102 protein-coding genes, 1 other RNA gene and 13 pseudogenes (2 of these 116 cut by a window edge) are annotated in these 115,343 nt (G+C 40.8%); 64 read left to right on the top strand and 52 right to left on the bottom strand.

The window, feature by feature from the left end:
* From PGX00_RS13990 to PGX00_RS13920, 15 genes are all read right to left on the bottom strand, one after another.
* Nucleotides 1-357: the 5' portion of a TIR domain-containing protein gene (locus PGX00_RS13990; protein ID WP_272137458.1), read on the bottom strand. Its footprint begins 72 nt before the window's first position; 357 of the gene's 429 nt are visible here — the first part of the coding sequence; the start codon lies at nucleotides 355-357; its stop codon lies off the left edge, out of view.
* Between the two features lie 17 nt (nucleotides 358-374).
* Nucleotides 375-1,703, bottom strand: coding sequence for a TRAFs-binding domain-containing protein (locus tag PGX00_RS13985; protein WP_272137456.1), 1,329 nt, complete (start codon nucleotides 1,701-1,703; stop codon nucleotides 375-377).
* Between the two features lie 9 nt (nucleotides 1,704-1,712).
* On the bottom strand, nucleotides 1,713-2,213 hold the full coding sequence (locus tag PGX00_RS13980; protein ID WP_272137454.1) for a TIR domain-containing protein: 501 nt from the start codon (nucleotides 2,211-2,213) through the stop codon (nucleotides 1,713-1,715).
* 9 nt (nucleotides 2,214-2,222) lie between these two features.
* Nucleotides 2,223-2,804, bottom strand: coding sequence for a 7-cyano-7-deazaguanine synthase (locus tag PGX00_RS13975; protein ID WP_272137452.1), 582 nt, complete (start codon nucleotides 2,802-2,804; stop codon nucleotides 2,223-2,225).
* Nucleotides 2,801-3,502: an 8-oxoguanine DNA glycosylase gene (locus tag PGX00_RS13970; protein WP_272137450.1), complete on the bottom strand. Its 702-nt coding sequence runs from the start codon at nucleotides 3,500-3,502 to the stop codon at nucleotides 2,801-2,803. The genes PGX00_RS13975 and PGX00_RS13970 overlap by 4 nt, the downstream gene beginning before the upstream one ends.
* On the bottom strand, nucleotides 3,483-4,475 hold the full coding sequence (locus tag PGX00_RS13965; protein ID WP_272137448.1) for a hypothetical protein: 993 nt from the start codon (nucleotides 4,473-4,475) through the stop codon (nucleotides 3,483-3,485). The genes PGX00_RS13970 and PGX00_RS13965 overlap by 20 nt, the downstream gene beginning before the upstream one ends.
* Before the next feature lie 100 nt (nucleotides 4,476-4,575).
* Nucleotides 4,576-5,010: a DUF4231 domain-containing protein gene (locus PGX00_RS13960; RefSeq protein WP_272137446.1), complete on the bottom strand. Its 435-nt coding sequence runs from the start codon at nucleotides 5,008-5,010 to the stop codon at nucleotides 4,576-4,578.
* A gap of 73 nt (nucleotides 5,011-5,083) precedes the next feature.
* Nucleotides 5,084-5,539 (bottom strand): TIR domain-containing protein, encoded by a 456-nt coding sequence (locus PGX00_RS13955; protein WP_272137444.1) that lies wholly within the window; start codon nucleotides 5,537-5,539, stop codon nucleotides 5,084-5,086.
* 403 nt (nucleotides 5,540-5,942) lie between these two features.
* Complete coding sequence (locus tag PGX00_RS13950; RefSeq protein ID WP_272137442.1) at nucleotides 5,943-6,389, bottom strand: hypothetical protein; 447 nt, start codon at nucleotides 6,387-6,389, stop codon at nucleotides 5,943-5,945.
* 235 nt (nucleotides 6,390-6,624) lie between these two features.
* A complete protein-coding gene (locus PGX00_RS13945) occupies nucleotides 6,625-6,765 on the bottom strand; it encodes a hypothetical protein (protein WP_272137440.1) in 141 nt (46 codons plus the stop codon).
* 1 nt (nucleotide 6,766) lies between these two features.
* A complete protein-coding gene (locus PGX00_RS13940; protein WP_189337924.1) occupies nucleotides 6,767-6,910 on the bottom strand; it encodes a hypothetical protein in 144 nt (47 codons plus the stop codon).
* A 144-nt stretch (nucleotides 6,911-7,054) separates the two neighbouring features.
* A complete protein-coding gene (locus tag PGX00_RS13935; protein ID WP_272137436.1) occupies nucleotides 7,055-7,207 on the bottom strand; it encodes a hypothetical protein in 153 nt (50 codons plus the stop codon).
* Nucleotides 7,208-7,266: 59 nt separating this feature from the next.
* Complete coding sequence (locus PGX00_RS13930; RefSeq protein ID WP_272137434.1) at nucleotides 7,267-7,566, bottom strand: hypothetical protein; 300 nt, start codon at nucleotides 7,564-7,566, stop codon at nucleotides 7,267-7,269.
* Between the two features lie 390 nt (nucleotides 7,567-7,956).
* Nucleotides 7,957-8,289 carry a hypothetical protein gene (locus tag PGX00_RS13925; protein ID WP_272137433.1) on the bottom strand — a complete coding sequence of 111 codons (333 nt, stop codon included), beginning with the start codon at nucleotides 8,287-8,289 and terminating at the stop codon, nucleotides 7,957-7,959.
* Nucleotides 8,290-8,907 (bottom strand): hypothetical protein, encoded by a 618-nt coding sequence (locus PGX00_RS13920; RefSeq protein ID WP_272137431.1) that lies wholly within the window; start codon nucleotides 8,905-8,907, stop codon nucleotides 8,290-8,292.
* Nucleotides 8,908-9,132: 225 nt separating this feature from the next.
* Here PGX00_RS13920 and PGX00_RS13915 point away from each other — a divergent pair, with 225 nt between their 5' ends.
* From PGX00_RS13915 to PGX00_RS13890, 6 genes are read left to right on the top strand one after another with little or no spacing between them, the layout of a single operon-like run.
* Nucleotides 9,133-10,872 carry a type I restriction-modification system subunit M gene (locus PGX00_RS13915; protein WP_272137428.1) on the top strand — a complete coding sequence of 580 codons (1,740 nt, stop codon included), beginning with the start codon at nucleotides 9,133-9,135 and terminating at the stop codon, nucleotides 10,870-10,872.
* Nucleotides 10,865-12,172, top strand: a complete 1,308-nt coding sequence (locus PGX00_RS13910) for a restriction endonuclease subunit S (protein ID WP_272137426.1) — start codon at nucleotides 10,865-10,867, stop codon at nucleotides 12,170-12,172. Before PGX00_RS13915 ends, PGX00_RS13910 begins: the two co-directional genes overlap by 8 nt.
* Nucleotides 12,172-12,963, top strand: a complete 792-nt coding sequence (locus tag PGX00_RS13905) for a hypothetical protein (protein WP_272137424.1) — start codon at nucleotides 12,172-12,174, stop codon at nucleotides 12,961-12,963. Before PGX00_RS13910 ends, PGX00_RS13905 begins: the two co-directional genes overlap by 1 nt.
* Nucleotides 12,951-13,607, top strand: coding sequence for a hypothetical protein (locus PGX00_RS13900; RefSeq protein WP_272137422.1), 657 nt, complete (start codon nucleotides 12,951-12,953; stop codon nucleotides 13,605-13,607). Before PGX00_RS13905 ends, PGX00_RS13900 begins: the two co-directional genes overlap by 13 nt.
* The gene (locus PGX00_RS13895) at nucleotides 13,607-16,816 is read left to right on the top strand and encodes a type I restriction endonuclease subunit R (protein WP_272137420.1); all 3,210 of its coding nucleotides are present in this window, start codon (nucleotides 13,607-13,609) and stop codon (nucleotides 16,814-16,816) included. Before PGX00_RS13900 ends, PGX00_RS13895 begins: the two co-directional genes overlap by 1 nt.
* A gap of 18 nt (nucleotides 16,817-16,834) precedes the next feature.
* Complete coding sequence (locus PGX00_RS13890) at nucleotides 16,835-17,548, top strand: M48 family metallopeptidase (RefSeq protein WP_272137418.1); 714 nt, start codon at nucleotides 16,835-16,837, stop codon at nucleotides 17,546-17,548.
* 26 nt (nucleotides 17,549-17,574) lie between these two features.
* On the opposite strand, the gene PGX00_RS13885 is transcribed toward PGX00_RS13890, so the two are convergent.
* From PGX00_RS13885 to smpB, 10 genes and pseudogenes are all read right to left on the bottom strand, one after another.
* The gene (locus PGX00_RS13885) at nucleotides 17,575-18,033 is read right to left on the bottom strand and encodes a hypothetical protein (RefSeq protein ID WP_272137416.1); all 459 of its coding nucleotides are present in this window, start codon (nucleotides 18,031-18,033) and stop codon (nucleotides 17,575-17,577) included.
* A gap of 54 nt (nucleotides 18,034-18,087) precedes the next feature.
* On the bottom strand, nucleotides 18,088-19,596 hold the full coding sequence (locus tag PGX00_RS13880; RefSeq protein WP_272137413.1) for a terminase: 1,509 nt from the start codon (nucleotides 19,594-19,596) through the stop codon (nucleotides 18,088-18,090).
* Nucleotides 19,589-20,281, bottom strand: a complete 693-nt coding sequence (locus PGX00_RS13875; protein ID WP_272137411.1) for a hypothetical protein — start codon at nucleotides 20,279-20,281, stop codon at nucleotides 19,589-19,591. The genes PGX00_RS13880 and PGX00_RS13875 overlap by 8 nt, the downstream gene beginning before the upstream one ends.
* 60 nt (nucleotides 20,282-20,341) lie before the next feature.
* On the bottom strand, nucleotides 20,342-21,121 hold the full coding sequence (locus PGX00_RS13870; protein ID WP_272137409.1) for a YagK/YfjJ domain-containing protein: 780 nt from the start codon (nucleotides 21,119-21,121) through the stop codon (nucleotides 20,342-20,344).
* Between the two features lie 101 nt (nucleotides 21,122-21,222).
* Nucleotides 21,223-21,525, bottom strand: a complete 303-nt coding sequence (locus PGX00_RS13865) for a helix-turn-helix transcriptional regulator (RefSeq protein WP_272137407.1) — start codon at nucleotides 21,523-21,525, stop codon at nucleotides 21,223-21,225.
* An 11-nt stretch (nucleotides 21,526-21,536) separates the two neighbouring features.
* Nucleotides 21,537-21,727: pseudogene (locus tag PGX00_RS13860) on the bottom strand (helix-turn-helix transcriptional regulator).
* A gap of 99 nt (nucleotides 21,728-21,826) precedes the next feature.
* A complete protein-coding gene (locus tag PGX00_RS13855) occupies nucleotides 21,827-22,624 on the bottom strand; it encodes a DUF6387 family protein (protein WP_272137405.1) in 798 nt (265 codons plus the stop codon).
* Between the two features lie 3 nt (nucleotides 22,625-22,627).
* Nucleotides 22,628-23,862, bottom strand: a pseudogene (locus PGX00_RS13850) (integrase domain-containing protein).
* Nucleotides 23,863-24,039: 177 nt separating this feature from the next.
* Nucleotides 24,040-24,406, bottom strand: a transfer-messenger RNA (tmRNA) gene (ssrA, locus tag PGX00_RS13845).
* 69 nt (nucleotides 24,407-24,475) lie between these two features.
* Nucleotides 24,476-24,961, bottom strand: a complete 486-nt coding sequence (gene smpB / locus PGX00_RS13840; RefSeq protein ID WP_272137402.1) for an SsrA-binding protein SmpB — start codon at nucleotides 24,959-24,961, stop codon at nucleotides 24,476-24,478.
* 116 nt (nucleotides 24,962-25,077) lie between these two features.
* Here smpB and PGX00_RS13835 point away from each other — a divergent pair.
* Both PGX00_RS13835 and PGX00_RS13830 read left to right on the top strand, forming a co-directional pair.
* Nucleotides 25,078-25,505, top strand: a pseudogene (locus PGX00_RS13835) (SRPBCC family protein).
* A 16-nt stretch (nucleotides 25,506-25,521) separates the two neighbouring features.
* Nucleotides 25,522-25,857, top strand: a complete 336-nt coding sequence (locus PGX00_RS13830) for an RnfH family protein (RefSeq protein ID WP_272137399.1) — start codon at nucleotides 25,522-25,524, stop codon at nucleotides 25,855-25,857.
* 72 nt (nucleotides 25,858-25,929) lie between these two features.
* On the opposite strand, the gene bamE is transcribed toward PGX00_RS13830, so the two are convergent.
* The 3 genes and pseudogenes from bamE to nadK form a co-directional block, all read right to left on the bottom strand.
* Complete coding sequence (gene bamE / locus PGX00_RS13825) at nucleotides 25,930-26,289, bottom strand: outer membrane protein assembly factor BamE (protein WP_272137397.1); 360 nt, start codon at nucleotides 26,287-26,289, stop codon at nucleotides 25,930-25,932.
* Between the two features lie 157 nt (nucleotides 26,290-26,446).
* Nucleotides 26,447-28,107 (bottom strand): annotated as a pseudogene (recN, locus tag PGX00_RS13820) (DNA repair protein RecN).
* Between the two features lie 145 nt (nucleotides 28,108-28,252).
* The gene (gene nadK, locus PGX00_RS13815; protein WP_272137395.1) at nucleotides 28,253-29,137 is read right to left on the bottom strand and encodes an NAD(+) kinase; all 885 of its coding nucleotides are present in this window, start codon (nucleotides 29,135-29,137) and stop codon (nucleotides 28,253-28,255) included.
* Nucleotides 29,138-29,371: 234 nt separating this feature from the next.
* Here nadK and grpE point away from each other — a divergent pair, with 234 nt between their 5' ends.
* From grpE to tadA, 8 genes are all read left to right on the top strand, one after another.
* Nucleotides 29,372-29,983 (top strand): nucleotide exchange factor GrpE, encoded by a 612-nt coding sequence (gene grpE / locus PGX00_RS13810; protein ID WP_272137393.1) that lies wholly within the window; start codon nucleotides 29,372-29,374, stop codon nucleotides 29,981-29,983.
* Nucleotides 29,984-30,208: 225 nt separating this feature from the next.
* A complete protein-coding gene (gene dnaK, locus PGX00_RS13805) occupies nucleotides 30,209-32,131 on the top strand; it encodes a molecular chaperone DnaK (RefSeq protein WP_272137390.1) in 1,923 nt (640 codons plus the stop codon).
* A gap of 205 nt (nucleotides 32,132-32,336) precedes the next feature.
* Nucleotides 32,337-33,479 carry a molecular chaperone DnaJ gene (gene dnaJ / locus PGX00_RS13800; protein ID WP_272137388.1) on the top strand — a complete coding sequence of 381 codons (1,143 nt, stop codon included), beginning with the start codon at nucleotides 32,337-32,339 and terminating at the stop codon, nucleotides 33,477-33,479.
* Nucleotides 33,480-33,693: 214 nt separating this feature from the next.
* Nucleotides 33,694-34,188 carry a pilus assembly FimT family protein gene (locus tag PGX00_RS13795; protein WP_272137386.1) on the top strand — a complete coding sequence of 165 codons (495 nt, stop codon included), beginning with the start codon at nucleotides 33,694-33,696 and terminating at the stop codon, nucleotides 34,186-34,188.
* A complete protein-coding gene (locus tag PGX00_RS13790; RefSeq protein WP_272137384.1) occupies nucleotides 34,182-34,742 on the top strand; it encodes a prepilin-type N-terminal cleavage/methylation domain-containing protein in 561 nt (186 codons plus the stop codon). Before PGX00_RS13795 ends, PGX00_RS13790 begins: the two co-directional genes overlap by 7 nt.
* A 21-nt stretch (nucleotides 34,743-34,763) precedes the next feature.
* Nucleotides 34,764-35,180 carry a hypothetical protein gene (locus tag PGX00_RS13785; RefSeq protein WP_272137381.1) on the top strand — a complete coding sequence of 139 codons (417 nt, stop codon included), beginning with the start codon at nucleotides 34,764-34,766 and terminating at the stop codon, nucleotides 35,178-35,180.
* Nucleotides 35,167-35,550, top strand: a complete 384-nt coding sequence (locus tag PGX00_RS13780; RefSeq protein ID WP_272137379.1) for a type IV pilus modification PilV family protein — start codon at nucleotides 35,167-35,169, stop codon at nucleotides 35,548-35,550. Before PGX00_RS13785 ends, PGX00_RS13780 begins: the two co-directional genes overlap by 14 nt.
* Before the next feature lie 77 nt (nucleotides 35,551-35,627).
* Nucleotides 35,628-36,122: a tRNA adenosine(34) deaminase TadA gene (gene tadA / locus PGX00_RS13775; protein ID WP_272137377.1), complete on the top strand. Its 495-nt coding sequence runs from the start codon at nucleotides 35,628-35,630 to the stop codon at nucleotides 36,120-36,122.
* Nucleotides 36,123-36,435: 313 nt separating this feature from the next.
* Here the strand turns inward: tadA and mltF are convergent, their stop codons facing one another.
* Nucleotides 36,436-38,034, bottom strand: a complete 1,599-nt coding sequence (gene mltF, locus PGX00_RS13770; protein WP_272137375.1) for a membrane-bound lytic murein transglycosylase MltF — start codon at nucleotides 38,032-38,034, stop codon at nucleotides 36,436-36,438.
* A 297-nt stretch (nucleotides 38,035-38,331) separates the two neighbouring features.
* On the opposite strand from mltF, the gene purL reads away from it, so the two are divergent.
* Entirely contained in the window at nucleotides 38,332-42,225 is a 3,894-nt protein-coding gene (gene purL, locus PGX00_RS13765) for a phosphoribosylformylglycinamidine synthase (RefSeq protein WP_272137373.1), read from the top strand.
* A gap of 139 nt (nucleotides 42,226-42,364) precedes the next feature.
* Nucleotides 42,365-42,595: pseudogene (locus tag PGX00_RS13760) on the top strand (DUF3622 domain-containing protein); the annotation flags it as partial.
* Nucleotides 42,596-42,802: 207 nt separating this feature from the next.
* Here PGX00_RS13760 and PGX00_RS13755 read toward each other — a convergent pair.
* Nucleotides 42,803-44,284, bottom strand: a complete 1,482-nt coding sequence (locus tag PGX00_RS13755; RefSeq protein WP_272137371.1) for an aminoacyl-histidine dipeptidase — start codon at nucleotides 44,282-44,284, stop codon at nucleotides 42,803-42,805.
* A gap of 1,025 nt (nucleotides 44,285-45,309) precedes the next feature.
* Here PGX00_RS13755 and PGX00_RS13750 point away from each other — a divergent pair.
* The 14 genes and pseudogenes from PGX00_RS13750 (at nucleotide 45,310) to pgpA (ending at nucleotide 57,801) form a co-directional block, all read left to right on the top strand.
* The gene (locus tag PGX00_RS13750) at nucleotides 45,310-46,599 is read left to right on the top strand and encodes an NCS2 family permease (protein ID WP_272137369.1); all 1,290 of its coding nucleotides are present in this window, start codon (nucleotides 45,310-45,312) and stop codon (nucleotides 46,597-46,599) included.
* Between the two features lie 43 nt (nucleotides 46,600-46,642).
* Nucleotides 46,643-47,101, top strand: a complete 459-nt coding sequence (gpt, locus tag PGX00_RS13745; protein WP_272137367.1) for a xanthine phosphoribosyltransferase — start codon at nucleotides 46,643-46,645, stop codon at nucleotides 47,099-47,101.
* Nucleotides 47,102-47,191: 90 nt separating this feature from the next.
* Nucleotides 47,192-48,430, top strand: a pseudogene (gene frsA / locus PGX00_RS13740) (esterase FrsA).
* A gap of 95 nt (nucleotides 48,431-48,525) precedes the next feature.
* Nucleotides 48,526-48,930: a sigma factor-binding protein Crl gene (gene crl, locus PGX00_RS13735; RefSeq protein ID WP_272137365.1), complete on the top strand. Its 405-nt coding sequence runs from the start codon at nucleotides 48,526-48,528 to the stop codon at nucleotides 48,928-48,930.
* A gap of 139 nt (nucleotides 48,931-49,069) precedes the next feature.
* The gene (gene proB, locus PGX00_RS13730) at nucleotides 49,070-50,206 is read left to right on the top strand and encodes a glutamate 5-kinase (protein WP_272137363.1); all 1,137 of its coding nucleotides are present in this window, start codon (nucleotides 49,070-49,072) and stop codon (nucleotides 50,204-50,206) included.
* A gap of 58 nt (nucleotides 50,207-50,264) precedes the next feature.
* The gene (locus PGX00_RS13725) at nucleotides 50,265-51,515 is read left to right on the top strand and encodes a glutamate-5-semialdehyde dehydrogenase (RefSeq protein WP_272137360.1); all 1,251 of its coding nucleotides are present in this window, start codon (nucleotides 50,265-50,267) and stop codon (nucleotides 51,513-51,515) included.
* 161 nt (nucleotides 51,516-51,676) lie between these two features.
* Entirely contained in the window at nucleotides 51,677-52,126 is a 450-nt protein-coding gene (gene nrdR, locus PGX00_RS13720; RefSeq protein ID WP_272137358.1) for a transcriptional regulator NrdR, read from the top strand.
* A 20-nt stretch (nucleotides 52,127-52,146) separates the two neighbouring features.
* The gene (gene ribD, locus PGX00_RS13715; protein WP_272137326.1) at nucleotides 52,147-53,277 is read left to right on the top strand and encodes a bifunctional diaminohydroxyphosphoribosylaminopyrimidine deaminase/5-amino-6-(5-phosphoribosylamino)uracil reductase RibD; all 1,131 of its coding nucleotides are present in this window, start codon (nucleotides 52,147-52,149) and stop codon (nucleotides 53,275-53,277) included.
* 6 nt (nucleotides 53,278-53,283) lie between these two features.
* A complete protein-coding gene (locus tag PGX00_RS13710) occupies nucleotides 53,284-53,937 on the top strand; it encodes a riboflavin synthase (RefSeq protein WP_272137323.1) in 654 nt (217 codons plus the stop codon).
* Between the two features lie 38 nt (nucleotides 53,938-53,975).
* Nucleotides 53,976-55,088 (top strand): bifunctional 3,4-dihydroxy-2-butanone-4-phosphate synthase/GTP cyclohydrolase II, encoded by a 1,113-nt coding sequence (ribBA, locus tag PGX00_RS13705; RefSeq protein WP_272137321.1) that lies wholly within the window; start codon nucleotides 53,976-53,978, stop codon nucleotides 55,086-55,088.
* Between the two features lie 204 nt (nucleotides 55,089-55,292).
* Complete coding sequence (gene ribH / locus PGX00_RS13700; protein ID WP_248334297.1) at nucleotides 55,293-55,763, top strand: 6,7-dimethyl-8-ribityllumazine synthase; 471 nt, start codon at nucleotides 55,293-55,295, stop codon at nucleotides 55,761-55,763.
* The gene (nusB, locus tag PGX00_RS13695) at nucleotides 55,763-56,230 is read left to right on the top strand and encodes a transcription antitermination factor NusB (RefSeq protein WP_272137317.1); all 468 of its coding nucleotides are present in this window, start codon (nucleotides 55,763-55,765) and stop codon (nucleotides 56,228-56,230) included. Before ribH ends, nusB begins: the two co-directional genes overlap by 1 nt.
* A gap of 97 nt (nucleotides 56,231-56,327) precedes the next feature.
* Nucleotides 56,328-57,301: pseudogene (thiL, locus tag PGX00_RS13690) on the top strand (thiamine-phosphate kinase).
* Nucleotides 57,298-57,801 carry a phosphatidylglycerophosphatase A gene (gene pgpA / locus PGX00_RS13685; RefSeq protein WP_272137315.1) on the top strand — a complete coding sequence of 168 codons (504 nt, stop codon included), beginning with the start codon at nucleotides 57,298-57,300 and terminating at the stop codon, nucleotides 57,799-57,801. Before thiL ends, pgpA begins: the two are co-directional and overlap by 4 nt.
* Nucleotides 57,802-57,918: 117 nt before the next feature.
* On the opposite strand, the gene dxs is transcribed toward pgpA, so the two are convergent.
* From dxs to xseB, 3 genes are read right to left on the bottom strand one after another with little or no spacing between them, the layout of a single operon-like run.
* Nucleotides 57,919-59,802, bottom strand: a complete 1,884-nt coding sequence (gene dxs, locus PGX00_RS13680) for a 1-deoxy-D-xylulose-5-phosphate synthase (protein WP_272137313.1) — start codon at nucleotides 59,800-59,802, stop codon at nucleotides 57,919-57,921.
* A gap of 22 nt (nucleotides 59,803-59,824) precedes the next feature.
* Nucleotides 59,825-60,709 carry a (2E,6E)-farnesyl diphosphate synthase gene (gene ispA / locus PGX00_RS13675; RefSeq protein WP_272137310.1) on the bottom strand — a complete coding sequence of 295 codons (885 nt, stop codon included), beginning with the start codon at nucleotides 60,707-60,709 and terminating at the stop codon, nucleotides 59,825-59,827.
* Nucleotides 60,710-60,712: 3 nt separating this feature from the next.
* Complete coding sequence (gene xseB / locus PGX00_RS13670; protein WP_272137308.1) at nucleotides 60,713-60,964, bottom strand: exodeoxyribonuclease VII small subunit; 252 nt, start codon at nucleotides 60,962-60,964, stop codon at nucleotides 60,713-60,715.
* Nucleotides 60,965-61,377: 413 nt separating this feature from the next.
* Here xseB and pomA point away from each other — a divergent pair, with 413 nt between their 5' ends.
* The gene (pomA, locus tag PGX00_RS13665) at nucleotides 61,378-62,142 is read left to right on the top strand and encodes a flagellar motor protein PomA (RefSeq protein ID WP_272137306.1); all 765 of its coding nucleotides are present in this window, start codon (nucleotides 61,378-61,380) and stop codon (nucleotides 62,140-62,142) included.
* Between the two features lie 12 nt (nucleotides 62,143-62,154).
* Nucleotides 62,155-63,131, top strand: a pseudogene (locus PGX00_RS13660) (flagellar motor protein MotB).
* Here PGX00_RS13660 and PGX00_RS13655 read toward each other — a convergent pair.
* From PGX00_RS13655 to PGX00_RS13640, 4 genes are all read right to left on the bottom strand, one after another.
* Nucleotides 63,125-63,580 (bottom strand): HTH domain-containing protein, encoded by a 456-nt coding sequence (locus tag PGX00_RS13655; RefSeq protein ID WP_272137304.1) that lies wholly within the window; start codon nucleotides 63,578-63,580, stop codon nucleotides 63,125-63,127. The pseudogene PGX00_RS13660 and the gene PGX00_RS13655 sit on opposite strands and share 7 nt — an antisense overlap.
* Nucleotides 63,580-63,825 (bottom strand): response regulator, encoded by a 246-nt coding sequence (locus PGX00_RS13650; protein ID WP_272137303.1) that lies wholly within the window; start codon nucleotides 63,823-63,825, stop codon nucleotides 63,580-63,582. Before PGX00_RS13650 ends, PGX00_RS13655 begins: the two co-directional genes overlap by 1 nt.
* Nucleotides 63,815-65,419: an ATP-binding protein gene (locus PGX00_RS13645; protein ID WP_272137301.1), complete on the bottom strand. Its 1,605-nt coding sequence runs from the start codon at nucleotides 65,417-65,419 to the stop codon at nucleotides 63,815-63,817. The genes PGX00_RS13650 and PGX00_RS13645 overlap by 11 nt, the downstream gene beginning before the upstream one ends.
* A gap of 247 nt (nucleotides 65,420-65,666) precedes the next feature.
* Nucleotides 65,667-66,995 (bottom strand): anaerobic C4-dicarboxylate transporter, encoded by a 1,329-nt coding sequence (locus PGX00_RS13640; protein WP_272137299.1) that lies wholly within the window; start codon nucleotides 66,993-66,995, stop codon nucleotides 65,667-65,669.
* A 379-nt stretch (nucleotides 66,996-67,374) separates the two neighbouring features.
* Between PGX00_RS13640 and thiI the strand changes: the two genes are divergently transcribed.
* From thiI to rlmM, 4 genes are all read left to right on the top strand, one after another.
* Nucleotides 67,375-68,823, top strand: coding sequence for a tRNA uracil 4-sulfurtransferase ThiI (thiI, locus tag PGX00_RS13635; protein WP_272137297.1), 1,449 nt, complete (start codon nucleotides 67,375-67,377; stop codon nucleotides 68,821-68,823).
* Between the two features lie 387 nt (nucleotides 68,824-69,210).
* Entirely contained in the window at nucleotides 69,211-70,122 is a 912-nt protein-coding gene (locus PGX00_RS13630; protein ID WP_272137295.1) for a transcriptional regulator GcvA, read from the top strand.
* Nucleotides 70,123-70,132: 10 nt separating this feature from the next.
* A complete protein-coding gene (locus PGX00_RS13625; protein WP_272137293.1) occupies nucleotides 70,133-70,540 on the top strand; it encodes a DUF423 domain-containing protein in 408 nt (135 codons plus the stop codon).
* Nucleotides 70,537-71,628, top strand: a complete 1,092-nt coding sequence (gene rlmM, locus PGX00_RS13620; RefSeq protein WP_272137291.1) for a 23S rRNA (cytidine(2498)-2'-O)-methyltransferase RlmM — start codon at nucleotides 70,537-70,539, stop codon at nucleotides 71,626-71,628. Before PGX00_RS13625 ends, rlmM begins: the two co-directional genes overlap by 4 nt.
* A gap of 104 nt (nucleotides 71,629-71,732) precedes the next feature.
* On the opposite strand, the gene xni is transcribed toward rlmM, so the two are convergent.
* From xni to queF, 5 genes and pseudogenes are all read right to left on the bottom strand, one after another.
* On the bottom strand, nucleotides 71,733-72,503 hold the full coding sequence (gene xni, locus PGX00_RS13615) for a flap endonuclease Xni (RefSeq protein WP_272137289.1): 771 nt from the start codon (nucleotides 72,501-72,503) through the stop codon (nucleotides 71,733-71,735).
* Nucleotides 72,504-72,588: 85 nt separating this feature from the next.
* Entirely contained in the window at nucleotides 72,589-73,947 is a 1,359-nt protein-coding gene (gene ppnN, locus PGX00_RS13610; protein ID WP_272137287.1) for a nucleotide 5'-monophosphate nucleosidase PpnN, read from the bottom strand.
* Nucleotides 73,948-74,131: 184 nt separating this feature from the next.
* Complete coding sequence (locus tag PGX00_RS13605) at nucleotides 74,132-75,706, bottom strand: GGDEF domain-containing protein (RefSeq protein ID WP_272137285.1); 1,575 nt, start codon at nucleotides 75,704-75,706, stop codon at nucleotides 74,132-74,134.
* Between the two features lie 102 nt (nucleotides 75,707-75,808).
* On the bottom strand, nucleotides 75,809-78,097 hold the full coding sequence (locus PGX00_RS13600) for a tetratricopeptide repeat protein (RefSeq protein ID WP_272137284.1): 2,289 nt from the start codon (nucleotides 78,095-78,097) through the stop codon (nucleotides 75,809-75,811).
* A gap of 25 nt (nucleotides 78,098-78,122) precedes the next feature.
* A pseudogene (queF, locus tag PGX00_RS13595) lies at nucleotides 78,123-78,967 on the bottom strand (NADPH-dependent 7-cyano-7-deazaguanine reductase QueF).
* Nucleotides 78,968-79,051: 84 nt separating this feature from the next.
* On the opposite strand from queF, the gene syd reads away from it, so the two are divergent.
* Together syd and PGX00_RS13585 are read left to right on the top strand one after the other, a co-directional pair.
* On the top strand, nucleotides 79,052-79,597 hold the full coding sequence (gene syd / locus PGX00_RS13590; protein WP_272137282.1) for a SecY-interacting protein: 546 nt from the start codon (nucleotides 79,052-79,054) through the stop codon (nucleotides 79,595-79,597).
* 4 nt (nucleotides 79,598-79,601) lie between these two features.
* The gene (locus PGX00_RS13585) at nucleotides 79,602-80,378 is read left to right on the top strand and encodes a Zn-ribbon-containing protein (RefSeq protein WP_272137280.1); all 777 of its coding nucleotides are present in this window, start codon (nucleotides 79,602-79,604) and stop codon (nucleotides 80,376-80,378) included.
* Nucleotides 80,379-80,513: 135 nt separating this feature from the next.
* Here PGX00_RS13585 and PGX00_RS13580 read toward each other — a convergent pair whose 3' ends face one another.
* The 4 genes and pseudogenes from PGX00_RS13580 to PGX00_RS13565 all read right to left on the bottom strand — a co-directional run bounded on the left by PGX00_RS13580 (nucleotide 80,514) and on the right by PGX00_RS13565 (nucleotide 83,336).
* Entirely contained in the window at nucleotides 80,514-80,957 is a 444-nt protein-coding gene (locus tag PGX00_RS13580) for a YaiI/YqxD family protein (RefSeq protein WP_272138076.1), read from the bottom strand.
* A pseudogene (locus PGX00_RS13575) lies at nucleotides 80,955-81,233 on the bottom strand (hypothetical protein); the annotation flags it as partial. The gene PGX00_RS13580 and the pseudogene PGX00_RS13575, both read right to left, overlap by 3 nt.
* Nucleotides 81,234-81,976: 743 nt before the next feature.
* Nucleotides 81,977-82,290, bottom strand: a pseudogene (locus tag PGX00_RS13570) (DUF3301 domain-containing protein).
* Nucleotides 82,290-83,336, bottom strand: coding sequence for a DUF3549 family protein (locus PGX00_RS13565; RefSeq protein WP_272137278.1), 1,047 nt, complete (start codon nucleotides 83,334-83,336; stop codon nucleotides 82,290-82,292). The pseudogene PGX00_RS13570 and the gene PGX00_RS13565 overlap by 1 nt, the downstream one beginning before the upstream one ends.
* Before the next feature lie 81 nt (nucleotides 83,337-83,417).
* On the opposite strand from PGX00_RS13565, the gene PGX00_RS13560 reads away from it, so the two are divergent.
* A complete protein-coding gene (locus PGX00_RS13560; protein ID WP_272137276.1) occupies nucleotides 83,418-83,729 on the top strand; it encodes a YqcC family protein in 312 nt (103 codons plus the stop codon).
* Nucleotides 83,720-84,457, top strand: coding sequence for a tRNA pseudouridine(65) synthase TruC (gene truC / locus PGX00_RS13555; RefSeq protein ID WP_407702362.1), 738 nt, complete (start codon nucleotides 83,720-83,722; stop codon nucleotides 84,455-84,457). The genes PGX00_RS13560 and truC overlap by 10 nt, the downstream gene beginning before the upstream one ends.
* A gap of 100 nt (nucleotides 84,458-84,557) precedes the next feature.
* Here the strand turns inward: truC and PGX00_RS13550 are convergent, their stop codons facing one another.
* From PGX00_RS13550 to map, 3 genes are all read right to left on the bottom strand, one after another.
* Complete coding sequence (locus tag PGX00_RS13550; RefSeq protein WP_272137272.1) at nucleotides 84,558-84,941, bottom strand: DUF3461 family protein; 384 nt, start codon at nucleotides 84,939-84,941, stop codon at nucleotides 84,558-84,560.
* A gap of 170 nt (nucleotides 84,942-85,111) precedes the next feature.
* On the bottom strand, nucleotides 85,112-87,736 hold the full coding sequence (glnD, locus tag PGX00_RS13545) for a bifunctional uridylyltransferase/uridylyl-removing protein GlnD (RefSeq protein WP_272137270.1): 2,625 nt from the start codon (nucleotides 87,734-87,736) through the stop codon (nucleotides 85,112-85,114).
* A 194-nt stretch (nucleotides 87,737-87,930) separates the two neighbouring features.
* Complete coding sequence (map, locus tag PGX00_RS13540) at nucleotides 87,931-88,791, bottom strand: type I methionyl aminopeptidase (RefSeq protein ID WP_272137268.1); 861 nt, start codon at nucleotides 88,789-88,791, stop codon at nucleotides 87,931-87,933.
* Nucleotides 88,792-89,171: 380 nt separating this feature from the next.
* On the opposite strand from map, the gene rpsB reads away from it, so the two are divergent.
* The 21 genes and pseudogenes from rpsB (at nucleotide 89,172) to PGX00_RS13435 (ending at nucleotide 111,756) form a co-directional block, all read left to right on the top strand.
* Complete coding sequence (gene rpsB, locus PGX00_RS13535) at nucleotides 89,172-89,906, top strand: 30S ribosomal protein S2 (RefSeq protein WP_272137266.1); 735 nt, start codon at nucleotides 89,172-89,174, stop codon at nucleotides 89,904-89,906.
* Between the two features lie 165 nt (nucleotides 89,907-90,071).
* Nucleotides 90,072-90,917 (top strand): translation elongation factor Ts, encoded by an 846-nt coding sequence (tsf, locus tag PGX00_RS13530; RefSeq protein WP_272137264.1) that lies wholly within the window; start codon nucleotides 90,072-90,074, stop codon nucleotides 90,915-90,917.
* A gap of 161 nt (nucleotides 90,918-91,078) precedes the next feature.
* A complete protein-coding gene (gene pyrH / locus PGX00_RS13525; RefSeq protein ID WP_272137262.1) occupies nucleotides 91,079-91,810 on the top strand; it encodes a UMP kinase in 732 nt (243 codons plus the stop codon).
* A gap of 35 nt (nucleotides 91,811-91,845) precedes the next feature.
* Entirely contained in the window at nucleotides 91,846-92,403 is a 558-nt protein-coding gene (gene frr / locus PGX00_RS13520) for a ribosome recycling factor (RefSeq protein ID WP_272137260.1), read from the top strand.
* Nucleotides 92,404-92,498: 95 nt separating this feature from the next.
* Nucleotides 92,499-93,248: an isoprenyl transferase gene (locus tag PGX00_RS13515; RefSeq protein ID WP_272137258.1), complete on the top strand. Its 750-nt coding sequence runs from the start codon at nucleotides 92,499-92,501 to the stop codon at nucleotides 93,246-93,248.
* A gap of 16 nt (nucleotides 93,249-93,264) precedes the next feature.
* Complete coding sequence (locus tag PGX00_RS13510) at nucleotides 93,265-94,107, top strand: phosphatidate cytidylyltransferase (protein ID WP_272137256.1); 843 nt, start codon at nucleotides 93,265-93,267, stop codon at nucleotides 94,105-94,107.
* 72 nt (nucleotides 94,108-94,179) lie between these two features.
* Nucleotides 94,180-95,388, top strand: a complete 1,209-nt coding sequence (ispC, locus tag PGX00_RS13505) for a 1-deoxy-D-xylulose-5-phosphate reductoisomerase (protein WP_272137254.1) — start codon at nucleotides 94,180-94,182, stop codon at nucleotides 95,386-95,388.
* Nucleotides 95,385-96,743, top strand: a complete 1,359-nt coding sequence (gene rseP / locus PGX00_RS13500; protein ID WP_272137253.1) for a sigma E protease regulator RseP — start codon at nucleotides 95,385-95,387, stop codon at nucleotides 96,741-96,743. The genes ispC and rseP overlap by 4 nt, the downstream gene beginning before the upstream one ends.
* A gap of 95 nt (nucleotides 96,744-96,838) precedes the next feature.
* The gene (gene bamA, locus PGX00_RS13495) at nucleotides 96,839-99,253 is read left to right on the top strand and encodes an outer membrane protein assembly factor BamA (protein WP_272137251.1); all 2,415 of its coding nucleotides are present in this window, start codon (nucleotides 96,839-96,841) and stop codon (nucleotides 99,251-99,253) included.
* Between the two features lie 12 nt (nucleotides 99,254-99,265).
* The gene (locus PGX00_RS13490) at nucleotides 99,266-99,775 is read left to right on the top strand and encodes an OmpH family outer membrane protein (protein ID WP_272137249.1); all 510 of its coding nucleotides are present in this window, start codon (nucleotides 99,266-99,268) and stop codon (nucleotides 99,773-99,775) included.
* Between the two features lie 4 nt (nucleotides 99,776-99,779).
* Nucleotides 99,780-100,799 (top strand): UDP-3-O-(3-hydroxymyristoyl)glucosamine N-acyltransferase, encoded by a 1,020-nt coding sequence (lpxD, locus tag PGX00_RS13485; RefSeq protein ID WP_272137247.1) that lies wholly within the window; start codon nucleotides 99,780-99,782, stop codon nucleotides 100,797-100,799.
* Between the two features lie 119 nt (nucleotides 100,800-100,918).
* Entirely contained in the window at nucleotides 100,919-101,356 is a 438-nt protein-coding gene (gene fabZ, locus PGX00_RS13480; protein WP_272138074.1) for a 3-hydroxyacyl-ACP dehydratase FabZ, read from the top strand.
* Nucleotides 101,353-102,141 (top strand): acyl-ACP--UDP-N-acetylglucosamine O-acyltransferase, encoded by a 789-nt coding sequence (gene lpxA, locus PGX00_RS13475; protein WP_272137246.1) that lies wholly within the window; start codon nucleotides 101,353-101,355, stop codon nucleotides 102,139-102,141. Before fabZ ends, lpxA begins: the two co-directional genes overlap by 4 nt.
* 87 nt (nucleotides 102,142-102,228) lie before the next feature.
* Nucleotides 102,229-103,382: pseudogene (gene lpxB, locus PGX00_RS13470) on the top strand (lipid-A-disaccharide synthase).
* Nucleotides 103,375-103,981 (top strand): annotated as a pseudogene (rnhB, locus tag PGX00_RS13465) (ribonuclease HII). Before lpxB ends, rnhB begins: the two co-directional pseudogenes overlap by 8 nt.
* A gap of 38 nt (nucleotides 103,982-104,019) precedes the next feature.
* Entirely contained in the window at nucleotides 104,020-107,499 is a 3,480-nt protein-coding gene (gene dnaE, locus PGX00_RS13460) for a DNA polymerase III subunit alpha (RefSeq protein WP_272137244.1), read from the top strand.
* Between the two features lie 75 nt (nucleotides 107,500-107,574).
* Entirely contained in the window at nucleotides 107,575-108,534 is a 960-nt protein-coding gene (gene accA / locus PGX00_RS13455; RefSeq protein ID WP_272137242.1) for an acetyl-CoA carboxylase carboxyl transferase subunit alpha, read from the top strand.
* Nucleotides 108,535-108,616: 82 nt separating this feature from the next.
* Nucleotides 108,617-109,930 carry a tRNA lysidine(34) synthetase TilS gene (gene tilS, locus PGX00_RS13450; RefSeq protein WP_272137240.1) on the top strand — a complete coding sequence of 438 codons (1,314 nt, stop codon included), beginning with the start codon at nucleotides 108,617-108,619 and terminating at the stop codon, nucleotides 109,928-109,930.
* Between the two features lie 47 nt (nucleotides 109,931-109,977).
* The gene (locus PGX00_RS13445) at nucleotides 109,978-110,289 is read left to right on the top strand and encodes a c-type cytochrome (RefSeq protein ID WP_272137238.1); all 312 of its coding nucleotides are present in this window, start codon (nucleotides 109,978-109,980) and stop codon (nucleotides 110,287-110,289) included.
* Nucleotides 110,290-110,368: 79 nt separating this feature from the next.
* Complete coding sequence (gene glnB / locus PGX00_RS13440; protein ID WP_272137235.1) at nucleotides 110,369-110,707, top strand: nitrogen regulatory protein P-II; 339 nt, start codon at nucleotides 110,369-110,371, stop codon at nucleotides 110,705-110,707.
* 194 nt (nucleotides 110,708-110,901) lie between these two features.
* Nucleotides 110,902-111,756 carry an endonuclease/exonuclease/phosphatase family protein gene (locus PGX00_RS13435; protein ID WP_272137233.1) on the top strand — a complete coding sequence of 285 codons (855 nt, stop codon included), beginning with the start codon at nucleotides 110,902-110,904 and terminating at the stop codon, nucleotides 111,754-111,756.
* A gap of 3 nt (nucleotides 111,757-111,759) precedes the next feature.
* On the opposite strand, the gene PGX00_RS13430 is transcribed toward PGX00_RS13435, so the two are convergent.
* The 3 genes from PGX00_RS13430 to gloB form a co-directional block, all read right to left on the bottom strand.
* A complete protein-coding gene (locus PGX00_RS13430) occupies nucleotides 111,760-112,446 on the bottom strand; it encodes a YIP1 family protein (RefSeq protein WP_272138072.1) in 687 nt (228 codons plus the stop codon).
* Nucleotides 112,446-114,053 (bottom strand): lytic transglycosylase, encoded by a 1,608-nt coding sequence (locus PGX00_RS13425; RefSeq protein WP_272137231.1) that lies wholly within the window; start codon nucleotides 114,051-114,053, stop codon nucleotides 112,446-112,448. Before PGX00_RS13425 ends, PGX00_RS13430 begins: the two co-directional genes overlap by 1 nt.
* 70 nt (nucleotides 114,054-114,123) lie before the next feature.
* A complete protein-coding gene (gene gloB / locus PGX00_RS13420) occupies nucleotides 114,124-114,882 on the bottom strand; it encodes a hydroxyacylglutathione hydrolase (protein ID WP_272137229.1) in 759 nt (252 codons plus the stop codon).
* A gap of 37 nt (nucleotides 114,883-114,919) precedes the next feature.
* Between gloB and PGX00_RS13415 the strand changes: the two genes are divergently transcribed.
* Nucleotides 114,920-115,343: the 5' portion of a class I SAM-dependent methyltransferase gene (locus PGX00_RS13415; RefSeq protein WP_272137227.1), read on the top strand. Its footprint extends 323 nt past the window's final position; 424 of the gene's 747 nt are visible here — the first part of the coding sequence; its start codon is at nucleotides 114,920-114,922; the stop codon falls past the right edge of the window.

Genomic DNA, 115,343 nt, shown 5'->3' with positions numbered 1-115,343 from the left:
ACCTACAACACTGGAAGTACGTTCTTGAGCCCAAGGGTTTACCGCTAGAATAGGCTTACCGTAGTTAGTGGATCCGCTAATTTCTTTTTTTATCCATTTGCTATAGTTAGCATACATCCCCATAGGAATTACGATTACGTGGCTCATGGCTATTTGTTTGAAAATGGCGCTTTCGAGTTGTTTATCGTTACTTGCGTTGTGAATAGGGTTATTCTTAGGGACGGAAAAGTCTCTAAAATCTAGAGATGCTTGCCCAACGTTCCAACGGTTTTTAAAAATCCAGTCGGCTAGAGTTTCATAGTGCCCTGAGTGTGCCCATGCGTGGCTAATAAATACATGTATTTGTTTAGTACTCATCCAAATTCCTTCGAAATTCAACTATCGTTTTTTCTTTCTACTAATAGCTCGTTTTCTATCTCTTTTACCCACTCTACATCTTCACCACGTTTAATTCTTGCTTGGTAGATAAAGCTGATATTCTTTGCAGTCGTTTTCGGTTCCCAGCTTTCTCTCACTTCTGCAAGACAATCCCCTAGTAATATTTGAGCCGAATCTCGTTCTCTTCCTAATACTGCTAGTTCCAGTAAAGTGGCATAATCCCAATAGTCAGGTTGTTTACTCTTCAATCTTTGTTCTACGGCGAATTTAACAATAGGTAGTAGTCCCGCTTGTCTTGGGTCTACGGTTTCCATCATTTCCATAAGCGTTATTGCGTTTATACCGGGGTATGCATCTCGCCAATCAGCTTCGAAACCTTGTACATAAGTGTTTATAGCTTTTCTTAAATATCCATCAGAAACGATTTTGGAAGACTGGGAATGCTTTGCCCACAGGTCCTTATATACTCGACCAAGAATGCCATTTGTTTCGCTACTTGGGCCATACTGAGAAATCAACTCTGTAAGAACTTTTTCAGCGTCATTGTGTATACCAAGTCGATTTAAAGCAAAACCCAGTTGCTCTCTAACCATAATCATATTAGATAGGGGGGCAGGCAGTTTTTCAGTAAAATCAATCATACACTGCCATGCTTCAACAGCTCTGTATGAAAGTAGGAGATCAATCAATATAGCTGGTGGGGTATCATGAATTTGTAGGTCTGACTCCATGTTGAATAAACTTTTTACCCCCTGGCTACGACATGATGCAACTAGCCTTTTTGCTTCTTCTTCGTATTCAACCGCATCTCTAAATGTATCGGTTTTTAGTCTATCAATTTCTATACGTGGCATGTCATGTATAAGCTGGTAGACAGGGCTGTCATCAACAGAGTTTCTATTTTCAGTGAGCATTTCGGTTAACGCTACTTTATAGGCCTCTATTTCAATAGGTTTCCCTTGTTCATCAAGTTTATAGGGAAGGCCTCTTAAAGAAGAAACATCGAAAGGAAGTCGACTGTCTTCACTGAAAATGAGCGATGTGCTATGAGGTCGGGTTCCATGTCGAACGCCTAATTCATAAAAAACATTGGCATTGGCTGTTGTTAGATCTGCGATAGCGTATTCGCACATCATAAGCCGTTCGAACATTGCTTTGTGAATAATGCCACCAGATTTTTCTTCATCAGCACGAATTGGGGTTAGGCTAGCGTCATCAATAGCTGGCTTAATTATCAACTCATATACCGAGTCAAAATCTATTATACGACCGTTTGTATCTGGCTTTTTGCCAAATGGCATTAGAACAAAGCAATAAGGCTTCATGTTTATTTCCTATCTATTTTCTGCAGCTTCTTGGACAGCTTTTGATATGGCGTCATGATTCCATTTTACGACGGAGCTTACATTATCAGAGATATGTTTAGGTATATTGGTTGGTGGAGCATCACCTTTGTGTACAGCAATAACGCCTTTACCAAGTTCTCTACTTTTTTCTACTTCCCATTTTACCCATCGGCTATCCATACTTTTTTCAGAGAGGTATATCATTGTTACAGAAGCTTGTTCAATTTTCTCTGTTATTTTTCTACGGATATAAGGTGCATCTTCGCTATCAAAAGCCTTTTTCACTGAATAGTCAGAAAACTCTAAGTTGTTGTTATCATTCTTTGCTTGTCCTCGAAGTAGATTAACTTCATCCATGTCTTGGTGTGAAAAGCTAATAAAAACGTTTCTAGTGGGTTCTTCAGTTGCTTTCTTTATAAGCTCTTTAGCCCTTCTTTCTAAGATTTCTTTATTAACTTGAGAAAAGCCATAACCACCACCGCCACCCATAAAACCTCCTTAATAAACAAATTCCTTGCAAGAAATACATTTACCACAAGGAGTTTCATCTCCCTTATGGCACGAATAGTACGTTTGTATACCTTTCTTTTTTGCTAGCGTCACAACATCTTTTTTGTAAAACTCGCGCAATGGAGTAAGTATCTTTATTCTCTTCCCTAAGCATTTATTTATAGTGTTTTCAGCTGAGATAAGAAAATCATCCGTTTGATCTGGGAATATTGCTGTATCTTCTCTCAATAGTCCCATCGCAACTGTGTCACATCCATTCTGGATAGCAAACGAAGATGCAGATAGTAAAAGAAGTAAGTTTCTACCGGGAAGAAAGGCATCATCTACTATGTGTTTTTCCGAAGTCGTCAATCCGGATGTGATTAGATTGCCGTAGCCTGATATATCTAACTTATTGGGGACAGCAATTCCTATTTTATTCGCGTGGAGGCGAGCGGAGTTATATTCTCGTTCATAGTTCAACTGACCGTAATTTACAAAGAATGCTATTTGGTTAACACCAGATTCTTTAATCAGTTGAGCCATCAAACAAGAATCTAGACCACCTGATAATAGAGAAACGACACTCATGCCTTAACCTCCTTTCCTAAGTTTCTTATAACAAACCATATAGCTTGATCTACGATTGATGCTGAATACTCAAATTTTTTAATTAATTGATGGAAGTTAGATTCGATATTTTCATATGTATCAACACAATTTAATTTCTGTTTTGGAAGTGATTTCCCTTGGGAGGTTTCAATATACTTGATGATATGGCGATCGATGACAGCTATATTTTCAGTGTATCCAATGTTTCTTAAAAAGTGGCTGCTTTGTTTGGGGCCGAGTCCAGAACACGAATCGATTAGTTTTCGACGAATTACATTTACATTCAGGTTTCTGTTTAGAAGAGTATTAATTGAGCCAAAATCATTTCGAATGCATAAAAGAGACTTGGTTATATTGCTTGCACCTCGTTGAGGATAGCGATACTTGCTATACGTCTTGCCTGTTATTTTGTTGGTGATTGAAGAGCTAAGAATAGCGTTTACTTCGACGTATATTTGCTCATAATCTAATCGACTACAATGTACAGAATCGCAACTGTTAATAGCCGATGCATAGGACACAGCAACTTCGTATCTTACACCACTACCAAGAATGCAGACGAATAGTTCACATATTATGTCATTCGTTGACATAGTAGACCAATGCTTCATTTCGACTAGATCATTAATGTCAGCACATAGTTTACTTACAACCATATCAATCTGATAAAGCTTCATGAGGTTCTCTTAGTGTTGTGTCGTCAATTGTTAATATGTCAATTAGTTTGTCATAGCATTTATTTGAAAAATACAGATTTATAAGCTCTTTCATAGATTCGTACGTGTTACAGTTTCTTATTATTTTCATCCAATTCTCATAAAACTCTAGGTTATGCAAATAACATCGAGTATGAAAATCTAGCGACGATTCATTTCCCCATTTGCTTTGGTGCATATATAGGTCCAAATGTAATGAATGATGAAGCGTTCCAGTATCGTAATCGACAACTGTCTGGCACCAATCCAATCCGTCAAAACTATCAGCCCCCGCAAAGCTATAAGCAAGTAAGGATAATGGATTTCCTGTACCTAATATATGAATGGGTTGATATTCTGTTAACTCATTTAATGTAGAACGCAATTTTTTTATATTTCTTGTAATTTCAATCAGTCCCTCTCCCAATTCTCTTTCAGGGATAGCTATTACACCCGGTGTTAAGGATGACGATAGCTTCAAACATTTTTCACGATATTCATTGATAGATTTACAATGAAGAATCGGTGATATTGAATTTTTTCTCAGTTGCGATTCAGTTTCTTGTATTGAGTTAATTATTTGGGTTGCATCAGCATTAGAGTTGAAGCAATAGCTATCAAGATCAAAGGCTTGTGAAAATGCATTGTTTCTCAATGTTTCGATATACTTTTGTTTCGACCAATTGTCGTTATGACCCCATACCATTTCATAAACACCGGAATCGTATATGATAATCTGTTCTTGGAAATTAGCTTGCTTCAAAGCTTTAACTAACCTTTGGTCAGAGCTGTGCTTATTTATATCCAATGCAGATACTAAAAATTGAGGATGGTTAACTGTAACAAGTAGCTCAATATGGTCAACAACTGACCACCTGTTTTTCGCTACACTAGATACTGAAGGAAAGAAAACTGGAGACGGAATACCTCCTAAAACACAGCCATTAGCCAACATAGTCGAACCCAACTCTTAATTTTGATATGAAACTCTATCAGTATCCAGTGTAAAAATGTGTTATAAGCACGACAGTTTACAAAAGAAGGTTAGAAGAAATTTACTCTTGTTTTTTTACTTCTTCGCTCTTTGTGTTATCTGCCCACTGTATGTGTTCCTTTGAAAGGATATCTTCAATTCTTTGAACAAAGAAATCTAATGCATTAACTGTATTGTAAGGGTTTGATTTTGTTAAGAATCGGTACTTCTCTCGTTTTAACATCTCACACGTACCACGGTATGAAATCCAGTTTTCTTGGTAATTACTTAACGAAGAAATACCAGCACATACCGCGATTACAATGCCGAATAGGCCAACTAAAACGTTACTATGTGTGAAAAATTCATCAAAACCAGAAATAAAGGGAATAATAGCGGCACAGATTATTTCTGTTATACGTAGAAGTTTATGATAGTTTTGATTACTGATACTCTTTCTATCGTACCAATCAATTTGCTTGTTAACCCTTTGATTTAAATAATCTTCTTCGTTCATTTCTTCCCTTCGTTTTTTCGTTTTATTTAATGGTTGTTAATCTTAAATGTGGATAGTCCTTTGAGATTTTAGTTTAGGACATTGCCTTACGTAAGTTTTCTTCCGAAAACTTGTATACCCAAATAGCTCCACTTTTAAGTAAAGGAGTTGGAGACTTATGTGTTCTTTGCTCCTTCACTGCGATTATTGTTTTGTTTAGTTTCTTCGCTTGTTCAATTTCCCAACTTACCCACTTTCTACGGTGAGTGTCTTCACCTATGAACACAATAAAGTAATCTGCTTTTTGTATCTGTGAGCGCATCTTCTGTTTCAAATAAGCTTCATTCTCGCTTCTGATTCTTGTGTCAGTAGAATAATCCTCAATATTGAGCTTGAATTTTTTGCTCTTAGCCCAAGCTAAAATCAGGTTTTTGTAATGAGAATCGCCTTTAGAATAGTAACTAATGAACACTTTCTTCTTTCTTCCGTTAACGATACAAACGCCAACAGCGATAGCAGTAGAAAGGCCGACAAAAAGTGGTAGAGGCATGAAATTAATCTAAAATGAGTTTGTGATTATTATATAGTCGTAAGACGATATAATGATTGATTTATTTGTAATTTTCGGGATATATAGATAGTTTCTTTTCTTTACAAGAGTAACTGTCCAATTCGTTGTAACATCTAGTCTCTATTCCAAATACTCTCACTGAGCCTTCAATCTTCTTAGCTAGATATAGATCTAAATGAGAATCCGAGATTAGTTCTCTTCTTTCAGCTAACCTTCTTGGCAATGACCATCTGTCTCAAAAAAGTGGAACAGTTTTGTCCATTAGTTTTTGAGCTTCACAAAATGCAGCTTTTGTCCCATCTTTACACCTATAGCTTACGAAGTCATAAGGAAGTGAGTTTATTGAGTTTGCCCAGTTAATAAAGATTTCTGGGTTATAAATCTATTTTACGCTTTGAAATGCTTGTTCAATATTTGTATTGATTGCTAAAGGTTTAACAATTTTACCATTCTTTAACTGAATCATTATTTTTTTCAGAACATAACTTGCATCAACTAAGTGAAACCAAGTTGAGTCTAGTCCTGCAGCAAATCTGATACATTCTTTTTCTGCGTTCAGATAAGTTTCTATGCAATTAACCGTGATTTTTGCGTCGATAGAAGGAGGAAGGTTGCCACAAGGTGAGCTTAACTGGCTTACCAGCCAAATCACATCGTTAGGTTTGATTTCATTAACTGGCCATCGAACGGATCGGGTTACGTGAAAAACTGGTTTGCTAAATCCATCATCGTAATGTTGTAGTTCAGCGTACCATTTAGAATTAACCTGAGTTGGAAAACGGGAGATTACTTTTCTTTTTACATAGTGAATGTAATGGTTTCTTTCCATCTGAAATTTTTATTTAAAAGCGTACATTAAGTATAACTGTAGTAGCTTCAAGTCGAAGGTGCATGTTTTTTAGTAATAAGATAGCAGGTGCTCGACCAGCTATCTTATTTAACTTATTTTCGGCTTAAAAACCCGTTAGCTGCGGTTATTAATAACTCTAAATCATTTTTCAGTCGTAGCAGATACTAAAGACGTCATTTTATGAAAAGTTCGAGTGTTTATGGCCGTTTTCTATTTAGACATCATCACCTAAATAATCATCATTATTTGGATTATGGGCATCAGCCCAGTCATCCATATCTGCGTCATTATTTGGATTGTTGATATCTGACCACACATCCAGTTCGTCTTGAGACATATCACTTGAATTCGGCATATTATTTCTTCCCTTGTTGGTTAGGGTTTAATTGCTTGCCACGATTACCTTGATTCTGGTCATGTTGACGGTTGGTCCCGCTGGTTCCCTTGTTTGAGTTAGGGATATTCGCCGCATTGTTTGCAGGTGTTATTTTCTTAGCCATGTTCTGATTTCCTTGTTTAGTAACTAGCCTTTCGAATTTGTTTAATGGTTCGCTCAAATCCTTGCCTAGTTGTTATCACTTTAGGGTGTAGTCCATCAGAATCGTCTTGCCAGACAAATCGGATTCCTCTTCCTAGCTTGAACCTTATAAGGTTTGGATAGGAGCGAATTTTCCTACCCCTAAGCTACGACATGAAGCTCCCGATTTAAGCGATTTATCAATATTGAAAGCACGCTCAATCTGACATAAAGGAAGATGAGATTGGAATGTATCAATGAGTTGTTTAGTCGATGTCATTCTTGCTCTCCCTGATGAACTGGAAACAAGAATGATTGAGTGCGCTGCACTCGCAACAACTAATTTAATAAATTATCCAATAAACTATCGAACGATTTAGCTTCGTTATAGCGAGTGTGAATCAAAGAGCGATAGCGGTCGAGAGTTGGGGATGAACAATCGATATTGAGCGAGGCATTATAGGCGAGTTCAAGTTCGTCATTAAAAAAGTGTAGCATCATGGTCTGACCTTGGGAAAGTACGGCACTTTGTGCAATAAGAGCCTGTGTAACGCTCGTCATGCCTGACAAAGATAGTTGAGGCAGTTCAGTGAATGGGTTTGGTAAGACAATTTTATCTAATGCTTTATTAGAATTCATGCACTCAATTAAGTGGGGGACTTGATCATTTTGTAGCTCTATCCCAAGAATGTTTTGCCTTTCATTGAGTACTATCTCAATTATATCGGCGGCTTGTTTTCTTTTTTCGACGCTGGAGAAAATCGCTTTAACTCTTTTAGTATCAAGAAAAAAGCTTGAAGAACAATGACATTATGAAATTTGATGAGGCTATCTTTATGGATATAGATATCTTTTCGGTTTGCCTTACCTGAATTTGGTTGGGGCTTTTCTATTGTATTAAGAAACTTTGGACCTACTTGTCCATCTCTGCTTCGGACATAAGAGTAGATTAGCGACCTAAACGACTCATAGTCTGACAATCGAATTTGAAAGAGCTTCCAAACCGCATCGGGTGTTGAAATATAATCGTTAGATACCACAGGATAATCTCAGTAGTTTCTTTTCTGAAGGTGGATTGTTGTCGGAGGCGTATGACGCAATAAACTCAGCACGTTTATACCAATCAGAGCGACAGCCATATTCGGATTTCGCGTACTGTTCAATGACACCTAAGCAGTAGCCAGCCCTTAAACTTTCGGATAGCGACGTCGTTTGAGCTGCCAGTAGTTTTTTTTCGTTTTTCGACGAGTAGATATCCATTAGTTCTCCGCAACTGACAGAGAGCGATAACGACTTTGCCGAGGAAAGGCTTGGTAGTAAGCACAGAGTAAAAACAACAAGAAAGGATTTAGGACTTAACATTTAAACACCTGATGAGTTTTGTGATGAAGTTGAAGAATGGATATCTTCTTTTTTTGCTTCTGAAGGCTCGGATGTACTTGCCCCCTGCACCTCTGTTCGAAGGCTTTTACTGGGAACTGAGATATAAAGACATACAAGAGCTAAAACGAAGGCGAGTAGTTGTAAATAGTTCTTATTACTTTGAATAAAATAGGCAAGGCGATCTGTTTCATTTTTTAAATCAAGAAAAGCAAAACTCAAACCTATTAGAATACAAACAAGGCTAAATTTGCCATACCAAACTATTGGGGTCGTCAATTGTCTCAACCATCCAAATGATGTCGCTTCACAATATATTAGATACCTTCGAAACAAGATAAATGCAAAAAATAAAAATGCTATTTCTATATTGGATAGATCGGATAGCCCTTCTTGATATTCTTCTATGGATTCTATGACAAATTTAATCGAAAAAGCGCCTAACCCAAGTAATAGAAGATAACTTAGACTTTCTAATACAAACACCACAAAACGCCCGAAAGCCCAATCGAGCTCAGTGAAAAAGTGTTTTAATGAAAAGGTTTGCTTATTTAATTCTGTATCGGCAGGACGTCCTGTCGTAGCCTTTGGGTCTTCCATGCTTTTAGCTCACTGAAAAATAAGAACTATATTCTACCAGTCTTATATAAATAATTACTATGAGAGGTGTCGGGTTTTTGTCGTGTAAATCATGTATTGCATACAAAAACATCAACATTTACAGACTATTATTGCTCCATATCTCCCTTAACCGTAGAATCAGAAGTAATACCAAACCGTACTAATCCGTACGAGTTTGTACCTTATCTACATAGGCAATACTCAATGACCCACAAACTGACATTACAACAACTTGAATCCTTCCTTTGGGAAACAGCTGATATCCTTCGTGGCAATATGGATGCCTCTGAATTCAAAGACTATATCTTCGGTATGATGTTTCTAAAGCGCATGTCCGATGCGTTTGAAGAGGAACAAGAGAAAGTAATTCAGTACTATCTAGACAAAGGTAAAACGAAAGCTCAAGCAGAAGATCTGGCAGATGACGAAGATGAATACGATGACACCTTCTACATGCCGGAAAACGCTCGTTGGTCTGCGCTTAAAGATTTAAAGCACAACATTGGTGAGAGCCTAAACAAAGCAACTGAAGCGATTGAAGAACACAACTCTGCGCTTGAAGGCGTGTTGGTGACTATCGACTTCAACATTAAGAACAAGCTTACTGATGCTAAGTTGCGTGATTTGCTCTCTCATTTTAGTCAGCACCGTCTACGCAATGAAGATTTTGAGCGCCCAGATATGCTGGGTACCGCTTACGAATATCTAATCAAAATGTTTGCCGACAGCGCTGGTAAAAAGGGTGGCGAGTTTTATACCCCTAGCGAAGTGGTACAACTGCTGGTGGCACTATTAAAGCCCCATGCGGGCATGCGTATTTACGATCCAACCACAGGGTCGGGTGGCATGTTGGTGCAAACCCGTAACCACCTTGCTAAAAATGGTGAAAATGCGTCAAACCTATCGCTATTTGGGCAAGAGATGAACCTAAATACGTGGGCGATTTGTAAGATGAACATGTTCTTACATGGTGTACAAAGTGCCGATATTCGTAAAGGCGATACTCTGCGTGAGCCTAAGCACACAGAAGGCGGCGAGCTAATGAGCTTTGACCGCGTAATCGCTAACCCACCGTTCTCACTTAAAAAGTGGGGTAAAGACGAGTGTGATAGTGATGGTTTTGGTCGCTTCCCTTATGGCACACCACCAAAAGATGCGGGTGATTTAGCCTTTGTTCAGCACATGATTGCCAGTACCAACAATGAGGGTATGGTCGGTGTGGTTATGCCTCATGGTGTGCTATTCCGTGGTTCAAGTGAGAAGGCTATCCGCCAAGGCATTTTGGAAGACGATTTGCTCGAAGCGGTGATTGGTCTGCCATCGGGCTTATTCTACGGTACGGGCATTCCTGCATGCTTGCTTATTATCAATAAGAACAAAGCTGCTGCTCGAAAAGGTAAAGTCCTGTTCATTAACTCAGAGCTTGAGTTTGAAGAGGGCAAAAACCAGAACAAACTGCGCGAGCAAGACATCACCAAGATTGTTGAAACCTTCGAAAGCCATTCATTTGAAAGCAAGTGCGATATTAAACGCTACGCAAAAGTGGTGAACTTTTCAGAGATTGCCGAGAACGACTTTAACCTTAATATCCGTCGCTATGCCGATACTTCGCCACCAGCCGAGATCTTTGATGTACGCGCGATTCTTCATGGCGGCGTGCCAGTGCGTGAAGTAGAAGACGAATACATTCAAGAAGAGATCATTCAAGGTTTTGACCTGTCGGTTGTATTCGATAAGAAAGGCAACGACTACTACGTATTCAAGCCAAGCATTGAAAGTAAAGAGCAGATCCGTGAAATTGTTGGTGATGTAGAGGCTAAAGTTATCAGCCAGCTAGAACGCTGGTGGGATAAATACCAAGTATCACTTCATGAACTAGATGCTCAAGTAACGGAAGCCGAGCAGGTGATGCAAGGTTACTTGAAGGAGCTGGGTTATGAGTAATAGCATTACCTCGCCATTTGGAGAGCTTCCTAGTGATTGGGTATATCAGCCTGTCGTGAACTATGTTGAGTTTTTGACGGGACCTGCTTTTGATAGCAGCAAATTTAATACTGATCGATTTGGCGCTAGGCTCGTTCGTGGAATTAACTTAACCAGAGGGGCGACTCGCTGGGCGGAAGAAAAAACAAAGTATTGGAATGTTAACCTTGAAGAACTGAAGAAGTTTCAATTAGCTGAAATGGATATTCTCATTGGTATGGATGGTTCTCTTGTCGGAAAAAACTACGCATATCTAAAAAAGTCAGATCTTCCTGCTTTGCTAGTTCAGCGAGTTGCTCGGTTAAGAGCGAAGGAACAATTAGATTCCAAGTATCTCTATTATATGTATGGAACAGATTCTTGGGTAGATTACGTTGAAATAGTAAAAACAAGCTCAGGAATACCGCATATTTCCAATGGAGATATTAAGAATTTTCTATTCCCTTTCCCACCACTCCCAGAACAAAAGAAAATCGCCGCTATCCTCACCTCAGTTGATGACGTGATAGAAAAAACACAGGCGCAAATCGACAAGCTCAAAGACCTGAAAACAGGCATGATGCAAGAGCTACTCACCCGTGGTGTCGGTGTGGATGGTAAACCACATACCGAGTTTAAAGACTCGCTAGTGGGAAGAATTCCGAAAGGGTGGGAGGTTGTAAAGTTAGGTGATAAAGCCTCACTGATTCCCGGTTTTGCTTTTAAGAGTACAGATTTTGTGGCTAATGGAGTGCCATTGATTCGAATGGGAAACCTTTATAACAACAAACTAGATCTGACTAGAGCACCCAAATATCTTCCTTTTGATTATATAGAGAAGCATCCTAAGTTTGCGGTTAGGGAAGGTGACATTGTGTTCTCAATGACCGGAACATCTGGGAAGGAAGATTATGGGTTTGCAGTTCAGGTGCCAAATGGGACGAAATCATGTTTGTTAAACCAGCGGGTTGCAAAAGTAATAGCAGGTGAAAATGCAGTTAACAATTTCCTCCTACACTTAATGCGCTCAAGACTGTTTCTAGATGAAATTTACGCAGTAGGTACAGGAACAAAGCAGGCTAACCTCTCATCAGCAAATATTTTGAATGTAGTGTTGCCTTTTCCTTCTCTTGGAGAGCAGACAGCAATTTCTAAAGTACTTGATTCAATTGAAGGCAGAGTGCTAGTTGTTGCTAAAAAGCTAGAGAAGTTGAAGCTTAAGAAAAAAGCCCTAATGCAAGACCTCCTCACAGGCAAAAAACGAGTCAAGGTAGACGGCTAATGCTAAAAGCAATTCTTCACGGTAAAGCAGGACGCATAGAACACAACAAGGATGAGTCGGTCAGTTGGTCACAACTGTTTAAAGCCCGTGAAGACTTGTTGACTTCAACAGTGTTCGAACGCTTCGCTTATTTGTCTACACCAGTACAATCCAAGTTATTACAAAACTGGCTTGGCACTGAGACCGAATTTCAAGGCTTTGAACATATTGACTATTGGCCGAGCTATTCACTGAGTGCTAATGAAAAGAGAAGGCGGGTTGAGCCTGATTTAGTACTCAAGTTTGAAACTGCCAATGTAATTGTTGAAATAAAACCACCAGCAGGTGGAAATCAATGTAAGAAACAATGGCAGCGTGAGATTGAATCCTTTGTGCAATCTGGGGAGCGAGACCATCTTCCTCTCTACTTTCTCGCGATTGGTCGAGCACCAGATAGGGCTACCTTATCTCGTTGGTTTACTGAGTTGAAAGACGCGTATCCTGAAGTATTGAATGGTATTAATGCACTGAACTGGCAACCTGCTGTTAATAGCATTTTGGAACTGAATAAAAGTGATTTACCCAATGATCAGGATCGTAGGATTATCGAAGACATATTACAGGTAGCACGCCTTTATAAATTGAAAATTCAGTTTTATAGCTGGTCTTCACTTCTCGATAAGCCTCTGCCAGCACTAACAATGAACCATTCCATATTAAAAATTAAATCAATTAATCATTGGGATGAACTCTTAATGGGAATTGAAAAAAACACATTGTCATTAAAGGATATAGAACAATGGAAAAGGTAGATAAACTTTTACTACAGGTTCGTACTGCACACCGATTATTAGCCGCTTACTATCAACGCTTACTACCAACTATTAGTGATATGGCGAGCCAGCTCGACCTTTCGTTTTATTATTGGGGTAATGCTGATTTTAATCTTCCTACCGCGGCTCGCTACGATATTACCGCTTGTTGGCAATGGGATTTACTTCCTGGTCTGAATACGAGTTTTATATATGGTTGGTTTAAGAACAAAGATAAAGTTCAAGTTGGTGAATATTTAGTTGAATTTATGGTGGTGTCAGACACGGCTATAGATACAAAGTTTCAAGGTCACAAGTCTGAGCCTGATGCACTAAATTTATCACCTAGGGTTGGTGATGCAGAAAGTATAATAAGGATAACCGTCTGTGCACCTTGGAAAGCATTTAATGAAAATTGGTACAATGCAGTTTGGAGGGGATCTGCTTACCCCGAATTTTCTGATCAACCAAAAGCAGAAAAAGATACCAATGATGGTTACTGTTTTCTTACTGGGTTTGAATGCCCTTTATCCGAAGTGATGTCTGACGAAGGCGTGGAGAGAGTTATATCAAGAACCAAGCTTTATATAGAAAGCTCAGTTGCAGCAGCAAAAAAGGAAAGTCAATTGGTTGTGGTGACCTAATGGCAAACAACGAATTCCATAAGGTAGAAGCGCCTGCGATTGCCCAGCTTGTTAAGCTTGGATGGCGTTACGTTCAAGGTAAAGCCCTTGCCCCTGAACATGCCAACCAAGAACGGGCTTATCTGCGTGACGTGATTTTGGTTAAACGCTTAGAAGCGGCGATAAAACGCATCAACCCTTGGGTAAGCGATGAGAACCTACGCAAAGTATCAAGGGAAGTGACTCACCCTAGCTTTGCTGCCTTAATGGAGTACAACCACGCCTTCTACCAAACCATGGTGAATTACCTATCAGTAGAGCAAGATTTAGGTAAAGGGCGCAAAGGGCAAACCGTTAAACTTATCGACTTCGATACCCCTGAAAATAACGAGTTTCTGGTAACTAACCAGTTTAAAGTGGAAGGGGTAAACCAAAAAATCATTCCAGATATTATTTGCTTTGTTAATGGTATCCCTCTTGCGGTGATTGAGTGTAAGTCACCGTACATTTCTGACCCAATGAGCCATGGCATTGACCAGCTTCGCCGTTACGCTGATTTGCGTGAGCAGCAAGAGGGAGAAGGTGCAGAGAAGCTGTTTTGGTACAACCAATTAATGGTGTCGACCTGTCGTGATCAAGCCAAAGTCGGCACAATTAGCTCAAATAGTCAGCATTATGGTGATTGGAAAGACGCTTACCCATTTAGTGATGAAGAGTTAGCTACGCAATCGCTGCAAGATAATGTAGTGACGTTTCGTTCTGCGGTGGAGGTTCAATTCCCTGATGAAGTGTTAGACGATGACTCTGATGCTGAAAACCAAGTCGAGCTTATGCAGGTAGCAGAAGAAAAAGCCAGTTACGACGTTCTAACCTATGTGACAGCTCAGCAACGTTTGCTCGCAGGTATGTTCAGCTTAGAGAATTTTCTCGATATTCTGCAAAACTTCATTTTGTTTGAAACCGATGACGGCAGGATGATTAAAAAGGTTGCCCGTTATCAGCAGTACCGTGCGGTAAACAAAGTGATCGAACGTGTAAAAACGGGTATAGACCGAAGGGATAAATCTGGCGTTGTCTGGCATACGCAAGGGAGTGGTAAATCACTCACCATGGTTATGCTAGCGGTGAAGATGCGTCGAGACCCAGAGCTACAGCAATATAAGTTGGTATTTATTACCGATAGAACCCAGCTCGATGAACAGCTTTCCAATACCTTCCGTGATGCACAAGGCGAGACAGTCTATAACGCTGGCTCTGTTGCCGAGTTAAAAGAGTTACTCAAAAAAGAGAGCTCTGATTTGGTGACCGCCATGGTGCAAAAATTTGCTGACTTGGAAAAAGAGCAAGAGAAGACAAATTCAGCCAGCGTTGCAGAGGGCTTTGCTGATCTAAACCCGAGTGAAAAAATCATAGTGTTAGCGGATGAAGCGCACCGAACTCAATTTGGTGGGCTGGCAATGACTATCAATGCAGCACTGCCTAACGCACCTAAAGTGGGCTTTACAGGTACGCCTTTGCTTAAAACGCAGAAGATGGGGCAGGCATTTGGTGGTTACATTGATGAGTATAAGATTAACCAGGCGGTAGAAGATGGCGCAACCGTACGTTTGCTGTATGAAGGCAGAGAAGTGCAATCGGAAGTCGCTGGAGAGTCGCTAGATAAGTTATTTGAAGAGTACTTTGGTGAATATGCCGAAGACGAACAGCGTGAAATAAAGAAAAAGTATGGGGTAGAGCGTGCAGTTCGTGAAGCGCCTGCCCGTATTCGCTGGGTATGCTTAGATTTGCTTAAACACTATAAAGAACACATTCGTCCTGATGGCTTTAAGGCGATGATTGTTGTTGGTAGCCGTCATGCTGCGGCTATTTTTAAAAAGACACTTGATGAGCTTGGTGCCCCACCTTCAGAGGTGATTATTTCAGGTGACCATAACGATAAGAGGTATATCGCGCAGCATACCGATAAAGTGCATCAAAAGAAGGTAATTGCTAACTTCAAGAAACCATTTGGTATTGATAAAGCGGGAACTGAAGAGAAAAACAAGAAGTTTGATAACACCGCATTTCTTATCGTTAAGGATATGCTGCTAACAGGCTTTGATGCGCCTATTGCTCAAGTCATGTATATCGATCGAAAGTTACAAGATCACACGTTAATGCAGGCTATCGCCCGTGTGAACCGTACATACAAAGGCAAGAACTGCGGTTATGTTGTTGATTACTTTGGGCTAGCAGCGCACTTAACAGAAGCATTAGAGCTGTTTAGTAGTGATGATGTGGAAGGGACTTACCAAAGCCTGAAAGATGAAATCCCTAAGCTAAAAGCGAAACACACTAGAGCGATGTCTTTCTTCACCAATGTGAAAAGCAATGATATTGATGATTACGTTTTAGCACTGAAAGATGAAACTACTCGTGCACAGTTCGATCTCGCCTTTAAGCTGTTCGCCAAGCAACTCAATGTGATATTACCTGATGCCAGTGCTGCCCCTTTCATCCCTGATATGAAGTTACTCGGTAAGGTTCACAATGCATCAAAAACACTCTATCGAGATGCTGGGTTAGATATGCGCGAGATAGGTGAAAAGGTTCGCCAATTGGTGGATGAGCACATTCTAAGTACAGGGGTCGACCCTAAAATTCCTCCGGTTGATTTACTCGCAGCGAATTTCAAAGAGACAATCAAACCAACCAAGTCAGATGAGTCTAAAGCATCGGAGATCGAGAGTGCCATTAAGCATCATATCACTATCAATCTAGATGAAGACCCAGAGTACTACCGTTCGTTGAGTTTACGATTGCGCGATATTATTGAAAAGACCCATGGACAGTGGGAGTTGCAATTAGAGCTATTGCTTGAAATGACCGATGATATAGGCACCGCCCATCAGCAAGCAGCGCAAGATATCGGTTTATCTGAAACAGAGTTCGCTTTTTATAATATTTTAATTGCTGAAGTGACTGGGGCAAGTGATGGAGATGTGATTGACGAAGTCATTCATGACGCGATTAAAGCAACAATACAAAGTCTAGTGATTATGCTGAACGAGGCGACAGAGATTGTTGATTTCTTCGCTAAGCAAGATGAAATAAAGCGCATGAAAAAAGAGATTAAAAGGTCTGTCCCCGATCTTTTGACGGATGGTATGGAGTCGAAAGCAAGGAAGGCGTTTATAGCGGTTATTCAAGACCGATTTATGGATTTAGCCAAGCATAAGTTTGGTAAATAAGTGAACAAGCGCAAACCTATGAACAAACATGAACCTGAGCTTATCCATACGGAAGCTTACAGTGTGCTGGTGGAACGTACCTCTCGCAGAAAAACCGCATCTATCAAGGTTGATGAAGGGGAAGTGATCATCATTGTCCCGAAGCTACTTCAGCAAGACAAGATAGATAAAATTCTTGTAGATAAGCGCAGTTGGATAGTAGAGAAGTTAGCTCTTTACCAAGCCACCAGCCCTGCGACAATACGAGAGTATGTGTCAGGTGAGTCATTGCCATACCTCGGGCGTAACTATCGCTTAAAAGTGCTTACGGGAGATTTAACGCCTACGAAATTACTTAATGGGCGTATTACAGTTACCGTTCCAGAACCGTCCACTCAGTCACACTATGTTCGTCGTGCATTGGTCAAATGGTATAAGCGCCATGCTGACAAGAAAATTCGTGAAAAAGTATGGCGATATGAGTCGTTGGTGGGTGTTGAAACTGGTGTTGTTCGTACTAAAGAATTTAAGAGTCGTTGGGGTAGTTGTACTCCATATGGTGACTTAGAGTTCAATTGGGTGATTGTTATGGCTCCCAACCGAGTGGTTGATTACGTAGTGGTGCATGAGCTGTGTCATCTTATTCATCACGACCATTCACCTCAGTTTTGGAAGGAGGTTGAGCGAGTGATGCCCGATTACAAAGAACACAAAGATTGGTTGAGAGAGTACGGGCATGGGTTGAGTATTTAAGCTTGAAATGAATGAGAGAATTTTGTCTAGTTATATTTTCTAAATGATGCTTTATTTCTTTCATATATCAAGATAGTTTTGATAGCAGATAACGGTATATTTGAGAAGCAAGCACCTTCGGCATGAGGGATGAAATTTCTAAAATCTGACTCTCTCCAATGATTAGTTGCATTTTCGGCGGACCAGAAATTATTTTTAATGCTTTCAATGTCAATTTCTAACCATACAGTACCATTCCAATTTGAATTTCCAGGAATAAAACGGAAGACAGCTTTATTTTTAGTCGCATTAGATTTACGTAAATCAAATAAGCTTATTCCTTTAAGGGATTGAATAAATGGTTCCGCATTTTTTCGGCTTCTGGTTATCAAGCATTCTTCAGGTGGTTCTGTACAAATGGCCCCTGTTTCTTTAATTAATTGCCAGTTTTTTGTGCTTGTCGAGTGCCATATACTTCCGTTTAGTTCTTTAGGTATTTTATACATTATTGCCTCTCAGGTTGATTAAATTATTATTTTATGTTATTCGCGCGGAGTTTCTCACTCTAGGTGATCAACGCCGTTAAATATCATTTCAAATTCTCGTTCAAGTTCAGAACGTCCGTTTTCACATAGCTTAATATGTGATGGTTTAGGATCAGCTAGAAACATAAAGCAGTATGTATCTGATCTGTCTGGTGATTTTATGTTTAGCCTGTCTCTCATCTCCTTTTTTGATGTTATTACCCATTGGCCAGTTTCGTTGAGGTGAGCAGGTAGTCGACTGATTTGTTCTTTAGTTTTTTCACTGTTATCTATTTGAATTCGGCCTGTTTTGAACGCATTTCGCATCATTATGTGGCTGTATGCTCTCTTGTTGATAAAACGGCTTTTTTGATTTGAGCTAAAAAGTGGTTTCCCCCACCTTACTTCTTGTACGTTAATACCTAACTCTCTAGCCACTTTGACCGTGGAAAAGCCAACACCATCACCATCAATGAGTACGGAAATATTTTCAGGTATGTATGGCTCGATAGCTTTTTGAATTTCGTATGCGAAGTCAATTGGGTCGATTTCACTACTCATCTCCAAGATAGAGTGGGATTTAACTTTACGATCTTCCGGTTTATCGCAGGAGACTTTGCAAATAGTTATCACCGATTTATCTCGCCCATTCCCAACATCACATGCTGCAACCCAACCCCACTCTTCGCCTAAAGAAATATTTAGCATTGTGGAGCGTTCGCATTCAGCTCTTGATATTAAGTAACCACCAGCATTATCAGGGAAGCGACCTAGAACTTTTATTTGATACTCTGCGCTATCCTCACCGCTATATGAAATAAGCTTTTCACCGATAAACTCCGGTGTAACCAATGGAGATTCTTCAGAGTTCAATGTTATCGCATCCCATATCCCATTGGGGTTATCTGGCGTTTTGGCTAAACGATGATGAGTGTCATAGAAGAAACCTGAGTTACGAGTTGGTTGGCTCAGTAAACACATGTTGTTGTGTTTTTCTGTTAATGCCGCGCTTAATACTTGCAAAGCCTTGTCGGATAGCCCACTAGCTTCGTCAACCACCACTAAATATGTGTGACAATGTTCTCCTGCTAAAGATTCTTCATTTCCAGCTTTTGCAGATTTAGCTATACAACTCCATACCCCTTTGTGACCTACCGCATAAAATTCACGCTCATTGAGAGCGAAATAATCTTGAATCCAAGGTAGTGAACGGCAAATAGCCTTGAAGTTAATCTTCAGGTATTTCCATATAACGTTACGCACTTGTGCAGCATTGTTTGCTACGATGACCACGCGACTTTCCGGGTTCAAAATGATGAAAGCAAGAATCAATATGCTAATCATATCTGATTTTCCTGTTCCATGGCCGCTAGATACAGTTACTCTCGCTCCTAATTTTTGAAGAGATTTAATTATACGCCTCTGCTGGTGGGTCGGCGGCTTTCTTACGACTGCGACAGCGAACCCTAACCAATCAGCCTGAAAATCTTTGAGAAGCTGTAAATACCTACTATCTCCATAAAGCGATCTACTTTGTTTAGTCATTTTGAATTTCGCCCGAGAATATAGAATTGTTAATTCGTTTTTTTACCTTTGCTACTTCGTTTTTTCGTAGCTCTATTGTTAACGCTTCACGTTGATTAGTTTGTTGGTATTCTTTTAGAAGTTCGTTGATTTGTTGCCGATCTAATCCTAAATCTGATTCCTCTTTATTTGGGGTAACTATTTCTAACTGTAGTAGGTCTACAACAAACTGAGGAAGCTTACCTAGTTCATTCAGTTCAAATTGGTAAGCAACGTCAAGAGCTGAAAGGCTATTGTTCTGCAACTTTTTAAGGATTCGTTTTCTTGCATTTTTTTGTTTTGTAGTAAGTCCTTTTGTATTTTGTTGTTGATGTTCAACCGCTTTTAGTAGTTGAGGTACGATGCGGGCGGCTCTATCTGCACATGACAAGGATACAGCTAAAGCTTGTGCTTTCTCCCCTTCTTCATACAGCTCCTGCATTAAGTCACCACCAATTGTTGCTATGTTGGTTAGCTGCCCTTTGAGTAGACCAACTTCGAACCCTAAATCACTATCTAACGCTGCTTGCATAATCGTTTCTGGTACTTGGAGCGAATACCCACCATGTGTTAAAGCGGCTTTATTGTTTCGAATAAACGTCGCTCGCGATGTCTCGGGGTCTAGAAGGAAGTCGACTCCTTCTTTAGCTTTGTATTTTGATTTCAATGTCTTCCCTCTTTTACTGGATTACTAATGTCGTTCTATATGAGTTCACTGTCTCATTAATTAAGGGGGTTTTTGGTTCAAATCCGGATAGGAATGACCTAGTTGTAGTAGTTGTTTCAACCAAGGGTATGAGGTCTCTATATTCAAATTACCAATAGAGAAGTATTTTGGCGTTGAAATAGAGCTTGTAGGATCGAGGGTGTACGGTATAGACGATAATGTTACTTCGCACTCACTGTTCTTATTCGAACTTGTCCAAGAGCTACTTTCGTTAGGCTTAGAATTAGTCGAACCAAAATGTCTATATGGAGCACCACGCTTTTTGCCATGCCACTTTGCTAAGTAGCTGACCCTGTAGATAGCACGTTGCAAGGTTTTTGGATCATCTAGGCGTAGTATGTAGGTATTATCTGAGAGGTATGGAATAGTGCCACCAGCTAGTTCTAACCATAAACGGCGTGCAATTTTTAAAATGTTGAAATCACTACGAAAAGCATTGTTGTTCAAGAACAAACAACAGTGGTAATGAGGGTAAGGTGATGTATTTTGCTCTCTGACCCACATGAATTCGAAGATAGGGTAGTGACCATGATGATCTAACTTAGCAATTTCGCGTCTAAGTTGTTTTTGAAATAACGACATAAGCTTATTGTCGTTAGGATTTGATTTTATATGAAGATCAAACCTTATCTTTAGTACACGTTTACTCTTAGTCAGTGTAAAGTCGATCAGTTCACAAGCTCGATCTACAAAGTCGTAGTTCATTCCATCAGTACATTGATAGATAATGAAAACTACATCCTTGTACACATGTGTTTGGTAGGCTTTATCAGACGACATAGAACACCATAGTATTAGTATTTACCCAAGATTTTGTTAAGTAATCGATTTTGCTAGTACCTTATTTACAAAGGTTTTAGTTAGTTTTAGCGGCTGGAAAATTAGCTATCTAGCTTACGAACCAGCCATTGCTCATAGTGAAACCTTGAGAAACCAATTGTTCTACCTCTGTGTTTTATTGCAGAAGGAAAGTCATCATCTTTAGCCCACTCTTTAATGGTGCGAACGCTTCTGTTAACTATTTTGCTCATTTCTTTAAAAGTAATTAGGTCAGATGGAGGGTTCTTAGCAAGAAAGAAGTCCATAGGTTGAAGTTGTTTGCTTGGTCTAAGCTTATTTGGACAACTCTTACAAGAAAGAGGGGCGTTGCCGCCCCTCGATTTGAGATTATTATCTGTTGGCATTTGGATGACCTCTATGACGTAAGTTCATTTTGCCATGCCAAAATTTCTGAAAGCTTCCAACCTACCGAGCGTGCTCCGAGAGATATTCTCTTCGGAAATTCGCCTTTTTTTCTTTCTCCCAACAAGTGGTGCGGGATATCCCAGTAATTGAAAGGCGTTCTGGCTCGCGGATGATTCGTTCTGAGATTGTTTGATTAAGCATCATAATTCCTTATGTGGTTTAGATAAGGCAATTGTGATGAATGGAGTGAAAAGACTCTCCCCTTTTTTGAGGCTTCTAAAAAAAGGGGAGAGTGGAGAACTAGACTTTGCTAGATACGAGTTGTTGAGCTACTTCTGGCTTAGTGAAAAGATGATGCTGCATTTGAGTTAGATGAGAGGTAGGCTTCGATAAAATATCTCGAGTTAATGAAATGGTTGTCCTTTCAAGTTGTTTTTCTGATTCCAAATACTTGTATGTCATATCGGGAAATATCGTCTGATAAAGTAGTTTTTGGGATATTTTAATCGTATGTGTATTTCCCCGTACCAATCGCTCCTGTAAAGACCAAATTAGAAGGTCTAGGTAAATGTGACAACGCTTTAAGTACATTGATGAAAGCTGTTTTGAAAACTGCGGAACCTTTTTATTGTTAGAACAACGCAGCTCAAGGTGGCTCCTTATTTGTCCCAGTAATACGTCAATAGGAGCAGTGGTGTTTTCTATTACTAATATTTCACCATTGAATCCTGTCGACTCATAGAGATACTGTGTTGCTTCTATATCAAAGTCACCGTCTGTATCATCCAAGGTCTCGTAACTTGAACTAATATGTAGGGCATCACTGATAGTCAATGACCTTACATTAATTTGGTTTGTGACAAATTCTTGCCTTATTGATGTGGTTACTATTGGGCTTGAGGATGTAATAGACTCCCATGCTTCACTAATAGGAAAAAATAGCTCATCGCCATCAGTAACTTCGTTGTAAAGCTGGATTCTGACCAATATTTGTTCAATGTAATCATATCTGGTGAGATATTGAAAACCTTTGTAGTGTTCAAAGTCGAACCAAGTCGGTAGCTCTTCTCTTACTTTGATCGTTTGTATTTTTGTCATCGTTTAAATTACTTTTAAATGTTTATTGTACTCAGCTAGACGTCCTGTTCTGGCTGTTTCTATATATTCACTCCACCAACACATAAGCACTCGTCGCTGTTCTAAGTAATCAGTCCGGTTATAAGCTCGCCGGACTTCATTTCCATCAATATGCGATAGCGCCGCCTCTATAGCATCAGGGTTAAAAGCTTGCTCATTCATAGCGGTGCTTGCAATGGATCTTAGTCCATGAGAAACAAGCTTTCCTTTGTAGCCCATTCTTTTAATTGCGGTATTTGCTGTTTGCGAGTTTATATGTTGTTTAGGGCCTCTATCTGATGGAAATATGTATTTTCTATTGCCACTGATAGGTTTCATTATCTCTAGTAATTCGAACATTTGGGGAGTAACCGGAATGGAATGTGCCCTTTTGTTTTTCATTCGCCATGCCGGAATATTCCAAAGGCGTTTTTCCCAGTCGATTTCTGACCATTCAGTACCTGCTGTTTCGAATGGTCGAGTCATTGTGTGCAACTGCCACTCAATAACGCAGCGAGTAGTGATTTTGATACTTGCTCTAGATAGGATTTTCATGAAAGTAGGTAACTCTTGGGGAACTATAGTTGGCATATGAGTTTTTTGGGAGCATGAAAAGCAGCATGTATCTTGGACAGAGGGTTTGCCTGTATAAGACCAGTATTTACTGCAAAACTCATTACCTCATTAATTCTTTGGCACAAGCGCTTAACTGTTTCTAGAGAGCCTTTGGCTGCAATAGGCCTAAGTGTCTTAATTGTTTGCATGGCAGTAAGGTTGCCAATGGGTTGCTTTCCTATACTTGGAAACACATGCAACTCGAAAGAACGCCAAATATCTGTAGCGTAATTTGCTGATATCGAAGATTTTTTTACTTCAAACCATGAGCTGGCAACTCTTTCAAAAGAGTGCTCATACTCAGATTTTATCTGCTGGTGGCGTTTATCTTTATCTTCTTTAGGATCTATTTCTTTGGCTAAAAGTGACAGAGCTTCCATACGTAATTTTCTTGCATCTGCAATACTAACTTCAGGAAAGCGACCAAATGAAATATTGGTGCGCTTTTTGGTAAATGGTTTGTAGTATTTGAATATCCACACTTTGTTCCCTGATGGTCTGACACTCAGCATAAGACCCTGACCATCACTCAGACTATATTCTTTGTCTGTAGGCTTGGTTTGATTAACTTTTGTGAATGTAAGTGGTTGAACTTGTTTAGCCATACAATGCTCCTAGTGTAGTACCAAGCTGTTGGTACCAAATTGGACTTGGTACTAAGCGTGGTACCAAAGCTCTCGGATGTAGTCATCCTTTTCGAACATTATAGACATAAAAAAGCCCGCTAGGCTATATGCTAAGCGGGCTTCCTAAACGTTCTAGAACATCTTTGAACATTGAATTGGTGGAGCTGGCGGGAGTTGAACCCGCGTCCGAAAATCATTCATCATTGGTACTACATGCTTAGTCGATCTTTAAATTCACCAACTACCTGCGAACCGACACGCTAGTAATTGACTATCCTGAATTATTATTCGCCGTTCATCTCTCAGGAGGGAAAATCCGGGCTAGCTAGTTTGGGTTTGATCCCTTGTTATTCCCCGTCTTACAAGCGGAAGCTAGGGCAAGAGAGCTCTTGGCAGGTTATTAAGCTGCTAGTGCGTAGTTTTCGTCGTTTGCGACTATTTTTTTGCGGCTTTTTACGTGGCAAACCGCACCACGGCATGCACCTCAGACTTCAGAATTCCCGTCGAATCCTAGATCAGCCCCAAGTGGTTCACGTGCATAGTAACAGAAAAGTACCTACTGTCTAGCCATTGCACGTTTAAGTGATTAAGTTTAACGCAACTTGCTCTTCATTATACGAGCTTTATCGCGTGCCCAATCTTTTTCTCTCATATCAGTGCGTTTATCGTGAAGTTTTTTACCCTTCGCTACACCAATTTTAATTTTAACCCAAGAGCGCGACCAATAGAGAGTTAATGCAGCAAGTGTCATGCCTTCTCGATTAATGCGTCCATACAAGTTATCCAGCTCTCTGCGAGATAGCAGAAGTTTACGGACACGAGTTGGGTTAGCAACAATATGTGTTGAAGCTTGATTTAAAGGGGTAATGGTCATTCCACTGATAAAGGCCTCGCCATCTCGCATATAAACATAGCTTTCTGCGATATTAACTTTACCTTGACGGAGTGATTTTACTTCCCAGCCTTGAAGTTCCATGCCTGCTTCTACCTCATCATCGATAAAGTATTCGTGGCGAACCTTCTTATTTTGAGCAATCGTGTTACTCGTAGTTTTGGATTTTGAATTTTTCTTTGCCATAATGGCTGCATTATACGGATTGACTCTCTGTTGGGGAATCCTTATTTTACGTATCCGCTTTGATAAATAATAAAAACCTTGTCTTTAGACGAGGAAAAGACGTAACGAGAAGTTTTATGCCACAAGTTAGACGATCTGCTTTGGTCTCTTTTAGTGCCAAACAGATGTATGATCTCGTCAATGACGTAGACAGTTACCCTGAATTTTTGCCAGGTTGCTCTGGTTCTAAAATACTAGAGCATAGTGAAGATACGATGAAAGCATCGGTTGATGTGTCGAAAGCAGGAATTAGTAAAACCTTTACTACTATTAATCGCTTAACTAAAGACGCCGTAATTATGATGGAGTTAGTCGATGGGCCGTTTAAGTCTTTAAAAGGGGGTGGTATTTTACTATGCTAGATGAGTGTGCTTGTAAGGTAGAATTGAAATTGGATTTTGAATTTTCGAGCAAGCTTATAGAAATTGCATTTGGTAAAATATTTAATGATCTAACCAACAATATGGTTAACTCTTTCACTCAAAGAGCGAAACAGGTTTATTAATCAGGAGAAGGCCTAAGTGATTCATGTAGAAGTGGTATATGCACTACCCGACGAACAGCGAGTGTTCACTCAGTTAGTGAGTAAAGAGCTTACAGTTGAAGAGATTATAAACCACTCTGGAATATTGGAGCTTTATCCTGAAATTGACCTTAAAAAAAATAAAGTTGGTGTTTTTAGTCGTAATGTAAAGCTAGATGCGACTGTTCGAGATAAAGATAGAATAGAGATTTATCGACCTCTTCTGGCCGACCCGAAAGAGATTAGACGTAAAAGAGCAGAACAAGCCAAGGCAAAAGGGAATGCAGACCCAGTCACTGGTGGTAAGCCAAACGAATTACGTAAGAAAGCTTAGCTTAAAGATTTGCGGTAACAAAATAAATATCCCCACTTGCGCGGGGATATTTTTAATGGAAATTCGGGTTATTTAGTTCAAGCCTTCGAAAAAAGCGTCTCCAGTAGGGAAATCCCCTTCAACGTTAAGTAACGTCCCAGTTTCACTAAAGTTAACAAAAAGGTTCTTCTGGATTGGGTCATGATGACCTTTTGTATGGTGGTAAATGTAATACCATGTATTCGGGTAGCCATTTTCCACTAACATAGGAGAACCTAATACATAGCGAACCTGTTCCTTTGTCATGCCAAACTTTAGTTGGTCGACGGCTTGTTGCTCAACGTAGTTACCTTGGTTTATATCTATTCGGTAAACTAACTTTTCTGCCAGAGTGCAGCCTGTAAGCATTGTTAAGGCTAGGGGGATGGCAACGAACCACTTCTTAAATCGCATAGTTGGAAATTCTTAATTAATAAATATATTCGTTAAAACTCGCCAGATGATAAACAAGGTTGGCCGAGAAGTAAAAGAGGTATTACCTCAAGTTGAATATATGACCGCGAAATTTGCTATTGGTTGCAATTAAATTGGCGAATATTAGCTTTGTGAACTAAGCCGCCAATAGTTCTTTAGCGTTTGCCATTGTCGATTTAGTAATCTGGCTCCCCCAAGTAGACGAGCTAGCTCCGAGATCCGTTGTTCCGTATTAAGGCTGTTCATCTGTGTTTCAGTTTTTCCGGCTTTAGTTTGTTTTGCTACAAAGAGTTGTTGGTGCCCACAACCTGCAACTTGCGGCAAATGGGTTACACACATTACTTGGGTAGATTCGCCTAACGTACGCAGCATTTTTCCAACAACAGCGGCTGTAGGTCCGCTAATACCAACGTCAACTTCATCAAAAATCAGGCTTGGTGTGTCTACTTTTTGAGCCGTGATAACCTGAATTGCGAGTGAAATTCGCGATAGTTCACCACCTGATGCTACTTTCGCAATAGGTTGTAAAGGTTGCCCTGGGTTGGTTGACACTAAAAAGGTAACGCAATCGATGCCCAGTGGTGTAGTACGGTTATGGTCTTGCTCTACGTCGATACAGAATTTAGCTTTCTCCATACTTAGCTCATGCATACTTTGGGTAATCAGTTTATTAAGTTCTTTCGCGTATCGGCTTCGGGATTTGCTCAGTTTTTCTGCACTGTTAATAAATTTTTGATGTTTCTTTTCGACTTCTTCCGCTATTGCTTCTAATCGTTCATCAGAGCAATCTAAATCCTCGATTTGTTTGAGTAGCTCCTGGTGATGGTTATATAAGTTGTCTGCTAAGACATGGTGTTTACGAGAAGTAGACATCACCTTGGAGAAGCGCTCTTCTACATAGGCCATTCTTTCTGGGTTAACGTCTACTTTGTCTAAGTAGTGCCTCAATTCGTTGTTTGCTTCTTCTACTTGAATAATGGCGTCATTTAACATCTGTGGTAGTGCATTTAGCGCACTGTCTAATTCAGCCAATTCAATTAATGTTTGGTTGGCAGACTGGAGCAGTTGTAATGCATTAACGTCTTCGCCTTCGTATAAAGTATGGATCGCGGTTTGGCAATTAGAAGCAAGCTCACCACTGTTGGATAAACGTTTGTGCTCTTGTTCTAACTCTGCGAACTCATCTTCACCAAGTGAAAGCTCGTTCAATTCTTTGATCTGGTATTCCAGTAGCAGTTTCTGTGCTTGGTTGTCTTGGCTGTTTTGTGTCAATTCGTTTAATCGATTTTTAGCCAGACGCCACTCTTGATAGTGAATGCGAGATTTATGGATTAATTCTGAATGGCCCGCATATTGATCTAACATAGAAAGCTGATAATCACTTTTCATTAGCTGGTGGTGCGCATGTTGTCCATGAATGTTGATTAGGTTTTGCCCTAAAGATTTTAATTGAGATAGGGGGACAGGACTGCCGTTAATAAAAGCTCTTGAACGACCATCTTTAGTGATAATTCGGCGAAGTATGCACTCACTGCCATCAAGAAGTTCGTTATCTTCTAGCCAGCGAGTAGCATGAACATTATTGTCTAGCAGAAAAGAGGCACAAACTTCGGTTTTTTCTTCACCTTGACGTACCATACCTGCTTCAGCTCTGTCTCCAAGACATAAGCCTAGAGCATCAATAGCGATAGACTTGCCAGCACCGGTTTCACCTGTGATGGTCGTCATTCCAGAGGAGAGCTCTAGCTGAAGAGACTTAACGATTGCAAAATTATTAACACTTAAATGAGCAAGCATCTTAGTAATCCTGTATGAATAAACAATACTGTATAAGAAGACAGTATATACTGTTTTTTTATACAGTAAAGTTGCTAGAATGACTTTTTTGTGAACAATTTAGTATTTTTGAAAATTATTTTGTACGTTAAATGTTCGTTTTCAATTAAAAAAGCTTGCTAGACCACCCCAGTTTATTTCGTAGGACATGGTAGTAGCTATATTCCTCGGGGTGTATCAGACTTAGTGTGTTTGTGCTTTGGAATATGTGGGCTTCATCACCGGGTGAAACCGGTAATGATATCTGGCCATCACAGCTAATTTCCTGAGTGCCTCGGTTGTCTGGAGACACCACCAATTTGACTTTTTTATTGCCGTCGACAACGAGTGGGCGGCTAGATAAGGTGTGTGGAAACATGGGAACGATGGAAATGGCGTTTAAGCTCGGGGACAAAATTGGGCCCCCACCTGAAAGAGAATAGGCCGTTGAGCCGGTTGGTGTGGCAACTATAAGACCATCAGATCGTTGTGAGAATGCGAAGGTATCATCAATATAGACTTCAAATTCAATCATGTGAGCTATCTTGCCTGGGTGAAGAACCACTTCGTTAAGTGCCGCGTTATGACTTTTTAATTGACCATGTCGATATACTTCGGCTTCTAAGAGAAAGCGTTCTTCTTCAACGTATTGCCCTTGCAGTACTTTTTTTAATGGTTCTTTAAATTCTTCAGGGTCAAGATCGGTCAAAAATCCAAGGTTGCCACGGTTTACACCAATGACAGAGATATCAAAACGAGAAAGCAATCTTGCTGCACCAAGCATATTTCCGTCACCACCTACAACAATGGCAAGATCTGCTTTTGAGCCAATATCGATGAGACTGGTAAAGTACTGGTCTTCAATATTTTCAAGAATTCCTCTTAGACGATCATCAATTACGGCGTCATAGCCTTCGGATATAAGCCAATGAAACAAATCTTTATGAGTTTGTACCGCTTTGTGATTTCTTGGTTTTCCGATTATGCCAATGGTTTTAAAAGGCTTTTTCATTAAGATAATCCAATTAAAGATGAAAGGGCGCGTTTAACGCTTGAATCATTAATATCAATCCCCATAATAAAGGCAACTAAATCCAATACGCGAGTTTTTTATTTAAGTTTAGGCGTCTGTATCTCTTTAATTAAGATGTTTGGGTTTAAAAACAGCCTGAGTTTGTAAACCGTGCGTTTGTAAACAGACAGCAGAACTTGCGTTAGAAATAGAATTTCGAAGTCTGGAGATATCATGAGCAACGAAGAAAACAAAGTAAACGAAGAAGAACTTAAGCAAGAAACTGTAGAGCAAGATCTTGAGTCCGATGTGGACGCTGTTGGCACAGACGGTGATATCGAATGGAACGAAGAAGATGCCATTGATGAAGAAGAGTCAAAGATAGCTCAACTAGAGGCTGCTTTACTACAAAGTGAAATGCGTATTAAAGAGCAACAAGACTCGGTTCTACGTGCGAAAGCAGAAGTCGACAACATGAGACGTCGCTCTGAGCAAGAAATTGATAAAGCACGTAAATATGCGTTGAATAAGTTTGCTGAAGAACTATTGCCAGTTATAGACAACTTAGAACGCGCTATCCAAGCAGCAAGTGTAGATAACGAAGCAGTTAAGCCTTTGCTAGAAGGCGTTGAATTAACACACAAAACCTTTATTGACACTATAGCTAAATTCGGTCTTCAAGAAATAAATCCAGAAGGCGAGGTGTTTAATCCTGAATATCATCAAGCGATGTCAATTCAAGAGAGCGCAGATCATGAACCAAATAGTGTTATGTTTGTAATGCAAAAAGGTTACCAGTTAAATGGTCGAGTTGTTCGTCCCGCAATGGTAATGGTTTCTAAATAGAAAACCTTTATCATAAAATGAATGGGCTGCTTTAGGGCAGCCCATTTTTGTGGAAAGAAAAAATTGTGAATGTTTTTTTATTCTTTCCCTTGAAAAGCTATTCATCGCCCTTATCTATGTGGCATACACAAAACAATCATTTTGAGATTGGGGTTGAATCCCCATTCTCCGTCCCCATTTAAGGGGATATAGAAATTGAATAACTGAATTTTCGGAGATAGTCTGATGGGTAAGATCATTGGTATTGATTTAGGTACTACTAATTCATGTGTTGCTGTATTGGACGGCGACGCACCACGCGTATTAGAAAATGCTGAAGGTGAGCGCACAACGGCATCCGTTATCGCTTATACAGATGGCGAAACGCTAGTAGGTCAACCTGCTAAGCGTCAAGCGGTTACGAACCCACAAAATACAGTATATGCCATCAAACGTTTGATCGGCCGTCGTTTTGAAGACGAAGAAGTTCAGCGTGATATTAAAATCATGCCATTTAGCATTGTTAAAGCTGACAATGGTGATGCTTGGGTTGAAGCGCAAGGCCAAAAAATGGCAGCTCCTCAAATCTCTGCTGAAATCCTGAAAAAAATGAAGAAAACAGCAGAAGACTTTCTTGGTGAGGAAGTGACTGGTGCTGTAATTACTGTACCTGCTTACTTTAACGATGCTCAGCGTCAAGCAACAAAAGATGCTGGCCGTATCGCGGGTCTAGAAGTTAAACGTATTATCAACGAACCAACGGCTGCAGCTCTTGCTTATGGCTTAGACAAAAAAGGCGGCGACCGCACTATTGCTGTTTATGACCTTGGTGGTGGTACATTTGATATCTCTATCATCGAAATCGATGAAGTTGAAGGCGAAAAAACATTCGAAGTACTAGCAACGAATGGTGATACTCACCTTGGTGGTGAAGATTTTGATAACCGCATGATCAACTACTTAGTAGATGAGTTCAAAGCTGAGCAAGGTATTGACCTTAAAAACGATCCACTTGCTATGCAGCGCGTTAAAGAAGCAGCAGAAAAAGCAAAAATTGAGCTGTCTTCAGCACAACAAACTGACGTGAACCTACCATACGTTACTGCTGATGCGACTGGTCCTAAGCACATGAACATTAAAGTGACTCGTGCGAAATTAGAATCACTTGTAGAAGATTTAGTTCAACGCACTCTAGAGCCACTAAAAGTTGCTCTTGCAGATGCAGACCTATCTGTTGGTGACATCAACGATGTTATCTTAGTAGGTGGTCAAACTCGTATGCCTATGGTTCAAGCTAAGGTTGCTGAGTTCTTTGGCAAAGAAGCACGTCGCGACGTAAACCCTGATGAAGCGGTTGCAATGGGTGCAGCAGTTCAAGGTGGTGTACTAGCGGGTGATGTTAAAGATGTTCTATTACTAGATGTTACTCCTTTGTCTTTAGGTATCGAGACAATGGGTGGTGTAATGACTAAGCTAGTTGAAAAGAACACAACTATCCCAACGAAAGCGAACCAAGTATTCTCAACAGCTGAAGATAACCAAAGTGCGGTAACTATCCACGTTCTTCAGGGCGAGCGTAAGCAAGCAATGTACAACAAATCTCTAGGTCAATTTAACCTAGAAGGTATTCAGCCTGCACCACGTGGCATGCCTCAAGTAGAAGTTACTTTCGACCTTGATGCGGATGGTATCCTTCACGTATCAGCAAAAGATAAGTCTACAGGTAAAGAGCAGAAGATCACTATCCAAGCTTCTGGTGGCCTAAGCGACGAAGATATCGAGAAAATGGTGCAAGAAGCTGAAGCGAACAAAGAAGCAGATAAGAAGTTCGAAGAGCTAGTCACTACTCGTAACCAAGCTGATCAAATGATCCACGGTACTCGTAAGCAAATCGAAGAAGCCGGTGAAGCACTTCCTGCAGAAGAAAAAGAGAAGATTGAAGCTGCAATCAAAGAGCTAGAAGACGTGAAGAATGGTGACGATAAAGAAGCTATCGACGCGAAAGTTCAAGCACTAATGACAGCCGCTCAAAAGCTGATGGAACTAGCTCAGCAACAAGCTCAAGCACAACAAGCTGACGCTGGCGCAGATGCGGGACAACAGCAAGCACCAGAAGATGATGTTGTAGACGCTGAGTTTGAAGAAGTTAAAGAAGACGATAAAAAATAATTGAATGGGAGAAGGGGCTCCTTCTCCTAGCTACCGTACTTCGAAAGGAGTGAGGTAAGCGGTAATTATTTGTAGTCTTAATATATGTTGCGGGCGTCGGAGTTATCTCTTTCGCCCGCAAATTTGTAAATAATGATTCGAACTAGATAATGGTTTATCACCTTTATCTAGTTCGATTTAAAGCAAGTAAACGGTATTTGAAAACATGTCGAAACGTGATTTTTACGAAGTCTTAGGCGTAAGCCGTGAAGCCTCAGAGCGAGATATTAAAAAGGCGTATAAACGTCTTGCGATGAAATTCCATCCAGACAGAAATCAGGATGATGATCAGGCTGGCGAAAAGTTTAAAGAAGTAAAAGAAGCGTATGAAATCTTAACCGATCCTCAGAAAAAGGCAGCCTATGATCAATACGGGCATGCTGCTTTTGAACAAGGTGGTGGTGGCGGCGGCTTTGGCGGTGGTCAAGGCGCTGATTTCGGCGATATCTTTGGTGATGTGTTTGGTGACATCTTTGGTGGAGGCCGCCGTGGTGGTGGTCAAGCGCGAGCACAACGTGGTGCTGACCTTCGTTACAATATGGAGCTCTCTTTAGAAGAGGCTGTTCGTGGCTGTGAAAAATCAATCGAGGTTCCAACGCTCGTTGAGTGTGAGGTTTGTGATGGTTCTGGAGCGAAGAAAGGCTCTAGTGCTCAAACATGTGGAACCTGTCACGGTCATGGCCAGGTACAAATGCGTCAAGGCTTCTTTGCTGTACAACAGACTTGCCCAACTTGTAACGGTAAAGGCAAAACGATCAAAGACCCATGTAATTCATGTCATGGACAAGGTCGTAAGCAGAAAACCAAAACACTTAACGTTAAGATACCAGCAGGTGTAGATACTGGTGATCGTATTCGTTTGTCTGGTGAAGGTGAAGCCGGCGAACAAGGTGCGGGAGCAGGTGACTTGTACGTGCAAGTTCATGTGCGTGAACACAATATCTTTGAGCGTGATGGAAACAACTTATACTGTGAAGTACCGGTGAGCTTTGCTCAAGCGGCATTGGGTGGCGAAGTTGAAGTACCAACGCTAGATGGCCGTGTAAACTTGAAAGTACCGGAAGAGACGCAAACAGATCGCTTGTTCCGTATGCGTGGAAAAGGTGTGAAAGGTGTTCGTGGTGGTGGTGTTGGTGATCTTATAGTGAAACTGGTTGTCGAAACCCCAGTGAAGCTAAGTGCTCGCCAAAAAGAACTGTTAAAAGAGTTTGAAGAGTCGTGCGGTGGCGCAGCTGCCAATAAGCACAAACCAAAATCAGAGGGCTTCTTTAACGGTGTTAAGAATTTCTTTGATGACTTAACGGGTTAAGCAGAAAAACTAGAAACAATCGAAAGCCACTCATTTGTAGTGGCTTTTTTGTGTCTGCGATTCGGCAAAATGTACGAGGAATGACGCCATTTCTAGAAGAAACTGACAGTCGTTTCATCTATTAATCAGAACTCTCCCTATCTTGAATTTATTCACCGTCTCATTTTATTTTCTTAGTGCTAGCATCCTTCTCATTATCATGAAAGGAGTTAGCATGAAGAATGGATTTACATTAATAGAGTGTTTTGTCGTTTTCTCAGTCACAGCCATTTTGCTCTCCATTGCCTTACCTAATATTCAAATGATTTGCCAAAACTATCAACTTAGGCAATTAGCGGTAGAACTGAAGGGATTTTTTATTCAAGCGCGAACGCAAGCATTGACGAGTCGGCAAGATCTTTGGATCCAGTATAGCTTGTTGGATAGTGAGGACATGAAGAGTTGGCGTGTGTCTCTTGTTAAAGATAACAAGCATTCAAGTAAAGGTAATGAACTTCTAGTTCTTCTAGGTACCAATACCTCTCTTTCTCCTTCATGGACATCACTCAAGATAGATGGAAGAACGGGCAGGGTTTTAGAAAATAGCCATCTAACATTTACAAATTCATTGCCACATGGCGTTACTCTCAAACTGCTAACACACAATGTCACTGGCAGGGTAAGGATATGTGCGATCGGGGCGAATTTTTATGGTTACCCCAAATGTTAGTGCAGCAAAAAAGTATCAATAGAACGAATGAAGTGGGATTTACGTTAGTTGAGGTGTTGGTGGCTAGCGCGTTAACAGCGTTACTTTTAACCGCTCTGACCTCGTTCACTATTTCGAGTACCTCAGCTGCTCAAAAAGAGATTCGATCAATTCTTCTTCGTAATACAGTGTCTGATTCTTTACGTTTTATACAGGATGACTTGAGAAGAGCGAGTTCTGTAATAAGCACAGAGTCTGAATTGCGATATGTTTATCAAGATGGTGGTGAACATCGCTTTACTGTAATTAAAGCAGATTACAGAGAACACAAACTTAAATACTGTTTAGATAAAATCGCGAAGCCGTTAATCAATAGTACTTGTCATAAATTTTATTCGATGTTTGATAATGACCAAGTGCGGTTAGTAAGTTTTACGGTCAAAGAGGGTCGGTTTAACCAGCTAAAAAACAATAACAAAACAACAAACCGCGTGTTGTATGAACTATCCGTGACAGCGGTTCTCCGTGAGCTTGATGAGCCGTTCAGCTTATCGGTGAGTATCGCTTCTCGCTAAAACTTATAATAGGTGTAACGAATGCAAATAAGACAAAAGGGTGCAGTAGTTCTTATGTTGTGCCAGTTTTTCCTATTGGCGGCTTTGGTTTTATCAATGACAAGTGCTACAGCGGTCTTCAGTCAATACAAAAAAGTGCAGAGCGAGGCTGAGTATAGAAAAAGGTTTTGGTTAGTGGAGGCGGGGCTAGAGTGTGCTTTTGCATTGTTTGCTAGTCGGTCTGTTGAAAAGCGTGGTTCGATAAAGCAATTGACCAGCAGGTGTGATTTACCTGCTAATCTTGAAGTGACTTGGGTTTTGGAAACCGAAAAGGGCGAGGAAAACTACTTAATCACTTCAACGATTGGCCGTTTGTCACTTAGTCAGCGGTTAATTGTGTATGAAAAACCAGTATATCGTGTGATTTGGTTAAAAGGGAGTTGGCGTGACTTTGAGTAACTCGCAAAGAGGGTTTGGCCTAATAGAAGTACTTATCTCTATGCTTCTTATCTTATTTTCTGTACTGGGTTTAGTTCGATTACAGATCGAAATTCTTAAAGGGGCTAAGTTGGTTCAGCACCAGCTAATAGCGCTTTACTTAGCTGAATCTAGACTTGAGAAAATGCGAGTAAACGATGAGGTTTCCAATAACCAAACTATAGCGCAACAAATGATCGAGAACACTCGTTTTACGATGACAACGACTACCCTTGGGAAAAACAACGTTACTGGCCTTAAATGGATTAAGGTCGAAGTGATGTGGCACAACACTATGGGGAAACAATATAACGTCGACTTGGTAAGTGCAGTTTATAATCCGAAAAATTGAGGCAGTGAGTCCCTTTTTAGTCGTTAGTGACTGAGTTACAATGTGCCATTAATTTTTACTGGCAACATGGCTTTCTATTGACTACTGACATCAAATTATTCTCAGAACAAGACGAACATTTTATGCGCCAAGCGATATCGCTTGCTCATGAAGCTGAATTGGCAGGAGAGGTGCCTGTAGGTGCGGTCTTGGTAAAAGATGGTGAAGTTATAGCGCAAGGGTTCAATCGATCTATTTGTGATCATGATGCCACTGCTCACGCTGAAATACAGGTACTTAGGCAGGCGGGAAAGGTCTTAGAAAATTATCGATTGTTAGATACCACGTTGTATGTGACGTTAGAGCCATGCCCTATGTGTGCAGGGGCGTTATTACATAGTCGAGTGAAGCGTGTTGTTTTTGGAGCACCGGATTTAAAGGCCGGAGCCGCTGGTACAGTGTTGAATTTATTTGAAACCCAAGCGGCTTATCATTATGCCGATGTAGAAGCTGGGTTATTAGAAAATGAGTGCCGTATTCAACTACAATCCTTCTTTAAGCGTCGGCGAAAAGAAAAAAGAGTTAAAAGTTAAGCGAAACTCTCAAATCAACGGAGAAGGTATTTAGTTAAATGTCTCGCATTGAACATAAGCTCTATGACGCCAAATAACCTTTTTTTATTGTTCGCTAACATTCTTTTTCTGCGGTTAGCGGTAGACGTTTTTGTTGCTAAGGTTTTGGTTTTTTTCTTACAGAGTTCATTATTATCTCCTTTTTTTGCCCAATTCTAGGCTATGTGTTTTTCATTCTTTGTTAGGGTTATTTATAAAGATAGTTTATTACGGAATGATGAACAGACCAGATGAAAAAAAGGCAGATAAAAATTAATTATCTGCCTTTTTACATTTAAGGTTTTGACTCTGACGAGTCTAGTTCTTGTATAGATTCGTCTGGGGTAGGATTGTCAGGTGTTGAGTTTTCTGGCTCTTTTGTTGCTGGCAAAAGGACAGATTGACCTTTCTCTGGGGGCCCAACAAGTTCACCGTTCTGTCTAGGTGGAAGAGGTACGTCAATAACCTGAATGCCTTCAACGTCGATATCTGAACTTAATGCTTGTTGCTTCTCTACGTGACCAATAATAGATTGGTAGTAACGTCTGATATTTTCCACATAGTTTCTTGCTTCATCCCCTCGCGCATAACCGTATCGAGTTTTGCTGTAATATTTACGTTGTTTAAGTAGCGGAAGTCGCTCTTTTACGTCTGCCCATGAGTCTGGATTCGCATTTTGTGAGCGCGTTAATCGGCGTGCATCCAACACATGGCCGTACCCCACATTATATGATGCGAGAGCAAACCAGATTTTTTCATGTTCAGGAATAGAGTCTGGCACTCGTTCAACAATTCCTTGTAAATATTTCACCCCACCTAATATAGATTGTTCAGGGTCTAGACGGTTTTTTACACCCACGAGCTTAGCCGTAGGTAGTGTCAGCATCATCATGCCACGAACCCCTGTAGGTGAAGTTGCTGTAGGGTTCCAATGTGACTCTTGGTAAGAGAGGGCAGCAATTAAGCGCCAATCAAAATTAGCGGCATGCTTTTTAAATAGATCTTCCCATTTTGGCAACTTGCTATCTAAAGCACGAATAAAGGCTCGGGTATCCACGTAATCAAAAGTTTCTACGTGGCCAAAGTATTTTTCCTCTAGTGTGGCCAAGTCACCTGACTGTTTCATTTCACCAAAAAATTCTATTAATAGTGCGTAGAGGCTCTCATCATCGGCTTTTCTCATGTACCAAGAAACTGGTTGATCTTCGGTTAGCTCAAGTGCGAGCGCAATATCTGGGAATAAGCGTTGAGTTAGCGATAGTTCTACTGAATCAGCGATAGTGTAAGAGAGCTCACCAGTTGAAACTTTTTGAAGCAGATCTTTCACATCGGAGTTTTCAGTGGTGTCGTATTGGAGTGTTGGATGATCCACTTTAAGATTTTCTAAAGTTGCAACAAAGTGAGAGTCTGAAACGATAGTCAAAGTTTCATCTGGATTCTTTGCCTGCCTATCGACTAAGTTCTTAATGCTTCTTGGTTTCCAAGAACCGTTTTTATAAACAAGCTGTTGACTCACATAATAATAGGCAGGAGCGGCTCGAAAAGACTTGATTCGTTCAGGGGTTTGGCTTAGCCCTGCCGCAATAATATCGATTTCATTTTTCTTTAACGCAGGAAACAGCCCAGCTAAGCGATAAGCTGGCTTCATTTCCAATTTCACACCCAGCTCATCAGCAAATTGCTTCGCTAACTCGTAGTCTAAGCCTGTTGGGCCATCTGGCCCGATATAATAAGATAGTTGGTTATTCAGAGTACCGACTCTCAATACACCTCGTTCACGGACTTTATCCAATTCACTTTTAGGATCAGATTCGATTTGGCAGCCAGCTAGGAAGAATCCGAACAAGAGAGCCAGAGATATTTTGTACCAACGGTGGATAAAAAGTTTCTGCATTAAAAGGGGGTCTTTATAAGTTGACTACGCTCTTTATAGCAGAGCCGTCATGTTCGGCAAAGAATCATTAAAGAAAACAGTGACTATTTGCACGATTATTAGTCATTTCAAGGATTAGCAGCTAGATTACAAAAAAATGGCGCAAACGGTTGCTTTTGGTGTTACGTCACAAAACATTTTCCTCTATAATACGCCCGCAACAGAGAGGTGAAATTGGCATAAGTTCAAGCGTTCGCTTATAACGCACTGAATTTATTCCAATATCACCTAAATCACTTGCATAAGAGACCTAAGCACATGAGAATTTTGCGCGGCTCCCCAGCTCTTTCTGAGTTCCGAGTTAACAAATTACTAGAACTTTGTCGTGAACAAGATCTGCCTGTTACAGATATTTACGCTGAGTTCATGCACTTTGCCGACTTAACTGCTGACTTAAATGGCGAAGAGGTTGAAAAAGTAGAAAAATTACTTACTTACGGTCCAACTATTCAAGAGCATGAACCTGCTGGTAGCCTTCTTTTAGTTACACCACGCCCTGGGACTATTTCTCCTTGGTCTTCAAAAGCAACTGATATCGCACGCAATTGTGGGTTAGATAAAGTTAAGCGTTTAGAACGCGGTACCGCTTATTATGTTGAATCATCATCTGCACTTTCTCAAGAGCAGTTATCGCAAGTGAAAGCGTTAATACACGACCGAATGATGGAAGTGGTTTTTACTGATATGGATAACGCAGAGCAGTTATTTACGGTTGCGGTTCCAGCTCCGGTTGCGGATGTTGATATTCTATCAGGTGGACAACAAGCCTTAGAAGAAGCGAACATTAGCTTGGGCTTAGCGTTAGCCGACGATGAAATAGACTACCTAGTTGAGAGCTTTACTAATCTGGGCCGTAATCCAAATGATATAGAATTGATGATGTTTGCTCAGGCTAACTCAGAGCACTGTCGTCACAAAATTTTCAATGCTGATTGGACTATCGATGGTGTGGAACAAGAAAAATCATTATTTAAAATGATTAAAAACACCTATGAAACCAACAGCGAACACGTTCTTTCTGCTTATAAAGATAACGCAGCAGTAATGACCGGCTCTCAAGTAGGTCGTTTCTTCCCGAACCCTGATACTCGTCAATATGACTATCACCAAGAACTTGCTCATATTTTGATGAAGGTTGAGACACACAACCACCCAACTGCAATTTCACCGTGGCCAGGTGCAGCAACAGGCTCTGGTGGTGAAATACGCGATGAAGGTGCAACCGGAATTGGTGGTAAACCTAAAGCGGGTTTGGTCGGATTCGCGGTATCTAACCTGCGTATTCCAGGCTTTGAACAACCTTGGGAAACGGATTTTGGTAAGCCTAGCCGTATTGTAAATGCACTCGATATTATGCTGGAAGGCCCTTTGGGTGGCGCGGCATTCAACAACGAATTTGGTCGTCCAAATCTCCTTGGTTATTTCCGTACTTATGAAGAGAAAGTTAACTCTCATAATGGTGAAGAAGTTCGCGGTTACCATAAGCCAATTATGATCGCAGGTGGGTTGGGTAATATTCGTGATGAACATGTGCAGAAAAAAGAGATCCCCGTTGGTGCAAGTTTAATTGTGCTTGGTGGTCCTGCAATGAATATTGGTCTTGGTGGAGGTGCAGCTTCTTCTATGGCTTCTGGTCAATCAGCGGAAGACTTGGATTTTGCTTCTGTTCAGCGTGAAAACCCAGAAATGGAGCGTCGTTGTCAGGAAGTTATTGACCGTTGTTGGCAGATGGGCGAAGAGAACCCAATTGCCTTTATCCACGATGTAGGTGCTGGTGGTATTTCCAACGCATTGCCAGAATTGGTCGATGATGGTGAGCGAGGTGGTAAATTTCAACTGCGCAACGTACCAAATGATGAACCCGGCATGAGCCCATTAGAGATCTGGTGTAATGAATCTCAAGAGCGTTATGTAATGGCTGTCGCACCAGAAAACATGGCGGTTTTCGATGCAATTTGTAAACGAGAACGAGCCCCATATGCGGTCGTTGGTGAAGCAACAGAAGAGCGTCATCTTACTCTAGAAGACTCGCATTTCGATAACACGCCAATTGACATGCCTATGGAAATCCTACTTGGTAAAGCGCCTAAGATGCATCGTGATGCAAAAACGCTGAAAGTAGACAATGCGGCAATGGAGATGGCTGGTATTGAAGTTAATGAAGCACTGGACCGTGTACTTAGGTTACCAACAGTTGCTGAAAAAACGTTCCTTATTACGATTGGTGACCGTTCTGTTACCGGTCTTGTCGCACGTGACCAGATGGTTGGTCCTTGGCAGGTCCCAGTAGCAAACTGTGCGGTAACTGCTGCAAGTTACGATACGTATCATGGCGAAGCAATGTCAATGGGTGAACGTACTCCTGTCGCTCTATTAGATTTTGGGGCATCCGCTCGTTTAGCTGTTGGTGAATCTTTAACAAATATCGCCGCAACGGATATTGGTGATATTAAACATATTAAACTTTCTGCAAACTGGATGTCTCCAGCAGGTCACCCTGGTGAAGATGCAGGCCTTTACGAAGCAGTTAAAGCAGTAGGTGAAGAACTATGTCCTGCATTAGGTCTAACTATTCCAGTTGGTAAAGACTCGATGTCAATGAAGACTAAGTGGGAAGAGAATGGCGAACAAAAAACCGTTACTTCTCCTTTAAGCTTAGTTATTACCGCGTTTGCTCGTATCGAAGACGTACGCAAAACAGTCACTCCTCAATTACGAACGGATAAGGGTGAAACTAGCTTAATTTATATCGACCTAGGCAACGGTAAAAACCGCATGGGGGCAACAGCGTTTGCTCAGGTATACAAAGAGCTAGGTGACAAACCAGCCGATGTAGACAGCGCAGAGCAGCTCAAAGGTTTTTATGATGCTATTCAGACACTCGTCCGTGACGATAAGATCATTGCTTACCACGATAAAGGTGATGGTGGCTTAATCGTAACTTTAGCTGAAATGGCATTTGCTGGTCATTGCGGCTTGAGTGCAGATATAGCGTCTTTAGGAACAGACTCATTATCAGTGTTATTTAACGAAGAGTTAGGTGCCGTGATTCAGGTTCAAACCGAAGCAACGGAATCTGTTCTTTCGACTCTGGCAACCTTTGGATTATCAGAACTTAGTCATGTAATCGGTGAAGTAGAGCAATCAGATAAGATCATTATTAACAGCGATGATACGGTTGTACTGGAACGTTCTCGTACTGAACTTAGGACCATTTGGGCTGAAACAACGCATAAAATGCAAGGGCTTCGCGACAACCCGAAATGTGCAGACCAAGAATTTGCGGCTAAGTCTGATGACAATGACAAGGGGCTTAATGTTGATTTGAGTTTTGACGTGCAAGAAGATGTCGCTGCACCTTATATTCTTAAAGGGGCGAAACCGAAAATGGCGATCTTGCGTGAGCAAGGGGTTAACTCCCATGTCGAAATGGCGGCTGCATTCGATAGAGCAGGGTTTGAAGCTACGGATATACATATGAGTGATATCCTGACAGGTCAAGCGGTGCTTGATGAGTATCAAGGCTTAGCGGCTTGTGGTGGTTTCTCTTATGGTGACGTGTTAGGAGCGGGTGAAGGCTGGGCTAAGTCTATTTTGTTTAACAGCCAAGCGAGAGATCAGTTTGAAGGCTTCTTTAAGCGTGAGGACACGTTCTCACTAGGCGTTTGTAATGGTTGCCAGATGTTATCGAACCTACACGAACTTATCCCTGGAGCGGATTTGTGGCCACGATTTGTTCGCAATGAATCTGAGCGTTTTGAAGCTCGTTTTAGTTTGGTTGAAGTTCAGAAGTCAGACTCTGTCTTCTTTAGTGGTATGGAAGGCTCGCGTATGCCAATCGCCGTTTCTCACGGTGAAGGTCGAGTGGAAGTACGTGATGTCGCTCACCTGAATGCAATTGAAACTTCGGGCACAGTAGCGGTTCGTTACGTTGATAATATAGGTAACCCGACGCAACAATATCCTAATAACCCAAATGGTTCGCCAAACGCAATTACAGGTTTAACCACCACAGATGGCAGAGTTACTATAATGATGCCACACCCGGAACGTGTTTTCCGTACTGTAGCTAACTCTTGGGCTCCAGATTCATGGGGTGAAGATAGCCCATGGATGAGAATGTTCCGTAATGCCCGTGTTAACGTTGGCTAAATAGTTTTAATTGAAAAATAACAGCCCCTAGACTCTATAGTTCAGGGGCTTTTTTTACAGCAATTGTTCTTCTGATATGGTTTAATGCGCCCATTGAAAAGAGTTGTGTCTCTTTTATGTACAGTAAGTAGGAAAGAAAATGAGTACCAGTAAAAAGTTTAGCTATAAAGTTATTGAAAAACGAAATGGTTGGGCTGCCGAAATCGTTCGTCAAGTATCCGCTCAACGTACCGCGGTATCTAAGCGAGAAATGGGTTTTGAAACGGAAGCAGAAGCGATCGCATGGGGTGAAAGAGAATTACCTGCATTTATCGCACTGCAAGCCGAGCGAAATAAGCGAAAATCTGCGCAACGTAAAACTGAAGACGAATAGAATTTGTACCAGTCACATTAATTACATCGCCAAAATGGACTCGACTCTGCAAATCGCTCTGGTGTTCATGTGCGCTTTTAAATGGGCATTTTTTCCTATTTATGTTTGCTACAACGAACTCATTTTGACTGAGCAGTGATTAAAAACAAAAAGGGCAGGCTTTTTTTACGAAAGCCTGCCCTTTGTTTATTCAAATCATTCGTTTTAACGATTCAAATTATTTTTTGGAATGTTTTCTAAAATCGCCACCATTTGCTCCCAGTATAGCGCGACGGTATCGATTTTTACTTTCTCATCAGGAGAGTGTGGGAACTTTATAGTCGGTCCAAAAGAGAGCATATCCATGTTTGGATATGGTTCTTTAAATAGACCACATTCTAGACCCGCATGAATCACCATGATATTTGGCTTTCTACCATAGATGCCTTCATAGGTATCTCTAAAGACGCTCATGATTTCTGAGTTAGCATCAGGTTTCCAACCTGGATAACCACCATTAAACTCAATTTTCGCGTCTGCAAGCTTGGCGACAGAAGTCAGCATACTTTCGACTTGGCTGCGACCAGAATCAATAAGAGAGCGGATCAAGCATAAGACGGTAATCTTATTTTTCTTGGTATTAATTACACCAACATTCAGCGAGGTTTCTACGACACCGTCAATGTCATCACTCATTCGGATAACGCCGTTTGGACATGCATTTAATGCCTGAATAAATCTTCTTTGTGATTCAATGCTGATCATTAGAGAGTTTGTTTCAGCAACCTCGTAGTAAGAAAGAATACCCGTTTCAACTTTACCTAGTTCGGCACGAAGCATATCGGTGAATTCGGTGAAAAGTGCATTAAGCTGACCTTCATTTACCATAGGGAGAGCGACAGTGATAAAGGCTTCGCGAGGGATAGCATTACGTAGGCTACCTCCTCTAAACTCAACGAGTTGAAGTTCCAGTTCTTCGGCGTGGCCAGCGAGAAACCTTGCTAGCAGCTTATTTGCATTGCCACGACCAGTATGGATATCACAGCCTGAATGGCCACCTTTAAGGCCTTTTATAGACAACTCTCTAGTTACGTAACCAGGTGGGATTTCTTCTCTTTTAATATCAAAGGTAAGTGCACCATCAACACCACCAGCGCAGCCCATGTAGACTTCGCCTTCTTGCTCTGAATCTGTGTTTAGAAGAATGTCACCTTCTAACCAGCCGCTTTCTAAGCCAAACGCTCCAGTCATACCCGCTTCTTCATCGATAGTCAGAAGAACCTGTAAAGGACCGTGTTTTATGTCGTCTGATGCGAGCACCGCTAAACAGGACGCCATACCTATACCGTTATCAGCACCAAGTGTTGTACCTTTAGCTGTTACCCATTCACCATCAATATACGGCTTGATAGAATCGGTTGCGAAGTTGTGTTTAGTGTCTTCATTTTTTTGCGGCACCATGTCGATATGTGCTTGAAGAACAACACCTTTGCGGTTTTCCATTCCTTCTGTCGCTGGTTTGTTTATAAATACATTACCAGTCTGGTCTCTTTTAACGTCGAGGTTTTGTTCTTGCGCCCAATTGATAATGTATTGAGCCAACTCTTCTTCGTGTTTAGATGGGTGAGGAATAGAGCAAATTTTATCAAAAAACTGCCAAACTGGTTCAGGTGACAGAGAACTGATTTCCGAGTGATGTTTAGACACAGGTAACTCCTATTTTTGTCCAAAGCTAATTTTTTGCTCAAAGCTTTAATTTTAATACTACCAATAGCGCTACAAAGACATAGTGAAGAGTTGAGCCTTTCTTTTAATAGGATTCAACGGTCATCGCTAAGAATGATTCAATCTTTGGCGGAATATAGAAAGTTGGCATCATATCACCCAGACTTTCGTTACTAAAGTGGAATCATTCGGAGATATGAAGTGAGCAAGCAGAGCCTGCGAAGAAATGGATTTTAATATGTAATTTTATAACGTAATAAAATGGTCATATATAAATAAACGTGATCGCGATCACTTAATATGTTGTAATTTAATTTCATTGTGGTATAGTGACCGCATCTTCCAATACGAAGACTTATTGCTCAAAGGATGAGCCCGAATATCGCCTCCAAGGAACCGAGAACATTAATTGTTAATTAAATTAAAGGTGATAGATATGCATGGTTTAGTTTCTACAACATTTTGGGCGTCAAACTCTGTTTATACCCGAAATTTTCAGTATCCAAGCAGCTTCGGTTATTAATTGTAACCGAGCTATTGTGATTTGAACGTAAAGTTCGCCCCCAATATTTGAATTTTTGGCAACCAACGCGGTTGTTCTGATTCAAGCGCTACTTTAACTAAAGTGGCGTTTTTTTTATCTTTTTTATGTAATGCATTACATTTTGTTGTTGTTATCCCCAATTGGTATTGATTACTATTCTTAATCCTCATTTATTACTGCTAATCTACAGAAAATCATACCAATCCTATCAGTTAATTGTTTAGCGGGATAAAAAAACACCATATTTTCAATGTAAGGATTATCTTGTTTTAATTCTTTTAAAATAGATGGTTAGTATCTGTTTTCTGTGTTGTTTGACCCATTTGTTTGGGCGTTCATCAATAAAATACCATTTTTAATCTGAATCCTGCTGGAAATTGCTATTTGATAACTTTATAATTCGCGCCAATCGGTGACGCAATCGTTTACTTTATTTTTTTAAAATCTATTTTAGGAACTAATTATGCTGGAAAAGCTATTTAAACTTAGTGAGAACAAAACTGATGTTCGAACTGAAGTTATCGCAGGTGTGACAACCTTTTTAACAATGGCTTACATCATTTTTGTAAACCCTGCGATCTTATCTGAAACTGGGATGGATCGTGGTGCCGTATTTGTTGCTACCTGTCTAGCCGCGGCTATTGGTTGCTTCATCATGGGTATTGTTGCTAACTATCCTATTGCTCAAGCTCCAGGTATGGGCTTAAATGCATTTTTTACTTATTCTGTGGTTTTTGGAATGGGTTATACATGGCAAGTTGCTCTTGCTGCCGTGTTTGTTTCTGGTCTTCTGTTCATTTTATTGAGTGTTTTCAAGATTCGTGAGTGGATCATCCACTCTATTCCAATGTCCCTGAGAACCGGTATTTCTGCTGGTATAGGTCTATTTTTAGCCTTCATTGCATTACAAGGTTCTGGCATTGTTGGCGATAACCCAGCAACACTAGTTTCTATTGGGTCTGTCACATCTGTTCAAGCTATTCTCGCTGCTGTCGGTTTTTTTATTACTATCGCGTTAGTACACCGTGGCTTTAAAGCCGCAGTAATGATTGCGATTCTTATCGTAACGGTACTTGGTATACTATTTGGTGACGTTCAGTATCACGGTGTTTTCTCTATGCCTCCAAGTATCGCACCTACCTTTATGCAGTTAGATTTTAGTGCCATATTCGAAGTAGGTATGATTTCTGTTGTATTTGCTTTCTTATTTGTCGATCTGTTTGATACTGCGGGAACTTTAGTTGGTGTAGCGACAAAAGCAGACCTCATCAAAGAAGATGGAAAGTTACCTCGCCTAAATCGTGCTCTACTGGCTGACTCTACAGCAACCTCAGTTGGTGCGTTATTAGGTACATCTAACACAACCTCTTATATTGAAAGTGTTTCTGGTGTTTCTGCTGGTGGTCGTACAGGATTAACTGCAGTTGTCGTTGGCATTTTATTCTTACTTGCATTATTCTTCTCGCCATTAGCAGGTATGATCCCGGCATATGCGACATCTGGTGCTCTATTTTATGTAGCAATTTTAATGATGTCTGGGTTGGTATCTATCGACTGGCGTGATTTGACTGAAGCCGCTCCTGTAGTGGTTACTTGTCTGCTTATGCCTCTTACTTACTCTATTGCTGATGGTATCGCACTAGGCTTTATCGCTTATGCCGCTATCAAAGGTTTGAGTGGCAAAGGTCGTGAAGTACCAGCTAGTGTTTGGGTTCTTGCTGTCGTTTTTGCATTAAAATTTGCTTTCGCTTAATCATAAAAATAAGCGTTAAAAGATCAAACAGGTTAATAATAATATGAGTAACAAATTCATCATTACTTGGGACAATATGCAGATGTATTGTCGTCAACTGGCTGAGAAGCAGATGCCTGCTGAACAGTGGAAAGGCATTCTCGGTGTGAGCCGTGGTGGTTTGGTTCCTGCGGCGATCTTGGCCCGTGAACTTGGTATTCGCTACGTGGATACTATCTGTATCTCTAGCTACGATCATGATCATCAACGTGATATGACCGTTGTTAAAGCACCAGAAGGCGATGGTGAAGGCTTCCTCATCGTTGATGACCTTGTTGATAGTGGTGATACTGCGCGTAAGATTCGTGAAATGTACCCTAAAGCAAAATTCGTTACGGTAAGCGCTAAACCTGCCGGTGCTCATCTAGTGGATGAATATATTGTCGATATTGCGCAAGACACTTGGATTGAGCAACCTTGGGATATGGAAATCGCTTACGTAGACCCAATTAATAAAAAATAGCCATTAATTGAGACAAATTTGAAAATGCTCCTGATTAGGAGCATTTTTTTTATATGATGTAAATAATTGCGGCCTAACACAGTAGTGACCATGTCTGACAGTAATCAAAACTTATCCGAAACGCTTTTCAAAAAACACAAACAAGCGAAAGAAACCTCTAGCTTGATTAATTATATGCCGAGTAGTGTTAAGTTTCTCGAAGAGAAGAAAAACAAGACAATTACGCGTGGTATCGTAATATTCGCCGCTATCAATGGATATGGCAGGGGATAGATCCCATCGAGCAAGAGGAAGTGTTGGCCAAGATCGCATCTTCTAAGCACTCAAGAACAGAAGATCAATGGTTAGATACCGTGATTGGTTTTCGTTCGGGTAACTGGGCTTATGAATGGACACAGCTTGGAATGCGCCATCAGAAACTTGCTGCTACGTTAGAAGGAGAGCAAGCGTCGGATGAGTTTTTCTATGCTAGCCTTTGCTACAGTATTGCCGGTTATCCTCATCTCAAAGGAGATAGCTTAGCGATTCAAGCTCAAGTGTTAGCAAATTCGGCGCATGATGAAGCAATGAAGACGAGTCAATACGTCACTCGCCAGTTTGAAGTGCCTTTTCAGGAAAAAAATACAGGCAAACCTGCACCTCCCTAATACAGATAAACCTCAACCTGTGGTGATGGTTAGCTCCGGTCTGGATAGTTTAAAAACCGACCTTTGGCGTGTATTTAAAGACTACCTAGCTCCCATGGGAATAGGGATGCTGACAATTGATATGCCAGCTATTGGTACAAGTAACCATTGGCAGTTAACTGAAGATTCTTGCAAATTACATCGTGCTGTTTTGAATGAACTTCCTAACTTACCTTGGGTAGATCACCATAATGTTGGTTTATTGGGTTATCGTTTTGGTGGAAATGCAATGTTGAGGTTGGCATTTATAGAGCCCGATAAGGTTAAAGCATGCGTTGTAATGGGGGCACCACTCCACGATATTTTTTCTTCACCTGACAAAGTGAAGAACATGCCTAAGATGTATTTAGATGTGCTTGCGTCACGCTTAGGAAAAAATGCTGTCGATGTACATAGTTTGTCGGGGCAAATGATGGCGTGGTCACTTAAAGTCCAAGGCTTTTTAACCAGTAAGCGTACAAAAGTACCGGTCTTAGCATTATCTTTGGAAGGTGACCCAGTGTCGCCGTATTCCGATAATAGACTTGCCGCACTTTTCAGTCATTATGGAAAATCTAAGAAAATTTCATCGAAGTCATTGTCCGTTGGGTATGAGCAAGCGCTCGATTTAGCGATCAAATGGCTCGAAGATGAGTTAATTTGATAGCAGTTTCATTGTTTTATGTATAGCATAGAAGTGTTGCGCAACATTTGGCATAAGAAAATCAAAACAATAATTATATCGATATGGAGTATCGTATGGCGAACAAGGTGGTTAGCCCAACTCATTTCCGATTGATAACGGCATTACGAGCAATAGGGCCTTATCTTAGAGAGTCTGAGTCACAAGATGGCAAGTATTTATTCGATTGTCTTTCTGTCTGTGTTGATGACAAAAAATCCCCGGAATTACGTGAGTTTTGGGGATGGTGGATGGAACTAGACTCTTCTAGAGAAGAGGAAGTTGTAAATGGTTTTGTCGCTAAGTTTCAAGTCGGAAAATATGACACAGAAGGTAATTGGCAAACGGTGAGCGTACCAAAGAAATTCAAGGTAGAAGTCGCCAGAACTCAAGAAGAGTTTTTGAAGAAACTGAGTAAAGTGCTCGAAGAGCGTTTTGCACTAGAGTTTACCCTCCATGACGAGTCTGAAGAATTCGTCTGATTTGCCTTTTTTGAGATAAAAAAGCATTTTCAAAGTAAATATTATCAAAAAGGCGCATTTATGCGCCTTTTCTGCTTGTGCTATTTAGGATGGATTGTTAAAACATCTTTTCGAATTCAAAATTTATGTAGTAAGGCAAATGACAATTCAACAGAGCGGAAAAGCATTACAACCTAAAACGGTGGTAGTAAAGCTTGGGACCAGTGTACTCACTGGTGGTACCTTGGAATTAGATAAAGCTCATATGGTTGAGCTGGTTCGCCAATGTGCTCAACTTAAACAGCAAGGGCATTCAGTTGTAATGGTTTCTTCGGGAGCCATTGCTGCAGGTCGTGAGCATTTAGGTTACCCCGCACTTCCCAACTCAATGGCGAGTAAGCAGATGCTTGCGGCGGTAGGTCAAAGCCAATTGATTCAGGTTTGGGAGTCGTTGTTTGCTATTTATGGCTTAAAAATCGGACAGATGTTGCTTACTCGAGCTGATCTCGATGACCGTGAGCGCTTCCTTAATGCCCGTGACACAATTAATGCACTCATTGACCATGATATTATCCCCATTGTGAATGAAAATGATGCTGTCGCGACCTCTGAAATAAAAGTCGGCGATAATGATAATCTTTCGGCGCTTGTAGGGATTTTGTGTGGTGCAGATAAGTTATTACTGCTAACCGATCAACCCGGTTTATTTACTGCAGATCCAAGGAAAAATCCCGATGCTAAATTAATACGGGAAGTAACCACTATAGATGAAACGCTGCGCAAAATAGCAGGTGGTAGTGGAACAACACTCGGAACAGGTGGAATGGCCACTAAGTTACAGGCTGCAGATATTGCCAGAAGAGCGGGTATTGAAGTTATTATTGCAGCAGGTAGTGCGGATAACGTCGTAGCAACGTCTATCAGCAATGAGCCGCATGGTACTAAATTTGTTGCCTTGCCAGAAGCGTTAGAGAATCGAAAGCGTTGGATTCTTGCTGGCCCAACCGCATCCGGTGACATTGTTATTGATGATGGAGCAGTGAAAGCGGTAGTTGAAAGAGGCAGTAGCCTGTTAGGTAAAGGAATAATTAAGGTTACCGGGCAGTTTGCTCGTGGCGAAGTTGCAAGGGTTAAGAACAGTACGGGCCAGCTTGTGGCAAAAGGTATTGTTAGTTATTCCAATAAAGATTTGATCAAAATAATTGGCAAACATAGCAAAGATATCAATGCGATTTTAGGCTATGAGTATGGATCAGAAGTGATTCATCGTGACGATCTTGTCGTTATAAAAGAGTAATTCGCCAATTTTTTATCCCCAGTACAGGGTATTTAGAGTTTAGAAATAAGGAAGAGACGTGGAACTAATTAAAATGGGACAAGCAGCCAAAGACGCTGCTTTTCATCTTGCGACTGCCCCTACAGCGCAAAAAAACAGAGCGCTCGCCATTATTGCTGATGAGCTAGAAGCAAATTCTGACACTATTCTTGCTGCAAATGCGAAAGATATCGACAAAGGTCGTGAGGCTGGATTGACAGAAGCGTTACTCGATCGTCTTTTGCTCAATGAAATGCGATTAAAGGGCATAGCGAATGACGTCAGAAACGTAATTGGTTTAAATGATCCTGTGGGTAGTGAGATCGATAGTAAGGTATTAGAGAATGGTATGTCTCTGTCACGCCGTCGTGTACCGCTCGGAGTAGTTGGGGTTATTTATGAAGCGCGTCCAAATGTAACGATTGATATAGCGGCCCTGTGTCTTAAAACAGGTAATGCCAGCATCCTACGTGGTGGTAAAGAGACTTTCTATTCAAACATGGAGCTGGTTAAAGTTATCCAGTTAGCACTAGAGAAGGCCGAATTACCGGCAGCATCCGTTCAATATATTGAAAAGCCAGATCGTGAATTGGTTTCTCAGCTGCTAAAGCTTGATGATTATGTGGATATGATTATTCCAAGAGGTGGTGCTGGATTGCACAAAATGTGTAAAGAGAACAGCACAATACCAGTAATTATTGGAGGCTTTGGTATTAGTCATATCTTTGTTGATGAGAGTGCGGATTTAGAAAAATCTCTGTTAGTGGTTGAAAATGCCAAAGTACAAAGGCCTTCTGCGTGTAATTCTTTAGATACCTTATTGGTCCACGAAAAAGTGGCAAAAGACTTTTTACCAATGCTTGCCAATAAACTTAATGGCAAGGTTGCTCTTGTAGCCGAGGAAAAAGCAAAATGTCATTTATCCAATGCTAAGGATTTGAGAGACGTTCAAGAAGGTGATTTTGATACCGAGTGGTTAGCCTTCACGCTAGGTGTCAAAGTGGTTGATGATGTTCGTGAAGCAGTTGAACACATGCGTATTCATAATGCGAGTCACTCTGATGCGATCATGACGAATAGTATTGAAAGTGCCGAGTTATTTATTAACTCGGTTGGCTCTGCTGCGGTATATGTAAATGCGTCAACTCGATTTACTGATGGTGCACAATTTGGGCTTGGAGCTGAGGTGGCAGTATCGACTCAAAAGTTACACGCTAGGGGACCGATGGGACTAGAAGAACTGACCAGCTATAAATGGGTCGGTAAAGCGAATTATTTGGCTCGTCCGTAGTGAGCCTTTATTTTGTGTTCTAAGAGTGTAAACACCTTTAGAACAGTACATGTGTAAAAGGGGGCTCTATCACAGAGCCTCCTTTTGTTTCACTCGCCACTATTTTTTAATTCCGTTAAACTAGTGGACTAATTAATAGTTTAACTAAATCTGGAGGTAGTATGCATTGCCCGTTTTGTTCTGAGAATGACACAAAAGTGATCGACTCTAGGTTGGTGGCCGACGGTCATCAGGTTCGTCGCCGTCGTCAGTGTTTAGCCTGTAAAGAACGATTTACCACGTTTGAGAGTGCTGAATTAGTGATGCCAAAGGTAATAAAATCAAATGGTAATCGCGAACCATACAATGAGGACAAAATGGTTGGCGGCATCCAACGAGCTTTAGAGAAACGCCCGGTTAGTGCTGACTCTATAGAGCTTGCAATCAGTAATATAAAATCGAAACTTCGAGCCACAGGTGAGCGTGAAGTGCCAAGTAAAATGATTGGTAACTTGGTGATGGATCAGCTTAGAGAGTTAGATAAAGTGGCTTACATTCGTTTTGCTTCGGTATATAGAAGTTTTGAAGATATTAGAGAGTTTGGTGAAGAAATTGCCAAGCTAGAAGACTAATGTCTAAGCAAGAGTTTAGTATGAAGCCATCTTTTACTGCATTTGATTATCAAATGATGGCGCGGGCCATCGAACTAGCTAAAAAAGGTTTATATACAACGGCGCCTAATCCTAATGTTGGGTGTGTCATTGTACGTGATGCAAAAGTAGTTGGTGAAGGTTTTCATTACCGAGCTGGTGAGCCTCACGCTGAAGTATTTGCCTTAAGAGAGGCTCAAGAAAAAGCGCAAGGTGCAACGGCTTACGTGACTTTAGAACCGTGTTCTCATTTTGGACGTACTCCACCCTGCGCAGAAGCACTGGTGAAGGCAAAGGTCGGAAAAGTTATCTGTGCAATGCAAGATCCAAACCCGCAGGTAGCCGGAAGGGGTATTAAAATACTGCAAGAAGCGGGTATTGAGGTTCAGGTAGGATTACTTGAGAGTGACTCTGAAGCGCTTAATCCTGGTTTTATTAAGCAGATGAAAACAGGAATGCCGTTTGTACAATTGAAACTCGCTGCGAGTTTAGATGGTAAAACAGCACTTAAAAACGGGGTTAGCCAATGGATAACTTCGCCCGAAGCTCGAAAGGATGTTCAATCATTCAGAGCCAAAGCAGGCGCTGTATTGTCCACAAGTAAAACCGTGATTGATGATAATGCCTCACTAAATGTGCGCTGGAATGATTTACCTTCTTCAATCCAGAATCAATACCCTAAAATCAACCTTCGACAACCTAAAAGAGCGATACTAGATAAAAATTTAGTGCTCACAAATAACCTTAAATTATTTCAATCCGATGGCGAAATAATTACGATATCGGATTCGGCCATAGAGGCTAGCTCAACCCAATCTCATATTTCTGTCTCTCTGGATAAAGAGGGACAGCTTTGCCTTGATGAAGTACTTGAACAGCTCAATAAACAACAGCAGATAAACCATATTTGGGTAGAAGCTGGAGCAACCTTAGCGGCGAGTTTTTTAAAACAGAATTTAGTCGATGAGCTCATTATCTATTTGGCTCCTAAATTAATGGGAACTGACGGGCGTGGACTGGTTAATCTGCTAGGTTTAGAGAGTATGGATCAAGTTATCGATTTAGAGATTAAAGATATTCGTATGGTCGGGTCTGATATACGAGTTGTCGCAACGGTAAAACAGGAAAGTTAAAAAGTCATGTTTACAGGAATTATAGAGGCAGTAGGAAAGTTGACGGCTATTACTGCGAAGGGCGAAGATATATCTATTACTGTTGATAGCGGTAAATTGGATATGTCCGACGTTAAACTCGGTGACAGTATTGCAACCAACGGTGTGTGTCTAACGGTTGTTGCTTTTGGACCTCACAGTTATACCGCTGATCTTTCGTTGGAAACCTTGAATCTGACAGGTTTCACCCAATATAAAGTTGGAGATAAAGTAAACCTGGAAAAAGCGATGCTTCCTACAACACGCTTTGGTGGACATATTGTATCTGGTCATGTGGATGGTGTAGGTACGATTGTTGAACGTAATCAGGTTGGCAGGGCGATTGAGTTTTGGGTCGACATGCCTATAGATATAACCAAGTACGTTGCATATAAAGGCTCGATTACCGTTGATGGAATTAGCTTGACGGTGAATGAACTGAGAAAAAATGCCTTTAAATTGACGATTGTCCCTCATACTTCAGAAGAGACGACAATGGATCATTTTCAAGTAGGCAGAAAAGTTAACTTAGAAGTAGATGTATTAGCAAGATATATGGAACGCTTACTTCAGGGAAGTTCAGAACAGCAACCTGAATCTAAAATTACAATGGATTTTTTACAACAAAATGGGTTTGCTTAAATCTATTTTGTGCACTGAGAAAAGATAGGACGACGACAATGCCAATTAGTACGCCAACAGAAATTATTGAAGATATTCGTTTAGGAAAAATGGTCATTCTTATGGATGATGAGGATCGTGAGAATGAAGGCGACATTATTATGGCAGCTGAGCATATCACACCTGAAGCTATCAACTTTATGGCGACACATGGCCGTGGCCTTATATGTCTAACCATGACAAAGGATCGATGCGTCAACCTTGGTCTTGCGCCAATGGTTCAAGATAACAACGCTCAATATACGACAAATTTCACTGTTTCTATTGAAGCGGCTGAAGGCGTAACTACTGGTATTTCAGCATCAGACCGCGCAGTCACTGTTCTTGCGGCAGTCGCAAAAGATGCAAAAGCGGCCGATCTTGTTCAGCCGGGACATATCTTTCCCTTAACAGCTCAAGATGGTGGTGTACTTACTCGTGCTGGTCATACGGAAGCTGGCTGTGATCTAGCGCGTTTAGCTGGTCTTGAACCATCATCTGTTATTGTCGAAATCCTAAATGAAGATGGCAGTATGGCTCGTCGTCCGGATTTGGAAGTATTTTCAGAAAAACACGATATAAAAGTGGGCACCATCGCGGATCTAATTGAATATCGTAATAATACAGAAACGACCATCGAGCGTGTTGCTGAGTGCAAGCTTCCAACTGAATTTGGTGACTTTGATTTGGTTACTTACCGTGACACGATCGATAACGAAATTCACTATGCTCTTCGTAAAGGTGACGTCGTTGCTGATGAGCCTTGTTTGGTTCGCGTACACTTAAACGATGTGTTTACTGATTTACTTCGTTCAAATAGAAATGCAGATCGCAGTTGGACGTTGGATATGGCAATGAAACGTATCGGAGAAGAAGGGGGTATTTTAGTCATTTTAGGTCATGAAGAGTCTGCAGATTTGCTTATTCACCGTGTAAAAATGTTTGAGCAACAAGATAAAGGCGAAGCGCCTACAATGGCCAAAAAACAAGGTACTTCTAGACGTGTTGGTGTTGGGTCTCAGATCCTTTCTGACATGGGCGTAAATAAAATGAAACTGTTATCTTCTAGCGATAAACGTTACCACGCATTAGGTGGGTTTGGTTTGGAAGTCGTTGAGTACGTAACGGAATAATATTCTATTTATCAGCTATACCGGAAGTTGCAGCAACGCCAACAGCACTCAATCATTTTTAACACTTGGTCTATCTAAGTTCATGGTGAGTCATTTGTTTACGGCTTTGTAGCAACTTCAATTATTTTGGGTATAGATATTGCTCACAAAATTGTGCTAGAATCCGGCGATTCTCACTGGATGAATATAGTTGAAGGAAGGCTTATGAAAGTGATCGAGGGCGGTTTCCCAGCTCCAAATGCAAAAATTGCTATTGTGATTTCTCGTTTTAATAGCTTTATTAATGAAAGTTTACTTTCTGGTGCTATCGATACTTTAAAGCGTCACGGGCAAGTATCAGAAGATAACATTACTGTTGTCCGTTGTCCTGGTGCTGTTGAATTACCTCTCGTTGCACAACGTGTAGCTAAAACGGGTAAATTTGATGCTATCGTATCTTTGGGTACGGTGATTCGTGGTGGTACACCCCATTTCGATTATGTTTGTAGTGAATGTAACAAGGGTCTGGCACAAGTTTCTCTAGAGTTCAGCCTTCCTGTCGCATTCGGTGTGTTAACCGTAGATACCATCGATCAAGCTATCGAGCGCGCAGGAACCAAGGCTGGTAATAAAGGTGCAGAGGCTGCACTAAGCGCACTTGAGATGATCAACGTTCTTTCAGAAATCGATTCCTAATGGGGGCAAGTGTGAAACCAGCCGCACGTCGTAATGCACGTCAATTTGCTTTACAAGCAATATATTCTTGGCAAATATCGAAAGATAATGTTGCCACAATTGAAGAACAATTTTTATCTGGTGGTAAGTATGATGAAGAAGAGCATCATGCTGCAGAACCTGCATTAGTTGCGCCAGAAACAGACGTTGCTTACTTTCGTGACCTATTGTCAGGTGTTGTACAAGACCACATTAAGTTAGATAGCAAACTTCGCCCTTACCTATCTCGTCCAATGCAAGATCTGGATATGATGGAGTTAGCGCTTTTACGTCTTGCTATGTACGAAATGACTCGACGCGAAGATGTACCCTATAAAGTGGTCATCAATGAAGCCATTGAGTTGGCGAAAGTATTTGCAGCCGAAGACAGTCATAAATTTGTCAACGGTGTGCTAGATAAAGCCGCACCGCACGTACGTAAAAAGTAAAAATTGTATAGATAAAAAGGTCGGCATTGCTGGCCTTTTTTGTTATATGGGTACCTAGAATTATAAGTTCAGGCTATAGAATCGAGAGTCATTATAAATGTCCGGTGAATTTAGTTTAATCGAGAAATTTTTTCCAATCGTCAAAGTCAACGCAAAGATGTTCAAATCTCGCTCGGAGATGACTGTGCCGTTGTGCGCTCTCCAGATAATGTCCGTATTGCTATAAGCACAGATACTTTAGTGGCTGGTACACACTTTCTGGCCGATGCAGATCCTGCATGGGTGGCACATAAAGCATTGGCTTCTAATCTTAGTGATTTAGCAGCTATGGGAGCAACACCAGCCTGGGTTTCGCTTGCCTTGACTCTGCCAGAGCAAGACGAGTCATGGTTGGCTCCTTTTTGTGATGCTTTCTTTGAACTTGCGGACTATTTTGGTGTTCAACTTATCGGTGGTGATACGACAAAAGGGCCTTTAAGCATCACTTTAACGGTACAGGGATTTATACCCGAGGATAAAGTGCTTCGCCGTGATGGTGCGCAATCTGGTGACTGGCTTTATGTGACGGGGGAATTAGGTGATAGCAAAGCGGGGCTTGAAATTATTCTAGGTAATGAAGAGCGAACTAAGCCTTATGCCGAAAAACTTGAGCGTCGCCACTATATTGCCACACCGAGAATTTTAGCGGGACAAGCGTTAATTAATATTGCCTCTAGTTGTATTGATATCTCTGATGGCCTGATCTCGGATGTTCAGCATATACTTAAGTGCTCTAAGGTTGGTGCCGCCATAGATATTAGCGCGCTTCCACTTTCAAATGAATTGCTTGGTTTTTGTGATGACAGAGAGAAAGCGCAGAAACTTGCTTTGACGAGTGGAGAGGAGTACGAACTCTGTTTTACCGTACCAGAAGAACACAATGGTGGCATAGAGAGCGCTCTGGCTCATATAGGAACCAAGGTAACCTGCATAGGTCAGATTCGACCTGAGGGGACGTTTGAGCTTGTAAGAGACGGAAAAACAGTCGACTGGAAACTGGATGGATATGACCATTTTAAGGACGAAGAATGAGTAACCCATTAGATAACATTTCATTGGCGAATCCTTGGCATTTGCTAGCAACCGGTTTTGGTAGTGGTTTATCTCCTATTATTCCCGGAACCATGGGAACACTAGCGTCTATTCCGCTTTATTTTGTTTTGGTCCAGTTTCCGTTACCTATTTATCTTATCCTCGTTGTTGCCTCTTGTTTTGTAGGCGTAAAAATATGTCAAATCACATCAGATGACATGGGTGTTCATGACCATGGCTCTATCGTATGGGATGAATTTGCAGGCTTTTGGATCACTATGAGCTTAGTGCCTATGATGAACCTTCCCGCAACTGAGTGGAAGTGGCTACTCACTGGTTTTGTACTGTTTCGTTTCTTTGATATGGTAAAACCTTGGCCTATTGGTTGGCTAGATAAACGAGTACATGGTGGATTAGGAATTATGATCGATGATGTTGTTGCTGGAGTAATGGCTGGCGTGGCATTGTTCTTGATTGGTCGGTATGCTGGCTGGATTTAATGTTTGTGCGCGATGAATGACATGATGAACAAAAAAGCGAGGAGTGAAGTACTCTTCGCTTTTTTATGCTATAAAAATCTGGTGAATTTACCATCCGTTAATTTACTTAATGTGGTATTACTTCGCTATATAATCTCGAATTGTCGCTTCGATACCTGCTGCATCTAAGCCTAGTTCTGCGTGCAGCTCTTCTTGTGTTCCCTGAACAATAAATTTGTCAGGCAAACCAATGTTTAATACAGGCTTGATTAGCTTTTCTTGCATCATAAATTCAATTACACCAGCGCCAGCACCACCGGCAATAGCATTTTCTTCAACCGTTACGAGAATATCGTGACGGCTTGCTAAATCCTTGATGAGGTCTTCATCTAAAGGCTTAACAAAACGCATGTCAGCAAGGGTAGCATCAATATTTTCTGCGGCGGTAGTCGCACTTTCTAACATGGTACCAAAGCTTAAAATCGCCACTTTTAACTTGCTAGGAGCCGCCTCGCTTTCACGAACAATAAGCCCTTTGCCAATTTCGAGTGCTGTCATGGTGTGTTCAAGGTTAGCGCCAATACTAGTACCTCTTGGGTAACGCACTGCGCTCGGACCTTGGTGTTTATGTCCGGTGTATAGCATTTGGCGACATTCGTTTTCATTACTGGGCGCCATGATAACTAGGTTAGGGATACAACGCATAAAGCTAAGGTCAAATGCACCTTGGTGGGTTTGACCATCTGCACCAACGATACCCGCGCGATCGATTGCAAACATAACGGGCAGATTCATGATCGCGACATCATGGATAAATTGATCGTATCCACGTTGTAAGAACGTTGAGTAGATTGCAACAATGGGGTTATAGCCCGCAATGGCCATTCCTGTTGCTAGTGTAATAGAGTGCTGTTCCGCAATGGCGACATCAAAATATTGTTCTGGATATTCTTTAGAAAAGCGAACCATACCAGAGCCCTCACGCATTGCAGGTGTGATTGCCATGAGTTTTGGATCTTGCTCTGCCATATCACAGAGGAAGTCACCGAATATCTTAGAAAAGCTAGGTTTAGTACCATTACTTTTTGGTAAGCTCGTATTAGACGGGTCAAATTTTGGTACGCCATGATAGCCAATAGGATCTTTTTCAGCTGGCTCGTAACCTTTGCCTTTTTTCGTCATTATATGTAAGAACTGCGGACCTTTTAGCTCTCGCATGTTCTTCAATGTTTTCACTAGCTCACTGACATCGTGTCCGTCAACAGGGCCTATATAATTAAAGCCTAGTTCTTCAAACATGGTGCCAGGTACAACCATGCCTTTAAGGTGTTCTTCTGTTTTTCTTACTAACTCCTTAATTGGAGGCATTCCAGAAAGTACTTTCTTTCCTCCTTCTCTAATAGAGGTGTATAAGCTTCCTGATAAAACTTGAGCTAGGTGGTTGTTAAGTGCACCTACGTTTTCAGATATCGACATTTCGTTATCGTTAAGAATCACTAACATATCTGAATGAATATCGCCTGCATGGTTCATGGCTTCAAATGCCATGCCAGCGGTAATGGCACCATCACCAATAACACTAACAACTTTTCTCTCTTTGCCTTCTTTTTCAGCACAAATAGCCATGCCCAGTGCCGCGCTAATGGAAGTTGAAGAGTGTCCGACTGAAAGCGTGTCGTATTTGCTTTCTTCTCTCCACGGAAACGGGTGCAGGCCATTTTTTTGACGAATGGTTGGCAGTTGTTCTCGGCGGCCAGTCAAAATTTTATGAGGATACGCTTGATGGCCAACATCCCAAATCAGTTGGTCGAATGGTGTGTTGTAGACATAATGTAGCGCAACAGTTAGTTCAACTGTGCCTAAACCAGATGCTAAATGCCCACTTGATTGGCTTACAGAGTTTAATAAATAAGTACGTAATTCGTCACAAAGTTTTGGCAATATGTCTCTTGGAAGAGATCGTAGCTCTTCAGGCGTATCGGCAAGGACTAATGTAGGATATTTCGAAATATCAAGAGTCATAAAATATTCAGCGCTTATAATGTTAGTTTTTGCGCTCGATAACGTATCGGGCGAACTCTTCGAGTAACTGGGTATTGTAAGGGATTGCGTCTAATGCATGAAGTGCTTCTTGCAAAAGAGTTTGAGCTTTGTGCTGAGCGCCATCTAACCCAAGTAAAGAAGGATAGGTCGCCTTATTTAAATCTTGGTCTGAACCTTGCGGTTTTCCAAGAGTTTCGGTGTCACTGATGATATCTAATATATCGTCTTGAACCTGAAAAGCTAACCCAATCGCATCCGCATACCGATCTAATAGAGGGAGGATTTTATACCCTTTGTCTCCAGCTGCCAATGCACCAAGCTGGATAGCACATTTTAAAAGCGCACCGGTCTTGTTTTTATGGATAGCTTCAAGTTCGTTTAAAGATACAATTGTGTTTTCTGCGTAGAGGTCGAGAGCTTGTCCAACACACATACCTTGTGCACCAGATGCTTTCGCCAAGGCTTGTATCATTGATACACGCATAGTTTCACCTGATTCGGAAAGGTGTCCTTCAGCTAAGATACTAAATGCCATCGTTTGTAGTGAATCGCCAGTGAGAATGGCTGTCGCTTCATCGAATTCGATATGGCAGGTTGGGTGCCCGCGCCTAAGCTCGTCATCATCCATAGCAGGAAGATCATCATGAATCAAAGAATAAGCATGTATACATTCTATTGCAGAAGCTGGGGTATCGAGTTCATCTAGAGTGCAGCCTAGCATTTCTCCCGTGACATAGACCAAAAATGGCCTTGCCCTTTTTCCACCCAGTAATAAGCCATAACGCATTGCTTGGACTAGCGGTAGTTCTTGGTAGTCTAGCTTGTCTAGCCACGAGTCTAATTGAGCTTGATTGCGCTCTTGATAGAATGGTAATGATGCCAGCATGGATTATTCTTCTCTTAAATGCTCATTTTGAAAATCGGATAGCGGGGACGTGTCATCTTTTTCCAATAGAATAGAAACTCTTTGTTCTGCCTGAGTGAGCTTCGTTTGGCCTTCACGCGCTAGAGAGATACCGCGCTCAAAGTGTTTTAATGAGTCTTCTAAAGCGAGATCTCCGTTTTCAAGCTGTTCTACAATGGAATCAAGCTCTTCTAGAGTTGCTTCGAAAGTCATATTTTCAGGTTTTTTTATGGCCATGAGTTTATCTGCTTTTATTGGGGTGGACGAAACTTACTCTAGAGTAGATTAATGGTCAATTGGAATGCTCACAAGTGACAGATAATTTCCCAAATAGAACAATTATTATCTCTCGTCTAGCAATTATAATCTATACCCAGTTTGGCTTAGGTCGAATTTGAAGGTAAGTCGTGTTAAGTAATGGGATATTACGGACATACATGCAAGAAAAACTAAACTAAATTGTGCGTTTCCCTGTTGAAATCACAAGACTTACTTGGAAATTTCTTATGCAGGGCTTATCCTGACAACGGTTTGTATTTTTACAAATAGTTATGTTTTTCAAACAAATTACTAAAATATTACGGCTAGTGGCCGATAGTATGACTATCCCATGTTGATTGAATTGAACAGTTTAGCATAAGAGGTGCTTAGTGGATTTAGCAACGTTAATCGGTCTGATCGGAGGATTCGCCTTCGTAATAATGGCAATGGTGCTTGGTGGCAGTATTGGCATGTTTATCGATGTGGTTTCGATTTTGATCGTTGTCGGCGGTTCGACCTGTGTCGTTTTAATGAAATTTACCATGGGCCAGTTTTTTAGCGCCTTTAAGATTGCTGGTAAAGCATTCATGTTTAAGACGGATGATCCTGAAGAACTGATTGCAAAAATTGTTGAAATGGCCGACGCCGCACGTAAAGGTGGTTTTCTTGCTCTAGAAGAGATGGAAATTACCAGCAGTTTTATGCAAAAAGGTATTGATTTACTTGTTGATGGACACGATGCAGAAGTGGTGAGAGCCGCTATGCAAAAAGATATCGCGTTAACCGATGAGCGACATGTTCAAGGTAGTGACGCATTCCGTGCTTATGGTGATGTAGCACCTGCGATGGGTATGATTGGTACATTGGTTGGTTTGGTTGCTATGCTTTCTAATATGGATGATCCAAAGTCGATTGGTCCTGCGATGGCGGTTGCTCTATTAACAACGTTATATGGTGCTGTACTTGCCAACATGGTGTTCTTCCCTATTGCAGATAAGCTTTCGTTACGCCGTGAACAAGAGAAACTGAATCGTCGTCTAATTATGGATGGTGTTCTCGCTATTCAAGATGGTCAAAACCCTCGCGTTATTGATAGTTACCTGAAGAACTATCTTAATGAGAAAAAACGTGTTCTTGATATCGATAATGAGTAAGGGAGCGGAATAATGGATGACGAAGATGATTGCAAATGCCCGCCCCCGGGGCACCTTTATGGATGGCAACCTTCTCAGATTTGATGTCACTTTTGATGTGTTTCTTTGTACTTCTTCTTTCGTTTTCAGAGATGGATGTATTGAAGTTCAAGCAAATTGCGGGTTCGATGAAATTTGCGTTCGGTGTACAAAACCGATTAGAAGTGAAAGATATACCTAAAGGTACAAGCGTAATAGCTCAAGAGTTCAGACCCGGTAGGCCTGAACCTACGCCTATCGACGTTATTATGCAGCAAACTATTGATATCACTCAACCTACTCTTGATTTTCACGAAGGGGAGTCGGCGAGAGCGGGTGGTAAAAACCGAGAAGCTGGTGAGCAGACCGGTGGTAAATCACCAGAAACATCGACCAAAATGAACCAAAACTCTCAAGCAGAATCGGAACAAGAGCAAGACTTACAATCGCAATCAGATGCTGAAGCTCAAGCAGAAGCGATGGCGCAAGAAACGGATGCCCTAGAAGAGAGTATTAAGAAAGCGCTAGAAAGAGAGATAGATCAAGGTGCGATTGAAGTCGAAAACCTTGGGCAGGAAATCGTTATTCGTATTCGAGAAAAAGGTGCTTTCCCTGCTGGTTCCGCATTCTTGCAACCGAAATTTAGACCATTGGTAAGGCAAATTGCAGATCTCGTGAAAGATGTTCCAGGTATTGTTCGTGTTTCTGGTCATACAGATGATCAAGTTTTAGATTCTGAATTGTATCGCTCTAACTGGGATTTATCTTCACAGCGAGCGGTGTCTGTCGCTCATGAAATGGAAAAAGTAACAGGGTTTGACCATGCTCGACTGAGAGTTCGAGGAATGGCCGATACAGAGCCACTTAACGACAATGCGACTTCTGCTCAGAGAGCGCAAAATAGGCGCGTTGAAATTGGTATACTGCAAGGTAAACCACAATATAGCGATGAGGTTAGTGTCGCTCAGTAGTGGTTAATTCTACGCTCTACAACTTGATATAAACGACGAGGCCTGCCGCCAGTATTGTAATTTAAAACTAGGCGGACCAGGCCTTCGGATTCTAGGAACTCTAGATAGCGCCTTGCGGTCACGCGGCTCACATTCATACGTTCACCGATGCTTTCCGCTGAAAAATCTATTAATTTCTCTTGCTGAAGAATCTGTTTCAAAGACGACAAGGTATTGATATCGATGCCTTTAGGTGTTGTTCTCAGTTTTTTCTCAGGTGCCTTACGTAGAATTTGGTCTATTTCACCTTGGTCAACCGTCGAGCGTTCAGATAGTTGTTGTTTGAATTGCTTATAGTCCGCTAAGGTTTGATGCACTCTGGACATTCGAATAGGCTTGACGAGATAGTCAATGACACCGAGTTGGACCACTTTTTCCACCGTTGTGGTTTCTCTTTCAGCCGTAGTCATTACAAAGTCACACTGTGCTTTTTTTCCCGTAACTGGCGAATGACATCGATACCGTTCCCGTCGGGTAATGATATGTCGACGAAAACGAGCATGGGTTCGTATAGCTCATATTGTAATAGCGCTTCTGCACAGGTTTCACTCACTGCTACCACGTTAAACTCGGGAAGCTGATTAATGGTGGACTCTAATGTGTAACTCGCTCTCACATCGTCTTCGAGAATCATTACCGTATATTTAACTGTCATTCTCTACGTCACTCTTGTTTAAGTAGACACTAAAAAGTGTGGTTTGTTTATCTGTGCGTTCCCAGTCAATACTTCCATGAAAGTAATCAACAAGTTGCTTTACTAAATACAAACCAATCCCATTGTGCTCATCGTTGTGTTTCGAGCTTACTCCGAATTCTAGAATATGTTCTGAGATTTTATCGGGTACGCCAGCACCGCTATCCTGAACTTCTAGAATGATATGGCTACTACGATCACTCAAGTACACACAAACTTCAGGAGTGACGTTATTTCTATTTTGCCATGATGCAAGCAATGCATTATCAATCAGGTTACCGAGAATAGTGACCAGTTTTTCTGAAGCGTTTTTTTGGTAATTGGATAGATTACTGTCTACATCGATAGTGTATTTTACGCCAATTTCTGATGCCTTGTTAAATTTTGCAAGCAATATACTTGCTACAGCGCTATCCGTTATCGACATAACGATATTACGAAGTACAGATTGATATCGGTCCGTTTCTTGTTGAATAAAATCAACGGTTTCATCGTACTTACCCGTTTGCAGCATGCCTGATATCACATTGAGTTTATTTGAGTATTCATGGGTCTTAGTGCGTAAGATTTCTGAATAATTTTTTAGGTAATTCACTTCACGTTCTAGCTCATCATGGTTAAGGTTAGCAAAAAACACGATGGCATGACCTAATAGACCTTTGCTGGTGATAATGGGGTATATATTAGCTCGATACTTTAATTTTCCAATGGTAAATACACCTTGATGAAAAACGCCTTGTTTTGAAAGTACTAGATGACTTAAGGCACTAGAATAGTGGGCTAAAGAATGGTTTATATAGTCGTACCGGTCGGATGTACCCATAGATAGCATTTTAATGGCACTATTGTTAATAGTAGTGATTGTCATATTGCTATCGACAGAAATGATAGCATCCCTAATGCTATCAAAGACCATTTCATGCTCGTGGAATTTATTTACAATAAACTCAGGCTCATAGTCCAGAAAAGTTCGCTTAATCTTAAACACAAACGCAAAAATAGCCGCTATTCCGAGTAGATATACACTACCTACAATCAAGCCAATATCACTAAACTTCTTAAGTAGAATACTCGAGGTTTTTACTGATAAATAGCCGATGCAAATCGCACCTATTACTTCTCCATTGAGCCGAACCGGTGAAAAATTACGAATGGCTTCACCTAGAGATCCTGACGCAACACTACTGTACTCAGTACCTTTTTCTAAAGCAGGGTAAATATCATCACCAACGAAGTGCTTGCCAATTCGTTCTGGAATTGGGTGGCTTAACCGCATCGCATTTCTATCTACTACAACGATGTAGGATGCATCTGTACTTTTTCTAATATTTTCAATGTAGTTTTGTAGGTTATTAGGTTGATTTTTATTTTTAGCATCGACAGCATTGATGACTACGGGGTTGTGGGCAAGAACGCGAGCAAGTTCCAATCCTCTCGCCTCAAAGCCTTCTTGATGTGAGGTTTGCAATAAGAGTAGTACAGCCGTCGTTACAACAATAACTATAAAAGATGAAGTGGCGATGGTGGTTAAAGCGAGATAACTCTTAAGTTTCATAATGAGGACTCTATTTACAGATAGCGGCTTCAGTAAATAATCATTTGATGACGAAAGAGCAGTATAGCGGGCTTTATGCTAATTCCAATATGTGTTGAATCAGTAAATGTGCATCTCTGTCGTGTATTCAAGCTGTAAAATGAGGGTTACAGTAATATTTGGTCTGTAATTTAGGTGTTAAAAAAACCATTCATTTTGAAGTGAATGGTTTTTTAGCCATATATTTTCAGAGATTAAATACAACCTGTTAGGTGAGGAATACTTGTCCTAGTAAGTAACCTAAGATACACGCAGAAACCACCCCTATAATACCAACAGACATGAACGAGTGATTAAAGTACCACTTACCAATTTTAGTCGTACCTGATGAATCGAAGTTCACTGTGGCGATATCGGAAGGGTAGTTAGGTATAAAGAAGTAACCGTAAACTGCTGGCATAATACCGATAAGTAGTGCTGGGTCTAACCCTAGACCGATACCTACGGGTAGCATCATACGAGCCGTTGCCGCTTGAGAGTTAACCACAACGGAAACGATAAATAGAGCAAATGCGAATGACCAAGGGTAGTCCGTAACCATTCCAATTATGCCGTCTTTAAATTCTGGTAGCGCGTACTTAAAGTACGTATCAGACATCCAGGCAATACCGAAAATAGCGATCGCAGCGACCATACCGGACTTAAATACTACTCCTTCAGGTACTTTTCTCGGGTCGGTTTTCGTGGCTAAAAGAATTACGCCACCAAAAGCAAGCATCATCATTTGAATGATAACGGACATTTTGATTGGCTTTTCACCCTCAACAATCGTTCTTAGTTCTGGAAGCATGGCGATAGCGACAATACTTAGCAAAGCCGCAAGAAAAATCAGAACAGCGTTGCGAGCAGAACTAGGGAGAACTTCATCCAATGTTGTTGCTGTGGTTTTAAGAATTTTCTCGCTCCAGACCGGATCTTTTAAGCGACGTTGATATTCTGGATCATCGTTTAATTCTTTACCACGGCGGACACTATACAAGGCCATCAAGAACGTACCCGCAAGTGTTGAAGGTACAGTCACCATCAGAATAGAAACCAACGTAATATCTGCTTGAATATTAGAGAGTTGTGCGAGGTAATAGACTACAGCAGCAGAAATTGGCGAAGCCGTAATTGCTATCTGTGATGCCACTGAGGCCGCCGCCATAGGTCGTTCTGGGCGAATACCATTTTTAAGGGCGACATCACCGATGATTGGCATAATTGAATATACAGCGTGTCCCGTACCTAACATAAATGTCATGGTATAAGTAACAAAAGGGGCGATAAGAGTGACATTTTTGGGATTCTTACGCAGTATTCTTTCCGCAACTTGAAGCATGAATTTTAATCCACCAGCCGCTTCAAGAATGGAGGCACAGGTTACAACGGCCAGAATGATTAACATGACGGTGATTGGTGGAGAGGTAGGTGGCATTCGGAAAATAAACACTTCCACAACCAATCCAATACCGGAGACAACCCCCAGCCCAATGCCGCCATAACGTGAGCCCATATAGAGCATCAGTAATAGAAACAAAAACTCAAGATATAACATTATTTATCCTTACTTGAAATTATGATTTGTTTTTATACAAATTCGCCCAGTTTTCTCACTTGAAAGATAAATAGGTGGAATTTGTAAGGTTATTCTTTATTGATGCAGTCTATCAATTGATTCAAGAAGGAAATCAGTGTCGCGAGTTATTGTAACTAATTGTGGCTTTTGTAACTTTTGTAACTGAGGGAGAAAAGATTAGATAGTTTGAACCAAGTAATGCTAATAACCTGACCTTAAAAAATAGTCTTAGATTACTTCTTTGGTTTTTTTAATTTTTTAAATTATCCTTTAATTCGTGTATAGTGTTGCGCCTTAGTTTTCTAGCTTTATGCTAGAAAAATGCGACATCCTTGTATTTTATTTAGCGAAACCACATATGAAATTTATTGTTAAGCCCCATCCAGAGATTTTTGTTAAAAGTGAATCAGTGCGTAAGCGTTTCACACGTATTTTGGAATGTAATCTTCGAATTATTATCCAACGTAGAACAGAATCTGTTGCTGTATTCAACCGTCGTGATCACATTGAAGTAACAGCTAGTAGTGATGAGTATTACCAAGAAGTTTTAACTGTGCTTACTCATACGCCCGGTATTCACCACGTATTGGAGGTTCAGCAGTCTGAATTTACAGATATGCATAATATCTATGAACAGGTGTTGGAGCTGAGTGGCAAATTAATCGAAGACAAAACGTTTGTAGTACGAGCTAAACGTCGTGGTAAACACGAATTTACCTCTATCGAACTTGAACGTTATGTTGGTGGTGGTCTGAATCAGGCTGTTGCAAGCGCTAAGGTTAAACTTAATAACCCAGATGTTACAGTTAATATTGAGGTTGCTAACGAGAAGCTAAACCAAGTTATTGCACGTTATAAAGGGTTAGGCGGTTTTCCTCTAGGTACTCAAGAAGATGTATTGAGCTTGATTTCTGGTGGTTTTGATTCTGGTGTTTCTAGTTACCTACATATTAAACGCGGCTCCAAAACACATTACTGCTTCTTTAATCTAGGTGGCCCAGCACATGAAATAGGCGTGAAGCAAGTAGCTCATTTCTTGTGGAATAAATACGGCTCGTCAGCCAAGGTTAAATTTATCTCGGTCGATTTTGAACCAGTAGTCGCTGAGATTTTAGAGAAAGTTGATGACGGCCAAATGGGCGTTGTGCTTAAACGTATGTTTATGCGCGCTGGTGGTCTTTTAGCTGAGAAATTCGGTATTCAAGCTTTGATTACTGGTGAAGCGTTAGGGCAGGTGTCTAGTCAAACACTGACTAATCTACGTCACATTGATCGAGTAACCGATACACTGATTCTAAGACCATTAATTAACTGGGACAAAGAAGATATTATCGATTTAGCTCGTGTGATTGGAACAGAAGACTTTGCTAAAGTGATGCCTGAATATTGCGGTGTGATTTCTAAAAAGCCAACTGTAAAAGCGATCAAAGAGAAATTAGAAAAAGAAGAAGAAAACTTCGACTTTTCTGTTTTAGAGAAAGTGGTTTATAACGCTCGCGTAATGGATATCCGTGATATAGAGAAGGAGAGTCAAGCGCAAGTTCCAGATGTAGAACTGGTTTCTGATCTGGACGGTGATGCGGTTGTTTTAGATATTCGTAGCCCGGACGAAGAAGATGAAAGTCCTTTGGTGATTGATGGTGTAGAGGTTCAACACTTACCATTTTACAAGCTGGCCACTAAGTTTGGCGATTTAGACCAAACTAAAGACTATCTGCTGTATTGTGACCGTGGCGTGATGAGCCGTTTACAAGCGCTCTATTTGAAAGAACAAGGCTTTGATAATGTGAAGGTGTATAGACCTTAGAACATTATTACTAGCGTGTTGTTTATCTAAAAAGCCAACATTTTATTGTTGGTTTTTTTATTTGTGTTGAGTTTAAGCTATTTAGTAGACGCAAAAAAAGCACTGCCATATAGACAGTGCAAAAATAAATTCTTTGACAGACAGGTCAAATTAATACAGGAAGTATGGTTTTGCATCAATTAGATTGATGGAAATCCTAGGTAGATTCTACCTAACTCGAATTCGAGATTTGCAAACACAACATCGCAACATTAACCAATTGGTAAGAAACCAAGCCGTTCAGGCTAACGTTGCGGGACGAAATATAGAATTTCTCTAGCCGTCAAGCAATGGACATTTTATAATGCTTCAGATAAAAAAACTAATGAATAATAAGTAAGGGCTGAAATGTCTAGAAGATTACCACCGCTAAACTCCTTAAAGGTATTTGAAGCCGCTGCGCGACACCTGAGTTTTACACGGGCAGCAGAAGAATTATTTGTGACTCAAGCTGCGGTGAGTCATCAGATTAAGTCTATCGAAGAGTTTCTCGGGCTTAAACTATTTCGACGTAGGAATCGGTCGTTATTGCTTACAGAGGAAGGCCAAAGTTATTTTCTTGATATTAAAGACATCTTTGGTGCGATTGCTGCAGCCACTGATAAGGTACTAGAGAGAAGCGAAAAAGGCGCGCTTACTATTAGTTTACCGCCTAGTTTCGCTATTCAATGGTTGGTTCCTAGATTGGCTGATTTTAATCAACAAGAGCCAGATATTGATGTTCGTATTAAAGCCGTAGATTCAGATGATAACTTTTTAACCGATGACATAGATGTGGCCATTTATTATGGTCGTGGCAGTTGGCCTGGCCTCAGAATAGATAAGCTATATCAAGAGTTCTTGATTCCACTATGTTCGCCAAGTTTAATGATGTCGGAAAAACCGCTTAGTAGATTAGCCGATTTGAAAAATCATACGTTGTTGCACGATACATCGCGAAAAGAGTGGAAGCAGTATGTAAAAAACAATGGGGTTGAAGGAATCAATGTGAATCATGGCCCAATCTTTAGTCACTCAACTATGGTGTTACAAGCGGCTGTTCATGGTCAAGGTGTAGCGCTTGGTAATAATGTACTGGCTCAGCCAGAATTGGATGCGGGAAGGCTAGTTTCTCCCTTTGACGAAGTTTTGTTAAGTAAGAATTCTTTTTATGTCGTGTGCCATGAAAGCCAAGCTGATGTTGGAAGAATTGCGACATTTCGTGATTGGATGATAGCCAAAGCCGCCAGTGAGCAAGAAGAATTTCACGATGACGAATAAGGCCATTAAAATGAATAGTAATTTATCATCAAAATTGCTGATTATTTCGGGGATCTCAGGCTTTGTTTTTGTGGCTTTAGGCGCACTTGCTGCCCATGCTTTAAAGCCGATGCTATCGGAATATTTACTGTCTGTTTTTGAAACCGGCGTACATTATCAAGCTCTTCATACCTTCGCTATAATAGCTTGCGCTATCTTTCTGAGGTTTAAATCTAACGAAAAAGTGCAAAAAGGGCTTTTCAGAGCGGCAATTTGCTTTATTATCGGCATCCTTTGTTTTAGTGGCAGCCTTTATGGGCTTGCACTAACAGGATTTAAGTGGTTTGGTCCTATCACCCCATTGGGTGGTGTTATGTTTCTGTTTGGCTGGGTTTTCTTTGTGTACTCAGCATTACATATAAATGAGGTTACTCAGTGAAACAAGTGATGCTTTATTGCCGTTCAGGCTTTGAAAAAGAGTGTGCAGGTGAAATTCAAGATAAGGCGAATCAATTAGAAATTTTTGGTTTTCCTAGGATTAAGAAAAACCAAGGTTATGTATTTTTTGAGTGCTATCAAGAAGGCGATGCTGACGCGCTGATTAAAAAAATAGATTTTCAGGCGTTAATATTTGCGCGTCAAATGTTTGCGGTAGCAGCCGAGTTTCAAGATCTACCAAGCGATGATCGAATTTCACCGATATTGATGACACTGGATAGTATTGACGCTTTTCCAACCTGTGGCGATATCCGTATAGAAACCCCAGACACCAATGAAGCGAAAGAATTGCTTAAGTTTTGTCGTAAATTTACTGTTCCTCTTCGTCAGGCGATGAGAGGAAAAGGGTTGCTATATAAGAAAGAGAATGCCAAGAAACCCGTTCTACATGTCTGTTTTGTTGCTCCAGGGCACTGTTTCTTAGGTTACTCTTACCCTGATAATAGTTCTGCCTTTTTTATGGGGATTCCAAGACTGAAGTTTCCTTCTGATGCGCCAAGTCGCTCAACATTAAAGCTTGAAGAGGCATTTCACGTATTTATTCCTAGAGATGAATGGGATACTCGTTTAGCTGCCGGAATGTGGGCGGTTGACTTAGGTGCTTGTCCTGGCGGTTGGACATATCAACTGGTTAAGCGTTCGATGTTTGTACATGCTATCGATAATGGCATGATGGCAGATAGCTTGATGGAGACCGGACAGGTTAAACACCATATGGAAGATGGTTTTAAGTTTGAACCTCAAAAGAAAAACATAACATGGCTTGTGTGCGATATGATAGAAAAGCCCTCTCGCGTCGCTCAGTTAATGGGAGAGTGGATCATTCGTGGTTTAGCGAAGGAGGCAATATTCAATCTTAAACTGCCTATGAAGGGCCGTTATGATGAAGTTTTAGAAGATATTGAAAATCTTAAGTATTTTCTCAAAGAACATGAGGTGAAATATAGGCTTCAAGCGAAACATTTGTATCATGATAGAGAAGAGATCACGGTGCATATTCAGTGCCTATCGAATATCTCGCCAAGGTAGTGCTTAACCATACGAGCCTTAGACATCATGTGCTTGGTGTCGACTAGAATTATTATCTTCTGCCACCACTATTTAACCTGTAGCTTAGGTTAAATAGTGGTCAATTAATTAGTGTTGTATCGAATATCCTGCAAGTTAAACCCTAATTGTACATCGGTCTTGAGTGATGATATCTGCTTGCATACCCTGGCTAGCTCTATATGTTCATCAAACTTTTTACGATACTTTTCAGCAAGTTCATCAGAACGATACGCTTCTTCAATATTGCTAAATTGATTGAGGATCTCTTTTGCTGCTTTTGGTCCTATGCCTGGAATACCAGTTACTTGACTAGAGCTAACGCCAGTTAATCCCCAGTAGTCAGAGAGTTGGCTTGGCTTTACGCCAAATTCCTTTTCTACAAAAGTGGCATCTAACCAACGATGCTGAAAATAGTCTCTAATTTGTAAGGTAGGGGCTAGAAGTTGACAGTAACCTTTGTCTGTAGAGACGATGGTTACGGTCTCTCCGTGTTGTGCAACTTTAACGGCAAGTGTCGCAACTAGATCATCAGCCTCATCTCCCTCAGATAAGAGTGAATCTATACCAAGTTCCCACCAGGCCTCCTGAATACTGTCTAAACCTTGCTGTAGCGGTTCTGGCATAGGTTTACGATTCTGTTTGTATTTGGGTAAGAGCTTTGCTCTCCAACCTCTGTCTTGGAGGTGATGGTCAAAGACAGCAATAATATGAGTCGGTGCCGATTCGGATAGAATACGATGAAGTGTTCTTTTGGTTGTCTCTATTGTTCTGGTAATGTCTGTTGGATCAGGTTGGGCAGAGTGAACTCGTCTGATAAGGTTAAGAGCATCGATGATCACTAGATGAATAGACATAGTTTTCCAATAAAAATAGTTATTGAATTCAATTTAGGAGAATAAATTCTAAAAGTAAGAATCTATTCTACCTAAATTATGTTTATCAATCACTTGCGATTTTATAGCATGGAACATATTCAGAACCCGGTAACTTCATTCTTTGCTGAGAAACGAAGTCGTTGAGCAGTTTGTCCATTTTTTCCATTAGGGCTGAATCACCATTAATAATAAAAGGACCATGTTCTTCAATCTCTTTTATACCTTCGGCTTTGACATTTCCGGCCACTATGCCTGAAAAGGCTTTACGAAGGTTTGAAGCCAATAATTCAGTCGGCTGATCCATATGTAGATCTAAGTTCGCCATATTTTCGTGTGTTGGGTTAAACGGTTTTTGAAACTCAGGAGATACCGTTAACGACCAATTGTAGCTATAGGCGTCTTCAGTTTCTTTTCGATGCTCTCGAACGTTTGGAATACCTTCTTTGATTATTCGAGCGGCTTTTTCAGGATCGTCTACAACGATCTGATAGTGTTTTTGTGCCTGTTTCCCAAGAGTATCTGCAACAAACTCGTCAATAGAACGAAAATAGGCTTCACTCTCTTTTGGTCCTGTTAACACAATAGGAATCGGTTGGGCCGCATTGTCTGGATGCATCATAATACCTAAGATATATAACAACTCTTCCGCGGTTCCTGGCCCTCCAGGGAAAATAACGATGCCGTGCCCCATACGAACAAACGCTTCTAGGCGTTTTTCTATGTCGGGCATAATAATGAGTTCGTTAACAATAGGGTTTGGTGGCTCTGCCGCAATAATGGACGGTTCGGTTAGGCCAATATATCTAGGTTCATCGTTACGTTGCTTTGCATGACCGATAGCAGCACCTTTCATCGGCCCTTCCATCGCGCCAGGGCCACAACCAGTACAAATATTGAGGTTTCTTAGGCCTAGTTCATGGCCTACTTCTCGCGTGTACTGATATTCGTTAGGCTTTATTGAGTGGCCTCCCCAGCACACGACTAAGTTTGGCTCTAGTCCGGGGTGAAGCGCTCCAGCATTTCTTAAAATAGCAAAAACTAAATTTGTAATATGTTCTGGGTCGTCTTGGTTTTCGCGGTGTATGCGGGAAACATGCATATTTACATAGACAATATCGCGAAGAACAGAGAACAGATGTTCTTGAATGCCAGTAATGATGGTGCCATCCACAAATGCATCTTTTGGTGGGTCGGTAAGTTCTAGTTTTATGCCTCGCTCTCGACTGACTACATCAACATCAAATGTTTTGTGTTTATCGAGCAGCTCTTGTGAATTGTCTGTATGGCTACCTGAGTTGAGTACCGCTAATGTACAGTTTCGGTAGAGTTGGTAAAGGTCGCTAGTAGCCTCTTTTTTTAGTCGTTTTACCTCTAATTGAGATAGTAAGTCCATACTGCCCGCGGGGCTAATATGTGTCATCATATGGTTCCTCCTTACGATAGGAAGTATTATTATTGGATAGAATTAACCCTTAATTGAGTATGGTTTAACTTATTGAAGATTAAGGGTTATAGACTTAACCATACTCGTCAATGGTGAAAGAGTACAAGCGAAAAGCAATTTTTTTATAAGAAATGAGTTAGAACAGAAGAAAAAGGAATAGAAATTATTTGATGACTATCTGATTTGTGCCTTTGCGTTTTGATTCATTGAGTAAAAGATTAAGCCTATCTATTACTTCTTCTGGTGTGTCTGTATCTTTTAGCGTTGTGCAGGCAGCGGAGGCAGTTACACTGATACTTTGGTCACGGAACTTAAACGGCAGCCGACTGATATGTAATTGTATTTTTTCAATGAGTGATCTGCTCTCTTTTAAATCAATGTCTGGAAGAATTAAGATAAACTCTTCGCCAGAGAAACGAGCAACAACGTCTATATCTCTAGCCTCTTTAGTTATGGTTCTGGCGATTATTTTTAAGGCTTTGTCACCGGCTGTGTAACCAAAACTGTCATTAAGAGACTTGAATTTATCAATATCGAAAAGAACAAGGCTAATTTTATTTTGTGCTCTAATCCATTTGTGGTATTCAACTTCAAGTCTTTCGAGGAAGGCAGTCCTATTAAATACTTTGGTTAAGGGGTCGATGAGAATTCGTTTTGCTTGATCATCGATACGTCGTCTATGTTCTTGGGTTAATTCGTACAGCCCTTCCATTTGACGATTGTTATGCTGCATTCTTTCAATGACGGAGCTTTCTCTTTGCTCATTGTGTTTAAGGCGTTCAGTTAGCATGGCAATTTGATCAAGTAACGGTTTTACAGCCGATCTCGCTGTTTCTAGGTCTATTGCTGCATCAAGAGCACTTTGACTCTCTGTGGATATATCCAATAGCTCAGTTGCCATTTGTTTTCTGTGCTCTGAATAGGAGTAAGCTTGTTCTGTATTTTGATTTGAACTTTTAATCACGTTATTTAATGAGCTATTGACCTGAGTTAAGAACTGTTCGGATGTTTTTCGCTCGTAATGCGTTCCCTCAATAACCAATTTGAGTATTTGTAAAGTTAGCTCTATCAGTGCTTCAGTTCCCACTCCGACTAATAATTTGATTCTAATGTCATTGAGTAGGTCACCAGATTCACCATCAAAATCAAGCTCACTGATTAGGTGTTGTAATTCTTCGGCTAACTTGTTGAGTAGTTCTTGATTGACTTCGGGTGTCTTTTGCAATGAATGTGCGCTACTAGACGTAATAATCTTAATAGCTCTTTCATAAATAGTGAGTAGTCGAGTAGCTTGGTCCAGTTGGTTATGGTTTTTAACTGATGGGAAGCTCAATAAGTTTCTTAAGTCACGCTTAAGCTGAGCGGGTAGCCCAGGTATGCGTTGCAGTGTTTCACCGCTGTGTCTTACTCTTTTATCTAAATGAACTTTTTGTTTTTCCATCGTATTATTGTTTTGTTTGAGCATGCGCTCTAGAACCGCCAATCGGGGAATCAGTTTGGAGATATCTTGTTGTTGCTGAAATGCCGATTTCAGTGAACATACCGCTTCATCAAGATCACTATTGTACCCCAAACACGCGGTACTTAGGTTAGTTACAACCCTCTTCAGGACTTGCGCTTCCCTTGAATGCTTAAAAGACGCATCGCGGTGTTTAAGTCTTGCTTCTTCTAATTGTAATTTAAATTGGTCGATCTGCTTGAGAATTTCTTGCCGACCTGCAAGGTTGAGTTCACTCATATATTAAGTAAATGGCGCATCTGTCCTTGAAATAATACAACTAAATGATAATAACAAAAATAACTAATAGGTCATTCAAATTATCGGATAACAACCGGTAAATTATTCAATGATACTTAATTTTATGATGTTGTCCTCAATTTTATCACTAGAATCAATTTTTATTAGGCCGTTTTCGATAGCAGATAGGCAAGCAGAGCGAATATCACCGCTTGCAAAACTTGCAGCCGGTGCATTTTCTATTGCGGTTAAACTGACCCATTGATTTCCACCATGCTGGTGATTTTGTAATCGTGCAAGATTGGACGCCATTAATAATATATCGATTAGTTCTTTGTCATTTATCGCGGTGTAGGCTCTTGGTAAAAATGGATAATCGGCAATTCCAGCTCGAATCGTTCTATCAAGAAGTTTGTCCGATTTAAAATCTTTTACCCAATTATTAACTTGTTCAAATAGTTCTCTAGCTGTTTTAATTGGCGTTGTATTCGGTTCAACATATAAGAACATGCCGTCAGCAAAATGATAAAGCCTTGCGGGGCTCTTTAGCTTTGTTTTTATAAACGCACCAAATTCAGCTTCAAGTTGCAGGCCTGCATTGTACCCCTGTTGAAGATATGCAGTTCGTAAGCTTGGTAACTCTATCATTATAAAACGGAGTTTATCATGGAGAGGTTCGTTGATGAGATCACCTGTCTTCCACTGTTCAAAATTCGCGCTGCTTTGCTCTAAAGAAAATGGCAGTTTCACGTTTAATAATCGGAAGTTACGTAAACCTGAACGTGGGTGTGTATAGTGGTCATTGTACAGGTTGCTAAGTTGATGCCTCATCTTTTTATTTACGATGCCACGTCGTACAAAGAGGACAAGTATTAGTAATGAAAGCACAAATAGAATAGCGCTTGCATATCTAAAACGTATCTGTTCTTCATTACTTTGAGAGAGTAACTTTGACTGGTCTTTAAAATGCAACGATTGCTCAATAAACAACTTTTGTTCTCTAAAGTCATTTTCTGAAATAGTTAATAATTGTTGTTGTTTATTTGTTATTAATTGGTCATATTTTTTTCCACTAATGAATGCATCTGAATAATTACTCATATGTTCATATGCTTTTGTAAGAAGTAAGTATGCATGCAACTGAATATCTTCGTTGTTTGTTTTTTCACCAATTTCAAGGGCCTTTTCTGCAAAGCCTAAGCTTTTATTAATATTGGTTTTCAAAAATTCCAATTCAGAATTAAGTAAATAATATGTTGCTATTAAGTTATCTATTTTGGCGTAGGCCAATAATGCATTTGCTCTTTGTAGGTATTGTTCCGCAAGTGGGTAGTTATACAACTGAAGATAAGTTTTTGCTAAATCTAACCTGACCTGAATGATATCTTCAATATCTCTATTGACTTCTTCGGAGTCTAATACATTAAAATAATGCACTAATGCTAGGTTATACTGGCCTTGAGAGTAATAAATATCGGCCATCTTTTTTAGGATAGTTGCGAGGTTGCGTGAGTTTTCGTAGTTGTCATAAAAATCTGCTGCCTGAGAAAGGTGTTCTAATGCTTTGTCTAGAACGGATTTTTTAATGAAGAGATCTGAAATTACCCGGTTTATCTCCGCTAACAATATAGGTTTGTCATTCTCGATTGCAGACCAGTATGCAGACAGCAGTTGATAAAGCGCCTGATTATAATTCGTATTGGTTAAATAATACTCGCCTAATGTAACCTGATGTTTTATTAATAGCTCTTCATTATTGAGTTTGACTAAAAAATTATTTGCTTGATCAAAATAATTTTTGGCTAGTGAGTTGTCTTCCTGTGAGGTGGCGATTTCAGCTTTCAGCATCAGTAATTGGTAGTTTAGTTCGATATCCAAAAACGTTTGTTCTTTATTTTCAATGCCTTGCTCAATGCTTGTTATTAGCGTTCTTGTTTTGTCTTCATCTTTGGTTAATCGCCATAATAATGTTGCTTTTAATATCTGAACTTTTACTATCTGATGAGGTAAATTATAAGTACGAGCTAAATTTTCTGCTTGTTCAACGCTGATTAACGAACCTCTTGAATCACCTAATATATACTTTGCTTTTGCTATAATTTGCAGTGCTTTAATGCTGGTGCTAGGTGTTCGAACTGTATTTTCAGCCTCATCCCTTGAGGTGTGATTTTGGCTTTGGCCTTGCTTTTTGTCAGCTAATGTTCTGGCAGTCAAAAACTGCTGAGCAATCTTTTTAGAACGTTCAGGAACAATCTCTATTACCTTCTCCGCTTCCTCTAAGACAGTAGATGTGATTTCGTCAGCGAAAACGCCAGTGCTATATAAGGTGGTGGTTGCCGCTCCCCATAATGCAATGGAAATGAGCAGTCGAGATAATGCAGATTTTGACATTGGTTTGTTATATACCTTATTAAGCTTATTGGCGTGCTAATCTATGGTTGTGCTGTGGTGCCAAAAATACTGTTGAGCGGTATGGGTTTATATCCAAGCCACCGCGGCGAGTATAGCGAGCATATACTGTAAGCGAATCTGGTTTACAATAGTGAGTTATATCCATAAAGATTCTTTCGACGCACTGTTCATGGAACTCATTGTGCTCTCTAAATGAGATTAAGTATCGTAGCAGCGCTTCTTTATCTATTTTTTTCCTGAGTATTGGATTTCGACACTCCCCCAGTCGGGTTGATTAGTGATAAGACAGTTAGATTTTAAAAGGTGGCTGTGTAATGTTTCATTGACCGGTATGCCTGAGGTTGATCCTTTTAGAAACTCAGGGTCAAACTGGTAGTCAGTAATCTCTATATCTTGTTCATCAATACATTGCCCCGCCATATTTATAATAGGTTGAGCAGTAAACTGTGAGACAGGATTAAGCACGATGCTAACTTTTTCTCCTGCACAGTTAGATAGATCTCTTTCTATGGTGCTTCTTACTTTGTCCCAATTAGTAAATCGAGTTTGATTAAAACTATTTAGATAAAGCTTAAATGATTTCGATTCGATTAAGTTTTGGCTTGATGCAGGAATAGAGACATCTCCTACTGCGACTTGTGGTAACCCCTTGTCATTAAGCCAAGATAATTCGTAGAGGGTCCATATGTCACAGCCTTTAAAAGGGAGGTTATCACCTAAGTTGAGGTCATCTCGATTGAGGCTTCTTGGGACTGGTTGCAGTAATGCTGGGTCATATTGGTGGCTATATTCTGTTTTTTGGCCAAGGGTTAACCCTGAGAGTTCAGCTGAATTTGAATATTTGCTCATACTAAATTGCATTTATCGATTAGAATACCCAAGATTCTACTTAATCGCGTATACGCTGTCATCAACTCAAGTCAAGGAGCTTACATGACTCAACCTGTTACAGATGCTTTGCATCTCTTTTCCTTGCGCTATCTGCAAGCCTGGCAAGATAAACACCAAACGTTACCTAAGAATGAAGAATTGGTCGGTTTGGTGTCTGTATGTGTAGAAAAAAGCGACGGAGAGGCCATTTATTGGCAGCCGATCAAGCGCGATGAAATGGCAGATTTTACTAATGTGGAAAATGGCATTGAGATTAGTTTACATGAAGATATAAAAGCATTTTATGGTAGTCAGTATAGCGCGGATATGGAAGCGACATGGCAAGATAAACCGTTTACGCTGCTACAAGTCTGGAATGATGATGATTTTGTTCGTTTACAAGAAAATATGCTGGGCCACCTTGTGACTCAAAGGCGATTGAAACTGAAACCCACAGTGTTTATTGGTGTAACTGAGGCTGAGTTGGATGTTATATCTATCTGTAATATTACAGGGAATGTGATTCTGGAACGATTGGGAACGGATAAGCGTGACATCTTAGCTCAAAACGTGACCGATTTTCTTACTGATATTGTGCCTGAGGTATAGCAGGATGGTTGTTGCTGAATTGCAGTTTGAGTGCTTTGATAACACAACCGTTTCGGCGGTAGATAAAGGTGTAAATGCTCTTTTAGAAGCGCTTAGGTATAATGGTCAGATCCTCGGTCGAGAATTTCCTATCGTTATGGGTGATGGCATATTCTATGTGAGAGTGGTTTGTCCTGAAGAAAATAGCCTTCATCCTGATAATCATTCTGATTACGTAAATGTTTGTATTAAGCAGTTATCAGAAGCGAGCCTATTGTCGCCCAAGGTTCGATTGCTAGGCCGCGATATTAATTCCGAAGAAGCGGCTGAACAAGAAACACCAAGTTGGCAGGTTTTATATACAACTTATGTGCATACGTGTTCTCCTTTACGAAGTGGGGATTCGCTTTTGCCGATCCCTTTATATCGACATCCAGCAACGCTAAATGGCGATCATAAAGCTGTCATTAAGTGGCAAACAGAATGGCAAGCATGTGATGAATTGCAAATGGCAGGGGGATGTAAGGCCGAACACGCCGCCCTTGCAGAAATAACTCAGATTGATAGTGATTTGTTCCGTCGTGGGTGGGATATACGGGGCCGTATTGAATATCTTACTGACATTCCAACTTATTATTATCTCTATCGAGTTGGTGGAAAGAGCATTAAAGAAGAAAAAGAGAGAGTATGTCCAAAGTGCGGAGGAGAGTGGCTTTTAGATACACCTTTACATGATGTTTTCTATTTTAAATGCGACAAATGCCGCATTGTATCCAACATCAGTTGGGACCAGTTGAAGTAGAGATTTAAAATCTTAAGTCTCGAACGCTTCGCTTTTTGAATCTAGAAAGTTATAAGTAACCCAAGACCCAAGACCCAAGACCCAAGACCCAAGACCCAAGACCCCGAAGGCGCTCAAGATGTACCTTCTTCAAGATTAGCGTTTTGCTAACACTCTATCTAAATGATTAGCAAATTCTCTTCTATCGGTTTGAGATAACGCACTGGGTCCACCTGTTTGAATACCACTTGAACGCATTGTATCCATAAAATCTCGGATATTTAGTCGAGCTTTTATTGTCTCCTTAGTATAAAGCTCACCTCTGGGGCTGAGAGCAAGCGCACCTTTGGTGATAACTTCGTCGGCTAAAGGAATATCTGAGGTAATGATTAGGTCTCCTTTTTCCGCTAGTCGAACAATTTCGTTATCTGCGACATCAAATCCACTTTCAACTTGAATGGATTTGATGTTAGTGCGTGTAGGTACGGGAACTCTGTGATTGGCTACAAATATGCAATCGACCCCGGTTCTTTCTGCTGCTCTAAACAGTGTTTCTCGAATGACTTTTGGACAAGCATCCGCATCAACCCATATCTTCATTTTTTCCTCTAGCGTATTCATTTTTTGGGTTAACTCGATAACTTGTTTTTCTAGTTGTTCTATTCTCTTTTCGAGATCGAGTTCTTTCTTTTCAGCGATTTCTATTTTGGGAACAGATTTGTTGCCTTTCCAGCTCTTGATTGCCGCTATAATTGCAGGCATAGGAACACTGGTATGTAATTGAGCCTTAACCAACGCAACAGTAGGTTGCTTACCCAGAGCATGAATTTTTTGCATTGCTTGTTCAAGTTCAGCAGATACGTCTTTAGTTTGCATATAGAACTCCACTATTTCTTTATCTTCATATACTACTTTGTGCTCTTTCAGTTATCTAGACCTTAACGTCTATATGTTTAGTGAATCTAAAGAGCGTATGATTATATTTATGAATGATATTTCTAAGATTGTGCATATCTAATCAAGAAGTCTCTTGTAAGAGATCTCTCACAAATATGTAGGAAAAGACGATAAGTTATGGAGAAATGATTAACGAAGTGTGGTGTAACTCATTGTTTGTAAGGTTATTGTTCATGCTTTGAACGTATTTAAAAAGTAGATATTAATATTAATGGCTTGTTCAAAAGTTTAAAAATAGTAATCTTATCTTCGTCGACAAGGAGTTGGCAAAGGATTTAAGAATAACCAAGGACTTGGTTATATTCAGGAAGAAGTGAGATTACTAGGATAGTAATCTAAAAGGACAAAGGACATTGCAGGATGCAACGTTAGTAGGATACTAACGGCAAGGATTTGCAATGGAACACCTGAAAGGATCAGGCTGGGACAACATCAGGACGATGTAAGGGACACCGCTCAAGGAACAAGTGATGTTCGCTAACGAGGAACGTTAGTAGTTAGGATGACTAGGACACCGCTAGGATGGCGATGCACAGGATAAGCTGAAGGATTCAGTACTATTACGGATGATGCATGGAGCATTTTGGTAGCTGGATTGCTGCAAGTAAGACTTTAGCCCCGATACGAAAGTATCGGGGCTTTTCTTATTCTGAACACCTATTTTAATGAAGCGTTTCGCTCATCCGGTACGGTGGGATATTAAAACGCACCGGTCTAAAACCACGCATAATCAAATTTGCCTGATAGCAGTCATCACCGAGAGCAGAGAACTCAAATTGATAAGCAGTATGCCACTTTAGATTTCCTTCTGGCGTTTTTATTCTATGTGCGCCAAACGAAACGCTTAACACTTGTAAATCGAGTTGTTCACATCGTCTTGCAATCGCAGCTTTTGCTAATTCTGATTGCCTTCGTTGCTGCCAAAAAGAAAACAGCCAAAACCTAAACCGAGTATTGCTAATAGGTCACTAATCATCAATTAGCCTTTGCTTTCGTTGTCTGTTGTAAGCTGACAAGTGCAGCGGCTAAATCATTAGAAGGATTGCTATGCAGTAACGGTAATAAGACTAGACGCAATGCTGGTTGCATTACTAGGTCTGCAAATATCTGGTTAAATAGGTTTTGATTACCTGTTTGTGCCAATCTTAATAGGTATTTTTCAGCTAATATCGGGTCTTCCAATACTTGCCAAGAACGCCCCGCAATACCGATGAGGACTTCCTGATGACTTAGACGTGGGCTAACTAATATAGTGTTGACGAGAGTGTTTAATTGAGAGGTGCTAGCACCAGATAATGCTCTAACGTACGCAGAGAGCAAAAACAGATCTGGTGTGTTGTGTACACACTCTTTTTGAGCAAGCTCTAAAAGAGTGTCGGATAGTTTATCCGGTAAGTCCGTATGCTCTAATACACCGAGTATCGCATACCTTGGTTCACTGGGAATATGACGCAAAGATTTACGAACAATGACACCATTTTGTTCTTGGTTGATTCGAGCGCAGATATCTGCAATGCCTTGAAGCCCGACAGTTTGCCACTTATCCCACCCAAGCCCTCCGCTAAAATAGTGTTGAGCATGCTCATAATATTGGCTAGTTTGCATATCTAAAAAAGCTCGAATTTGGCTATGAAATACTGCCATTTTGTCTTCAGAGGGCTTAAATGTATAAGGGTTATTCGCAAGCTTTTGTTCTTGATCTTCACTTATCTCGCCACCTAATCTCGTGCCCATGGCTTCAACGACATATTTTATAAAATTGCCGATATCAGATTGCTTCAATAAGCCACGTTCATCTAAAGGGAATTTTAAAAACCAGATCCAAGGCTGTTTTTCCTCATTCCAGTAAGCTATAGCAATATGAGCGTGTCTTTGCAGTGGGTACGGATAGGGTTGTTGGCTTAGCTCTACATTAGAAAACAGTTTGTTCTCAACCGATAGGATACGTCTCCCTAAATCAAAAATTTTATATTCACAGCCACTATTTCGTAGCAGTTGAGTTAGGGTTTGAATATTTTCCATTGCATTAATTACTCTATTCGTCTTTGTTTAATAAATGGTACTCTTAGCGAAAATTTCAAGGTGGCAGTACGCAATATTCTTATGACTAACGATCTTCCTCTATTTACGCTCTTATTAGAAACCGAAACATGCTTACGAAGATTATCTCTTTGGGGTAATGAGCAACCTGAAAAAAGTGCTTTGTTGAGTAAAGAACCTTTTGCCCTAGACACCTTAGAGCCAGAGCAATGGTTGCAATGGATATTCATTCCAAAGATGCGAGAAATGTTAGAGAGTCAGCTGGTACCGAGTGGTTTTTCTATTTCGCCATATTTTGAAGAAGTATGGAAAACCGACAGCGTAAAATTAGAATTAATTGCGTTGTTGCATCAGATTGATGAGGAGTGCCGATAATGTTAGAGATTCTTTTTCAGGATGATTACATCGTCGCAGTGAATAAACCAGCAGGAATGCTTGTTCATCGTTCATGGTTAGACAAGCATGAAACTCAATTTGTAATGCAAACATTACGCGATCAAATTGGTCAGCATGTGTTTCCTTTACACCGTTTAGATAGACCTACGTCGGGTGTACTTGTGTTCGCTTTGTCCAGTGAAATAGCATCAAAAATGATGCCTATGTTTGCTAACCATGAGATGAAAAAAACTTACCATGCCATTGTTCGGGGCTGGATTGAAGAGGGTGATACATTAGATTATCCCCTAAAAGAAGAGTTGGATAAGATAGCGGATAAATTTGCAAAAGCAGATAAAGAACCGCAAGAAGCGGTCACTGAATATAAGCCATTAGCTAAAGTTGAGGTGCCATATTCAACAGGCCGATTCCCAACCAGTCGATACTGTTTTGTTGAAATGAAACCTCACACGGGGCGAAAGCATCAATTACGTCGTCACATGGCTCACCTTAGGCATCCTATCGTCGGCGATACTTCTCATGGTGATGGTAAACATAATCGGCTTTTTCGCGAGAGTTATCAGGCGCATCGATTACTACTGCACGCCACAGAACTAGAGTTTATCCATCCTTTTACTGACGAAATACTCTGTATAAAGGCGAGCTTCGATGAATGCTGGCAAAGGTTAATTGAAGTGTTTGATTGGGAAGATGCGTTAGCTAAATAGCGTTCACTCTAACGATTCGGATATAAAAAATCCCCAATAATAAGCTATTTAATTATTGGGGATAAATTCAAAAATTTGGCTTTTTTGTTTTAAGAAAAAATTACTTAAGTTTTTCCAAATCAGCTTCTATTTCATGAATTTTGCTAGAAACCACCTTCTCTAAATGACGAAGATCTAATAGGATTTTTTCTTTTAGATCGGTTTCTTTTCGTTTTGCTGGACGCGTAATTGTGTTGAGTTCATCAATAACAAGCGTGAGATTTCGGTTTATCTCTGTCACTTCTCGATACTGATGGGTTCCACCATCAACCAAAACATTCTTTATCTGTCTTGGGTATTTAAATTTCACACTTTTCGCAAACAGTTCTCCTTTCTGCTTATGAAAATAAATTTTTAACACATCCTTGTGAGCTTCTTGGCGTAGTGAGTAGCGCTCTATTTGCTTAGGATCATGAATCCCTAAACCAGTAAGGTTTGGATACATAGTTTACCTCTTGAATAATTGTGTCAAATATAGTGTGTGTGATAATTAATTAACTGAATTAATTAATATAACTTTAGCAGTGTAAAAGCTTAGTAGAAAGATGATTTTTGTCGAGCAGAAAAGAGTTGTGGACGAGATCGCGATCTGCTTTCTCGTCCTAGAATTATATGCTAATTTTCTGCGAGTTCTGAAACATTATTCACTAGCATAGTTCTTAATTTTTCTTGCTCGTCTTCAGATAGGGATTGACCAGCAGAAGAGGTAATAATAAATAAATCCTCTGCACGCTCACCAAAAGTAGTGATCTTTGCTCCATGCAGATGAATATCTAAACTAGCGAATGATTCACCAACTGTAGCAAGAAGACCAGGGATATCCAGCGCAACGAATTCCATTAATGTCCGTTTTCCTGTTTTAGTTGGTATAAAATCAACCTGAGTTTTGACGTTGAAATGTTTGAGCTGCCTTGGAGCACGTCTTACCCGAACTTTTTTCTGACTCGTGTCTGCGAGTAATTGGGTCAAGCTGGTTATGATAGTGTCGTGATATTGTTCTTCAATTGGATCGCCATTTTGGTCCAGCACCATAAATGTATCTAGTACGAAGCCATCTTTGCTGCTCATAACTTGCGCATCATGGACATTGAGATTTCGTCTATCTATCTCTGCGACCACATTAGCAAACAGTGCTGGTTGATCTTTTGAATAAATAAATATTTCAGTGCCACCGCGTGTTGCTTTCTTACTTACGAGTATAAGTGGTTGTTCCATATCATTATGTCGTAATAAATGGGTGCAATGCCATGCAATCTGTTTATGTGTATGCCTTAAGAAATAATCTGCTTTAAATCTCTGCCATAGCAGTTCGATCTCTCTAGCTGGAAACCCTTCTTTTCTTAGCAGCGCGGACGACATTTGTTGATTGTGGCGAATTCGATCGCGGATATCGACAGGGTTTTCTAGCCCCCTGCGAAGTGCCCGTTGCGTGGAGTGGTAAAGTTCGCCCAACAGGGTTCGCTTCCAACTATTCCATAGTTCTGGATTCGTCGCGCAAATATCGGAAACGGTCAAACACACGAGGTAATCTAAATACTCTTCGTCACGTACTTGTTTAGCGAACTCAGCGATGACGTCAGGATCATATATATCTCGACGTTGCGCGGTAACAGACATTAATAAATGGTTTTTTACCAGCCAAGAGACAAGCTTGGCTTCAGGTTTTGATAAACCGTGTTCCATACAAAAGGCATAGGCTTCAACCGCACCGATTTCAGAATGGTCTCCACCACGTCCTTTGCCTATGTCATGAAAAATCGCAGCGATGATCAACAGTTCTTTTTTCTGCATTTTTGGATAGACTTCGCAACAAATTGGGTGCTTATTGTGATTTTCTATATGGCTGAAAGAGTGGATGTTTTTTAGCAGCCTCATGCTGTGTTCATCTACCGTGTAAACGTGAAACAGGTCAAACTGCATCTGGCCGACTATTTGACTCCATTGAGGAATATAAGCAGAGATAACACCCAGTTTATGCATCAACGGAAATGCTCGATACAGCGAATTTGGATGCCTGCACAATGCGAGGAATTTTTCTCTCGCTTCGGGTATTGTATGAAGAAATTTATTAAGGCGACGTCTTGCTGTTCTCAATTGACGAAGAGTTGCTGGTGCGACGCTATCAATACTTGAGTCATTGGCTATATGGATAAACATATCTAATATAGTTTCTGGTCTCGCTTGAAATAGAGCGGGTTTTTTAGCCTCGATAAGTGCGCCTCTTCGCTGAAAATCGTCATCAAGTTCTTCTGCTTTTAGTTCCTCTCCATCGTTGATGATTGCCTGTTCAAAAAGCTTAATTAGCATTTTGTTCAATTCAGCTACACGCCTTAAGGTTCTATAAAATTCCTTCATCATCATCTCAACAGGGACATTGTATTCCCCGGTAAAGCCTAAGTGCTCTGCAACCTGAGCTTGATGAGCAAATGTTAGTCGATTGTCGTAGCGTTTTAGCTCCATATGGAGAGCAAAGCGAATACGCCAAAGATAGTCTTGGCATTCAACTAATTCTCGATACTCCGCATCGGTGAGAAAACCGTATTTACTCATTTCTAGTAAAGATGTGGCTCCAAAATGTCGTCTTGCAATCCAACTAAGCGTATGGATATCCCGTAAGCCTCCAGGGCTAGATTTAATATCGGGTTCAAGGTTATAAGTCGTATCATGGTAACGGGCGTGCCTTTCTTTCTGCTCGGATATTTTTTGTTGACAGAAATCGACACTAGGCCAAAAGCTTTCTGACAAAACGAGTAATTTTAGCTTTACGAATGAGTCTTCACTGCCACAAAGAAGACGAGCCTCTTGTAAGTTTGTTGCCACCGTCAGATCGTTACTGCCAACTTCTGAACACTCTTTTATTGTTCTAACAGCGTGGCCCACTTCTAAGCGTAAATCCCATAGTAAAGTGATAAATTCACTGATTTTAGAACCTAGATGTTTGGGTAACGTTTTCTCAGAAAGAATAAGAATATCGATATCGGACAAGGGGTGTAACTCACTCCTACCATAGCCTCCTACCGCGATTAAACAAAGATTTTCAACGTCTGAAAACCCAAAAAAACGCCACAGCCTTTGTAGCAATTGATCCATATATTCTGAGCGAGCGAAGACGAGATCAGTGACTGGATGGTGATTTAAAAACTGTTCATTTTGATCATTGCTGAGTTTGTCGAGTTGATTCTTAATGTCAGTAGGATTGATTTGGGAATCTTCAAATTTTAGAGGAGATATGTAGGGCATTCCTTGCCGTCCGTTTTTGAAACTAATATGCCGACCAATGTACCAGTAGATAATGGTGTTGGAAAGTCTGTCTAAAGGAAATAGAGCACCTTATTGTAATAGAATTATACTTTTTAATGCGTCGTTGTTTGGGAATAAAAAACCTCGTGAATAACGAGGTTTTCTGCGGCAATATTTATGGCTAACTCGAATTATTAGTTAACCAAAACTCTAGAGAGGTTCTCTTCAGTACGGAGAGTTAAGATTTCACATCCTTTCTCTGTTACTAATATGGTGTGTTCCCATTGTGCTGAGTTTTTACCGTCTCCGGTATAAACGGTCCAGTCGTCTTCAGAGTCGACGCTACAGCCAAATTTACCTGCGTTTATCATTGGTTCAATAGTAAAAATCATGCCAGGCTTAAGAATACGACGGTCGTTATTCTTATAGTGTACTACTTGAGGCTCTTCGTGAAATTCATCGCCAATACCATGTCCACAGAAATCTTTGACAATAGAAAATCGAGGAGATACGCCTTTGATATACTTCTGAATTGTCGTGCCAATATCACCGACCGTAATTCCAGGTTTTACTTTACGAATCGCGGTATATAGAGACTCTTGAGCAACCATACATAAACGTTTGTCAGCAGGATCGACATTACCGACAAGGAACATCTTTGATGTGTCACCATGGTATCCTTTCGGACGTGTTTCTAATGATGCATTTTTATCATTTGGAATGATAACCGTGATATCGATATTAACGATATCACCATCTTTTAATATACCCGGCTTGGACTTACCAGAAGTACCCAAAGCATCTTCTGTTGCTGGTATGCCGTGACAGACAATATGGTTTACTGACGTACAGATAGATTTAGGAAATCCATGATAATCAAGTGGTGCAGGGTAGGCCCCATTATCAATAATGAACTTATAACAGATTTGATCGAGCTCTTCTGTTGTCACGCCGGGCTTAACAAAGGGCTCAATCATTTCTAAAACTTCAGCAGCTAATTTCCCTGCAAGTCTCATTTTTTCGATTTCTTCAGCGGTTTTTATCTTAATTGTCATCTGTTTTCTCTAATTCTTTTGATAGTAGCTGGGTACTTATTCGACGTATTCTACCAGTGAGTAGGCTAAGTGCAATTGAATTCCGTTATCATTTAACTCGGTCGAACATTAACGACTTGGTAGAAATCCGTCTATATGAGGCAAATTATCTGGATTTATAACGTCGATTTGTGGTATAAAGCGCGCCGGAGTCGGGAACTGTTCTCTTTGACATTCTGTATGTCAGCGAAGCTGTTTTTACTCCATTAACTTTTATCTTTAAATCACACACGTACCGACACATGTTCCGGGGTGCTTTGTTGTTGTCTACTTTCAGGCTAACAATTATAAGTCGGATGCATGGGGTATGTGGAGGCCTAACCCCGTAAGAGGAATTTAAAATGGCAACTGTATCAATGCGCGATATGCTTAAAGCTGGTGTTCACTTCGGTCACCAAACTCGTTACTGGAACCCAAAAATGAAACCATTCATCTTTGGCGCTCGTAACAAAGTTCATATCATCAACTTAGAAAAAACTGTACCTATGTTTAACGAAGCTCTAGCTGAAATTGCTAAAGTTGGCGAGAAAAAAGGTAAGGTTCTTTTTGTTGGTACAAAACGCGCTGCATCTGAAGCTGTTAAAGAAGCTGCTATCAACAGCAACCAATACTATGTTAACAACCGCTGGTTAGGCGGCATGCTAACAAACTACAAAACTGTTCGTCAGTCTATCAAGCGCCTTAAAGAACTTGAAGCTCAAGCTCAAGACGGTACTTTTGAGAAACTAACTAAGAAAGAAGCTCTAATGCGTACTCGTGAAATGGAGAAGCTAGAGAAATCTCTTGGTGGTATCAAAGACATGGGCGGCCTACCTGACGCATTATTCGTAATCGATGCTGATCACGAGCACATTGCAGTTAAAGAAGCTAACAACCTTGGTATCCCAGTATACGCTGTTGTTGATACTAACTCTGACCCAGACGGTATTGATTACATCATTCCTGGTAACGACGACGCAATCCGCGCTGTACAGCTTTATCTAAACGCTGCTGCTGACGCTGTGAAAGAAGGTCGTAACCAAGACGCTGTTGTAGCTGCGGCTGAAAAAGACGGTTTCGTAGAAGAAGCTGAATAATAGCGGACTTCTGACGTTAAACTTAGTTTTTGTAAAGCTGGGGTTTTAAAGGAATTTTATTTCTGAAACACGCTTTAAACATTAACTAAGTTATAGTTAGCATCAGGGGCCAATAATTTAGGCCCCTGATTTGTATCTTATCCTGAATAGACTGAGGAATAGAGAATGGCAACTGTAACTGCTGCTCTAGTTAAAGAACTTCGCGAGCGCACTGGCGCTGGCATGATGGAATGTAAAAAAGCGCTTGTTGAAGCGAACGCTGATATTGAACTAGCGATCGAAAACATGCGTAAAAGTGGCGCAGCAAAAGCGGCTAAAAAAGCCGGTAATGTTGCTGCTGAAGGTACTATCATCATCAAACAAGCTGATGGTGTTGCGGCACTTCTAGAAGTTAACTGTCAAACTGACTTTGTAGCAAAAGATGGCAACTTCCTAGCATTTGCTAACGAAGTTGCTGATGCTGCTGTAGCTGAAAAATTAGACGCTGCTGCTCTTCAAGCTAAGTTTGAAGATGCTCGTATCGCTCTTGTTGCTAAAATTGGTGAGAACATCAGTATCCGTCGTGTAGAGTACATTGAAGGTGCTCAACTAGCTTCTTACCGTCACGGTGAGCGCATCGGTGTTGTTGTTGCAGGTTCTGCAGAAGAAGAGACTCTTAAGCACGTTGCAATGCACGTTGCTGCTTCTAAGCCAGAGTTTGTTAACCCTGAAGACGTACCAGCTGACGTAGTTGAAAAAGAGAAAGCGGTTCAAGTTGAAATCGCAATGAATGAAGGCAAACCAGAAGCAATCGCTGAGAAAATGGTTGTCGGCCGTATGAAGAAATTCACTGGCGAAATCTCTCTAACTGGTCAAGCATTCATCATGGAACCTAAGAAAACTGTAGGTGATATGCTGAAAGAAAAAGGTGCTTCAGTTTCTAACTTTGTACGTTTAGAAGTTGGTGAAGGCATCGAGAAAGCTCAAGAAATGAGCTTTGCTGACGAAGTTGCTGCGGTACAAAAAGGGTAATCCCTGATGTAGTCGCATTGAAAAAGACCGTGGCCTTGGCTACGGTCTTTTTATGAATATAGAAAAATTTAGCTGTGATGAATTAGAGTTTGAAATATAGCGTGTTTAAAGCGCTAATTCATGACAGTTAATCAATAACTTTATATTGGAAGGTAAACTCCATGACAACAAACCCAAAACCAGCATATCAACGTATTCTATTAAAACTTAGCGGTGAAGCACTTCAAGGCGAAGAAGGCTTTGGCATTGACCCTACAATTCTTGAACGTATGGCTCAAGAGGTGAAAGAATTAGTCGAGTTGGGTGTTCAAGTCGGTTTAGTTATCGGTGGCGGTAATTTATTCCGCGGCGCTGGGCTTGCTGAAGCTGGTATGAATCGCGTTGTTGGTGACCACATGGGAATGTTAGCGACAGTAATGAACGGCCTAGCAATGCGCGATGCGTTGCACCGTGCATATGTTGATGCTCGTGTAATGTCGGCTATTCCTCTTAAAGGCGTATGTGATGATTACAATTGGGCTGACGCTATTGCTCAATTACGCCAAGGTAGAGTTGTTATTTTCTCAGCAGGTACAGGTAACCCATTTTTTACTACAGATTCAGCTGCATGTTTACGCGGAATAGAGATAGAAGCCGACGTGGTTTTAAAAGCGACGAAAGTTGATGGCGTATTTACAGCAGACCCAGTAGCAAACCCAGATGCGGAACTGTATGATAAGCTTTCTTACAGTGCAGTTCTTGAAAAAGAATTGAAAGTAATGGATCTTGCGGCATTTACATTGGCACGTGATCATAAAATGCCAATCCGCGTGTTTAATATGAATAAACCAGGCGCGCTTCGTCGCGTGGTGATGGGTGAAGAAGAAGGCACTCTAATTAGTAACGCTGAATAATTCATTCAAATTAGTTAAAAGTTTAAGGTGAAAACGTGATTAACGAAATCAAAAAAGACGCGCAAGAGCGCATGGAAAAAAGTGTTGAAGCGCTAAAAAACACCCTTAGTAAAGTACGTACTGGCCGTGCACACCCGAGCATACTTTCTGGTATTTCTGTTGAGTACTATGGTGCACCAACACCATTGAATCAAGTTGCTAACGTTGTTGCGGAAGATGCACGTACTTTGGCTATTACAGTGTTTGATAAGGAATTGACACCATTAATTGAAAAAGCAATTATGAAGTCTGACCTTGGATTGAACCCTATGTCTGCAGGTACCGTTATCCGCGTTCCACTTCCACCATTAACGGAAGAGCGTCGTCGCGATCTAGTTAAGATTGTTCGTGCAGAAGCCGAAGGTGGGCGAGTTGCAATCCGTAATATTCGTCGTGATGCTAACGGTGATTTAAAGGGTTTGTTAAAAGATAAAGATATTTCAGAAGATGAAGATCGTAAAGCGCAAGACGATATTCAAAAATTGACTGATGCCGCGGTGAAGAACGTTGATGATGTTCTTGCAGCAAAAGAAAAAGATTTAATGGAAGTATAATTTTTACTTCCTTGAGTGGCTAAAACGCTGTGCTTGCAGCCCAGCGTTTTTTTATGCTATTATTTTGAACCTACAACACTCATCAAATTATAATTATGCCTGATATTCAAGTTTCCTCATCTCATTTACCAAAACACATCGCCGTTATTATGGACGGCAATGGCCGTTGGGCAAAAGAACGAGGTAAGCCTCGAGTTTTTGGTCATAGAGCCGGTGCTAAAGCCGTAAGGAAAACAATAAAAGGTGCAGCAAAGTTAGGTGTTAAAGCTATTACTATGTTCGCTTTTAGCAGTGAAAACTGGCGTAGACCGGAAGAAGAAGTGAACCTACTTATGGATCTTTTCATTTCGGCTTTGACGAGAGAAGTTAAAAAACTGCATAAGAACAACCTGCAATTGCGTGTAATTGGTAACGTTAGCCAGTTTAATGCTAATTTACAGACAAAAATAGCGGAAGCGGAAACGCTAACGGCTGGAAATACTGGTATGGTTGTGAATATAGCCGCCAACTATGGTGGTAAGTGGGATATAACAGAAGCTGCAAAATCAATAGCGTCGAAGGTTCAAGAGGGCGCGTTGCAGCCCAGTGATATTACTGAAGAGCTATTTGCATCTGAACTGACTATGTCTGATTTACCAGCAGTCGACTTGCTTATTCGAACCAGTGGCGAGTGTAGGATTAGTAATTTTATGCTTTGGCAACTAGCTTACGCTGAAATGTATTTTACCGACGTTTTTTGGCCAGATTTTGATGAAGATAGATTAGTGGACGCTGTCTCTTGGTTTGTCAGTCGAGAAAGAAGGTTCGGTTGTACTGGCGAACAGATAAAAGCTTTAATGGAATAAATTTAAGGTAACGCATTTGAAACAACGAATAATTACAGCGTTAATACTTGCCCCTTTAGCAGTGTTGGCTATTTTTGAACTTCCTTTACCTCTTTTTTTATTGGTTGTCACGGGTATTACTCTCTTAGCATTTTGGGAATGGGCTCAGTTTGTCGGTAGCAAATCCCGCTACCTTGCAATGATCCCGACGATAGCCTGTTTGGCGATCAGTTATTGGTTAATGCCTTCTGACGTTGATAGCTTAAATCAACTGACTCTATCTCATGTGAGCTTGTTGGTTGTCGCTTCAATCTGGTGGTTGGTTGCTAGTGCTCTGGCGATTACTTTTCCTAAGTCGACCAATTATTGGCAAGACTCTAAATTTTTACGCCAATTATTTGGCGTGTTGACTATTTTGCCTTTCTTTTGGAGTCTGCTTATTTTACGGGCTCAGAATATCGAAATTGAACCTTACCACGGTTCTAAACTGGTATTGTTCGTTTGTTTACTTGTGTGGGCTGCAGATAGCGGTGCTTATTTTGCGGGTAAAGCATTTGGTAAACATAAAATGGCCCCAAATGTCAGTCCTAATAAAACGATTGAAGGGCTTGTCGGTGGTATTGTTGTTGCGCTAGTTGTAGGTTGGCTAACCGCTTCATTCTTTGATATTCATTTTTCAAGCTTTACTAGTATGGTTATTATCACACTGGTTACGGTAATTATTTCGGTTCTCGGTGATCTTGTTGAAAGTATGCTGAAACGAGTTTCTGGGATTAAAGACAGCAGCAATATTATACCGGGGCATGGTGGTGTATTGGATCGAATTGACAGCTTAACTGCTGCTTTCCCTGTGTTTACACTGCTCTATTTCACAATTTAGTCTGCTTAAGAGGTATTCTAACGGCCTCTTGAGTAATCTACTTACTACTCTATTCAGAACGGTTTCTTTTTGATGCAAAACATTACGATTTTGGGTGCCACAGGTTCAATTGGCAGCAGTACACTTAAGGTTATCTCTGAAAACCCAGAAAAGTTTTCTGTTATAGCGCTTAGCGCAGGTACCAATGTAGAAGCTATGAAGGCGCTCTGTATTAAATGGAAGCCCAAATTTGCGGCAATGTCAGATCACAATGCTGCACATTTATTAGAGAAAGAACTCAAATCATTAAATCTAGCGACTGAAGTCGTTGCCGGAGAGCAAGGACTTAGTTTCGTTGCTTCTTTAGATGAAGTAGATAGCGTTATGGCGGCTATCGTTGGCGCAGCTGGATTGGTTCCCACAATGGCCGCTGTAAAGGCCGGAAAGCGTATATTACTCGCAAACAAAGAAGCATTGGTGATGTCCGGGCGGTTGTTCATTGAAGCGGTCGAACAATATGGTGCAGAACTACTACCCGTTGATAGCGAACATAATGCTATTTTTCAGTGTTTGCCTGAGCTTGTTCAAAAAAGTGTTGGCCGATGTGATCTAGATAAGTATGGGATTGATACTATTTTATTGACCGGTTCTGGTGGGCCATTTCGTTATACTGATGTAGATAAACTTCAATTAGTTACTCCAGAGCAGGCGATAGCACACCCAAACTGGTCCATGGGGCCAAAAATTTCTGTTGATTCCGCTACTATGATGAATAAAGGATTAGAGTTCATTGAAGCAAAGTGGTTGTTTAATTGCCAACGCGAGCAGTTAAAAGTCATTATCCATCCTCAATCTGTTATTCACTCTATGGTTCAATACAGAGATGGGTCTGTTTTAGCTCAAATGGGAGAACCAGATATGTGTACTCCTATCGCGTTAACGATGTCATACCCTGAAAGAATATCTTCTGGCGTTGCCCCGCTTGATTTTACTAAAGTTGGTGAGTTGACGTTTCTAGAACCAGATTATGCTCGATATCCTTGTTTGAAGTTGGCTATAGAGGCTTGTTATGAAGGACAGCATGCGACAACGGCGATAAATGCAGCAAACGAAATAGCAGTCAGCGCATTTTTGAATAATCAACTGAACTTTACCGATATTGCTGTTGTCAATGAACGAGTACTTTCCAAGGTTTGCTCACAATCGCAGCAACTGATTACAGATAACTTGGAAAGCTTGCTTGAGCTAGATAGAATGGCTCGCAATCTTGCTCGAGAAGTGATTAGAGAACGTTCACTATGAATGACATTTTATGGAATTTTGGCAGCTTTATAATTGCCTTAGGCATTTTAGTTGCTGTACATGAGTTCGGTCACTTTTGGGTTGCACGTAAGTGTGAAGTAAAAGTAGAAAAATTCTCCATCGGTTTTGGTAAACCACTCTGGAAAAAAACGGGTGCAGATGGCACCGAGTATAGTTTATCGGCTATCCCTTTGGGCGGATATGTGAAAATGCTCGATGGCCGGGTAGATAATATACCAGAATCGATGCAACAGTATGCTTTTGACCGTAAACCACTATGGCAAAGAACCGCAATTGTATCTGCGGGACCGTTGTTTAATTTCTTATTCGCGATATTTGCATACTGGTTAGTTTTTCTGATTGGTGTTCCTGCGGTTAAGCCCGTTATCGGTGAGGTAGCCCCTAATTCTATTGTTGCCCAAGCAGGAATAGAGCCCGGTATGGAGCTGACTTCTATATCGGGTACCAAAACTCTTGACTGGGAATCGGTCAATATGGGAATAATTTCTCATATCGGTGATGACCAGATGGTTGTCACCCTTGTCCCTGCAGATGGATATGGAACAGAAGAGACCAAAATACTAGATTTAAGAAACTGGAGTTATGATCCTGAGAACGAGTCAGCGATGCAAACTTTGGGCTTCTTACCTTATCGACCAGAGATTTTTACCTCTGTCGCTCATATTTCTGATGCTAGTGCAGCGCAGTCGGCTGGAGTGGAAGTTGGAGATAAGATAATTTCAATCAACGCTATAGCTATTCAAGAGTGGCAAGAAGTAGTCGATGCTATTATGTCGTCACCTAACCAGATGCTAGAGTTAGTCGTCGAACGCGAAGGTGTGTCGAGGTCATTGCAATTGACACCTGCAAGTAAAGAGTTGGCCAATGGTCAGGTTATAGGCTATGCCGGCATTGGGCCAAAAGTAGCGGATTGGCCAGAAGAATACAGATTTGATTTACAGTATGGTGTATTTGAGTCTATTGGTAAGGCGGTTGAAAAAACAGAGCAAGTCATTGTGCTCACATTTAGCATGCTTAAGAAGCTTATTGTAGGTGATGTAGGTTTAAATAACTTAAGCGGTCCTATTTCTATTGCAAAAGGCGCTGGAGCAACTGCGGATTATGGTCTGGTTTACTTCCTAGGGTTTTTAGCTCTTATAAGTGTGAACTTAGGCATTATTAATTTGATGCCATTACCTATTTTGGATGGTGGCCATTTGTTATTTTATGCTATTGAAGCTGTTATACGAAAACCTGTACCAGAAAAAATACAGGAAATGGGCTTTCGCGTTGGTGGGGCAATTATTTTCTCCCTTATGGCGATAGCTGTTTTTAATGATTTTATGCGTTTGTGACATAGAAAGGCTCAAGATTAAAGACTTAGGGTTTTTCTTAGGAATATAAACAAGCAGAAAGCAATCAGAAGTATCAAGGAATAGTCAGAACCGGTATGGCAATTAAGCAATTACTACTCGCTACTCTTCTAGTCGCAAGTTCAACGGTGAGTAGCGCAGAGCAGTTCACTGTAAAAGATATCAAAGTAGAAGGGTTACAACGCGTAGCACTCGGTGCAGCCTTGTTGCGAATTCCCGTTCGTGTTGGCGACAATATAGACCAGCAAGATGTGTCCGATATCATAAAAGCGCTATACAGCTCTGGTAACTTTGAGAATGTCAAAGTGCTTAGAGATGAAGATGTGCTTGTTGTTCAAGTGAAAGAAAGGCCTACGGTAGCCAATGTTTCATTTTCTGGAAATAGTGCCATTAAAGATGAACAGCTACAGCAAAACTTAGACGCTTCAGGTGTTAGGGTTGGCGAAGCTCTCGATCGCACAGCCTTGAGTCAAATAGAAAAAGGGTTAGAAGACTTCTATTACAGTGTTGGTAAATATAATGCGACCGTTCAGGCCGTTGTTACACCACTCCCAAGAAACCGCGCCGATCTTAAGTTTGTGTTTTCTGAAGGCGTTTCTGCAAAAATTCAACAGATTAACTTTATCGGAAATGAGGTTTTTGAAGATGAAGAGTTAGTCTCTCGCTTCGATTTGAATGTGGATGTATCTTGGTGGAACTTTCTTGCTGATGACAAGTACCAAAAACAAGTGTTGGCGGCTGACTTAGAAGCATTACAATCTTTTTACCTAAACCAAGGTTATTTGAAGTTTAAAGTAGATGCTACTCAAGTAGCGATCTCGCCAGATAAGAAAGGCGTATATATCACTTTAAATTTAGACGAAGGCAAGCCTTACACGATTGAAAACGTAAGATTTAAAGGTGAGCTAATAGGTAAAGAGTCTGAATTTGAGAAAATGGTACCATTTGAAGATGGTGATTTGTATAACGGTGCTCTTGTCACTGGGCTTGAAGAAAACGTTAAAAAAACCATGGGAGAGGCAGGTTATGCTTATCCAAATGTTTTTACACAGCCAGAATTTGATGATGAAAACCAAACGGTAAACCTAACCATTAATGTCGAAGCGGGTAATCGTATTTATGTAAGAGATATTCGCTTTACCGGTAATAATTCGACAAAAGATGAAGTTTTGCGACGCGAAATGCGTCAAATGGAAGGCAGTTGGTTAAATTCTAAAGCGATAGAAACCAGTAAGTCTCGATTAAATCGATTAGGCTTTTTCGAAACGGTAAACGTACAAACCGTCCGTGTTCCTGGTACCGATGATCAAGTGGATTTAGTTTATTCAGTAAAAGAAGCAAACTCCGGAAGCATCAACTTTGGTGTTGGTTATGGTACTGAGTCTGGTATTAGTTTCCAAGTAGGTTTGCAGCAAGATAACTTTGCGGGTACTGGTAATCGCGTAGGTATCAATGCGATGACGAATGACTATCAGAAAAACGTTACCCTAGAATATCGAGACCCATATTGGAACCTCGATGGAGTGAGTATGGGTGGTAAAGTTTTCTATAACGAATTCGAAGCATCAGAAGCTGGAATCGTTGACTATACCAACGAAAGCTATGGTGGCAGTTTGACTTGGGGTTTCCCTTTCGATGAACTTAACTTTTTTGAAATTGGACTCGGTTATACCCACAATACAATCTCTAACCTAGATTCTTATGTTCAGATTGAGCAGTTTTTAAAAGCTCAGGAAGCGAATATTAGTAGTTCTGGTGAATTGAACGTGGATGATTTTGATATTACTCTGACATGGACGCGTAATAATCTAAACCGAGGATATTTCCCTACGGCGGGTAATCATCAAAGAGCATCATATAAAGCAACCGTGCCAGGTTCAGACGTGCAGTACTTCAAAGCTCAATATGATGTCCGCCAGTATTTTCCTTTAACCAAAAAGCATGAGTTCACTCTTTTACTTCGAGGACGTCTCGGCTATGGTAATGGATACGGAACATCAGATGATGGCAATGATAACCTGTTCCCGTTTTATGAAAACTATTATGCAGGCGGATTTACAACACTTCGTGGTTTCGGCTCGAACACGGCAGGGCCAAAAGCTGTCTACGATGAGGGCGTGGGTAACAACCCTAATTATGCAGCGACGGATGATTCCGTTGGTGGTAACGCCGTTGCTCTCGCAAGTATTGAATTGATTGTTCCAACCCCATTTGCTTCAGATGAGATGCAAAGCCAAGTTCGGACAAGTGTCTTTTTTGATATGGCGAGTGTGTGGGATACAGAGTTTAATTATTTAGAGGATAATATTTCGTATGGGGACCAATATTACTATGATTATTCAGACCCGACGAATTATCGCTCATCCTATGGTTTAGCGTTACAATGGATGTCCCCAATGGGACCACTTGTATTCTCCGTAGCAAAACCAGTTGAAAAATATGAAGGTGATGACGAAGAATTCTTCACTTTCACAATAGGTAGAACCTTCTAAAAGGAAAATATTTTGAAAAAGTTAGTTAGAACTGTTGGTCTTAGTCTTGTTGTTGCGAGTTCTGCTTTTTTTGCTAATGCAGCAGAAGCAGCACAGAAAGTAGGTTATGTGAGCAGTGGCTATATCATCAGTAAATTCCCTCAGCGCGAAGCTATTGTTAAAAAGCTTCAAGATGCATTAAAAGATGACAGGGCTGAACTAGAACGTCTTCAAGCTTCTATGGAAACAAAGAGACAAGAAATCGAACGAAATGGCGCATTACTTGGTGAAGAAGGCGTTCAGAAGTTGAAGATCGAAATCAGCCAGCTCAATGCGGAAGGTAAAATCAAGCAAGAAGCTTATCAGGCAAAAGCGCAGTCTTTAGATATTAAATCAAGACAGCAAATGATTGATGTTATTCAAAAAGCGACGGCAGTGATAGCGAAGAAAGAAGGTTACGATATGGTTATTGATAGCCAAATACTTCTTTACTCAAATGATGAATCAAACCTAACTGAAAAAGTACTAGCAGAGCTTAAATAATATTATGTCTAGAGTGACTCTTGCTGAATTAGCAGCGATTACTGGTGGTGTATTACATGGTGACAGCGATGCCGTTGTGACTTCGGTTGCACCAATGGATAAATCAGGCGAAGGGCAGATAACTTTTCTTTCTAATGCTAAATATCGTAAACATTTGGGTGAATGCCAAGCGACTGCGATTATGGTGAAAGAGTCCGAATTAGAGCTTTGTAACATTAACGTATTGGTTGTACCTGATCCGTATTTGGCCTACGCACTTGTCGCTCAAGCTCTAGATTCAACCCCTGCACCAGCAAGTAGTATTCATGCTTCTGCGGTGATTGCAGACGATGTAATAATAGGTAAAGGGGTTACGATTGGAGCTAATGCTACGATAGAGTCTGGCGTTACTCTTGGTGATGATTCATCTATCGGTGCTGGTTGCTTTATTGGTAAAGATACTGTGATTGGCAAAGGGAGTAAGCTTTGGGCCAATGTATCAGTTTACCATAGTGTCCAAATCGGAGAGTTTTGCCTTGTTCAGTCGAATACAGTCATTGGCTCTGATGGCTTTGGTTATGCCAATGACAAGGGTGAATGGATCAAAATTCCTCAGGTAGGCTCTGTCAAGATAGGAAATCGAGTAGAAATTGGCGCATGTACTACTATTGATAGAGGTGCACTAGATGATACCGTTATCGAAGATAACGTTATTCTAGATAACCAATTGCAAATCGCTCACAATGTTCAGATCGGATATGGTACGGCTATCGCAGGTGGTACAATAGTTGCTGGCAGCACATCTATCGGTAAGTACTGCATTATAGGTGGTGGTAGCGTTATTAATGGCCATATACAAATTGCTGATCAAGTAACGATAACTGGTATGGGTATGGTGATGAGAAGTCTACCTGAAAAAGGTATGTTTTCTTCAGGTATACCACTTCAACCAAATAAAGAGTGGCGAAAGACGGCTGCTCGTGTCCATCGTATAGATGAAATGAACAAAAGACTGAAAGAAGTAGAGAAAAAGTTGGAATCATAATCACCATCTATCTCGACTAATTTTTTAAAAGGTCTGCAAATAGCGGACCTTTTTCGTTTATAATCTCAACCAATTGAATTGTTAATAGGAATATGGCTTTGACTACTGAAAAGAAAACAATGGATATAACAAAAATTCAGGAACTACTACCACATCGTTATCCGTTCTTATTGATCGATAGAGTGACTGAGTATGTAGAAGGTAAATATCTTATTGGTTTGAAAAACGTAACAGTAAATGAACCTCAGTTTACTGGCCATTTTCCACAAATGCCTATTTTCCCCGGTGTACTTATTTTAGAAGCAATGGCTCAAGCAACTGGTTTGCTAGCCTTTGCAACATTTGGTGCGCCAAAAGAGAACGAACTATATTACTTTGCTAGTATTGATAACGCTAAGTTCCGTAAACCAGTTGTTCCTGGTGATCAACTTGTTATAGAAGTAGAGTTTTTGAAAGAGCGTAGAGGAATAGCGGTATTTACGGGCGTTGCCAAAGTAGATGGTGCCGTAGTCTGTTCAGCTGATCTTAAATGTGCGCGTAGAGAATTCGAATTATGATCCATGAAACTGCTCAGATTCATCCAACAGCAATTATAGAAGATGGTGCAGTCATTGGTGCTAATGTTAAAATTGGTCCATTTTGCACCGTTGATAGCAAAGTAGAAATTGGCGAAGGAACTGAACTTTTGTCACATGTTGTCGTGAAAGGTCCTACGACAATAGGAAAAGACAACCGTATTTTTCAGTTTGCCTCTATTGGTGAAGAGTGCCAAGATCTCAAATTTGCTGGTGAAGATACTCGTCTCGAAATTGGAGACCGCAATACAATCCGTGAAAGCGTGACGATGCATCGTGGCACTATCCAAGACAATGGTATAACGAAGGTTGGCAGTGATAACCTGTTTATGATCAACGCTCATATTGCTCACGATTGTATTGTCGGTGATCGCTGTATCTTCGCTAACAATGCTACGCTTGCTGGTCATGTAACCATTGGAACGCAAGCAATTATTGGTGGTATGTGTGCTATTCACCAATTCTGTCAAATTGGCGATCATGCGATGCTTGGTGGTGGCTCTATTGTTGTTCAAGACGTGCCTCCTTATGTAATGGCGCAAGGTAATCACTGTGCTCCGTTTGGGATCAACATCGAAGGCCTTAAAAGGCGTGGCTTTGAGAAAAAAGAGATTCACGCAATACGTCGTGCATATAAAGCATTATATCGTAGCGGTAATACCGTTGAAGAAGCCAAGATCGAGATTGCGAAAGAAGCAGAAGAGTTTCCGGGAGTTAAACTTTTCCTAGAGTTTTTAGAAAACTCATCTCGTGGCATTATTCGTTAGTTATTGAAAATGAATGGTTAGTAATTGAAAAGATCGTACCATTGGTTACGGTCTTTTTTGTCTGTACAGCTATAGGGAATAGTAGTTATGTCTCAACCTCGTCCTCTTGTCATAGGTATTGTCGTCGGAGAACTGTCGGGAGATACTCTGGGAGAAGGCTTTATTAAAGCGATAAAGCAGCAAGTCCCTGATGCTCAGTTTGTTGGTATTGGCGGTCCAAAGATGAATGCCTTAGGTTGCCAGTCCCTGTTTGATATGGAAGAGTTGGCGGTAATGGGGTTGGTTGAGGTTTTAGGTCGATTACCAAGGCTTTTGAAAGTTAAAGCAGAACTGGTGAAGTATTATACGTCAAACCCACCTGACGTATTTGTTGGTATTGATGCGCCTGACTTTAATCTAAGATTAGAAAAAAACCTCAAAGACATAGGTATAAAAACCGTTCATTACGTCAGTCCATCGGTGTGGGCATGGCGTCAAAAAAGAATTTTAAGATCGAAGCAGCAACAAATCTTGTTCTGGCATTTCTGCCGTTTGAAAAAGCATTTTATGACAAATTTAATGTACCGTGCGAATTTATAGGTCATACCCTTGCGGATGCTATCCCTCTAGAAAGTCCCAAAGAACAAGCTCGAGAAGCGTTGGGTTTGGATAATAACAAGAAGTGGTTAGCCGTATTGCCGGGTAGTCGTGGTGCTGAGCTGAAAATGTTGGCTCAGCCATTTATAGAAACTTGCCAAAAACTCCATCAAAAGTATCCAGACATTGGCTTTGTCGTTGCGCTTGTAAACGATAAAAGACGTGAGCAGTTTGAACAGGTATGGAAACATCTTGCGCCAGAGCTCGACTTCACTTTAGTAAACGATACGGCCAGAAACGTGATTCAAGCATCGGATGTAGTGATGCTCGCATCTGGAACCGTTGCATTAGAATGCATGTTAGTGAAGAGACCAATGGTTGTCGCTTATAACGTTAACGCTATAACGGCCTTTATTGCCAAACGTTTAGTTAATACCGAGTTTGTTTCTTTACCAAATATTCTTGCTGGTAAAGAGTTAGTGAAAGAGTTCATTTTGGAGGAATGCCATTCTGAAAATCTTTTTCATGAAGTTGATAGGTTGCTTTCCTGTGATAACCAAGAAGTGTTGGAAAAATTCACAGAGATGCATCACTGGATTCGAAAAAATGCGGATGAACAGGCGGCTTCAGCGGTTCTGAAATTAATAGGTAAGTACAATGATTAATGAGTTTCCTCCATTTGAGTATCCCCAAGGTTTTACTTTGTATGCTGGTGTAGATGAAGTAGGTCGTGGCCCACTTGTGGGTGACGTAGTCACTGCCGCTGTTATTCTTGACCCGAACAACCCTATTGAAGGTTTGACTGACTCCAAAAAACTTTCAGAAAAAAAGGTTAGCGCTTTTTCCTGAGATAAAAGAGAAGGCGTTGGCATGGTCTATTGGGCGTTGCTCTCCCGTTGAAATAGATCGTCTTAATATTTTACACGCTACCATGTTGGCGATGACCCGAGCTGTAGATGCACTATCTATACAACCAGACTTTGTGTTGATTGATGGCAACAGAGTCCCAGAGTTAATCATGCCAGCTACAGCGATAGTGAAAGGCGATTTACGAGTGGCAGAAATTAGTGCCGCTTCTATTTTAGCAAAGGTTGTACGAGACAAAGAGATGGAAGAGTTAGATAATCAATTTCCAGAATTTGGTTTTGCTAAACATAAAGGCTATCCAACCAAAGCTCACATAGAAGCCATTGATAAGTATGGTGTTATTGAACAACATAGAAAGAGCTTTAAGCCAGTTAAAAAAGCGTTAGGTCTTGTATAGCCCTAAACATTGAATCGAGCACTGAGTAACCAAAAATAATGTCTGACCCAAAATTTATACACTTAAGAGTACATAGTGATTATTCCATGGTAGATGGGCTGTCTAAAGTCCCGCCATTGGTGAAAAAGGTAGCTGAGTTAGGTATGCCGGCAATGGCGCTTACCGACTTTACAAACCTATGTGGCTTGGTGAAGTTCTATAATACGGCGCACAGCTGCGGAATTAAGCCTATCATTGGCGCAGATTTTGCGATGCAATCCGACCTGTTTGGTGACGAATTAACACAGATAACGGTTATTGCGAAAGACAATAAAGGGTACAACAACCTTACACTACTTATCTCTGAAGCGTACCAAAGAGGTCATGTCCAACATCAACCCGTTATAGATAAAGAGTGGTTAGCAAACCATAAAGAAGGTCTAATTATTCTTTCCGGTGGGAAAAATGGTGAAATTGGTAAAGCTTTACTTAAGGGAAATCAACACTTAGTCGATCGTTGTGTTGCGTTTTATAACCAACATTTTCCTGAGCATTTTTATTTAGAGCTGTCTCGAACAGGAAGAGCTGACGAGGAAAGTTACTTACATTTCGCGCTGGAACTCGCTGAAAATACGGGATTACCGGTTGTCGCAACCAATGAGGTTGTGTTTCTTCATGCGGATCAATTTGATGCGCACGAAATTCGTGTAGCAATACACGATGGCTTTACCCTCGTTGATCCTCGAAGACCTAAAAATTACAGTGCCCAGCAATACTTGCGCACTGAAGAAGAAATGTGCGAACTATTTTCAGATATTCCTGAAGCGTTAGAAAATAGTGTTGAAATTGCCAAGCGTTGTAACGCAACCGTTCGATTAGGTGAAATATTTTTACCTAATTTCCCAACTGAAGGGATGAAAATTGAAGACTACTTAATTAAAAAGTCCGAGGAAGGTTTAGAGCAACGATTAGAATTTCTGTTCCCGGATGAACAGGTTCGATTAGAAAAACGACCAGATTATGATGAACGTTTAAAAATTGAATTAGACGTAATTAACCAGATGGGCTTTCCTGGTTACTTTCTAATTGTGATGGAGTTTATTCAGTGGTCAAAGGATAATGATGTGCCTGTAGGCCCCGGTCGAGGTTCAGGTGCTGGTTCTCTGGTAGCTTATGCGTTAAGTATCACTGATTTGGACCCGCTAGAATACGACCTTCTCTTTGAACGTTTTCTTAACCCTGAGCGTGTTTCCATGCCCGATTTCGATGTGGATTTTTGTATGGATAAGCGCGATCAAGTTATTGATCACGTTGCAGAGATGTATGGGCGCGATGCCGTATCTCAGATCATTACCTTTGGTACGATGGCGGCGAAAGCAGTTATTCGCGACGTGGGACGGGTTCTTGGGCATCCCTATGGGTTTGTTGACCGAATATCTAAGTTAGTCCCACCAGATCCGGGAATGACTCTTGAAAAAGCATTTAAGGCCGAACCCCAGCTTCCTGAAATCTACGAAGCAGATGAAGACGTAAAAGAGCTTATCGACAAGTGCCGAATTTTAGAAGGGGTGACCCGTAACGCTGGTAAGCATGCCGGTGGAGTGGTTATATCACCAACGACCATTACGGATTTCGCACCAATCTATTGTGACGCTGACGGGAATTTCCCTGTTACTCAATTTGATAAAAATGATGTTGAAACAGCAGGACTGGTTAAGTTTGATTTTCTTGGTTTACGTACTCTAACCATTATCGATTGGGCTTTAGGGTTAGTTAACCCTCGTCTGGAAAAAGAAGGAAAAGAGCCGGTTCGAATAGAGTCTATTCCTCTCGATGATGCACGTTCATTTAGAAAGTTACAAGATTCAGAAACCACAGCAGTATTCCAGTTAGAATCCCGAGGAATGAAAGAGCTTATCAAGCGACTTCAGCCAGACTGTTTCGAAGATATTATCGCTTTGGTGGCACTATTTCGACCAGGGCCTTTGCAGTCAGGTATGGTAGATAACTTTATTGACCGTAAGCACGGCCGTGAAGCGGTTTCTTATCCTGATGAAACTTGGCAGCATGATTCGCTTAAAGAAACGCTCGAACCCACCTATGGCATTATCTTGTATCAAGAGCAGGTGATGCAGATAGCTCAGATTCTTGCCGGTTATACCTTAGGTGGTGCAGATATGCTTCGCCGAGCAATGGGTAAGAAGAAACCAGAAGAGATGGCGAAGCAACGCTCGGTATTTGAACAAGGGGCTATCGATAATGGTGTCGATGGCGAATTATCGATGAAGATATTTGACCTTGTGGAAAAATTTGCAGGGTATGGCTTTAACAAATCGCACTCTGCGGCTTATGCGCTAGTATCGTATCAAACGTTATGGTTGAAAACCCATTATCCAGCTGAGTTCATGGCAGCAGTTATGACTGCGGATATGGATAATACCGAGAAAGTTGTTGGGCTAGTGGATGAATGTATCCGCATGAAACTGGCGGTTTTGCCACCGGATATCAATGCAGGGCTTTATCGGTTTAATGTTGATGAATCAGGTGCCGTTGTTTACGGTATTGGTGCGATTAAAGGTGTTGGTGAAGGCCCAATTGAAAATATTATAGCGGCGCGAAATCAAGGGGGTTATTTTAAAGACCTCTTCGATTTTTGCGCCCGTATTGACCTGAAGAAAGTGAATAAGCGTGTTATTGAAAAGCTAATTCAGGCTGGCGCATTAGACCGATTGGGCCCACATCGCGCAGCGATGATGGCATCTGTTGATGATGCTGTAAAAGCAGCGGGTCAACATCGTCAAGCTGAAGCATTTGGGCAGGCAGATATGTTTGGCGTGTTAACGGACGCACCTGAAGCAGTAGAGCAAGCTTATGCTCAAGTCCCTGAGTGGCCAGAAAAAGTATGGCTTGAGGGAGAGCGAGAAACTTTAGGGCTTTATTTAACTGGTCATCCAATTAATGCGTATTTAAAGGAACTTGCTAAGTATACTAGTTGTCGATTAAAAGATGCGACACCAACAAGAAGAGATCAGAGTGTTACATTATCAGGTTTAGTTATCGCTGCCAGAGTGATGACAACCAAACGAGGTTCACGTATTGGCCTTATGACATTGGATGATAGGTCTGGTCGAATTGAAGTCATGATGTTCTCTGATGTGTTGGATAGGTATGCAGAATTACTAGAAAAAGATAAAATTTTAGTGATTTCTGGACAGGTCAGCTTTGATGACTTCAATGGTGGCCTTAAAATGTCTGCCCGTGAAGTGATGGATATTGGTGAAGCGCGTGAAAAATATACTCGCGGATTATCAGTTTCTATCATGCAATCACAGATAAATGATCAATTTTTTGAACAGTTTAGTGCGATCTTGGAGCCGCACAAAGCGGGAACGGTTCCAGTAAACGTGTATTATCAAAGAGAAGATGCTAGAGCTAAGCTCGCATTAGGAACAGAATGGCGTGTAACACCAAATGACACGCTGATAGACGAATTAAAACAGTTACTTGGTAAAAACCAAGTAGAACTCGAATTTAACTAAAGTCAGTTGTGATAACCCAATAATTAACTATATTGGTATAGAGGTTATTTGCAGTTGTATAACAAAGGATTCATGATGAGCCTGAACTTTCTAGAATTTGAAAAGCCGATTGCTGAACTAGAAGCAAAGATCGAAGCACTTCGAGATGTGTCTCGCCACGGTGGTGACACATCGGTGGATCTAGACAAAGAGATTTCTCAATTAGAAGAGAAAAGCTTAGAGCTTAAAAAGAAAATATTTAGTGATTTGGGTGCTTGGCAAGTAGCGCAACTCGCTCGCCATCCACAACGTCCTTATACACTTGATTATGTTGAACAAGTATTTACGGAATTTGAAGCTTTAGCGGGCGATCGTGCTTATGGTGATGATAAAGCGATTGTTGGTGGTATGGCTCGCTTAGATGGCCGTCCGGTAATGGTTATTGGTCATCAAAAAGGGCGTGAGACAAAAGAAAAAGTCATACGTAATTTTGGTATGCCAAAACCAGAAGGGTACCGTAAGGCCCTTCGACTAATGGAGATGGCAGAGCGTTTCAAAATGCCGATTATAACGTTTATTGATACAGCAGGTGCTTATCCAGGTGTTGGTGCTGAAGAGCGCGGGCAATCTGAAGCTATAGCTAAAAACCTTAAGGTGATGTCAGGTCTTAAAGTGCCTGTAATATGTAATGTTGTCGGTGAAGGCGGCAGTGGTGGAGCATTGGCTATTGGTGTTGGTGACTATGTCAATATGCTTCAGTATTCGACCTATTCGGTTATTTCTCCGGAAGGTTGTGCCTCTATACTTTGGCGTGACTCTGATAAAGCGCCACAAGCGGCAGAAGCAATGGGGCTGATTGCTCCGCGTTTAAAAGAGCTTGAGCTTATTGATGAAATTATTGAAGAACCATTAGGTGGCGCACATCGTGATCCTATCCAAATGGCTAAAAACATGAAAGCAATGCTTATCAAGCAGTTAGATGAATTGACTGAATTAGAAAATGACGATTTACTTGAGCGTAGATATCAGCGTTTAATGAGTTATGGTTACTGTTAAGATTGCAGAAAATATAAATCGAATAAGTTAGAATAGAACGGACCTTTTGGTCCGTTTTTTGTTCAAAATATAAGGCCAAACTTTGTTAGATACTCTTACCTCAATTATAGAAAAATATCATCAACCGGACGGCCGTATTGTGCTTGCATTGAGCGGGGGTGTCGATTCAAGAGTTTTATTGGATCTGCTCGCTCGTTATAAAGCTACACACAATGGAATAACCTGTTTAGCGGTTCATGTGCATCATGGGTTGAGTGACAACGCCAACGAATGGGCTGAACGTTGTAGTCTTTGGTGTCGTGATTACGGTATAGAGTTGTTTATTGAACATGTCGAACTTAATTTAGCTCGGAATGTGAGCATTGAACAAGAAGCTCGCAACAAGCGCTATCAGGCGTTAGAAAAACACGTAAAACGAAACGACCTTTTGTTAACGGGTCAGCATAATGCTGATCAATTAGAAACATTTTTGTTAGCAATGAAAAGAGGCAGTGGGCCCAAAGGTTTATCAGCGATGCCAGAGTGCACTTCTTTTGCAAAAGGATACCTAGTTCGACCTCTTTTGACTATCAGTCAAGCCGAGATAGTTGGGTACGCTAACTTGCAAGGTTTGAGCTGGAATGAAGACGAAAGTAATCAAGATATTCGATATGATCGCAATTTTTTGCGGCAAGAAGTTATTCCTTCGCTTAAATCCCGTTGGCCTAATATAGAGCAGTCGGTTTTGCGAAGCAGTCAGCTTTGTGCGGATCAAGAGTCATTGATCAATGAGTTACTTCATGACCGATTGGTAGAGTTTACCGCCGTAGATGGTGGATTATCTATTTCCCAGCTTAGACATCAGAGTGAGCTTGCTAGAAATCAGTTATTAAGACTTTGGTTAGGCTCTAGGAAAAGCATCATGCCGTCTTTCGTGCAACTCAGCTTGATTTGGAATGAGGTCGCAATGGCAAAGGCAGATGCCAACCCAAGAATGAACATTACGTCTGGAGAAGTTAGGCGATTCAAAGATAGGCTTTATTTTGTGGAAAGACTATCTGATGTTAGTTCTTGGTCTGAATTTCTGCCCTCTAATCAATGGGTAGAGTTACCTGAAAAATTAGGCCGTATTCAACTTACTGATAAAAGTACAGAGACACCTCTTTCATTGCGTTCTCCTAGAGATGATGAGCAAGTACAGGTGCATTTTAAACCGCAAGGGTTAACGGCTCATCCGGTTGAGCGTGGGCACAGTAGAAAACTGAAAAAACTATTTCAGGAATATGGAGTACCAAGTTGGTTAAGAACTCGAACGCCAATTATTATGTATGGCGATCAACTTGCTATGGTCGTAGATCTTTTTGTGTGCAAAGAATTTCACGGTGATGATTGTGAAATTCTATGGGATAAAGTATAAGAGAGTAAGCTCGATAATTAGAATATCTTAAAATTAAAGGAAGAGTTATGAATAAGTTAGTAACTGGATTAGTAATGAGTACTGTACTGTTTAGTGGTTCTGTGTTGGCTGGAGACCCAGTAGCGGGTAAAGCTAAGTCAATGGTGTGCGGCGCTTGTCATGGGGTTGCAGGTATATCGTCAATTGATGGGTACCCAAACCTTGCAGGTCAAAATGAGAAGTACATTATTTCTTCAATTAAAGCTTATCGCACCAAAGAGCGAAGTGGTGGTAATGCCGCAATAATGCAGCCACAAGCGTCCATGCTAAGTGATCAAGATATTGAAAATCTGGCGGCATACTACTCGCAAATGAAATAAGTTTATTAAATCGTTAGCATTGGTTATTTAGTTGATTTCAATAATAATGCTGTCATAGATGTAAGATTAAGGGATTAATATGAAAAAGATTGAAGCTATCATCAAGCCGTTTAAATTGGATGATGTTCGTGAAGCGCTAGCAGAAGTTGGCATTACAGGGATGACAGTATCTGAGGTTAAAGGTTTTGGTCGTCAGAAAGGTCACACAGAGCTTTACCGTGGAGCTGAGTATGTGGTTGACTTTTTACCTAAAGTTAAGCTTGAAATCGTCGTTAATAGCGATGTTGTTGATCAATGCATCGACACGATTATTGATACTGCTCAAACGGGTAAAATAGGTGACGGTAAAATATTCGTCACAAATGTTGATCGTGTGGTGCGTATTCGTACTGGCGAAGAAGATGAAGACGCTATCTAAAAACGGTTAAGTGAAAAAAGGAGCTAAGGCTCCTTTTTTGTTTTCTAAGCTGAAACCTTTTTATGTAGTGCCATTCCTACGATAGTGAAAATCTAATTCCTCCTAAATTTCCTGTTTCAACGGAAATGACGACATACTTGGCATGAGCCGAACAGCATTACTAGAAAAAGGTTGGACGATTTAGAGGGTGCGGTATGAAAAAAGCAATTAAAGCGGTTCTATTGATATGTATCTTATTTGTCGCATTGATCACATTGTCATTTCAGATAGTTTTTGATGTGCCTGACCAGCCTCGGCAATTATTACTAGGTCAAGAACAAGACCATGTTACGCCCGTTTGTTATCACAACGCTTTACCTAAACCCATTGATAAAAACGGCAAACTGAACCTGTTGGTCTGGAATATATACAAACAGAATCGAGACAATTGGGAACCAGCTTTAAATGAATTTAGTCATGACTCTCAACTTCTTTTGCTTCAAGAAGCGAGCTTAACAAAAACATTTCTAAGTTGGATTGAGCGTCAAGATTGGGGCAGCAACTATGTACAAGCATTTTCTGCTTTTGATACGAGCGCTGGCATTATTAACCTCGCTTCAGAATTTCCTATTATTGCTTGTGCGTATGGCTTTAAAGAGCCGTGGTTAAGGTTACCTAAGGCAGGGTTGTATGCTCGCTATCTTTTATCCAACAATGAAGAACTCGCCGTTGTTAACTTGCATGCCATCAATTTTACGTTAGGCACAAAGGAGTACGAACAGCAACTCAATGTGTTAAAAAAGGAACTATTGCTACATAAGGGTCCGATTATTCTGGCGGGGGATTTTAATACATGGAATGAGGATAGATTTGCACGACTAAGGGCAGGGGTTAATGAGTTGGGCTTAAAAGAAATCGAGTTCGAGCCAGATCATCGTAAACGTTTTGTAAACGGCTTACCGTTGGATCATGTGTTTTACAAAGGCCTACAGGCGATAAATGCAAAAGCGCCCATAACGGACGCTTCAGATCATAATCCTTTAATAATTAGCTTTATGCTTAGTGAATAAAGTCTAAAAAATCAGAATATACAAAGCCCATATAAAGTAATAACCAAGCCAAGGAAGAGCGGAAATAGCCAAAGCTTGACCTTTAGTAAATTCGGTCCAAGCGCCAATAGCTGCATAACCAAGTACAATATACCATGGCAGCAGTAGAGGGAATGCGCGAGTAAATGAAGACCACTCACTTGTTAATGGCAGTTTAAGCAAGCCATTTAGACTATTTAAGTCGGCGGCATAGCTCATCACGTTACCATGGTTAACTAGCAGACTCACATAACTTGCAAAGTCGCCAATAACAGCTGGAAAAATAACGACGCTAGACGCTGCAAACCATTTCCAATACCCATGCTGATGGCGGCTCGGTTTTGCAGCTAAGAAAAACCAAAATGCAAGCAAGCCGATATTTAGCGTTCTATTTAATACCGTGTTTAGAATCTCACTTGCCATAAGCGTGTTTTTTTCGAGTAGCGCTATTTTATCTGGAGACGACGCTTGAAGTTGTTCAGTTAAATTGTATTTTAACCATTCGAAATCAACGATGTCGAAGTAATATCCCCAGAATAAAAATGGCGTTAGTAACAGAAGTATGTAGGTTTGCCAGCCCCAAGCGCCTCGTTGATAAAGCGCAGCGAAGCATGAAGTTGGAGACCTAAATATATCTACTACCATTATCAATGGGTTACTAGAAGGAACTATCATACGCTGACCTTAGTCACATCGACATAAAGCTTCAGGCTTTGCCCTGGTTTTATGTATTTTTTCTTTGCCAAATTGTTCCATTTTACAATGTCAGCACTTTTGACTTTGAATTTGCTCGCTATACCACTGATGGTGTCTCCTGTGCGAACTTTATAATGCACTGTTCGCATAATTGCACCATCACTGTTATTTTTCCAAATAACTAGCTTTTGACCTATTTTTAGCGTATCTCTTGGCCCCATTCCGTTCCATTTAGCTAAGGACTGATAAGAGACATTGTGCTTTCTTGAAATTGTCCATAAGCTATCACCGCTCGCAACAGTATGAGTAACCTTAAATTTACCTTTGGCAGTAGACTGTGTTTTAGCTAAGCGGTTTTTGGCGCTAAGCGCATAGGTATCATCACCTTTTGTTGATGTTGGGATCATCAAGTGTTGACCAACACGGATCATATTGCTTGAAAGACTATTGGCTGTGCGGATAATTTTACTCGTTGTATCATGCTTTCTTGCTATCACACTTAGAGTATCACCCGATTTCACTTTATACCGAACAAGCTTTACACCTTTCCCTCGGTTCCCTTCTACCGACTTCGTAAACTGGTCGATGGACGCTAATGGAAGTAGAAAATGAAACGGGCCTTCAGGGGCTGTTGCCCATTGATTATATGCAGGATTGTAGCTTTGAAGCTCAGTAACGGTAAGGCCAGCATAGTTAGCCGCTATGGCTAAATCTAGCTGCTCTTTCGGGTCGACACTTTCTAAAACAGGTTTATTGGCGATAGGTGGAATACTAATGCCATATTTCTCTTGGTTTGCGACAACATCGGCTAAGGCCAATAATTTTGGTACATAGCTACTGGTCTCTTTAGGTAGTTCAAGAGAGAAAAAGTCTATCGGCTTTCCTGCTTTCTTGTTTTTCGTGATTGCGCGTGAAACGCGTCCACCGCCACTGTTATAAGCTGCTATAGCAAGATTCCAGTCGCCATTAAATCGTTTGTTCAGAGAAACTAAGAATTCCAGTGCGGCATCTGTGGCGAATTCAACATCGCGTCTGCCGTCGTACCAGTAATTTTGTTCTAAGCCATACATTTTTCCGGTGCTAGGTACAAATTGCCACAGTCCAGCTGCGCTACCGTGTGAATAAGCGAAGGCGTCAAACGAGCTTTCAACAACAGGAAGAAGTGCCAGCTCTAATGGTAAATGGCGTTCTTCTATTTTTTCAACAATCAGATATAAGAAAGGTTCGGCGCGTCGAGATACTTCCACCATATGACTCGGGTGAGTGATAAACCAATTTCGGTAATACTCTACTCTTTTATGGTCGGGTACTTCTAATTTCAGTTGCATCGCAATGCGTTCCCAAACATCATCGCGATTCCAAGGTGTAATATCTGGTTTATTGCTATCACTTTGTGACGACGCAGTTCCATCTTTCGCTGCATTGATCGTATCAGTATCACTACTAATTACAGCATTCGAATTGGAGTCTGATGAAGGGGTCTTACCTGTGGTGTCATTTGTCTCAGAAGAAGAGTCAATTTGTTGAGTCGCTTGGCAACCTGCCAACAGCAGTACAACGACCCAACTAAACAGCATTCTCATTTAGCTAACCTTGTTAAAAATTGACTGCTGATGATACTTGCGGTCATATTCAGAGACAAGCGAGAAAATGTTAAAATGCGTTCTTCCACTCCCTTAATGCAGTAAAGACTGCTAATGGTGACGTTTCTTTGGTCCTATTTGCTATAGAATTGACCACGCTAGGTTGATCCACTCGTAAAAAAGGGTTAATCAATTTTTCTTTTTGTAAGGTTGTTGGTAGCGTTGGTTTTCGTTCTGCTCTCAATTGAAAGACATCTTCTCTATAAGTGAGTAGATCTTTATTACCTGGCTCGACGGCCAGTGCAAACGAAACGTTAGCGCTAGTATATTCGTGAGCAGGGTACACCTTGGTGTCATCGGGAAGGGCGAGTATCTTGTTTATCGAATCAAACATTTGTTCTGGCGAGCCTTCAAAAATGCGGCCGCATCCAGCTGAGAATAAAACGTCGCCACTAAATAACTTCCCATCGCCCACATACCCAAGGTGTCCAAGTGTATGTCCTGGTAGGTCAATAACTAAGAACGTTTCATCAAACAGGGAAAATTGGTCTCCGCCATTTAAATGATGCGTAAGGTAAGGAATATCTTCTTTTTCTGGGCCAACAATCTTAATGTTAGGAAACGAGTCCAACAAGGCTGGCACTCCGCCAACGTGGTCCTTGTGGTGGTGAGTTATAAGGATCGCTTCTAAGGTAAGGTTTTGCTGTTCTAAATATTGAAGTACGGGTTTGGCATCTCCTGGGTCAACAATCGCACAGCGTAGGTCGCTATTTTGAATTAGCCAGATGTAATTGTCATTGAATGCGGGTATGCTCTTGATGGTTAACATTTTATTCTCCAGCAATGAATTGTAAGTTAGGATATCGATGAAACCAGTTCGTACTTCAAAAATAATCGAACAACCTCACTCATGGCAACACCTTAAAAATGGTGAGTGGGTATCTGAGTCTATTCAAATGAGACTCGACGAATGGTGCCCTAAATTATTTGGTTATCACATGTTAAAGCTAGGTGGACTAAGTTGTGAGATAGCTAGTAGAATGTGTAATATTCAGCATCAAGTCAACCTTGATGTTGAAAACTCATTGCATACTGTCATTGCCGATCCTTATGATCTTCCCTTCTTAGAAAAAAGTGTCGATGTCGTCCTTCTCGCTCATCAATTAGATTTCTGTAGTGACCCACATCGTCTACTACGAGAAGTTGATAGAGTGATGGTCGATGACGGCTATCTAATTATTACGGGTTTTAATCCAGTTAGCTTAACGGGGCTTGCCAGTTTAATGCCAT

Source organism: Vibrio algarum, assembly GCF_028204155.1.
Classification (GTDB): Bacteria; Pseudomonadota; Gammaproteobacteria; order Enterobacterales; family Vibrionaceae; genus Vibrio; species Vibrio algarum.
This window is presented reverse-complemented; position numbering and strand designations above follow the sequence as displayed.

Coding starts and splice junctions, on each gene's coding strand:
- PGX00_RS13985 (WP_272137456.1), bottom strand. CDS start 1,703: ATGAAGCCTTATTGCTTTGTTCTAATGCCATTTGGCAAAAAGCCAGAT.
- PGX00_RS13980 (WP_272137454.1), bottom strand. CDS start 2,213: ATGGGTGGCGGTGGTGGTTATGGCTTTTCTCAAGTTAATAAAGAAATC.
- PGX00_RS13975 (WP_272137452.1), bottom strand. CDS start 2,804: ATGAGTGTCGTTTCTCTATTATCAGGTGGTCTAGATTCTTGTTTGATG.
- PGX00_RS13970 (WP_272137450.1), bottom strand. CDS start 3,502: ATGAAGCTTTATCAGATTGATATGGTTGTAAGTAAACTATGTGCTGAC.
- PGX00_RS13965 (WP_272137448.1), bottom strand. CDS start 4,475: ATGTTGGCTAATGGCTGTGTTTTAGGAGGTATTCCGTCTCCAGTTTTC.
- PGX00_RS13960 (WP_272137446.1), bottom strand. CDS start 5,010: ATGAACGAAGAAGATTATTTAAATCAAAGGGTTAACAAGCAAATTGAT.
- PGX00_RS13955 (WP_272137444.1), bottom strand. CDS start 5,539: ATGCCTCTACCACTTTTTGTCGGCCTTTCTACTGCTATCGCTGTTGGC.
- PGX00_RS13950 (WP_272137442.1), bottom strand. CDS start 6,389: ATGGAAAGAAACCATTACATTCACTATGTAAAAAGAAAAGTAATCTCC.
- PGX00_RS13945 (WP_272137440.1), bottom strand. CDS start 6,765: ATGCCGAATTCAAGTGATATGTCTCAAGACGAACTGGATGTGTGGTCA.
- PGX00_RS13940 (WP_189337924.1), bottom strand. CDS start 6,910: ATGGCTAAGAAAATAACACCTGCAAACAATGCGGCGAATATCCCTAAC.
- PGX00_RS13935 (WP_272137436.1), bottom strand. CDS start 7,207: ATGACATCGACTAAACAACTCATTGATACATTCCAATCTCATCTTCCT.
- PGX00_RS13930 (WP_272137434.1), bottom strand. CDS start 7,566: ATGAATTCTAATAAAGCATTAGATAAAATTGTCTTACCAAACCCATTC.
- PGX00_RS13925 (WP_272137433.1), bottom strand. CDS start 8,289: ATGTTAAGTCCTAAATCCTTTCTTGTTGTTTTTACTCTGTGCTTACTA.
- PGX00_RS13920 (WP_272137431.1), bottom strand. CDS start 8,907: ATGGAAGACCCAAAGGCTACGACAGGACGTCCTGCCGATACAGAATTA.
- PGX00_RS13915 (WP_272137428.1), top strand. CDS start 9,133: ATGACCCACAAACTGACATTACAACAACTTGAATCCTTCCTTTGGGAA.
- PGX00_RS13910 (WP_272137426.1), top strand. CDS start 10,865: ATGAGTAATAGCATTACCTCGCCATTTGGAGAGCTTCCTAGTGATTGG.
- PGX00_RS13905 (WP_272137424.1), top strand. CDS start 12,172: ATGCTAAAAGCAATTCTTCACGGTAAAGCAGGACGCATAGAACACAAC.
- PGX00_RS13900 (WP_272137422.1), top strand. CDS start 12,951: ATGGAAAAGGTAGATAAACTTTTACTACAGGTTCGTACTGCACACCGA.
- PGX00_RS13895 (WP_272137420.1), top strand. CDS start 13,607: ATGGCAAACAACGAATTCCATAAGGTAGAAGCGCCTGCGATTGCCCAG.
- PGX00_RS13890 (WP_272137418.1), top strand. CDS start 16,835: ATGAACAAACATGAACCTGAGCTTATCCATACGGAAGCTTACAGTGTG.
- PGX00_RS13885 (WP_272137416.1), bottom strand. CDS start 18,033: ATGTATAAAATACCTAAAGAACTAAACGGAAGTATATGGCACTCGACA.
- PGX00_RS13880 (WP_272137413.1), bottom strand. CDS start 19,596: ATGACTAAACAAAGTAGATCGCTTTATGGAGATAGTAGGTATTTACAG.
- PGX00_RS13870 (WP_272137409.1), bottom strand. CDS start 21,121: ATGTCGTCTGATAAAGCCTACCAAACACATGTGTACAAGGATGTAGTT.
- PGX00_RS13865 (WP_272137407.1), bottom strand. CDS start 21,525: ATGCCAACAGATAATAATCTCAAATCGAGGGGCGGCAACGCCCCTCTT.
- PGX00_RS13855 (WP_272137405.1), bottom strand. CDS start 22,624: ATGACAAAAATACAAACGATCAAAGTAAGAGAAGAGCTACCGACTTGG.
- smpB (WP_272137402.1), bottom strand. CDS start 24,961: ATGGCAAAGAAAAATTCAAAATCCAAAACTACGAGTAACACGATTGCT.
- bamE (WP_272137397.1), bottom strand. CDS start 26,289: ATGCGATTTAAGAAGTGGTTCGTTGCCATCCCCCTAGCCTTAACAATG.
- nadK (WP_272137395.1), bottom strand. CDS start 29,137: ATGAAAAAGCCTTTTAAAACCATTGGCATAATCGGAAAACCAAGAAAT.
- grpE (WP_272137393.1), top strand. CDS start 29,372: ATGAGCAACGAAGAAAACAAAGTAAACGAAGAAGAACTTAAGCAAGAA.
- dnaK (WP_272137390.1), top strand. CDS start 30,209: ATGGGTAAGATCATTGGTATTGATTTAGGTACTACTAATTCATGTGTT.
- dnaJ (WP_272137388.1), top strand. CDS start 32,337: ATGTCGAAACGTGATTTTTACGAAGTCTTAGGCGTAAGCCGTGAAGCC.
- PGX00_RS13795 (WP_272137386.1), top strand. CDS start 33,694: ATGAAGAATGGATTTACATTAATAGAGTGTTTTGTCGTTTTCTCAGTC.
- PGX00_RS13790 (WP_272137384.1), top strand. CDS start 34,182: ATGTTAGTGCAGCAAAAAAGTATCAATAGAACGAATGAAGTGGGATTT.
- PGX00_RS13785 (WP_272137381.1), top strand. CDS start 34,764: ATGCAAATAAGACAAAAGGGTGCAGTAGTTCTTATGTTGTGCCAGTTT.
- mltF (WP_272137375.1), bottom strand. CDS start 38,034: ATGCAGAAACTTTTTATCCACCGTTGGTACAAAATATCTCTGGCTCTC.
- purL (WP_272137373.1), top strand. CDS start 38,332: ATGAGAATTTTGCGCGGCTCCCCAGCTCTTTCTGAGTTCCGAGTTAAC.
- PGX00_RS13750 (WP_272137369.1), top strand. CDS start 45,310: ATGCTGGAAAAGCTATTTAAACTTAGTGAGAACAAAACTGATGTTCGA.
- gpt (WP_272137367.1), top strand. CDS start 46,643: ATGAGTAACAAATTCATCATTACTTGGGACAATATGCAGATGTATTGT.
- crl (WP_272137365.1), top strand. CDS start 48,526: ATGGCGAACAAGGTGGTTAGCCCAACTCATTTCCGATTGATAACGGCA.
- proB (WP_272137363.1), top strand. CDS start 49,070: ATGACAATTCAACAGAGCGGAAAAGCATTACAACCTAAAACGGTGGTA.
- nrdR (WP_272137358.1), top strand. CDS start 51,677: ATGCATTGCCCGTTTTGTTCTGAGAATGACACAAAAGTGATCGACTCT.
- ribD (WP_272137326.1), top strand. CDS start 52,147: ATGAAGCCATCTTTTACTGCATTTGATTATCAAATGATGGCGCGGGCC.
- PGX00_RS13710 (WP_272137323.1), top strand. CDS start 53,284: ATGTTTACAGGAATTATAGAGGCAGTAGGAAAGTTGACGGCTATTACT.
- ribBA (WP_272137321.1), top strand. CDS start 53,976: ATGCCAATTAGTACGCCAACAGAAATTATTGAAGATATTCGTTTAGGA.
- ribH (WP_248334297.1), top strand. CDS start 55,293: ATGAAAGTGATCGAGGGCGGTTTCCCAGCTCCAAATGCAAAAATTGCT.
- nusB (WP_272137317.1), top strand. CDS start 55,763: ATGGGGGCAAGTGTGAAACCAGCCGCACGTCGTAATGCACGTCAATTT.
- pgpA (WP_272137315.1), top strand. CDS start 57,298: ATGAGTAACCCATTAGATAACATTTCATTGGCGAATCCTTGGCATTTG.
- dxs (WP_272137313.1), bottom strand. CDS start 59,802: ATGACTCTTGATATTTCGAAATATCCTACATTAGTCCTTGCCGATACG.
- ispA (WP_272137310.1), bottom strand. CDS start 60,709: ATGCTGGCATCATTACCATTCTATCAAGAGCGCAATCAAGCTCAATTA.
- xseB (WP_272137308.1), bottom strand. CDS start 60,964: ATGGCCATAAAAAAACCTGAAAATATGACTTTCGAAGCAACTCTAGAA.
- PGX00_RS13655 (WP_272137304.1), bottom strand. CDS start 63,580: ATGACTACGGCTGAAAGAGAAACCACAACGGTGGAAAAAGTGGTCCAA.
- PGX00_RS13650 (WP_272137303.1), bottom strand. CDS start 63,825: ATGACAGTTAAATATACGGTAATGATTCTCGAAGACGATGTGAGAGCG.
- PGX00_RS13645 (WP_272137301.1), bottom strand. CDS start 65,419: ATGAAACTTAAGAGTTATCTCGCTTTAACCACCATCGCCACTTCATCT.
- PGX00_RS13640 (WP_272137299.1), bottom strand. CDS start 66,995: ATGTTATATCTTGAGTTTTTGTTTCTATTACTGATGCTCTATATGGGC.
- thiI (WP_272137297.1), top strand. CDS start 67,375: ATGAAATTTATTGTTAAGCCCCATCCAGAGATTTTTGTTAAAAGTGAA.
- PGX00_RS13630 (WP_272137295.1), top strand. CDS start 69,211: ATGTCTAGAAGATTACCACCGCTAAACTCCTTAAAGGTATTTGAAGCC.
- PGX00_RS13625 (WP_272137293.1), top strand. CDS start 70,133: ATGAATAGTAATTTATCATCAAAATTGCTGATTATTTCGGGGATCTCA.
- xni (WP_272137289.1), bottom strand. CDS start 72,503: ATGTCTATTCATCTAGTGATCATCGATGCTCTTAACCTTATCAGACGA.
- ppnN (WP_272137287.1), bottom strand. CDS start 73,947: ATGATGACACATATTAGCCCCGCGGGCAGTATGGACTTACTATCTCAA.
- PGX00_RS13605 (WP_272137285.1), bottom strand. CDS start 75,706: ATGAGTGAACTCAACCTTGCAGGTCGGCAAGAAATTCTCAAGCAGATC.
- PGX00_RS13600 (WP_272137284.1), bottom strand. CDS start 78,097: ATGTCAAAATCTGCATTATCTCGACTGCTCATTTCCATTGCATTATGG.
- syd (WP_272137282.1), top strand. CDS start 79,052: ATGACTCAACCTGTTACAGATGCTTTGCATCTCTTTTCCTTGCGCTAT.
- PGX00_RS13585 (WP_272137280.1), top strand. CDS start 79,602: ATGGTTGTTGCTGAATTGCAGTTTGAGTGCTTTGATAACACAACCGTT.
- PGX00_RS13580 (WP_272138076.1), bottom strand. CDS start 80,957: ATGAAGATATGGGTTGATGCGGATGCTTGTCCAAAAGTCATTCGAGAA.
- PGX00_RS13565 (WP_272137278.1), bottom strand. CDS start 83,336: ATGGAAAATATTCAAACCCTAACTCAACTGCTACGAAATAGTGGCTGT.
- PGX00_RS13560 (WP_272137276.1), top strand. CDS start 83,418: ATGACTAACGATCTTCCTCTATTTACGCTCTTATTAGAAACCGAAACA.
- PGX00_RS13550 (WP_272137272.1), bottom strand. CDS start 84,941: ATGTATCCAAACCTTACTGGTTTAGGGATTCATGATCCTAAGCAAATA.
- glnD (WP_272137270.1), bottom strand. CDS start 87,736: ATGCCCTACATATCTCCTCTAAAATTTGAAGATTCCCAAATCAATCCT.
- map (WP_272137268.1), bottom strand. CDS start 88,791: ATGACAATTAAGATAAAAACCGCTGAAGAAATCGAAAAAATGAGACTT.
- rpsB (WP_272137266.1), top strand. CDS start 89,172: ATGGCAACTGTATCAATGCGCGATATGCTTAAAGCTGGTGTTCACTTC.
- tsf (WP_272137264.1), top strand. CDS start 90,072: ATGGCAACTGTAACTGCTGCTCTAGTTAAAGAACTTCGCGAGCGCACT.
- pyrH (WP_272137262.1), top strand. CDS start 91,079: ATGACAACAAACCCAAAACCAGCATATCAACGTATTCTATTAAAACTT.
- PGX00_RS13515 (WP_272137258.1), top strand. CDS start 92,499: ATGCCTGATATTCAAGTTTCCTCATCTCATTTACCAAAACACATCGCC.
- ispC (WP_272137254.1), top strand. CDS start 94,180: ATGCAAAACATTACGATTTTGGGTGCCACAGGTTCAATTGGCAGCAGT.
- rseP (WP_272137253.1), top strand. CDS start 95,385: ATGAATGACATTTTATGGAATTTTGGCAGCTTTATAATTGCCTTAGGC.
- bamA (WP_272137251.1), top strand. CDS start 96,839: ATGGCAATTAAGCAATTACTACTCGCTACTCTTCTAGTCGCAAGTTCA.
- lpxD (WP_272137247.1), top strand. CDS start 99,780: ATGTCTAGAGTGACTCTTGCTGAATTAGCAGCGATTACTGGTGGTGTA.
- fabZ (WP_272138074.1), top strand. CDS start 100,919: ATGGATATAACAAAAATTCAGGAACTACTACCACATCGTTATCCGTTC.
- lpxA (WP_272137246.1), top strand. CDS start 101,353: ATGATCCATGAAACTGCTCAGATTCATCCAACAGCAATTATAGAAGAT.
- dnaE (WP_272137244.1), top strand. CDS start 104,020: ATGTCTGACCCAAAATTTATACACTTAAGAGTACATAGTGATTATTCC.
- accA (WP_272137242.1), top strand. CDS start 107,575: ATGAGCCTGAACTTTCTAGAATTTGAAAAGCCGATTGCTGAACTAGAA.
- PGX00_RS13445 (WP_272137238.1), top strand. CDS start 109,978: ATGAATAAGTTAGTAACTGGATTAGTAATGAGTACTGTACTGTTTAGT.
- glnB (WP_272137235.1), top strand. CDS start 110,369: ATGAAAAAGATTGAAGCTATCATCAAGCCGTTTAAATTGGATGATGTT.
- PGX00_RS13435 (WP_272137233.1), top strand. CDS start 110,902: ATGAAAAAAGCAATTAAAGCGGTTCTATTGATATGTATCTTATTTGTC.
- PGX00_RS13425 (WP_272137231.1), bottom strand. CDS start 114,053: ATGAGAATGCTGTTTAGTTGGGTCGTTGTACTGCTGTTGGCAGGTTGC.
- gloB (WP_272137229.1), bottom strand. CDS start 114,882: ATGTTAACCATCAAGAGCATACCCGCATTCAATGACAATTACATCTGG.